Below are 114,371 nucleotides of genomic sequence, written 5' to 3' on the forward strand. Positions count from 1 at the left end.
GAGGTGATGCGGGCGGTGCGGCGGGATCACATCCCTTGGTAGATCGGCCCTTCGCCACCCTGCGGCACGACCCAGTTGATGTTTTGCGTCGGGTCCTTGATGTCGCAGGTCTTGCAGTGGATACAGTTCTGCGCGTTGATCTGCAGGCGCGGCCCGGATTCTTCGCGGACGATCTCGTACACGCCGGCGGGGCAATAGCGCTGCTCGGGAGCGTCGTACTTGGCCAGGTTCACCGCGATCGCCACCGACGGATCCTTCAGCTGCAGGTGGCAGGGCTGCTCTTCCTCGTGGTTGGTGTTCGAGAGGAAGACCGAGGACAGGCGGTCGAAGGTGAGCACGCCGTCGGGCTTCGGATAGTCGATCTTCGGGCACTCGGAAGCCGGCTTGAGCTTGTCGTGGTCCGACGAGTTGTGCAGCGTCCAGGGGGCCTTGCCGCGGAACAGCATCTGGTCCATGCCGAAGAGGAAGGAGCCCATCCACAGGCCCTTCTTCATCAGCGGCTTGAAGTTGCGGTATTTGTGCAGTTCGGCATACAGCCAGGAGTCGCGGAAGGCGGCCGGGTAGGCGGTGAGCGCGTCGCGCTGGCGATTCGCGGCGAGCGCGTCGAAGGCTGCTTCGGCGGCGAGCATGCCCGACTTGATCGCGGTGTGCGTGCCCTTGATGCGGGCGGCGTTGAGGAAGCCGGCGTCGTCGCCGATCAGGCCGCCGCCCGGGAAGATCAGCCGCGGCAGGCTCTGGATGTTGCCGGTGGCGATGGCGCGCGCGCCGTAGGCCAGGCGCTTGCCGCCTTCGATGTGCTTGCGTACCTCGGCGTGGGTCTTCCAGCGCTGCATCTCGTCGAAGGGCGACAGGTGCGGGTTCTCGTAGTTGAGGCCGACCACGAAGCCGAGCGCGACCAGGTTGTCCTCGAGGTGGTAGATGAAGCCGCCGCCATAGGTGCGGTTGTCCATCGGCCAGCCGGCGGTGTGCACGACGAGGCCCGGGCGGTGCTGCTCGGGCTTGACCTCCCACAGCTCCTTGATGCCGATGCCGTAGGTCTGCGGGTCGACGCCCTCGCGCAGCTTGTACTTCGCCTCGAGCTGCTTGCCGAGGTGGCCGCGACAGCCCTCGGCGAACAGGGTGTATTTGGCGTGCAGTTCCATGCCCGGCTGGTGGTGCGGGCCGGGGGTGCCGTCACGGTTGAGGCCCATGTCGCCGGTGGCGACGCCCTTCACCGCGCCGGATTCGTCGTAGAGGATCTCGGCCGCGGCGAAGCCGGGGTAGACCTCGATGCCGGCGGCCTCGGCCTGCTCGCCCAGCCACTTGACGAGATTGCCCAGGCGCACGATGTAGTTGCCGTGGTTCTCGAAGCAGTCCGGGGTGAGCGCGGGCGGAACGCGGCGCACGCCGGTTTCGGAAAGGAACAGAACCTGGTCCTCGGTGACCGCGGTGGTGAGCGGGGCGCCCTTGTCCTTCCAGTCGGGGATCAGCTCGTTCAGCGAGCGCGGATCGATGACCGCCCCCGACAGGATGTGGGCGCCGATCTCCGCGCCCTTCTCGATCAGGCACACCGACAGCTCGCTGCCCTTGGCTTCGGCGAGCTGCTTCAGGCGGATCGCCGCGGCCAGGCCCGCAGGGCCGCCGCCGACGACCAGCACGTCGAATTCCATCGATTCGCGTTCCATACCGTTCTCCTCGTATCTTCTTTCAGTGGGTCGCGTAGCGAGACGCGCCATCCGCGCAGTTTAACCCTTCGTGCGAATCCCCGCCGCCGGTGGGCGCGCGCATGCGCGCGCCCACCGGCGGCGGGGCGAACAAACATACGGGTGCGTATGTTACATTAGCCCGCCCCATATACAAGAGGAGATCGTCGGATGAGTCCGAACGCGAAGCTGATCTACACCACCCGCATGCCGGTGCGCTGGGGGGACATGGACGCCTACGGGCATGTCAACAACACGGTCTATTTCCGCTATTTCGAGCAGACCCGCGTCGAGTGGCTCGAACGGATGGGTTCCCGCGTCAGCGTCGAGGAGCCGGTGGGGCCGGTGATCATCAATGCCAGCTGCACCTTTCTCGCGCCGGTGAATTATCCTGCGACCGTCGTCATCAAGATGTATGCAGGCGATCCGGGGCGGAGCAGCGTGATGACTTGGTACGAGCTCTTCGTCGATGGCGACGAGCGCCTGTACGCCGAAGGTGCGGCCAAGACGGTGTGGATGGACATGCGCACCGGCAAGTCGGCGCCGATTCCGGATGTCGTGCGCGCGCTGTTCGACCCGCCCGTGGCCTGAATTGGCGCCGGCCGCCGAGTGCCCGGCCGCGCAGTGCGGTCACCCGCTCCGTCCGCGAAGCGTGGCCGCCCAGTTTCGACCCCCAGAGTTTTGACCCCCAATCATCGACACAAGAGGATGGAGAGGAGACCCGATGTATCCGACTGAGCAGAAACCCCTGTGGACCCCGTCCCCCGAGCGCATCGCCGCCGCCAACGTGACTGCCTTCCGGCTCGCGGCCGAGCAGCGCTGGAAGGTCTCGCTGCCCGATTACGAGGCGCTGCACGCCTGGTCGGTGGAGCACCCCGAGCCGTTCTGGACGAGCGTTTGGGAGGGCGACGGCGTCGGTGGCGGCGTGATCGGCACGCGCGGCGAGCGCGTGCTCGTCGATGGCCACAAGATGCCCGGCGCGCGCTGGTTCCCCGACGCCCGCCTGAACTTCGCGCAGAACCTGCTGCGTTCGCGCGACGCGCATGACGCGATCGTGTTCTGGGGCGAGGACCGGGTGATGAACCGCATGAGCCACGGCGAGCTGTACCGCGCCGTGGCGCACTTTGCCGCGGCGCTCAAGGAGCAGGGCGTGGTGGCCGGCGACCGCGTCGCCGCGTACATGCCCAACCTGCCCGAGACCGTCGTCGCCATGCTCGCCGCGGCCAGCCTCGGCGCCATCTTCACCTCGGCCTCGCCCGACTTCGGCGTGCAGGGCGTGCTCGACCGCTTCGGCCAGACCGAGCCCAAGGTGCTGGTGGCCTGCGACGGCTACTACTACGGCGGCAAGACGGTGGATGTGCTTGGCAAGCTCGGCGAGATCGTCGCGCAGCTGCCCTCGGTCAAGCGCGTCGTGGTCGTGCCCTACGTGCATCGCGAGCACGACCTCTCGCACGTGCCGCACGCGCGCATGCTCGCCGACTTCGTCGCGCCCTTCCACTTCGTCGACGACATCGAGTTCGCGCAGCTGCCCTTCGACCACCCGCTCTACATCATGTACTCCTCGGGCACCACCGGCGTGCCCAAGTGCATCGTGCACTGCGCCGGCGGCGCGCTGCTGCAGCACCTGAAGGAACACAAGCTGCACGGCGACGTGAAGCCGGGAGACCGCGTGTTCTACTTCACCACCTGCGGCTGGATGATGTGGAACTGGCTGGTCTCCGCGCTCGCCGCCGAGGCCACGCTGCTGCTCTACGACGGCTCGCCCTTCGCCGGCGACAACCGCATCCTCTTCGACTACGCCGACGCCGAAGCGATGACGCACTTCGGCACCTCGGCCAAGTTCCTCGACGCCGCCGCCAAGTTCGGGCTCAAGCCGCGGGAGACCCACAAGCTCGACACGGTGCGCGCGATGATGAGCACCGGCAGCCCGCTGGTGCCCGAGGGCTTCGACTACGTCTATCGCGACATCAAGCCCGACCTGCAGCTCTCCTCCATCTCGGGTGGCACCGACATCATCTCCTGCTTCGTGCTCGGCTCCCCGGTGCTGCCGGTGTGGCGCGGCGAGATCCAGTGCCGCGGCCTCGGCATGGCGGTGGACGTGTGGGACGACGACGGCCGCCCGGTGCGCGGCGAGAAGGGCGAGCTGGTGTGCGCGAAGCCCTTCCCGGTGATGCCGATCGGGTTCTGGAACGACGCCGACGGCAGCAAGTACCACGCCGCCTACTTCGATCGCTTTCCCAATGTCTGGTGCCACGGCGACTTCTGCGAGATCACCGCGCACGGCGGCCTGGTCATCTACGGCAGGTCGGACGCCACGCTGAACCCGGGCGGGGTGCGCATCGGCACCGCCGAGATCTACCGCCAGGTCGAGAAGCTGCACGAGGTGGTCGAGTCGCTCGTGATCGGCCAGGACTGGCCGCCGCAGAACCCCAACGACGTGCGCGTGGTGCTGTTCGTGAAGCTGCGCGAGGGGCTCGCGCTCGATGACGACCTGACCAGGCGCATCCGCCAGACCATCCGCGACAACACCACGCCGCGTCACGTGCCGGCCAAGGTGCTGCAGGTGGCCGACATCCCGCGCACCAAGAGCGGCAAGATCGTCGAACTGGCGGTGCGCAACGTGGTGCACGGGCGCCCGGTGAAGAACCAGGAGGCGCTGGCCAACCCCGAGGCGCTGGCGCACTTCCGCGACCGCGCCGAGCTGCAGGGCTGAGGAGGATCGAAGACATGCTGATGAACCCGAAGAAGTCGGTGCTGCTGGTGATCGACGTGCAGGCGAAGCTCGCCCCCTTCATCCACGACAACGCCGCGGTGGTCGAGGCCTGCGTGTGGCTTGCGCGCGTCGCCGAGCGCATCGGCGTGCCGGTGGTGGTCACCGAGCACTTCCCCGAGAAGATCGGCGGCACGGTCGAGGCGGTGCGCGCGGCGACCGCCGGTGCGCACTACGTCGGCAAGCAGTTCTTCTCCGCCCAGGCCGATGGCTGCCTCGACCAGACCGCGGTCGCCGGCTGCGAGCAGGTGATCCTGTGCGGCACCGAGGCCCATGTCTGCGTGCAGCAGACCGCGCTCGACCTGCGCGGCGCCGGCAAGCAGGTCTTCATCGTCGCCGAGGCCTCGGGCTCGCGCGCTCCGGCCAACCGCGACCTCGCCTTCGAGCGCATGCGCGGCCACGGCATCGAGATCGTGTCGCGCGAGATGGTCGCCTTCGAGTGGCTGCAGCGCGGCGGCACCGAGCTCTTCCGCGAAGTCAATCGCGACTTCATCCGCTGAGGATGGCCGGCAAGGCCGGCCCTGCAGGATCACCCCGTCCGGCCCCTGGCGCGTGCGCGTCCCGAACTAGGGAAAACGTGCGTATCCATGCCGGACGGGTTGTTCTAGCCTGACCGCTTCGTTCCACGGCGATGCGATGTGCGCTCCCTCGACGCTGTCCATACCGAGCTCGCAGACCGTCCCGCCGTATCCAAAAGCGCAAGCGGGAGGTTGGAGATGGAGACACGGGAAGCAGGCCGGCTGGCCACGCAGGTCGAGGCGGTGATCGAGCAGATTCGCACCCGGATGCCCGCCGAGCAGGCCGAAGGGGTGTGTGCGTTCGCGAGCCGCTTTTTCGCCCAGGTGGCGCCCGAGGACCTGGAAGACCTCCCGGTGGGCGATCTCTACGGCGCCGTGCTCAGCCAGTGGCACTTCGTCGCCCGCCGCCAGGACGGCAGCAAGGTGCGCGCATTCAACCCGCGGCTGGACGAGCACGGCTGGGAGTGCCCGCACACCGTGGTGGAGATCGCCGGCGAGGACATGCCCTTCCTCGTCGACTCGATCACCATGGAGGTCGCGCGCCAGGGTCTCACCCTGCACCTGATCATCCATCCGGTGATGAACGTCGCGCGTGATGCCGAGGGCGGCTTCGTGCGTGTGGCGGAGCGCGGCGAGCAGGGCGAGGGTGTCGGCTTCGAGTCGATCATGCACCTGGAGGTCGACCGCCGCACCGACCCGGGCGACCTCGTTGCGCTGCAGCAAGGCATCGAGCATGTGCTGGCCGACGTGCGTGCCGCGGTCCGCGACTGGTCGGCGATGCGCGAGCGCCTGGCCGGCATCACCGCAGGGCTCGACGAGCTGCCGGTCAGCATCGACGCCGAGGAGACGCAGGAGGTGCGCGCCTTCCTCGACTGGCTCGCCGCCGACAACTTCGTGCTGCTCGGCTGCCGCGACTACGCGCTGGTCGAGACCGGCGAGGGCAACGAGCTGCGCATCGTCCCCGGCTCCGGACTGGGCCTGCTGCGCGGCGACGGTGACGAGGGGCAGTCGCGCTCCTTTGCTGCGCTGCCGCCGCAGCTGCGCGCGCAGGCCCACCTGCCGCATCTGCTCACGGTCACAAAGTCGAACTCGCGCTCCACGGTGCACCGGCCCGGCTATCTCGACTTCGTCGGCATCAAGACCTTCGGGGCCGACGGCCGGGTGAATGGCGAGCGTCGCGTGATCGGCCTGCTCGCCTCCACCGCCTACAGCGCCAGCCCGCGCCAGATCCCGCTGCTGCGGCGCAAGGTGGAGGCCGTGTTCGAGCGTGCCGGCCTGCTGCCCGGCGGCCACGCCGCCAAGGCGCTGCAGACCCTGCTCGAGCGCTACCCGCGCGACGAGCTGTTCCAGATCGAGACCGACGAGCTCCACGCCCACGCCATGGGTATCCTGCGCCTCGGCGAGCGCCTGCGCACGCGCCTCTTCGTGCGCGTCGATCCCTTCGAGCGCTTCGTGTCGTGCCTGATCTACGTGCCGCGCGAGCACTACAACACCGACCAGCGCGAGCGCATGCAGGCGGTGCTGATCGATGCCTTCAAGGGCAACGCCGCCGAGTTCGACGTGCAGTTTTCGGATTCGGCGCTCGCGCGCATCCTCATCACGGTGCGCACGCCCGAGGGTCGGATCCCTGCCTTCGACGTGCGCGAGATCGAGCAGCGCCTGATCCGTGCGGCGCGGCGCTGGGAGGACGAGCTGCAGCAGGCGCTCGTCGAGCAGTGCGGCGAGGAGCGCGGCCTGGCGCTGATGCGGCGCTACGGCGAGGGCTTCCCGGCCGGCTACCGCGAGGAATACTCCGCGCGCATGGCGGTGTTCGACATCGAGCAGATGGAGGCGCTCGCCGACGACGCGGCGCTCGGGCTCAACCTCTACGTGCCGCTCGAGGTGCGCGCGGGCCGGCTCAACCTGCGGCTCTACCACCTGGGCAGCCCGGTACCGCTGTCGCAGAGCCTGCCGATGCTCGAGAAGATGGGCGTGAAGGTGATGGACGAGCGCCCCTCCGAGATCGAGCGCCAGGACGGCAGCACGGTGTGGCTGCACGACTTCGGCCTGCAGTTTGCCGGTGCCGAGAACCTCAACATCCACGACATCCGCCCGCTCTTTCAGGAGGCCTTCCTCGCGGCCTGGCGCGGCGCCGCCGAGAACGACGATTTCAACCGCCTCGTGCTGCTCGCCGGGCTGTCGTGGCGTGAGGTGGCGGTGCTGCGCGCCTACGCCCGCCACATGCGCCAGGCGGCGTTCACCTTCAGCCTCGCCTACATGGAGCAGACGCTGGCGGCCTATCCACAGTTCGCGCGTGCGCTGCTGCAACTCTTCCGCGCGCGCTTCGACCCGGCGCTCGCGGGCGATCGCGAGGCCGCGTGCGCGACGCAGGTGGCGGCCATCGAGGCCGCGCTCGATCAGGTGGCCAACCTCGACGAGGACCGCATCCTGCGCCAGTTTCTCGCCCTCATGCAGGCGACCCTGCGCACCAACTGGTTCCAGCGCGGCGCGGACGGCGCCCCCAAGCCCTACCTCTCGTTCAAGTTCCTGCCGTCGAAGATCCCCAATCTGCCGCAGCCGCTGCCGATGTTCGAGATCTTCGTGTACTCGCCGCGCTTCGAGGGCGTGCACCTGCGCGGCGGCAAGGTCGCGCGCGGCGGCCTGCGCTGGTCGGACCGCATGGAGGACTTCCGCACCGAGATCCTCGGCCTGGTGAAGGCGCAGATCGTCAAGAACGCGGTGATCGTGCCGGTGGGCTCCAAGGGCGGCTTCGTGGTCAAGTGCCCGCCTGCGGAGGGCGGGCGCGAGGCCCTGCTCGCCGAGGGCGTGGCCTGCTACCGCAACTTCCTGCGCGGCCTGCTCGACCTTACCGACAACCTGGTGCAGGGCGCGGTGGTGCCGCCGGCGGACGTGGTGCGCCACGACGAGGACGACCCCTACCTGGTGGTGGCAGCCGACAAGGGCACGGCGAGCTTCTCCGACTACGCCAACCAGGTCTCGGCCGAGTATGGCTTCTGGCTGGGCGACGCCTTCGCCTCGGGCGGCTCGGTGGGCTACGACCACAAGAAGATGGGCATCACCGCACGCGGCGCCTGGGAGGCGGTCAAGCGCCACTTCCGCGAGATGGGCAAGGACATCCAGCAGGAACCCTTCACCGTGGTCGGCATCGGCGACATGTCGGGCGACGTGTTCGGCAACGGCATGCTGCTGTCGAAACAGATCCGCCTGGTGGCGGCCTTCGACCACCGCCACATCTTCATCGACCCCGATCCCGACCCGGCACGCTCGTGGGAAGAGCGCGCGCGCATGTTCGCGCTGCCGCGCTCGAGCTGGGACGACTACGACCGCGCGCTGATCTCGCAGGGTGGCGGAGTGTGGCCGCGCAGCGCGAAGTCCATCACGCTGTCGCCCGAGGCGCGCGCGGCACTCGACATCCAGGCCGCGCCCCTGGGCTTGACCCCGACCGAGTTGATCCGCGCCATCCTCACCGCACCGGTCGAGCTGGTCTACAACGGCGGGATCGGGACCTACATCAAGGCCGCCAGCCAGACCGACGCGGCGGTGGGCGACCGCGCCAATGACGCGGTGCGCGTCAATGGCGGCGAACTGCGCTGCAAGGTCTTCGGCGAGGGCGGCAACCTCGGCGCCACCCAGCTCGGCCGCATCGAGTTCGCGCTCGCGGGCGGGCGCATCAACACCGACGCGATCGACAACTCCGGCGGGGTGGACTGTTCCGACCACGAGGTCAACATCAAGATCCTGCTCGGCGGGGTGATCGCCGAGGGCGAGCTCACGCTCAAGCAGCGCAACGAGCTCCTCGCCGACATGACCGACGAGGTCGGCATCCTGGTGCTGCGCGACAACTACGCCCAGACCCAGGTGCTGTCGGTCACGCGCGCGCGCGGCGTGGCGCTGCTCGACGAGCAGGCGGAGTTCATCCGCCGCCTGGTGCAGGCCGGGCGGCTCAACCGCAAGCTCGAGTACCTGCCCGACGACGAGGAGATCGCCGAGCGCAAGGCCGCCGGCGTCGGCCTCACCAGCCCCGAGCTGGCGGTGCTGCTCGCCTACAGCAAGATCGAGCTCTACGACGAGGTGCTCGCCTCCGACGTGCCGGAGGACCCCTACATCCGCACCGCGCTCGAGCGCTACTTTCCCGGCCCGCTGCGCGAGCGCTTCCCGGCGCAGATCCGGATCCACCCGCTGCGCCGCGAGATCATCTCGACCCACGTGGTCAACAGCATGATCAACCGCGTCGGGCCCACCTTCGTCAGCCGGCTCAGGGCCGAGCTCGGCGCCTCGGCGGCGGACGTGGTGCGCGCCTACATGGCCACCCGCGAGGTCTTCGGCCTGGTGGCGCTGTGGCGCGAGATCGAGGCCCTCGACAACCGCATCGCCGACGCGGTGCAGACCGAGCTCATCCAGGAGTCGGGTCGCCTGGTGCAGCGCGGCACGCTGTGGTTCCTGCGTCACCGCCGCTGGCTGGCCGACCTGCAGGCGACGAGCGCGCATTTCTCGCCTGGCGTGGCGGCGCTCGCCGAGGGGCTGGCCGACTACGTCGCCCCCGCCTATCGCGCCGAGCTCGACGCCGCGGTGGCGCGCCGGGTGGGGCAGGGCGTGCCCGAGGCGCTGGCGAAGCGGGTGGCCGCGCTCGAAGAGCTTTACTCGGCGCTCGACCTGGTCGAGGTGGCGGTGGAGCAGGGGCGTGACGAGGCCACGGTGGCGCGGGTGTATTTCGCCCTCGGGGGCGAATTCGACCTGCACTGGCTCGGCCGCCAGATCTCCGGGCTGCCCGCGGACACGCGCTGGCAGAGCCTGGCGCGCGGCGCGCTGCGCAGCGATCTGTCCTCGCTCGCCCGCGAGCTCACCAGCGCGGCGCTGCGCAACGCGCCCGAGGGCGCGGACACCGAGGGCGTGCTGAATGCCGGGCGCGAGCGTGCCGCGGTGCCGCTCGAGCGCTACCAGCAGCTCCTCGCCGAAATCCGCAGCGCGCCGACGATCGACATGGCGATGCTGTCGGTGCTGCTGCGCGAGCTGCGCGGCATGGCCTGAGCGATCGCGCGGGAGGCACCCGGACTGCTGACGCGGTTCGGGTGCATCGGTTATCATCGCGCTTTCCCGCAGTACAGCTCCCATGACCAAATACGTCTTCGTCACCGGTGGTGTCGTGTCCTCCCTGGGCAAGGGCATCGCCGCAGCGTCCCTCGGGGCGATCCTCGAGTCCCGCGGCATCAAGGTCACGCACCTCAAGCTGGACCCCTACATCAACGTCGATCCGGGCACCATGAGCCCGTTCCAGCACGGCGAGGTCTTCGTCACCGAAGACGGCGCCGAGACCGACCTCGACCTCGGCCATTACGAGCGCTTCACCAGCGCCAAGATGAGCAAGCGCAACAACTTCACCACTGGCCAGATCTACGAGTCGGTGCTGAAGAAGGAGCGCCGCGGCGAGTACCTGGGCAAGACCGTGCAGGTCATCCCGCACATCACCGACGAGATCAAGGCTTACGTCAAGCGTGGCGCCGAGGGCGCCGACGTGGCGATCGTCGAGGTCGGCGGCACGGTGGGCGACATCGAATCGCTGCCCTTCCTGGAGGCCATCCGCCAGATGGGCTTCGAAGAGGGCCGCCACGGCACCTGCTTCATCCACCTCACGCTGCTGCCCTACATTCCGACCGCCGGTGAACTGAAGACCAAGCCGACCCAGCACTCGGTGAAGGAACTGCGCGAGATCGGCATCCAGCCCGACATCCTGCTGTGCCGCGCCGACCGTCCGGTGCCGGAAGACGAGCGCCGCAAGATCGCGCTGTTCTGCAACGTCATGCCCGAGGCGGTCATCGAGTGCCTGGACGCCGACTCGATCTACAAGATCCCCGGTCAGCTGCATGACCAGATGCTCGACCAGATCGTCTGCCACAAGCTCGACATCCTCGCGCGCGCGGCCGACCTCTCGGTGTGGGACAGGCTCATCCACGCGCTCGAGAACCCGAAGCAGACCGTGGATATCGGTTTCGTCGGCAAGTACGTGGACCTTACCGAGTCGTACAAGTCGCTGATCGAGTCGCTCAACCACGCCGGCATGCATACCGAGTCGAAGGTCAGGATCCACTACATCGACTCGGAGGATATCGAGCGCGACGGTTGCGATGTGCTCGAGTCGATGGATGCCATCCTGGTGCCGGGCGGCTTCGGCAAGCGCGGGACCGAGGGCAAGATCGCGGCCATCCGCTATGCGCGCGAGAACAAGGTGCCCTACCTGGGCATCTGCCTCGGCATGCAGCTTGCGGTGGTGGAGTTCGCCCGCGACGTCGCGGGCATGGAAGGCGCGCATTCGACGGAGTTCGAGCGCGACACCAGGTTCCCGGTGATCGGCCTCATCACCGAGTGGAAGGACCGCACGGGCAAGATCGAGAAGCGCTCCGAGGAGTCCGACCTCGGCGGCACCATGCGCCTCGGTGGCCAGCTCTGCCTGCTCAAGGAAGGCACGCTGGCGCGTTCGATCTACGGCGCCCCCGAGGTCATGGAGCGTCACCGCCACCGCTACGAGGTGAACAACACCCTGCTCGCCAGGCTCGAAGACAAGGGCCTGGTGGTGTCGGGCCGCGCGCCCGTCACCGACCTGTGCGAGATGGTCGAGCTGCCTGCGGACGTGCATCCGTGGTTCGTCGGCTGTCAGTTCCACCCCGAATTCACCTCTAACCCGCGCAAGGGTCATCCGCTGTTCACCGCTTATGTGAAGGCTGCGATCGCGCACAAGCAGGCTGCGGCCCCGAGGAGCGAAGCATGAATCTCTGCGGTTTCGAAGTCGGCCTCGACAAGCCGGTGTTCCTGATCTCCGGCCCCTGCGTGGCCGAATCCGAGCAGATGTGCCTGGACATCGCCGGGCAGATGAAGGAGATCTGCGCCGAGCTGGGCATCCCTTACATCTTCAAGGCTTCGTACGACAAGGCCAACCGCAGCTCGGGCAAGAGCTTCCGCGGCCATGGCATGGACGCCGGCCTGAAGATGCTCGAGGCGGTCAAGAAGCAGCTCGGCCTGCCGGTGCTGACCGACGTGCACACGATCGAGGAGATCCCGACCGTCGCCGCGGTGGTCGACGTGCTGCAGACCCCGGCCTTCCTGTGCCGCCAGACCGATTTCATCCACGCGGTGGCGGCCAGCGGCAAGCCGGTGAACATCAAGAAGGGCCAGTTCCTCGCCCCCGGCGACATGAAGAACGTCGCCGACAAGGCGCGCGAGGCCAATGGCGGCGCCGACACCATCATGGTGTGCGAGCGCGGCGCCTCCTTCGGCTACAACAACCTCGTCTCCGACATGCGTGCGCTGGCGATCATGCGCGACACCGGCTGCCCGGTGGTGTTCGACGCTACCCACTCGGTGCAGCTGCCGGGCGGGCAGGGAACCGCCTCGGGTGGCCAGCGCGAGTTCGTGCCGGTGCTGGCGCGCGCCGCGGTCGCCGTGGGCGTGGCGGGCCTTTTCATGGAGACCCACCCGGACCCCGCCAAGGCGCTGTCCGACGGCCCCAACGCCTGGCCGCTGCCGAAGATGAAGGCGCTGCTGACCGTGCTCAAGGACATCGACGCGCTGGTCAAGCGCCAGGGTTTCCTCGAGACCACGCTCTGAGACCCCATTTTTCGGGAATGCGGCTACCGGCGGACTGATGCGCGTCATCCGTCGCCGCTGCTCACGAGGCAGTCATCCGGTGCGAGCATGCTCCCCGCCGGGTCGCGTTCCCGCATGATCGATCCGAAACCTCCGTAACTGCTACAGGACTAGACATGAGTGCAATCGTTGATGTGATCGCCCGCGAGATTCTCGATTCCCGCGGCAACCCCACGGTCGAAGCCGACGTGCTGCTCGAATCGGGCGTGATGGGCCGCGCCGCGGTGCCCTCGGGCGCCTCCACCGGCTCGCGCGAGGCGATCGAGCTGCGTGACGGCGACAAGTCGCGCTTCCTCGGCAAGGGCGTGCTGCGCGCGGTCGAGAACGTGAACACCGAGATCGCCGAGGCCATCATCGGGCTGGACGCCGAGGAGCAGGCCTTCATCGACCGTACCCTGATCGAGCTCGACGGCACCGAGAACAAGTCGCGCCTGGGCGCCAACGCCATGCTGGCGGTGTCCATGGCGGTGGCCAAGGCCGCCGCCGAAGAGGCCGGCCTGCCGCTGTACCGCTACTTCGGCGGCTCCAGCCCGATGGTGATGCCGGTGCCGATGATGAACGTCATCAACGGCGGCGAGCACGCCAACAACAGCCTCGACATCCAGGAATGCATGATCATGCCGGTGAGCATGGGCAGCTTCCGCGAGGCCCTGCGCTGCGGCGCCGAGATCTTCCACCATCTCAAGAAGATCGTCGACGCCAAGGGCTACCCGACCACCGTCGGCGACGAGGGCGGCTTCGCCCCCAACGTGTCCGGCACCGAGGAAGCGCTCAACCTGATCCAGGAGGCCATCGTCGCCGCCGGCTACGTGCCTGGCCAGGACGTGCTGCTGGCGCTTGACTGCGCCGCCTCCGAGTTCTACAAGGACGGCAAGTACGAGCTGAAGGGCGAAGGCCTGTCGCTGACCGCCGCGGGCTTCACCGACTACCTCGAGACCCTGTGCGACAAGTTCCCGATCGTCTCGATCGAGGACGCCATGGCCGAGGGCGACTGGGACGGCTGGAAGATCCTCACCGAGCGCCTGGGCAAGCGCGTGCAGCTGGTGGGCGATGACCTCTTCGTCACCAACACCAGGATCCTCGCGCAGGGCATCGAGCAGGGCGTGGCCAACTCGATCCTCATCAAGATCAATCAGATCGGCACGCTCACCGAGACCTTCGCGGCAGTCGAGATGGCCAAGCTCGCCGGCTACACCGCGGTGATTTCGCACCGCTCGGGCGAGACCGACGATTCGACCATCGCCGACATCGCGGTGGGCCTGCGCGCCATGCAGATCAAGACCGGCTCGCTGAGCCGCTCGGACCGCATCTCGAAGTACAACCAGCTGCTGCGCATCGAGGAAGACCTCGGCGACACCGCCGCCTATCCGGGCAAGCGCGCGTTCTACAACCTGCGCTGAGCGTCCTGCAACGCTGATTCGCAGCGTCTCGAAGGCCGGCGGGCGACTCGCCGGCCTTCGTCGTGAATGCGCCAGTATCCATCTCCATACCCGTCTCCATGCGCTGGCCGATCCTCATCCTGATCGCACTCGTCGTGCTGTTGCAGTACCCGCTCTGGCTGGGGAAAGGGGGCTGGCTGCGCGTCTGGGAGGTCGATCGCCAGCTGCATGCGCAGCGCGAGGAGAACCTGCGCCTCGAGCAGCGCAACGCGGCGCTCGCGGCGGAGGTGAACGATCTCAAGTCGGGCAACGAGGCGATCGAGGAGCGCGCGCGTTTCGAACTCGGGCTCACCCGGCCGGGCGAGATCTACGTGCAGATTCCGCAGCGCTGAACCCTGGTCGCGGGTATCGCCGCCGTTCCGGCGACAGTCCTCAGTTGCTCGCGAGCAGCGTGCGCGCGCCGTCGATGCGCTGCGCGAAATAGCGGCTGGCGAGACGTTCGACCCGCACCCGGCCACGGCTGTTGGGCGCGTGCACGAAGCGCCCGTCGCCGATGTAGATCCCCATGTGCGAATGCCGGCGCTCCAGCGTGTTGAAGAACACCAGGTCCCCCGGGCGCAGTTCGTGCACCTCGATCGGGCGCGTGCGATCGGCGATCTGCGCGGCGTTGTGCGGCAGCTTGCGGCCGCTGATGTTCTCCACGATGTAGGCCACCATGCCGCTGCAATCGAGGCCCGCGTCCGGATTGCGCCCGCCGAAGCGGTAGCCGGTATCGAGCAGGCCGAGCGCGAAGAGCACCATTTCCTGCGTCTGGTGCTCACCCTCGAGAGAGAAATAGTGCCCGCTCGGCGCCACCGTGCGCGGTGGCGAGCCGGGGCCGGCGACCGGGGTGGTGCCGCAGCCCGCCAGCAGTGCGGCTACGGTGGCCACCCCGGCAAGCAGCGCCAGGCGCCGCTTGCCGATGCCGGCGTGCAGAGGGGCGGAAAGGAAGGCGCGAGGGAGGGGCTCGGGACTCATGGCGCGATCCGGTGCGAAAAGGATTTCTGCCAGAGTATGTCAGGACCCGCCCAGGCCGGCAAGGTCTGCTTTCAGATCAGGGGTTTGGAGAGGTTTTCTCGAAGAAGGCTGAAGTCGGGCCCGCGCGGGGCGCGGTCTTCAGTCGAGCAGTTCGATGCGTCCGCCGACCTGCACCGACACCCGGCTCTCGCCGCCCTCGAGTGGCGCCGGGGCGGCCTCCGCGGCCATCGCCGCCGCGCGCATGCGCGGCATCGGCGGAGGCTGCAGGCCGTGCTCGCCGACCGACAGGTGGGCGATGCGGTAGCGCCGACCGAGGGTGTCGGCGATCAGTTTCGCGCGCGCCTCGAAGGCGCGCAGGGCGTCGACGGTGACGTCGGAGACGGCCTTCCTGCGCGTCTCGGGGGCTGGTTCCATGCTCAGCTGGGCGAGCGCCAGGCTCTCCTGGAGCTTGCCGACGAGCTCCGACATCGCCGCCGTGTCGGTGCTCTCGAGGCGGAGCTCGGAACGCATCCGCCAGGCGGTGATACGGCCCTGGCCGTCCTTTCCGTATGCCGGCCAGGTCGAGACGTTTCCGCTCTGCACCTTGACGGCACCCTGCGCGCGCGCGAGTTCGAGCGCCGCGGCGATGTCGCGGTTCACCTCGCGTGCCACCGCGGCCGCGCTCGCGCCGCTGCGCTCTGCATACATCACGGCGACCGCGAGGTCGTTGGCGGCCGGGCCACTGGCCTCGGCCGCGAGCTCCACGGTGGGCGGGGCGGGAGTGTCGGCGGCAAGCGCCGGCGCCGACTGCAGCGCCGCGAGCGCGGCGAGGGTGGCGAGGGTGGCGAGCGCGGTGCGCATCACTGTTCCGGCTTCGCGATCACGCTGGACGGCTCCAGCGCGCACAGGCGGTCGGCGTAGAGGCGGGCGTTGTCCACGTAGTTGTGGGCGTTGACCACCAGGTTCTCGACCTCGGTGTCGCTCAGCGTGCGGATCACCCGGCCAGGAGAACCGACCACCAGCGAGCGGTCGGGGATCACCTTGCCCTCGGGGATCAGGGTGTTGGCGCCGACGATGCACTGCTTGCCGACCACCGCGTTGTTGAGGATCACCGCGTTGATGCCGATCAGGCTGCCGTCGCCGATCGTGCAGCCGTGCAGCATCGCCATGTGGCCCACGGTGACGTGCGTGCCGATCGTCAGCGGGATGCCGTCGTCGTTGTGCAGGACAGAGCCGTCCTGGATGTTGGTATCGTCGCCGATCGTGATCGGATCGTTGTCGCCCCGTACCACGACGTTGTACCAGATGTTGACGTTGCGGCCCGCAGTGACCGATCCGATGACCGTCGCGTTGTGGGCGATCCAGCTTCCCTCGCCGAAGCTCGGCCGGCGGTCGCCCAGGGCGTAGATGCTCATTTTCGTTCTCGCTGTCGATGTCTCGCGCCGATGCTGCGCAGCGCCAGGGGGGCAGGCATCATAACAAGCGCCTCGCGGCCTGCAAACAGCGCCCGTGCCGTGAATGTCGCCGATCCGGCGGGTTTTTCGCGATTTTGAGCCCCCTGCCGGCGGGTGATAGGATGCGCCCGCCCTTCAGGAAGTCCACATGCTCAGTTACCGTCACGCCTTTCACGCCGGCAATCACGCCGATGTCCTCAAGCACCTCGTCCTGATCGAGCTGCTCGACTACTACGGTCGCAAGGACAAGCCCTGGTACTACATCGACACCCACGCGGGGGGCGGCTGCTATGCGCTCGACAGCGAGCAGGCGGGCAAGACCGCCGAGGCGGCGGACGGCATCGGCCGGCTGTGGGGGCACGAGGACCTGCCGCCAGCAGTCGCCGCCTATGTCGCGGCGGTCGGGCAGTTCAATCCGCAGGGCAGGCTGTTGTTCTACCCGGGCTCGCCGGCGCTGGCCATGACGCGTGCGCGCGCCCAGGATCGCCTGCGCCTGTTCGAGCTGCATCCGGCCGACTTCGAATCCCTGCAGCGCACCTTCGCCAGCGAACAGGAGCGCGTGCAGGTGCGCCGCGCCGACGGCTTCGCCGCGCTCAAGAGCCTGCTGCCGCCGCCCTCGCGGCGGGCGGTGGTGCTGATCGATCCGCCCTACGAGGTCAAGGACGACTACCGCAGCGTGGTGGACACGGTGCGTGACGCGATGCGGCGCTTTCCCACCGGGACCTACATGGTCTGGTATCCGATGCTCGCCCGGGCCGAGGCCCGCCAGTTGCCCGAGCGCCTCGCCGCGCTCGGCGCCGAGAGCTGGCTGGACGTGCGCCTGGCGGTGCGCGACGCCCCGCGCGACGGCATCGGGATGTTCGGCAGCGGCCTTTACGTGATCAACCCTCCCTGGGTGTTGCCGCAGCGGCTCGAGGCCGCGCTGCCCTGGCTCGTCGAGCACCTGGGGGTCGATGGCGGTGCGGGCTTCGACCTCGAGCACCACATCGAATGAGTCCGTCCCGGAATGCCGAGGGTGGGCCCGCCGGCCCGACGGTCGCGGAGGGCGCTCCGAGTGCTGCAGGCCCGTCGCCCGACGGGCTCCGCGAGCTGCGCGACGCGATGCGGCAATTCGCCGCCGAGCGCGCCTGGGAGCCCTTCCATACGCCCAAGAACCTCGCGATGGCGCTCGCCGGCGAGGCGGGCGAGGTGATCGAGCATTTCCAGTGGCTCACCGCCGAGCAGTCGATGGCGCTGCCGCCGGCGACGCGGGACGAGGTCGCTCTCGAACTCGCCGACGTGCTGCTGTACCTCGTGCGCCTCGGCGACGTGCTCGGTGTCGACCTCGCCGATGCCGCACGGCGAAAGATGCGCATCAATGCGGAGCGCTACCCCATCGAGCGCGCGCACGGCCGCGCGGACAAGCACGACCGTCTGTGAGGGTGCAAGCGAGGCGTTGCGGCGGAGTCTTCATTCACGTTGGGCCGCGGCAAGATTTCTGAAACAATATCGTCTTTCTTGTAACACGGAATTCCATCGTGGACTTGCAGCACATCAGCGACATCGAGAAGGCAGCCCATCAGGGTCGGGGCGAGGTCTTCCGCCTCGGCATGGGCGTGCTCTTCATCGTCGGGGTCATGTTCTACTCGGCGCTCAGCGGCACGGGCGAGGGCAGCATGACCCTGGTCATGGCGGCGATGATCGGCGGCTACATGGCGATGAACATCGGCGCCAACGACGTCGCCAACAACGTCGGCCCGGCGGTCGGCTCCAAGGCGCTCACCCTGGCTGGCGCGCTGGTCATCGCGGCGATCTTCGAGGCCGCCGGTGCGCTGATCGCCGGCGGCGAGGTGATCGGCACGATCCGCAGCGGCATCATCGATCCCGACCTCATCAAGGATTCCGACACCTTCGTGTGGATCATGCTGGCCGCGCTGCTCGCCGGCGCCTTGTGGCTGAACCTGGCGACCGCGGTCGGGGCGCCGGTGTCGACCACGCACTCGATCGTGGGCGCGGTGCTCGGCTCCGGCATGGCCGCCGCCGGCCCCTCGATCGTCGATTGGTCCACCATGGGCGAGATCGCGGCGAGCTGGGTGATCTCGCCGCTGCTCGGCGGGATCTTCGCCGCCGCCTTCCTGTATCTCGTCAAGCGCAGCATCACCTACCAGGTGGACATGGCCGCGGCCGCACGCCGCACCGTGCCGGTACTGGTCGGCCTGATGGCGTGGACCTTCGTCAGCTACCTGATCCTGAAGGGGCTCAACCGGGTCTGGAAGGTGGACTTCCTTCCCGCCGTGCTGTACGGCCTGATTTTCGGCGCGCTGGTGTTCGTCCTGGTGCGCAAGGCCCTGCACGGCAGCAGCGGCATCGTCGCCAACACCAAGGCGAGCGTGAATCGGCTCTTCACCGTGCCGCTGATCTTCGCCGCCGCGCTGCTCAGCTTCGCGCACGGTTCCAACGACGTCGCCAACGCGGTCGGCCCGCTGGCCGCGATCGTCGATGTGGTCAGTTCCGGCGGCGTGGTGCACAAGGACGCGGCGATCCCCACCTGGGTCATGATGGTCGGCGCGATCGGGATCTCGCTCGGGCTGGCGTTGTTCGGGCCGAAGGTGATCCGCACGGTCGGTTCCGAGATCACCGAGCTCGACCAGATGCGCGCCTATTGCATCGCGATGGCGGCGACCTTGACCGTGATCGTCGCCAGCCAGCTCGGCCTGCCGGTGAGCTCCACGCACATCGCGGTCGGCGGGGTGTTCGGCGTCGGTTTCCTGCGCGAATACCTCAAGAGCAACTACGACCGCATGGTGGCCGAGATCAAGGCCCACCACCCCGAGGGCGACCTCGCCGCGATCGAGGCCTTCATCGCGCGTTTCGAGAAGGCCTCGATCGAGGAGAAGGGGCAGATGCTCGCCGACCTCAAGCAGCGCTCCAAGAACGCGGACGATCCGGCGCACTTCTCCAAGGGCGAGCGCAAGGGACTCAAGAAGGTCTATCGCCGCGAGCTGGTCAAGCGCTCGCAACTGATGCGCATCGCCGCCGCCTGGGTCATCACCGTGCCCGCTTCTGCGCTGATGGCCGCGGTGCTGTTCTTCATGATCCGCGGGATGATGCTGCCCTGATCATCCTGTTCGTCATGATCGCGATGCCGGGGGCCGCGGCGTGAGCTTCGTCGAGCTGCTCGTCCTGCTCGCCCTCGGGGCCGTGGTGTGGTTCTGGTTCGACAGCCTGAAGGCGCGCGAGATCGGCATCGAGGCCGCGCGCCGCGCCTGCACGCGCGAGGGCGTGCAGTTCCTCGACGAGACAGTGGTGGGGCAGGGCCTGCGCCTGGCGCGCGACGACAATGGTCGCGTGCTGCTGCGGCGGGGCTATGCCTTCGAATACTCGGTGGGCGGCGACGACCGCAATGCCGGCAGCGTGGTGCTCGAAGGCCGCGAGGTGGTGCTGGTGGACGTCTCCGCGCATCGGCTCGCACGTCGCGCGGTGGTCATCGACCTGCACCCGCGCGACCCGTCGGCCTAGCGCCGGCGCTCCTCGATCGCGCGCAGGAACTCGTTGCGCGCCTGCTCCGAACGTTCGAACTCGCCGGCGAAGGCGTGGGTGATCACGCGTTCGTCGCCACGGCGGTCCTCGCCGAGCAGCAGGCAGAGCTGTTCGGCCTCGATCACGCAGGCCGCGCCCGCGGCGTGGCCGTGTCGCATCAGCGCGTCGGCGATGTCGCGCGTCATCCACTCCTGGTAGGTGAAGCGATGGCCGATCGCGTCCACCAGGCGGGCGATGCGGCCAAAGCCGTGCAGGCGGCCGCCTGGCAGGTAGGCGACGTGGGCGACGCCACGGAAAGGGACGAGGTGATGCGGACACACGCCATGGACCGCGATGCCGCGAATCACCACCATGTCGCGGCGCGCATCCTCGAAGCCGTCACCGAGCACCTCGGCGGGGTCGAGCTCGTAGCCCCCGAGCAAGCGCCGCTGCCAGAGCTCGCGCACGCGCTGCGCGGTGCGTCCGGTATGGGCGTTGTCGGGGGCGATGCCGCACGCACGCAGCAGGTCGCCGACGGCCTTCTCGAAGGCGGGCGCGTCGAAGGCGCCGCTGCGCGGGATGCCGACGCCTTCGGGGCGCGGGGCGGGGGGGTGATCGTGACCGCAGGGGTCGTGCGCGGGAGGGCTCATGGTGGCGTCCGGTGCGGTGCCCTGCGGCACCCGAACCGGCATGATACCCGCAAGCCAGTTCAGGCGATGAACACCGGGTCCGAGAACACCAGCGTGCCGTCGGCGCGCATCATCAGGTTGTTGGCGTTGAGGATGTCGGGCAGGACCTGATATTCCTCGACGAAGTCGGACAGGGCCCGCAGGGCTTCCTGCAGGCTGTCGCCGACCTTCATCGGCTCGACCGTGAGGTGGTAGAGCGCGATCCGCCCCATGTCCGCACCGAGCCGGCTCCACTGCGCGCACGCCGACCAGTAGCACTCGATCAGGCGACGCGAGAGTTCTGCCGCGGGGGAGCCCTCGGCGAGCGGATAGAGGCGCTCCATCTCGATCAGATGGAAGGGATAGCCCGACTGTGCGCGGCCGATCACCCCATGATCGGCGAATACGATGGGGAAATGCGGGCCGCGCGGGCGGTCGTCGGCGGTGTAGAGGAAGTAGTCGGCAGGGGAGCTGACGATCTTGTAGACATGCTCCCCGTCGCCCTTGTCGATCACGATCGAGTACTCGCCGCGACCGATCTCGGTCTTGCCGTCGAGCAGCGGATGCGACGGCACGGCGTCGGGCAGCAGGATCGCCTGCCGTCCGAGCATCGCGCGCGCCGCATCCATGTCGATCATGATCTCCTCGCTGCTCACGCCATGATGTTATAGCCGGCGTCGACGAAATGCACCCCGCCGCTGATCAGTCGGCCGGCGTCCGAGACCAGGAAGGCGGTCAGCGCGCCGATGTCCTCGGGGGTGACCAGGGCATGCATCGGCGAGCGCTCGACCGCGGCCGCCATGAGGCCGTCGAAGCCCGCGATCCCGGAGGCGGCGCGCGTCATCAGCGGGCCGGGGGAGACCGCATTGACGCGGATGCCCTTGGCGCCGAGCTCGGCCGCCATGTAGCGGGTGGCGGCCTCGAGCGCGGCCTTGCACAGGCCCATCACGCCGTAGTTGGGGATGACCTTCTCGGAGCCGAGGTAGGTCATCGTCACCAGGGCACCGCCGCCGGCCTTCTCGAGCAGCGGCTCGGCCTTCTTGGCCAGGCGCACGAAGGAGTGGGTGGACACGTCCATCGCCAGCGCGAAGCCGTCGGCCGAGGTGTCGACCACGCGGCCGTGCAGGTCGTCGCGCTTGGCGAAGGCCATGCTGTGGATGGCGAAGTCGAGCTTGCCGTGGCGCGCCTCGATCGCGCCAAAGGCGGCGTCCATGGTTTCGGGGCGGGTGACGTCGAGCAGGTGAACGTCCTCGACGCCGAGGCGGTGGATCACCGGCTCGATGAAGGCGCGCGTCTTCTCGTTCTGATAGGTGATGATCAGCGTCGCGCCGGCCTGGGCGCAGGCCTCGGCGACGCCGGTGGAGATCGACTTCTCGTTGGCGATGCCGGTGATGAGGCCGACCTTGCCCTCCAGATTGACGATGGGGGTCATGATGGATTCCTTTTCTCGGGTGAGTGTTGTTGCGGCGCAACGGCAGCGAGCATAAGCCGGCCTGTGCGACGCGAATGTGATGGTTCGTGAAATCGGATACGCGGTGGTATCGGTGCCGGTACAGTATATTGCGCATTGCAGCATCCACAAATTGCCGGCCGCGGCATTCTTCGCCGGAGCAGGGAACATGACACGCAACGCATACATCTTCATGGACTTCGACGGCGTCACCCACCCCTGGGGCGAGGTCGAGGATTTCCGTTGTCTCGTGCACATCGAGGCGGTGGTGAGGGAGTTCCCCGAAGCGCGCATCGTGATCGCCTCCGACTGGCGCATGCTGTTCTCGCTGCCCAAGCTGGTCGCCCGCTTTTCCGAGGACATCCGCCCGCAGATCGCCGGCGCCACGCCGCACCTGCTGCCCAAGACGGGCGCCGAGCTGCACGGCCTGCGCGAGCGCGAGGCGATGGCTTGGCTGCGCCAGCACGGCGCCGATCCGGGCGAGGCGGCGTGGTGCGCGCTCGACGACGCGCCGGGCAACTGGCTGTCGCGTTCGCGACTGGTGCTGACCGACTTCAAGCGTGGCTTCACCTCCGAGGATGCGGTCGCCCTGCGCCGCATGCTGCAGGGCTTCCGCGACGGGGTGCGCAACCAGGTCGGCCAGGTCGCGCACTCGCTGTGGGCGCGCGACAGTGCCTGATGGGGGAGACGCCATGAACCCCGCCGAGCAGACCCTGCCGCCCGACCCGCTTGCGCACCGAGTCGACGCCTCGACCCAACGCCAGGCGGCGCGGCTGGCCGAAGAGAGCTTCGCGCGCCTGTTCCGGCTCAGCGTCGCCGAAGGCGATGCTGCGCGGCTGAAGGGCGTGGAGCAGTTGCGCGTCGACCTCGCCGACTGGGTGTCCGCGGCGGCCGACCCCGAGGCACAGGCGCTGCGCCTCGCCTTGCTGCTGTCCGGGATGGACCAGTGGGGGATGGCCTGGAGCCGGGCCTTCGGCCTGGTGGCGATCCCCGCGCTGACCGAGCTCATCGGTGCGCTGCGCACTGGTCTGGATGAAACCGCCGAGGCGCGCTTCCTGCGCCACTTCGAAGGGATCGCCGCCGTCGAGGAGAATGCCATCGACTTCAAGGTCGAGCTGCGCCGTGGGCTGCACCTGGCGCTGTGGCATGCCTCGATCGCCACCGAGCATCGCGACGAGGCCATGCGCCTCGCCGGCGAGCTCGGCAGCCAGCTGCTCGCGCTCGCGCGCAGCATGCCGGTGGCGGGCTGGCGGCTGGTGGCCGACGCGCTCGCCTTCATCCAGATCCGCTGCCTGGCCGAAGGGCTCGCTGCCGAGGGCGTGGCCCAGGAGGCCACACAGGCCTTGTTCGGCGCCTTGGCGCGCGAGCTGCCGGCGCCGCAGCGCGACCTCGTGATGGCGCATTCCGCGCGCGCGGTGATGGCCTGGCAGCAGGCCGGCCGCGCTTCGCCGCAGGTGCACTGATGGCGCTCAAGGCCACGGTCTTCAAGGCCGACATCCAGGTCGCCGACATGGATCGGCACCACTACGCCGATTATTCGCTCACCCTCGCGCGTCACCCTTCCGAGACCGACGAGCGCATGATGGTGCGCCTGCTCGCCTTCGCGCTCTTCGCCGACCCGGCGCTCGCCTTCGGTAAGGGGCTATGCGTCGATGACGAGCCCGACCTGTGGCAGAAGGACCTCACCGGCGTCATCGAGCGCTGGATCGACGTCGGCCAGCCCGATGACAAGTGGGTGCGCAAGGCCTGCGGGCGCGCGCGCGAGGTGGTGGTGCTGGCCTACGGGCGGGCGCTGGAGGTGTGGTGGAGCGGGGTGCGCGGCCGCCTCGAGCGCCACGGCAACCTGAAGGTGTTCGAGCTCGAACGCGAGGCCAGCGCCGAACTCGGCCGCCTCGCCGAGCGCACGATGCGCCTGCAATTCACCATCCAGGACGGCCACGTGTTGGTAACCAACGGGCGCGAGACCGTGTCGCTCGAGCCGCGCAAGCTCACTGCCTGAACCCCGGTGCGCGGCGCCCGACAGCCCGCGGCGCGGCCGCCCGGGCCCTCAGCGCGGGCTGTCGCGCAGGAATGCGGCCACCCTTTCGGCGGTCGCCTGCGGATGCTCGAGCATGAAGCAGTGTCCGCCCTCCACCTGCACGCATTGCACGTTGGCCTTGCCTGCCGCCCAGCGCGTGACCGAGCGCCGCGCGAAGGCGAAGGTGTCGCGCCCGTGCAGCGCGAGCACCGGCTGCTCGATGCGGGCAAGCGAGGACCACAGCCGGCGCGGGTAGGACGCGAAGATCTCGGCCTCGCGGGTGGGCCGGCACTTGAGCTCCACGCCACCGCCCGGCACGTCGCGCAGCGCATGGTCGATATAGGCCTGGAAGGAGTCCTCGCTCCAGCCGCGGAACACCCCGCGCCCGTGCAGCCCCGCATGCGCGGCAGCGCGGTCCGGCCAGTGGTGGCGTCGCGTGCGTGCCTTGGCGGCGAGCTTGTTGCGCGAGGCCAGCCCGACGAGGTCGGAGAGCGCCATCATGCCGATCATCGCCGGGGTGAACAGCACCGGGTCGAGCAGCACACCACGGCTGAAGGCGTGCGGATGATGCGCCAGCATCAGGCAGGTGAGCACGCTGCCGAAGCTGTGGCCGGCGGCATGCACGGGTACCGTGCCGAAACGCGGCGCGTGCGCGAGCCAGGCCTCGGCGGCCATCTCGGCAGCATGGTTCCAGCCGCGGAAGCGGCTGCCGTGGTCGCTGTCGCCATGACCCTGCACGTCGGACAGGAAGAGGTCGAAATGCGCGCTCAGGTGCGCGAGCATGGGCGCATAGGTGAGCGAGCTGAGCCCGTTGCCATGGAGGAAATGCAGCACCGGGCGACCGCTCGGCGGGCTGTGGTGGCCGCGCAGCGTGAAGCCGGCGGAGGTGTGATGCGTCCAGCTTTGGAGCTTCATGATTCGGCGTATGCCGCGGCTGCGAGCGCGGTCGTGGCGGAGGTCGGATTGTAGGGCCAGATCAGATTGGCGGGCAGCGGCCGGAGCTCGCGCATGCCGTATCGTCGGCGCAGGGTGCGAGAGTCTGCCATGAAACCCAGCCGGGGATGTGCTCGACCGGCATCGGCCGGGCGATGCCGAAGCCCTGGCCGAGCCTGCAGCCGAGGGCAAGCAGGGCCGCTGCGTGGGCGGGCGTCTCCACGCCTTCGGCGATCACCTCGCGGCCGAAGGTGCGCGCGAGCTGCACCACGGCGCCGACGATCGCGCGCGCCTCGCCGTCCTCCAGCATGTCGAGCACGAAGCTGCGGTCGATCTTGAGGCGGTCGAAGGGCAGCTGGCGGAAGTGGCGCAGCGAGGCGTAGCCGGTGCCGAAGTCGTCGAGCGCGATGCGTACGCCGAGGCGATGGCAGGCCTCGAGCACGTCCATCGCCAGCACCATGTCGTCGAGCGCAGTGGATTCGAGGATCTCGAGCTCCAGGCGCTCGGGCGGGATGTCGGGGTGGCGCTCCAGCGCGCTGCGCACGCTGGCGACGAAGCCCGCCTGCATCAGCGGACCGGGACCGACGTTGACGCTTACCCCGATGTCCAGCCCGGCCGCGCGGCAGCGCTCGAGGGCGCCGAGCGCGTGGTCGACCACCCACTGACCGAGCCGGGTCTCCAGCTCGGTGCCTTCGAGGTCGGGCAGGAACTCGCCCGGCGCCAGCAGGCCGCGCTCGGGGTGCTGCCAGCGCAGCAGGGCCTCCATGCCGAGTGGCCGCCCGTCGACCATGTCGACCTGGGGCTGGAAGTGCAGCACGAACTCCTGCCGGCGCAAGGCCTGGTCGAGGCGCTCGAGGCGTTCCTTGCGCACGCGCTGCTGTTCCTCGACGCTGGCGTCGAAGAACTGGATGCAGTTGCGTCCGCGCTGCTTGGCGCGGTACATCGCCTGGTCGGCGTGGCGCAGCAGGGTGTCGGGGTCGGCGTCGTCCTCGGGGAAGAGGGTGACGCCGATGCTCGCGGACACGCATACCTGCTGGCTGGCGAGCGCAATCGGCGTGCGGATGGCTTCGAGCACGCGCTCGAGCACGCGCTCGCCTTCGATGTCCTCGAGCAGCAGCACGAACTCGTCGCCGCCGAGGCGGGCCACGGTGTCGCTGGCGCGCAGGATCGCGCCGAGCCGGTCGACGATGCCGATCAGCACCTGGTCGCCGGCCTCGTGGCCGAGCTGATCGTTCACCGGCTTGAAGCCGTCGAGGTCGATCACGCAGACCGCGAGCGGCTTCCCTGTGCGCCGAGAGTGTGCGATCGCCTGGCGCAGGCGGTCGTCGAGCAGGCGGCGGTTGGGTGCGCCGGTGAGCGGGTCGAAGTAGGCGATGCGGTTGAGCTCCTCCTCATGCTTCTTGAGCCGGCTGATGTCGGAGAACATCGCCAGATGGTGGATCACCCGACCGCGTGCGTCGCGCACGCGGCTGATCGAGAGCACCTCGGCGAACTCGCTGCCGTCCTTGCGCCGGTTCCACAGTTCGCCCTGCCAGTGGTCGTGCTCTTCGATCGCCTGCCACATCGCACGGTAGAACTCGCGCCCCTGGCGGCCCGAGGCGAGCATGCCGGGGTCGCGGCCGAGGCTCTCCTCGCGGCTGTAGCCGGTGATGCGGCAGAAGGCCGGGTTGACGTCGACGATGCGGTTGTCGACGTCGGTGATCAGGATCGCCTCGTAGCTCGACGAGAACACGCTCGCGGCCAGGCGCAGGCGCTCCTCGTTCTCCTTGCGCCGATCGATGTCGATCTGCGCGCCGGTCAGCAGCAGCGCGCGCCCGTCCGCGTCGCGGCGCACGGCGAGCGCGCGGTCATACACCCAGATCCAGCGTCCGTCGCAATGGCGCAGGCGCAGGTCGTGCTCGTAGAAGGCGGTCTCGCCGCGGATGTGGCGATCGAGCTCGCGCTCGGCCTCGGCGAGGTCGGCGGGATGCACGCGCTTGCGCCAGCACGCGCGCCCTTCGCCGTCGCAGTCCTCCGCCGCCAGCCCGAGCATCGCCGCCCAGCGTGCGTCCATCTTCCACTCGCCGGTCTCCAGATTCCATTCCCAGCTGCCGGCCTGGGTGGCCTCGATCACGTTGCGCAGGTGGTGGCGATCGAGTTCGATCTCTGCTGCCAGGCGGCGCGCGGCGGCGTTGGCCTGCGACAGCGCCAGGTTGCGCTGCGCCAGACGCACCAGCAGCAGCACGATCGCCAGGGTCGCGAGGCCGAGTACGAAGATCGTCTCGTGGTAGCGCGCCCACACGTCGTTCCAGGTAAAGGGTGGAGTGGCGTCGAAGGGCGGCAGGCGCAGTTCGCGCAGCATCTCCTCGACGCGGGCGTAATCGGCGGGGATGGTGAAGCCGTGGATGCCTGCGGCGCGCGCGGCCGGGTCGGCGGTTTCGAGGCCGAGCGCGAGTGCCGCCACCTTGCGCATCAGGGCCGGGTCGGCCTGACGAAGGGCGACGAGGGGCCATTCGGGGTAGAGGCGTGTGGAACTGCGCAGCGGGAAGCCCGGATGCTGCAGGGGATGCAGCACACGCAAGCCGGAGAGGTCGCGCCCCTCGGCGACGAGCGCCTCGAAGAGGCCGGTGCGGACGAAGCCGGCGTCGACGCGGCCGTCGAGTACCGCTTCGACGACGCTGTCCTGGGTCTGCCGCAGCGTGAACATGCGCAGCGAGCCGGGGTCGATGCCGGCGGCCTTCATCTCGAGTGCCTGCGCCGGATAGGTGGCGAGGAAGTTGGCATGGGTGGTGCCGACGCGCCTGCCCCGCAGGTCGGCGAGGGTCTTCAGGCTGGCGTCCGCGGCGCGCACCAGGATCACGCCGCCGAACTCGCTCAGGGCCTGGCCGCCGGCATCGGCGACCACGGTGGCGATGGCACCGGAGAGCGGATTGGATGCGCGCAGCTCGATGAAATGCACCGGGTTGGTCAGCAGCAGATCGATCTCGCCGGCGGCGAGGGCGCGCTGCAGTCCGGCGTCGTCGAGCGCGTGCAGGCGTACCTCGACGCCGTCCAGGTGCTGGTTCAGGTAGTCCACGAAGGGCTGCCACGAGGCCTCGACGAGCGCCTTCGGGCGCGCCGAATAGACGCCGAAATCGAGATCCGTCCGGGCGTGCAGAGCCGCGCTGCCGAGGCTCAGGCAGACCAGCAGGACGACGGTGCGGAGGAGTCGTCGCATCAGCACGGGATGGCCACCGAGTCCGTCGCGCGATGCGCCAGCAGGCTCGACGTGCGCGCACGGCAGCGGCGCGCGGGCGAGTCTTCGGGCTGGCGGAGAGCGTCACGACACATCGACGGGAGAGCTATGGGACAACTGCCCATTCTAGGTCTTTCGGGATGCCTGCGGCAGGCGATTCGGCGGTGCCGTGACGCAGTTCGCGCAGCAGCCCGCGCTCCGGCCTTCAGTCCTCGCGGCGGCGGAAGGGCTTGCCGGCACGCTCGCCCTGGCGCTTCACCGGCGCGGAGTGGCCGCCAGCCTTGCGGTCGGTGGCCGGCGGGCGGCGTTCGTCGTGCGGTCGACGCTCGTCGTGGCCGCGAAAGCCCCCGCCACCCGGCTTGCCGACGTAACCCGCGCCAGGCTGGTTCGGGCGCGCGCCACCGAAGTCGCGCGGGCGGCGCTCGCCGTCCTGCGCGTGCGAGCCGTCCGTGCCGCGTTCCGGCCGCGCCGGGCGCCGGCGTTCGGGGACCGTGGCCGCCTCGGCGGCGCTCAGCTCGCGGATCGACAGCGGCATCTGGCGCACGCGGGTGCGCTTGAGCGTGGCGAGCAGGTCCTCGGGCAGGTTGGCGGGCAGCTCGACGGTGGAGAACTCGTCGAAGAGGTGGATCTGGCCGATGAACCTGCCCTCGATGCCGCCTTCGTTGGCGATCGCGCCGACGATCTCCTTGGGGCTCGCGCCATGGGCGCGGCCGACCTCGATGCGGTAGCGCACCAGCGCGCCTTCGGAGAAGGAACGCCGGCGGGCGAGGATCTCGTCGCGGTTGGGGCGCGGCGTGCGCTCGCGCGCGGCGCCGGTGGTGAAGTGCTCGGCGCGCGGCGCGCGGCCTTCACTGGGCGTCGTGGTGGCGATGTCCCAGCCGCGGCCGGACTGCTCGACCTGGAGCGGGCGCTCGCGCTGGGCGAGCAGGGCCAGTGCGGCGGCGACCTCGTGGATCTCGAGCTCGTTCTCGTCGATCAGGTCGTTGACCACGCCCATGAAGAAGCCGAGCTCCGCGCCGGCGATGGTCTCGGCGACCTGGCGCTTGAACTGGGCCACGCGCAGGTTGGTGACCTCCTCACCGCTCGGCAGCGCGATCGGCGTGATCGGCTGGCGGGTGGCGCGCTCGATCATCTTGAGCATGCGCGTCTCGCGCGGCGCCACGAACAGGATCGCCACCCCCTCGCGCCCGGCGCGGCCGGTGCGGCCGATGCGGTGCACGTAGGCCTCGGTGTCGTAGGGGATGTCGTAGTTGATCACGTGCGAGACGCGCGGCACGTCGATGCCGCGCGCGGCGACGTCGGTGGCGATGACGATGTCGAGCGCGCCGTTCTTCAATTGCTCGATCACGCGCTCGCGCAGGCCCTGGTTCATGTCGCCGTTGAGCGCGGCGGCGGCATAGCCGCGCGCGGCCAGCTTGTCGGCGAGCTCCTCGGTGGCGATCTTGGTGCGCACGAAGACGAGGGCGGCGTCGAAGCTTTCCTCGGCGTCGAGGATGCGGGTGAGTGCGTCGAGCTTGTCCACCCCGCGCACCAGCCAGTAGCGCTGGCTGATCTTGGCCACGGTGGAGGTGGCGGCGCGGATCTTGATCTCCTGCGGGTTGCGCAGGTGGCGGCGGGCGACTTCGCGGATCACGTTGGGCATGGTGGCCGAGAACAGCGCGGTCTGGCGCTCGGCCGGGGTGTGCTCGAGGATCCACTCGACATCGTCGATGAAGCCCATGCGCAGCATCTCGTCGGCCTCGTCGAGCACGATGGCCTTGAGGGCGTCGAGCTTGAGGCTCTCGCGCTCGAGGTGGTCCATGACCCGGCCCGGGGTGCCGACGACCACCTGGGCGCCGCGCGAGAGCTGGCGCAGCTGAACGACCATGCTCTGGCCGCCGTAGATCGGCAGCACGTGGAAGTTCTTCAGGTGGTGGGCGTACTTGGCGAAGGCCTCGGCGACCTGGATCGCTAGCTCGCGCGTGGGGGTGAGCACCAGGACCTGCGGGCGCGTGTCGGCGAGGTCGAGCTTGGCCAGCATCGGCAGCGCGAAGGCGGCGGTCTTGCCGGTCCCGGTCTGCGCCTCGCCGAGGATGTCGTGGCCGGCGAGCAGTTGCGGGATGCAGGCGGCCTGGATCGGCGAGGGGGTCTCGTAACCCACTTCGGCGAGCGCCGACAGCAGGGGCGCGGGCAGCTGGAGATCGGCGAAGCGCAGTTCGGCTTCGGCGGGGGCGGATTCGGGGCGGGGAGCTTCGGTCATGGCGTCTCGGCCGCGGGGCGGCGATGGGCAGCGGCGCTGCAACATCGCGGAGGCGGGCGATTGCGGCGCGGCGGGGGTGATGGGGCGGCTCGTGGCCGCGGCGTTGCGGCGGGTGGCCGCGGGCTTGCGCGTCCGGCGCGCTCCGTTGGTGCGGAAGGGCGGCCCGAGGCCGCCGCAAATGCAAAAACGCGGCGCAGGGCCGCGTTTTGAATCAATCGATCGACGTCGAGGACGTCGGGTCGATTACAGCGGGCGGATGTTGGCCGCCTGCAGGCCCTTGGGGCCGGTCTTGACTTCGAATTCGACGCGCTGGTTTTCGGCCAGGCTCTTGAAACCCTTGCTCTGGATTTCCGAGAAGTGGGCGAAGAGGTCGTCGCCGCCGCCTTCCGGGGTGATGAAGCCGAAGCCCTTGGCGTCGTTGAACCACTTGACGGTACCGGTTTGAGTGCTCATTTTGCGTTCCATATAAAGAATTGCGGGCTTGCGCCCCGAAGTGCAGGAACGATCAAGAAACGTAATCAGGGAGGCATCAAACCGACACGCGTTCTCTTGGAACACGCTGGCAACCACACCAACAACCACTGCTTGAATCGACTGCGAGCGGCAAGATACACGCTTTTGCGCGGATGCGTGAACTTATTTTTCAGTTCGATCGCATGCGGCGTGCGTGTGGGGCGCGTGCCGGCGTCCGGCAGTGGGATAATCCGCCCCCCGACAGTCAATCCAGGTCTCTCCATGCCCATCCAGTGGTTCCCCGGACACATGGCCTCCGCGCGCAAGAAGGCGGCCGAGGCGATGGCCATGACCGACGTGGTCATCGAGGTCGTCGACGCGCGCCTGCCCGAGGCCAGCAGCAACCCGATGATCGCCGAGCTGCGCCGCTTTCGTAACCGCCCCTGCCTCAAGCTGCTCAACAAGTCCGACCTCGCCGACCCCGAGGTCACACGTGCCTGGATGGAGTCCTACAATCGCCTGCCCGGCGTGAAGGCGGTGGCGATCTCGGCCAAGAGCCCGGCCGAGGTGGCGCGCGTGCCGGCGCTGTGCCGCCAGCTCGCGCCGCACCGCGACGATGGCGTCAAGCCGCTGCGCATGATGATCATGGGCATTCCCAACGTCGGCAAATCGACGCTGATGAACGCGCTGCTCAAGCGCAAGGTGGCCAAGGTGGGCGACGAGCCTGCAGTCACCAAGCACCAGCAGACGCTGGATCTCGGTCCCGGCATGACGCTCACCGACACGCCCGGCATGATGTGGCCCAAGATCGACCACGATGCCGACGGCTACATGCTGGCGGCGAGCCACGCCATCGGCCGCAACGCGGTGATCGACGAGGAGGTGGCGGCCTTCCTCGGCGAGATCCTCATCGCGCGCTACCCCGATCGCCTGGCGGTGCGCTACCGGCTCGACGCCGCCGCGATGGCCGCGCTCGACGGCCCGGCGCTGGTCGAGGCGGTAGGCCGGCGGCGCGGCTGTCTGGTCAAGGGCGGTGGGCTGGACCTGGAGAAGGCGGCGCAGATCCTGCTGCAGGACTATCGCGACGGCGCGCTCGGGCGCATCAGCCTGGAGACGCCGGAGACGCGCGCGCACATGATCGCCGCCGCGCAGGCGGCCGCGGCTCAGGCTGCCGCTGCGGGGGAGACCGGAGAGGAGGCCGCCGGCGCGGCGGAAGCGGGGGGCGAGGCCGATGCTTCCGGGGGCGAGGGCGACTGATCCGCCGTCGCCGGCACGATCTCGATCCACCGCAACCACTGCCCGCAGGCGTTGCGCGGCCCGCGCAGCGAGCCGTGCCAGGGGCCTTCCCGGCAGGGGCCGCGCTGCTCGGTGGGATGCAGTTCGACGGTGCTGCCGTCCTCGCCCACGCGCCGCCATCCGCCCCAGCGATTGCAGCTGGGGCAGCGGCGCAGTTCGGCGACAGGTGGGGCGGGGGGGACGAAGCTCATCGATCGGGGCCGGGGGTTCGGGTGCAATGATACGGCGGGCGGACGCGGGTGCGGCAGGCGTCGCAGGCCACACGGCCGCACGATCGACGGCTGCTCGCGCCTGCCCGTCCGCAGGTCGCCGCATGGCCCATGCCGGCGCAGTCCCGGCGCCTTTGATATCATCCCGATCCTGCCGTTCCTCCTCCGGAGTCCCATGAGCGTTCCGTCAGCCTCGCGGCTGCACGCCCTCAACGTCGACCTGCACTGCCATTCCTCCGTCTCGGACGGCTGGCTCGAGCCCGAAGCGCTGGTGTTGCGCGCGATCGCCAACGGCGTCGAGCTGCTCGCGCTGACCGATCACGACGAACTTGGCGGCATCGCGTCCGCGCAGCTTGTCGCCCGCGCCCATGGCTTGGCCTTCGTGCCGGGCGTCGAGATCTCGGTCTCCTTCGCCGGCGAGACCGTCCATATCGTGGGCCTGGGCGTCGATCCCGGGAGCGCCGAACTGTGTGCCGGTCTCGCCGCCCTGCGTGCCGGACGCGACGGGCGCGCGCGGCGCATTGGCGACGAGCTCGCGCGCGTCGGCATCCCCGATGCCTTCGCGGGTGCCTGCCGCTTCGCGCGCAACCCCGCGCTCGTGAGCCGCGCGCACTTCGCCCGCCATCTGGTCGCGAGCGGCGTGATGCCCGACGTGAAGACGGTCTTCGACCACTATCTCGTGCGCGGCAAGCCCGGCTTCGTCGAGCACCGCTGGGCGACGCTCGAGCAGGCGGTGGGCTGGATCCGCGCCGCCGGCGGCATCGCGGTGGTCGCGCATCCGGCGCGCTACCGGCTGTCCTCCGTCGCCATGGGCGAGCTCTTCGACCGCTTCGTCGCCGCCGGCGGTGAGGCCGTCGAGGTGGTGGCCGGCGCGCACACCGAGGACGAGATGCGTCGCTTCGCGAGCCTCGCGCGCCAGCGCGGGCTGCTGGCCTCGCGCGCGTCCGATTTCCATGGTGTGCAGGAGAGCATGGTCGACGTCGGCCGCTGCAATCCGCTGCCTGCCGACCTCGAGCCGGTGTGGAGCCGTCTGCAGGCCACCACCGCGGCGCTCGCGGCGGCCGCATCCTCCGCGCGCTAGGGCGCGCGCCCCATCGAGCATCCGATCATGGCCCAGTATTTCTCCCTTCATCCCGAACAGCCGCAGGCGCGGCTGATCCGTCAGGCCGCCGAGATCCTGCGTGGCGGCGGCCTCGTCGCGCTGCCCACCGACTCCGCCTACGCGCTCGCCTGCCAGGTCGGCGACGCCGCGCTGCTCGACCGCATCCGCCGCATCCGCGGGGTGGATGAGCGCCACCACTTCACGCTGATGTGCCGCGACCTCTCCGAGATCGGCACCTACGCCCGGGTGGACAACAGCCAGTACCGGTTGCTGAAGGCGGTCACTCCCGGCCCCTACACCTTCATCCTCGAAGGCACCAAGGAGCTGCCGCGCCGCGTGCTGCACCCGAAGCGCAAGACCATCGGCCTGCGCGTGCCCGAGCACGCGGTGGTGTCGGCCCTGCTCGCCGAGATCGACGGCCCGCTGCTGACCTCGACCCTGATCCTGCCCGGCGAGGACCTGCCGCTCTCCGACCCGGAGGAGATCCGCGACCGTCTCGGCAAGCTGGTCGAGCTGGTCATCGAGGCCGGCTACTGCGGTCCCGAGGCCACCACCGTGATCGACCTCACCTCGGGTGCGCCCGAGCTGGTACGCGCCGGGCGCGGCCCGCTCGAGCCCTTCGGTCTGTAGAATCCGGGGTTTGCCACCGAGCCCGCGATGGATTCGCTGATCTCCACCCTGGCCATCTGGGCCCTCCCGGTCGTGCTCGCGATCACGCTGCACGAGGCCGCGCACGGTTACGTGGCACGCCACTTCGGCGACCCCACCGCCCACCTCGCCGGGCGCATCACGCTCAACCCGCTGCGCCACATCGACCCGGTGGGCACCATCCTGGTGCCGGCGGGCATCCTCGCCCTCAGCTCGCTCGCCGGTGGCGGGGGGATCCTCTTCGGCTGGGCCAAGCCGGTGCCGGTCAACTTCTCGCGCCTGCGCAATCCCAAGTCCGACATGTTGTGGGTGGCGGCTGCAGGGCCTTTCGTCAACTTCGTCATGGCGCTCGGGTGGGCGCTGCTGTTCCGCATCGGCGCCACCAGCGAGCCGGGCGCCTACACGCTGCCGGTGCTCGAGATGGCCGACGCCGGCATCCGGATCAACGCCGTGCTGATGGCGCTCAACCTGCTGCCGATCCCGCCGCTCGACGGCGGCCGCATCGCGGTCAGCCTGCTGCCCGACCGGCTGGCCTGGCAGTACGCCCGGCTCGAGCCCTACGGCTTCCCGATCCTGCTCGTGCTGCTGTTCACCGGCGTGCTCGGCACCCTGCTGTGGCCGCTGCTCACCGGGTTCCGCTACCTGCTGTCCCTCGTCTTCGGATTCTGATTCTCCATGTACGCTGAACGTGTCCTCTCCGGCATGCGCCCCAGTGGGCGGCTCCATCTCGGCCACTACCACGGCGTGCTCAAGAACTGGGTGAAGCTGCAGGAGGAGTTCCCCTGCCTGTTCTTCGTCGCCGACTGGCATGCGCTCACCACGCACTACGACACCCCCGAGGTGATCGAGAACAGCGTCTGGGACATGCTGGTCGACTGGCTCGCCGCCGGGGTCGATCCCGCGCAGTCCACGCTCTTCATCCAGTCGCAGGTGCCCGAGCACGCCGAGCTGCACCTGCTGCTGTCGATGATGACCCCGCTCGGCTGGCTGGAGCGCGTGCCGACCTGGAAGGAGCAGCAGGAGAGGATCGAGGGTCGCGACCTGTCGACCTACGGCTTCCTCGGCTATCCGCTGCTGCAGTCGGCCGACATCCTGATCTACCGCGCGGACAAGGTGCCGGTGGGCGAGGACCAGGTGCCGCACATCGAGATCACCCGCGAGATCGCACGCCGCTTCAATCACCTCTACGGCCGCGAGCCGGGCTTCGAAGACAAGGCCAAGGACGCGGTGCGCAAGCTCGGTGCCAAGCGTGCGCGCATGTACCACGATCTGCGCACGCGCTTCCAGCAGGAGGGCGATGACGAGGCGCTCGAGCAGGCCAAGGCCCTGCTCGACGAAACCCAGAATCTCTCGCTTGGCGACCGCGAGCGCCTCTACGGCTACCTGGAAGGCAGCGGCAAGATGATCCTGGTCGAGCCCGAGGCGCTGCTTACCCCGGCGGCGCGCATGCCCGGCCTGGACGGGCAGAAGATGTCCAAGTCCTACGGCAACACCGTCAACCTGCGCGAGGACGCCGAGAGTGTCACGCGCAAGGTGCGCACCATGCAGACCGATCCCGCGCGCATGCGCCGCACCGACCCGGGCGAGCCCGAGCGCTGCCCGGTGTGGCAGCTGCACGCGATCTATTCCGGCGAAGACACCCTGGCCTGGGTGCAGCGGGGTTGCCGCAGCGCGGGCATCGGCTGCCTGGAGTGCAAGCAGCCGGTGCTGGAGGCGATCCTGAAGGAGCAGGAGGTGCTGCACGAGCGCGCCCAGCCTTATCTGGACGATCCTTCGCTGCTGCGCAGCATCATCGCCGACGGCTGCGAGCGCGCGCGCCGGCTTGCGCAGGAGACCATGCGCGACGTGCGCGAGGCGATGGGCCTGGACTACGGTTGAGCCCGCCGCACGCCGCCTTCCCGATCGCAGCCGCACCATGAACCTGCCGCTCGACCTGGTGCCGATCGACACCGGCCCGCCGCTCGATGTGCTCGCGCGCATCTACGGCGAGCCCCTGCTCGAATTGCCGAAAGACCTGTATATTCCGCCCGATGCGCTGCAGGTCTTCCTGGAAGCCTTCGAGGGGCCGCTGGACCTGCTGCTCTACCTGATCCGCAAGGCCAACCTCGACATCCTCGATGTGCCGATGGCGCCGCTCACCGCGCAGTACCTCGAGTACGTCGAGGCGATGCGGGCCACCCACCTCGAGCTCGCCGCCGAATACCTGCTGATGGCCGCGGTGCTGCTCGAGATCAAGTCGCGCATGCTGCTGCCGCGGCCGCCGCGCGCGAGTGCGGAAGAAGAGGATCCGCGCGCCGAGCTGGTGCGCCGGCTGCTCGAGTACGAACAGATGAAGCTCGCCGCGGCACGGCTCGAGGCGCTGCCGCGGGTGGAGCGCGACTTCGAGTGGGTGGGGGTGTTCGTTGCCGAGAAGGTGGTCGAGCGCCTGCCCGAGGTCAGCCTGCACGACCTTCAGCTGGCCTGGCTGCGTATCATGAAGAAGGCGCGGCTCAACCAGAGCCACCGTGTCGGCCGCGAGCAGCTCTCGGTGCGCGAGCACATGACGGCGATCCTGCGCAAGCTCGGTGACGGCGCCTTCGTGGTGTTCGACGCCTTGTTCGACGTCGAGCTCGGCCCGCCCGGCCTGGTGGTGAGCTTTCTCGCCGTGCTCGAGCTGGTGAAGGAAAAGCTGGTCGAAGTGACCCAGAACGAGGCCTTTGCGCCGATCTACGTGAAGCTGGCAGATGGCACCCGCAACGACGCCTGAGACCTGGTTGCGCATCGTCGAGGCGGCGCTGCTCTCCGCGCCGGGGGCACTGCCGGTGTCGGAGCTGCGCAAGCTCTTCGACGAGGATCCGGGGCCGGACCTGGTGCGCCGCCTGCTCGACGAGCTGCGCGCGCAGTGGTTCGAGGCCGGGCGCGGGGTCGAGCTGGTGCAGTTGGCGAGCGGCTGGCGCTTCCAGACACGGCCCGAGTATCAGGTCTACCTCGACCGCCTGAAGGAAGAAAAACCGCCGCGCTACTCGCGCGCGGTCATGGAAACGCTGGCGATCATCGCCTATCGCCAGCCCGTCACGCGCGGTGACATCGAGGACATCCGCGGCGTGGCGGTCTCGCCCAGCGTCTTGAAAACCCTCGAATCGCGCGGCTGGGTCGACATCGTCGGCCACCGCGACACGCCCGGGCGGCCGGCGCTCTTCGCCACCACCCGGCGCTTCCTCGACGAGATGGGGCTGCGCAGCCTGACCGAGCTGCCGGCGCTCACCGAACTCGAAAAAATCATGGATCTAGTCGATGTCTCGCAAACCGAACCGGCCGCTGCGCCCGCCCCTGAAGAAGAAGTCTGACGCGATCGAGATCCTCGACCGCGACCCGCGCGAATCCCGTGGCGCGCGCGACGACGACGCCCAGCCCGGCCGCAAGGACGCGCACCTCAACGCCGATCCGCGCGGCCCGCGCACGCCGCGTCCGCCGCGCGCCGGTGGCGCGCCTGCGCCGCGCCGGCCGCGCATCGAGGGCGATCCCGTCCGCCATCCCGACGCTCACCGTTCCGCGCTCGGCCAGCCCGAGGGCGGCGAGCGCCCCGTGCGTGGCCGTGGGCCGGGCGGCGGGCGCAACGCGCCCACCACGCTCAGCGAGCCCGAGCGCCTGCAGAAGGTGCTCGCCCAGGCGGGCGTCGCCTCGCGGCGCGAGATCGAGGAATGGGTGGTGGCCGGGCGCATCTCGGTCAATGGCCTGCCGGCCTCGCTCGGCCAGAAGATCGGCCCGGGCGACCGCGTCAAGGTCAATGGCAAGCTCGTGCCGCTGCGCTTCACCCAGCGCTCGCCGCGCGTGCTGATCTACCACAAGCCCGAAGGCGAGATCGTCTCGCGCGACGACCCCGAGGGCCGTCCCACCGTATTCGAGCGCCTGCCCATCCTGCGCAAGGGGCGCTGGCTGGCGGTCGGGCGCCTGGACTTCAACACCTCGGGGCTGCTGTTGTTCACCAACGACGGCGACCTCGCCAACAAGCTGATGCACCCGCGCTACGAACTCGAGCGCGAGTACGCGGTGCGCATCCTCGGCGAGCTCACCGAAGAGCAGGTGAAGTCGCTTACCGACGGCATCCAGCTCGAGGACGGCCCGGCCAAGTTCAACCTGCTGCGCGACGAGGGCGGCGAGGGTGCCAACCACTGGTACCGGGTGACGATCTCGGAGGGCCGCAACCGCGAAGTGCGGCGCATGTTCGAAGCCGTGGGCCTGACCGTGAGCCGGCTGATGCGGGTGCGCTACGGCAGCGTCGAGCTGCCCGCGCGCCTCAAGCGCGGCATGTGGATGGAGATGCCCGAGGCCGAGGCCTGCGCGCTCGCCGGCCTGCCGCCGCCGCAGCAGAGCCGTCAGCAGGATCTGCGCGACAAGCGGCCGGTGAAGCTGCACCGCACCCAGGCGCGTTGAGGCGTCCCGCAGGGACTCCGCAGTCCTCGCCGGGGGAGCGGCGCACGCGCGATCTTCGCGCGTGCGTTTGCTCGTCCCCGCGGTTTGGCTGTATACTCGTCCGGCTTTGATGGATGGATTTCCTTTGTGGCCACGAGCCACGGCAGGCGTCCGCTCCGTCATGCGGTTGTGGCCAGCGGTTTTTCGTGCAGGAACAATTGTTTGATGGGCGTTTCGCCCATTTTTTATTTGTGGCGCCCGACGTGGCGCCGAAGCGGTGGGGCAGGCAGATGCGCGCGGACGTCGAGGGATTGATCGAGCAGGTGGTGACCGGACTGGGATACGAACTCGTCGATATCGAGTTCTCGCCCAAGGGCCGCTTGCTGCGCGTCTTCCTCGACATCGAGCGCGGCATCACGGTCGACGATTGCGCCACCGTCAGCAACCAGCTGCAGCGCGTGTTCGAGGTCGAGAACGTCGATTACGACCGGCTCGAGGTGTCCTCACCCGGCCTCGACCGCCCGTTGAAGAAGCTGGCCGATTTCGAACGTTTCGCCGGCGAGCAGGCGCAGGTCCGCCTGTCGCTGCCGATCGGCAATCAACGCAATTTCGTGGGCGTGATCGAGCGGGTGCAGGACGGCGCGGTGGCGCTGCGCACCGAGAAGGGCGAGGTGCTGCTGCCCTTCGACGACATCGAGAAAGCGCGCCTGGTGCCCCAATTTTGAGACTGTGGATGTGGAGGTTTTACTGAAATGAGCCGCGAGATCCTGCTGCTTGTCGATGCCTTGGCGCGCGAGAAGAACGTCGCCAAGGACATCGTTTTTTCCGCGCTCGAAACCGCCTTGGCCTCTGCGACCAAGAAACGCATCCACGACGATGCCGACGTGGTGGTGTCGATCGACCGCGACTCCGGCGACTACACCTCGAAGCGCCGCTGGCTGGTGATGCTCGACGAGGAGGTCGCGAACGACGAGGCCGAGATGGGCATCATCGATGCCCGCGAGCTGCGCGCCGACGTGCAGATCGGTGACTACATCGAGGAAGAGCTCGAGCCGATCGACTTCGGTCGCATCGGCGCCCAGGCCGCCAAGCAGGTCATCCTGCAGAAGATCCGCGACGCCGAGCGCGAGCAGGTGCTCAACGACTTCCTCGACCGCAAGGAGTTCCTCGTCTCCGGCTCGATCAAGCGCATGGAGCGCGGCAACGCGATCATCGAGGTCGGCCGCATGGAAGCCGTGCTGCCGCGCGACCAGCAGATCCCGCGCGAGAATCTGCGCGTGGGCGATCGGGTCAAGGCCTTCCTGCTGCGCATCGACCGCGGCGCGCGCGGCCCGCAGCTGGTGCTGTCGCGCACCGCGCCCGAATTCCTCATGAAGCTCTTCGAGCTCGAGGTCCCCGAGATCGAGGACGGCCTGCTCGAGCTCAAGGCCTGCGCCCGCGACGCCGGCCTGCGCGCCAAGATCGCGGTCAAGTCCAACGACCAACGCATCGACCCGATCGGTACCTGCGTCGGCCTGCGCGGCTCGCGCGTCACCGCCGTGCGCAACGAGATCGCCGGCGAGCAGATCGACATCATCGTGTGGTCGCAGGATCCCGCCCAGTTCGTGGTCGCCGCGCTGCAGCCCGCCGAGGTCGTCTCCATCGTCGTGGACGAGGAGTCGCACGCGATGGACGTGGTGGTCGACGAGAACAACCTCGCGATCGCCATCGGCCGCAGCGGCCAGAACGTCAAGCTCGCCTCCGAGCTCACCGGGTGGACGATCAACCTGATGAGCGAGCAGGAGTCGGCCGAAAAGACCGCCCAGGAGCAGCAGGGCCTGCGCGCGCTGTTCATGGAAAAACTGGACGTCGACGAGGAAGTCGCCGACATCCTGATCGAGGAGGGTTTCTCCTCGCTCGAAGAGGTGGCCTACGTGCCGCTCTCCGAAATGCTCGAGATCGAGGCCTTCGACGAGGACACGGTCAACGAACTGCGCAATCGAGCGCGCAATGTGCTGCTGACCGAGGCCATCGTCACCGAGGAGCAGCTCGAGAAGGTTTCCGACGACTTGCTCGGCCTTGAAGGCATGGACAAGTCGCTGGCCGCCACACTGGCCCAGCAGGGCATTCGTACCCGCGACGACCTGGCCGACCTTGCGGTCGACGAGCTGGTCGAAATGGCCGGGATCGACGAAGAAAGAGCCAAGGCGCTGATTTCCGTTGCGCGCGCCCATTGGTTCGAAGAATGATGGGAGGGCAGTAATGGAACAGATGAGCGTGACCCAGTTTGCCGGCGAACTGAAAATGCCGGCCGCGGTGCTGCTCGAGCAGTTGAAGCGTGCGGGCGTGGAAAAATCCGGCCCCACCGACCTGCTCACCGAACAGGACAAGGCGAGGCTGCTGGACTACCTGCGGCGTTCGCACGGCGACACCCAGCCCAAGGGCAAGATCACCCTGACGCGCAAGCAGACCACCGAGATCCGCGCCACCGACTCCACCGGGCGTGCGCGCACGGTGCAGGTCGAGGTGCGCAAGAAGCGCACCTTCGTCAAGCGTGACGAGCTCGCCGAGCAGGCCGGGGTCGAGGCCGCGGCGGTCGAGCCGGCCGAAATCGCCGAGGCGGTCGTCGAGGCGCCCGCGCCGGTCACCGAGGCCGCTGCGCCCGCCGTCGAGCCTGCCGTCGAAGCGGTGCCGGTTGTTGCAGCCGCCGCGCCGGAGGTGGTCGAGCCGCCGGCGGCCGAGGCCGTCGAGCCCGTCGCCGAGGCCGTAGCTCCGGTCGTCGAGCCGGCCCCCGCCGTCGCGCCGCCCCCCGCCGCCCCCGCCGCCAGCGCGGCGCGACCGGCCCAGCAGGGCGGTCGCCATGGTCGTGGCGAGCGTCCGCAGCGCCAGGAGCCCGTCGCGCCCCAGCCGCAGGTCACCACCGTGCTGAGCAAGCCGCTGCCGCTCTCCGAGATCCTCAGCGAGGAGGAGGTCGCCGCGCGCAAGCGTGACGAGGATCGTCAGCGCGCGCTCAAGGAGCGCCAGGCGGCCGACCTGCGTGCCCGCCAGGAGCGCGAGGCTGCGGCCAAGGCCGCCGCCGAGGCGCGCAAGGCCGAGGAAGAAGCCCGCCTGCGTGCCGAGCAGCAGAAGAAGGAAGAGCCCGCCAAGGCGGCCGCCAAGCCGACCACCGGCACCCTGCATCGGCCCGCCAAGACCGAGGACAAGCCCGCCAGCCGGGAAGTCAAGCGTACGGCCCCCGCGGCCCCGGCGCGCGAGGCCGACGGCGCCAGCAAGCGCCGCGGCGGCATGAAGACGCGCGGCGAGGTCGGTGCCACCACCGGCAGCAACTGGCGCGGCGCCGGCAAGGGTGGCGGCCGTCACGGCCGCAACCAGCAGGACGACCGTTCGTCCTTCCAGGCCCCCACCGAGCCGATCGTGCGCGAGGTGCACGTGCCCGAGACGATCACCGTCGCCGACCTCGCCCACAAGATGGCGGTGAAGGCGACCGAGGTGATCAAGGTCCTGATGAAGATGGGCTCCATGGTCACCATCAACCAGGTGCTCGACCAGGAAACCGCGATGATCATCGTCGAGGAGATGGGGCACCTGGCGGTTGCCGCGAAGCTCGACGATCCGGATGCCTTCCTCGAGGAGAGCGAAGCGCACAAGGATGCCGACGTGCTGCCGCGTGCGCCGGTGGTCACCGTGATGGGTCACGTCGACCACGGCAAGACCTCGCTGCTCGACTACATCCGCCGCGCCAAGGTCGCCGCGGGCGAGTTCGGCGGCATCACCCAGCACATCGGCGCGTATCACGTCGAGACCGCGCGCGGCATGCTCACGTTCCTCGACACCCCGGGCCACGAGGCCTTCACGGCGATGCGTGCCCGCGGGGCGAAGGCGACCGACATCGTCATCCTGGTGGTCGCGGCCGACGACGGCGTGATGCCGCAGACGCGCGAGGCGATCCACCACGCCAAGGCGGCCGGCGTGCCGCTGGTGGTGGCGATCAACAAGATCGACAAGCCCGACGCCAACCCCGAGCGCGTGACCCAGGAGCTGATCGCCGAGTCGGTGATCCCCGAGGCCTACGGCGGCGACACCATGTTCGTGCCGGTGTCCGCCAAGAAGGGGACCGGCATCGACGAGCTGCTCGAGGCCGTGCTGCTGCAGGCCGAGGTGCTCGAGCTCACCGCGCCCAAGGACACGCCCGCCAAGGGCCTGATCATCGAGGCGCGCCTGGACAAGGGCCGTGGCCCGGTGGCCTCGCTGCTGGTCCAGTCGGGAACGCTGCGCAAGGGCGACGTGCTGCTCGCCGGCGCCACCTTCGGCCGCATCCGCGCGATGCTGGACGAAAACGGCAAGCAGATCGACGAGGCCGGTCCGTCCATCCCGGTCGAGATCCTCGGCCTGTCGGACGTGCCGTCCGCGGGTGACGAGGCGATCGCGCTGGCCGACGAGAAGAAGGCGCGCGAGATCGCGCTCTTCCGCCAGGGCAAGTTCCGCGACGTCAAGCTCGCCAAGCAGCAGGCGGCCAAGCTCGAGACGCTCATGGAGCAGATGTCCGAGGGCGAGGTCAAGAGCCTGGCGCTCATCATCAAGGCCGACGTGCAGGGTTCGCAGGAGGCGCTGGTGCAGTCGCTGCAGAAGCTCTCCACCGATGAAGTCCGCGTCAACGTCATCCACGGTGCGGTGGGCGCGATCAGCGAATCCGACGTCAACCTGGCGCAGGCCTCGGGCGCGGTCATCATCGGCTTCAATACCCGTGCCGATGCCGGCGCGCGCAAGCTGGCCGAGACCTTCGGTGTCGATATCCGCTACTACAACATCATCTACGACGCCGTCGATGAGGTGAAGGCGGCGCTGTCGGGCATGCTGGCGCCGGAGAAGCGCGAGGAAGTCACCGGCCTGGTCGAGATCCGCCAGGTGTTCACGATCTCCAAGGTCGGCTCGATCGCGGGTTGCTACGTGCTCGAGGGTGTCGTGCGCCGCAATTCGCACGTCCGCCTGCTGCGCAACCACACCGTGCTGTGGACCGGCGAGCTCGAGTCGCTCAAGCGCTTCAAGGACGACGTCAAGGAAGTCAAGTTCGGCTACGAGTGCGGCCTGCAGCTGCGCAACTACAACGACATCCAGGAAGGCGACCAGCTCGAGGTCTTCGAGATCAAGGAAGTGGCGAGGACCCTGTAAGCGATGCCCAAGGAGTATTCCCGCAGCCAGCGCGTGGTGGAGCAGATCCGCCGCGAGCTGGCCGAGCTGATCCGCCTCGAGGTGAAGGACCCGCGCGTCGGCTTCATCACCCTGACCGATGTCGAGATCACCCCCGACTACGCCCACGCCAAGGTGTTCTTCACCAACATGACGGGCGAGGCCGACGTGCCCGAGATCCTGCAGGGCTTGCGCCGCGCGAGCGGCTTCCTGCGCCGCGAGCTCGGCCGCCGCATCCGCATCCACACCATCCCGGAGCTGCACTTCCACTACGACCGTTCGGTGGAAGAGGGCTCGCGCCTGTCGCAGCTGATCGACGAGGTGGTGAAGGAAGACGAGGCCCGCCAGCACGACGAGGCTGGCGGCGGCGACAACACCGGCACGGACGATGACGCTCGCTCCCGCGGCTGAGGTCGCGGCTGAGCCGGCGCGGCCGAAGCGCAAGGGCCAGCCGCAACGCAGGATCGTCCGCCGCGAAGTCGACGGCGTGCTGTTGCTCGACAAGCCGCAGGGCATGAGCTCGAACGGTGCCTTGCAGACCGCACGGCGCTTGCTTGCGGCCGCCAAGGCCGGCCACACCGGCACGCTGGATCCGATGGCGAGCGGACTGCTGCCGCTCACCTTCGGCGAGGCCACCAAGTTCGCGCAGATGCTGCTCGACGCCGACAAGACCTACGAGGCGGTGGTGCGGCTCGGCGTGGACACCGACAGCGGCGATGCCGAGGGCAAGGTGCTCGCCACCCGTCCGGTGGCGGTGGATCGCGCCGCGCTCGAAGCCGTGCTGGAGCGCTTCCGCGGCGAGATCGAGCAGGTGCCGCCGATGTATTCGGCGCTCAAGCGCGACGGCAAGGCGCTCTACGAGTACGCGCGCGCGGGCATCGAGCTCGAGCGCGCGGCGCGCCGGGTCGTGATCCATGCGCTCGAACTGCTCGACTTCGCAGGCGAGCGCTTCACGATCCGCGTGCATTGCAGCAAGGGCACCTACATCCGCAGCCTCGCGATGGACATCGGCGCTGCGCTCGGTTGCGGTGCCCACCTGGCGGCGTTGCGGCGCACCGCGATCGGCGCCTTCGACCTGTCCGGTGCGCTCACGCTCGAAGCGCTGGAGGCGGCCGGCGAGGGCGGACGCGATGCGCTGCTCGCCCCGGTCGATGCGCTGGTGGCGGGCTTTCCGGTGCTGCAGCTCGATGCCGAGGCGGCGCGCGGCCTGCTGCAGGGTCGCACGCTCGCGCTCGCGGGCGCGCAGCCGGGCGCGAAGGTGCGCGCCTACGGGCCGGGGGGCTTCCTCGGCCTGGCGCAGTGGCAGGACGACGGACGCCTGGCGGCGCGCCGGCTGATCGCCACCGGTGGGCGGAGCGAAGATGCATCCGCATGATTTTGATTGAGTAACTGGCGCGGCTTTGGGTATAATCCGCCGCTTCTGATTGGCAGAACACACGAGTAAAGACACACATGGCTCTCGATATCGCATCCAAGTCGAAGATCGTCTCCGACTTCCAGCGCGCCCAGGGCGACACCGGCTCCCCGGAAGTCCAGATCGCGCTCCTGACCGCCCGCATCAACGGTCTCGCCCCCCACTTCAAGGAGCACGCGAAGGATCACCACTCCCGCCGCGGCCTCCTGAAGATGGTCAGCCAGCGCCGCAAGCTGCTGGACTACCTGAAGGGTCGCAACGCCGACAGCTACCGCAATCTGATCGAGCGTCTGGGCCTGCGCAAGTAATTGCTGTCCGTGACGAGTCCGACAGCGCCGATCAGGGCGAAGTAAGCCAGCAAAGCCGGTGCGTGCCCCTGCGGCCGCGCCGGCTTTTTGCCGTTCTCCCGCCGCGTTCGCGCGCCCGCCCGAGACCGTCCCTCCGCGGTGCCTGGCCGTCCGCTCGGACGGCCCGCCGCAAGCAGTTGTCGTTTGCTGCATCCACCGAAAGAACAAGGAATACCAACTTGCCTACCGCAATCAAGAAAACCTTCGCCTACGGCGCCCACACCGTGACCCTGGAAACCGGCGAAGTCGCCCGCCAGGCTGGCGGCGCCGTCATCGTGAACATGGACGAGACCGTGGTGCTGGCCACCGTGGTCGGCGCCAAGGAAGCCCGCCCGGGCCAGGACTTCTTCCCGCTCACCGTCGACTACGTCGAGAAGTTCTATGCCGCGGGCCGTATCCCCGGCGGCTTCTTCAAGCGTGAAGGCCGCCCGAGCGAGAAGGAGATCCTCACCTCGCGCCTGATCGACCGTCCGATCCGCCCGCTCTTCCCCGACGGCTTCATGAATGAAGTCCAGGTCATCGTCACCGTGCTGTCGCTGAACCCCGAGATCGACTCCGACATCCCGGCGATGATCGGTGCCTCGGCCGCGCTGGCGATCTCCGGCCTGCCCTTCAACGGCCCGGTCGGCGCCGCGCGCGTCGGCTACCTCGATGGCAAGTACATCCTCAACCCGACCGCCACCGAGCTGCAGTCGAGCGCGATGAACCTCGTCGTCGCCGGCACCCAGACCGCCGTGCTGATGGTCGAGTCCGAAGCCCAGGAGCTGCCCGAGGATGTCATGCTCGGCGCCGTGGTGTTCGGCCACGAGCAGATGCAGACCGCCATCAAGGCCATCAACGATCTCGTCGAGGTTGCCGGCAAGCCCGAATGGGACTGGCAGGCGCCGCCCGCCAATGCGGCGCTGATCGCCAAGGTCACCGAGCTCGCCAAGGCCGAGATGGAAGAGGCCTTCCGCATCACCAGCAAGCAGGAGCGCTCGGCCCGCCTGTCCGAGATCCGCAAGCGCGTGATCGGCCAGCTCACCGAAGGCGTGGAGAACGCGCCCTCGGTCAATGAACTGAAGGACCTCTTCTTCAACCTCGAGTCGGGCATCGTCCGCAGCCGCATCCTCAACGGCGAGCCGCGCATCGACGGCCGCGACACCCGCACCGTGCGTCCGATCGAGATCCGCACCGGCGTGCTGCCGCGCACCCACGGCTCGGCGCTGTTCACCCGCGGCGAGACGCAGGCCCTGGTGGTCGCCACCCTGGGCACCGGCCGCGACGAGCAGATCATCGACGCCATCGCCGGCGAGTACAAGGAGCGCTTCCTGCTCCACTACAACTTCCCGCCCTTCTGCACCGGCGAGACCGGCCGCTTCGGCATCACCAAGCGCCGCGAGGTCGGCCACGGCCGCCTGGCCAAGCGCTCGCTTGTCGCCATGCTGCCCAAGCCGGAAGAGTTCTCCTACACCGTGCGCGTGGTCTCCGAGATCACCGAATCCAACGGCTCCTCGTCGATGGCCTCGGTGTGCGGCGGCTCGCTCGCCATGATGGACGCCGGCGTGCCGCTGAAGAACCACGTCGCCGGCATCGCCATGGGTCTGATCAAGGACGGCAACCGCTTCGCGGTACTGACCGACATCCTGGGCGACGAGGACCACCTCGGCGACATGGACTTCAAGGTCGCCGGTACCGAGAACGGCATCACCGGCCTGCAGATGGACATCAAGATCCAGGGCATCACCAAGGAGATCATGCACGCCGCGCTGGAGCAGGCCAAGGAAGGCCGCCTGCACATCCTCGGCCTCATGCAGCAGGCCCTGGGCACCAGCCGCGGCCAGGTGTCCGAGTACGCTCCGCGCATGATCAACATGAAGATCAATCCCGAGAAGATCCGCGACGTGATCGGCAAGGGCGGCGCGGTGATCCGCGCGCTGCAGGAAGAGACCGGCACCGTGATCGAGATCGAGGACGACGGTTCGGTCAAGATCTCGTCGGTCAGCGCCGAGGGCGCCCAGGCGGCGAAGGCCAGGATCGAGGCGATCACCGCCGAGGTCGAGGTCGGCAAGGTCTACGAAGGTCCGGTCGTGCGTCTGCTCGACTTCGGCGCCATCGTGAACATCATGCCGGGCCGCGACGGCCTGCTGCACGTGTCGCAGATCGCCAACGAGCGCGTGAATAACGTCTCGGACTACGTCAAGGAAGGCCAGGTCGTGCGCGTGAAGGTCCTCGAGACCGACGAGCGCGGCAAGATCCGCCTGAGCATGAAGGCGCTGCTGAACGAAAACGCCGGCTGATGGCGGATGGCGGGCTGCGGCCCGCCACGCGCTGCAGCACGGCGTGCGGACAACAAAAAAGGACGCCCCAGGCGTCCTTTTTTGTTGTCCGTCCCGGTCGCGACCGGGAGCGGCGGATTACTTCGCGACCTGGCGCTCGCGCATCTCTTCCAGCGTCTTGCAGTCGATGCACAAGGTCGCGGTCGGGCGCGCCTCGAGGCGCTTGAGGCCGATCTCGACGCCGCAGCTGTCGCAGTAGCCGTATTCGCCGGCCTCGATGCGACCGATCGTCTCGTCGATCTTCTTGATCAGCTTGCGCTCGCGGTCGCGGTTGCGCAGCTCGAGCGCGATGTCGGACTCCTGGCTGGCGCGGTCGTTGGGGTCGGCGAACACGGTCGCCTCGTCCTGCATCGTGTGCACCGTGCGCTCGATGTCATCCACCAGCTCGCCCTTGAGCGAATCGAGGATCGCGCGGAAGTGGGCCAGCTGCTTCTCGCTCATGTATTCCTCGCCGGCAGCGGGAACGTAGGGCGGGAATTGCTTGTGCAGGGTATCTTCAGCCATGGATCGACTTCCGTAGAGGGTGTTGATTGGTGAGGTCCGACTTAATAACAGAATCAACCCGGTGCAGCAAGCATACCCCGGATCGCCCTGGCGTGCCCCGTGTCGGACCGCGCGTTCCCGGCTGCGAGTGCGCGGCTGCCGCGCTGCGGAGCCGCGGCGGAGGCGCCGCCAGGGCCCCGGACGGTCGCGGTGCTCAGGGGCTGGCGGCGGGTTTGCCGCCGTACTGCAGCAGCAGGTCGCAGCTCCTGCCGCCGGAAAACCAGCGCGCCACCACGCGTACGTCGCCGGCGAAGGCGAAGACGAACTCGTGCGAGACCGGGCGTTCGCGCACCGACCAGGTGGGCGCCGCGCCGAGCCGGGGGGTGAGGCTGGCCGCGTAGGCGGCGCCGTGCGCACGGCAGGCCTCGGCATCGGCCAGCGTGACCGCGCCGGCGCCCTGCGCGGGGATGGCGAGGATCTCCTCGATCCTGGCGTCGGCGCCGGCCATCGCCATCACCGACAGCGACTCGCCGGCCACACGCAGCACCACGCCGATCTGGTCGCGTTCGTCGCAGCCCGGGCCGATCCGTGCGGCGGCAGGATCGAAGCGCCGGGTGGCGCGGGCGGCGTCGGCAAGCGGAACGCCGAGCAACATCGGACCGATGCCGCGGGGGGTGAGCGCCGCCTCTTCGGTGGGTGGCGCACAGCCCGCGGCGGCGAGCGTCAGGACGAGCGCCGACGCCATTGCGAGGGCGGCGGGCGGGTGGGCGCGCGACCCGGCTTCGCAACGGCTGAGGCGATCTGATCCGCTCACTGCGCCCGGATCACACCGCAGAAGAAGCGCCCGCCGGCGCCGCCGATCGGCTGACTGGCGTGGTCGTCGCGGTTCTCGTGGATCACCAGCGCGGCGCCGTCGGCGTCGAGGATGGCGGCGCGTCCGCCCGCGCCCGAGAGGCTGGCGAGGGCGGTGAAGAACTCCGCCTCGACGCCGCCGTCGGCATGCACGAAGAGGTTGGGCAGGTCGCCGGCGTCGGGGCCATCCGGGTTCATCAGCCCGTGCGGCCTTGCCGCCGGGTTCAGGTGGCCCTTCGAGGCGACGAAGCCCTGCGTGCCGTCCTCGCAGGTGCCCACCGAATGGATGTGGATCGCCTTCGGCCCGGGCGGCAGTCCCTTGGCGACCACGTGGACCAACACGCCGTGGGGCCCCTCGACCAGGGTCGCGGTGCCCACCTCGGCGCCCTGGCGATCGAGCAAACGGGCGCTCGCACGCTCGGCGGCGAGGGCGGGCAGGGCGAGCGTGGTGGCAAGGAGTGCGGCGGCGAGGGCGGCGGGTTTGATCATGGCTGTTCTCCTGTTGGAATGCGTCCAGAGTCTCAAGCATAGGACAAACCGGCAGGCATGCACGCCCCAAGGCGGGCCGCGGCGGTACATCCGGTGGCACGCACCGCGGCGAGGGCTTAACATCGGCGGCTCATCAGAAACGGAGATTTCCATGGCTTCCTCCCCCGACAGCATCAGCATGGCGCTGTTCTGCGACTTCGAGAACGTGGCGCTGGGCGTGCGGGACGCGAAGTACGAGAAGTTCGACATCAAGCGGGTGCTCGAGCGCCTGCTGCTCAAGGGCAGCATCGTGGTCAAGAAGGCCTATTGCGACTGGGACCGCTACAAGAGCTTCAAGGCGGCGATGCACGAGGCCAACTTCGAGCTCATCGAGATCCCCCACGTGCGCCAGTCCGGCAAGAATTCGGCCGACATCCGGCTCGTGGTCGACGCGCTCGACCTGTGCTACACCAAGTCGCATGTCGACACCTTCGTGATCATCAGCGGCGACTCGGACTTCTCGCCGCTGGTGTCCAAGCTGCGCGAGAACGCCAAGCAGGTGATTGGCGTCGGGGTCAAGCAGTCCACCTCCGACCTGCTGATCGCCAACTGCGACGAGTTCATCTTCTACGACGACCTCGTGCGCGACAGCCAGCGCGCCGCAGCCAAGCGCGAGGCGCGCGACAACCCGCCCGCCAGCCGCAAGCAGCCCGAGGAGGACAAGGCCCGCCGCGAGGAGCTCGAGTCGCGCCGCAGCAAGGCGATCGACATTGCCGTCGAGACCTTCGACGCGCTGCTCGCCGAACGCGGCGAGAGCGGCAAGATCTGGTCCTCGATGCTCAAGGAGGCGATCAAGCGCCGCAAGCCCGATTTCAACGAGAGCTACTTCGGCTTCCGCGCCTTCGGCAACCTGCTCGAGGAAGCGCAGGCGCGCGGCCTGCTGGAACTCGGCCGCGACGAGAAGTCGGGCATCTTCGTCACCCGCCCCGGCCCGGGGCTGGCCGCACCCCGCATGCGCGAGGAGTTCACCATGGCGGGCGAGTCCCTGGTGGTGGAGCGTGCCGCCCCGCGCACCGAGCCGACCGTGGGCGTCGCCGAGGCGGAGCCCGGCGCGGAGTACGCCAGCTCGCCTGCCGGCGCGGGCGGGGAGACTTCCGCCAACGCTTCGGAGCCGCGGCGCGGTCGCGGTCGCGGTCGTGGCCGCGCGGCACGAGCGCTGGAGGAGCCCGCGGCTGAAGGGGCGGCGGTCGAGGCGCATGTCGCCGCCACGGTGGAGGAGGGCGAGACCGCCATCGAAAGCGCGCCGGCAGCGCCTTTCTTGCCGGCGGAGACGGTGGTAGAGGCGACCTCCGAGGGCGCCGGGCACGCCGAGGACGCCGCGGTGGCGGTCGAGCCTCGCGCAGCCGAGGCCGAGCCCGAGTCCGCGCAGCCGAAGCGCTCGTCCGCGACGCGCAGGCGGCGTGGCGGCAAGGCCGAGGCGCCCGTCCTGCCGGCCGCCGCTGCGGCCACCGTCGCCGGCGCGGACCATCCGCCTGCTCCTGCCGCGGCGAACGAAGCCCACGACGCCGTGGCCGGCGCGGTGCAGGAGGAAAAGCCGAAGGGCAAAGGCAAGGGGAAGGACAAGCAGAAGCCGAAGGAGAAACCCTCCGAGGCCGCAAAGCCGTCTTCGCGGCGTGGTCGCGGTGGGCGCGCTGCGGGTGCCAAGGCCGCTGCGGAAGGGGCGGGCGGGACGGCGACCGCGGCGGGCCCGTCGGCGAGCGCCGCGCCCCTGACGAGCGCCGCGCCCGCCGCGAGCACGCCCGCGGCGGAGAACCCCGCCCCGCGTCCGCGCCGCGCGCGCAAGCCGAAGGCCGCGTCGGCCGAATGAGCGTGCCCTGGCCGTATCCGTTCTGGATCGCCCATCGCGGCGCCGGCAAGCTGGCGCCGGAGAACACGCTCGCCGCGTTCGCGCTCGGCCATGCGCACGGCTACCGCATGTTCGAGTGCGATGCCCGCCTGAGCGCGGACGGCGAGGTCTTCCTGCTCCACGACGACCGCCTCGAGCGCACCACCGACGGCCGTGGCGAGGCGGTGGAGCAGCCCTGGGGCGCACTCGCGCGCCTCGACGCGGGCGCCTGGCACGGCCCCCGCCACGCCGGCGAGCGCCTGCCCACGCTCGCGCAGGTGCTGGCCTTCTGCGGCGAGCGCGGCTGCCTGCTGAACATCGAGATCAAGCCCGCACCCGGCGACGAGATCCGCACCGGACGCCGGGTGGCCGAGGTCCTGGCCGCGGCGTCCGTCGTCCCGCCGCCGCTGCTGAGCTCCTTTTCTCCCACCGCGCTCGCCGCTGCGGCCGCGGTGGCGCCGGCCACGCCGCACGGGCTGTTGCTCGAGACCTTCCGTGCCGGCTGGCTCGACGAAGCGCGTGCGCTCGGCTGCGTCGCGGTGATCGCGGAGTGCGCGGCGTGGACGCCGGAGACCGCGGCGCAGGCCGCCGCGGCCGGCCTGCGCCGCCTGGCCTACACCGTGAACGATGACGCCGAGGCGGAACGCCTGCGCGCGCTCGGCCTCGACGGGCTGATCACCGACCGCGTCGACCACTTCGTCCCCTGAGCGGTCCGGCGCGGGAGCGGAACTCGCGTGCGCGCGCGGGCTCTACTTGACGTTTCTTCTCCCGAGTCCACGATCATGTCCTCTTCCTCCTGGCTGCGCGCGTGCGCGCTCACGAGCGGTCTCCTGTGCACGCTGCCGACGCTGGCGAACCCGGCGCAGAGCCAGGCCCCGTCCGCCGCGCCCGCCTGCCTCGCGCCCGCGAGCTGGGCGCGCACCGACGGGGTGACGCCGCAGGTGGTGGACGCGGGCGGGCTGCTGACCGCGATGGCCGGGCGTGCGGTCGTGCTGCTCGGCGAGCAGCACGACGACATGGACCACCACCGCTGGCAGCTGCAGACCCTCTCCACGCTGCATGCGCTGCGCCCACGGATGGTGATCGGTTTCGAGATGTTCCCGCGCCGGGCGCAGCCGGTGCTCGACCGCTGGGTGGCGGGCGAGCTGACCGAGGCGGAGTTCCTGCAGCAGTCGGAATGGGGCAAGGTGTGGAGCATGCCGGCGGAGCTCTACCTGCCGCTCTTCCACTTCGCGCGCATGAACCGTATCCCGATGCTCGCGCTCAACATCGACGCGGAGCTCACCCGGCGGATCGCCGACAAGGGCTGGGACGGCGTGCCCGAGGGCGAGCGCGAGGGCGTCGGTCGGCCGGCCGCGGCGGTGTCGGCTTACGAGGACTTCCTCTTCGAGATCCACAGCCAGCACGCCCAGATGCGCCAGCACGGCAAGGACCAGGGCAAGCCGGCGCGCGGCGATGCCGCTTTCCGCAACTTCGTGGATTCCCAGCTCGCCTGGGACCGTGCGATGGCCGAAGCCTTGCTCGCCGGCCGCGCGCGCCACGCCGCCGCGGACGGCAGCCTGCCGTTCGCAGTGGGCATCATGGGGAGCGGGCATGTGCGCCACGGCCACGGCGTGGCCCATCAGCTCGCCGCGCTCGGCGAGCCGAGCATCGGCCAGCTGATGCCGGTCGAGGCGGCGACGCCTTGCGTGGAACTCCCCGCCGGCCTCGCCGACGCGGTGTTCGCCGTACCGGCGCTGCGCCAGCCGCCGCCTCCGCCGCCGCGGCTCGGGGTGGGGCTCGACGACACCGACGGCGGCATCCGCATCGCCGAGCTCACGCCGGGCAGCCTCGCCGAGCGCAGCGGCCTGCGCCGCGGCGACCTGATCACCGAGGCGGCGGGTGCGCCGGTGCGGCGCTCCGCGCAGCTGATCGGCCTGATCCGCCGCCAGCCGGCGGGCACCTGGTTGCCGCTGCAGGTGATGCGCGAGGGCAAGGCGGTCGAGGTGGTGGTGCGCTTCCCGCGCGAGGCGCGCTGAGATGCTGCGCGGGCTGTTCGGGTGGCTGCTGCTTGCCGGCTGGCTGGGCGGGCTTCCTTCCGCCCTGGCCGCGGCCGGGCCGGCCAGGCTGCATCTGGCGGTCGAGCTCGATCCGGCGCGCGGCGAGCTTCAGGTCGAGGCCGTGCTGCGTGCGCCCGAAGCCGGCTACCGCTTCGTGTTGCACGAATCCCTGCAGCCGCAGGCCGCGAGCGCCGACGGGCATGCGCTGCCGCTGCGTGCCGCGGGCAGCCGCGGTACGTTGCGCGCCTGGCGGGTGGATGCGCCGGCCGGCGCCGAGCTGCGCCTGCGCTACGGCGGCAAGCTGCCCGCGCTCGAGCAGGCACGCGACCACCGCGAGGTGCTGCAGGCCATGCCGCCGATGGCCTCGCCAGCGGGCAGCTTCCTCGCCAGTGGCAGCGGCTGGTATCCGCGTCCGGCCGACCTCTTCGCCTACGAGGTGGACCTCGTGGTCCGTGGCGGCCAGCCGGCGCTGGTCGCCGGACGACTGGCGCACGAGCAGCGCCCTGCCGCGGCGGGCGAGCCCTACCGCGCGCGCTTCGTCTTCGAACATCCGGCAGACGGCATCGACCTGATGGCCGGGCCCTGGGTGGTGCGCGAACGCCTCGCCACCCAGGCCGACGGCCGGCCGCTGCGCCTGCGCACCTACTTTCCCGCCGCGCTCGACGGCGAGGCCGGGCTGGCCGAGGCCTACCTCGCCGACAGCCAGCGCTACATCGAGCGCTACTCGGCACAGATCGGCGCCTACCCCTTCACCGAGTTCTCGGTGGTGGCGAGCCCGCTGCCGACCGGCTTCGGCATGCCCACGCTGACCTACATCGGCGAGCAGGTGCTGCGCCTGCCCTTCATCCGCGCGAGCTCGCTCGGCCACGAGGTGCTGCACAACTGGTGGGGCAACGGCGTGCTGGTCGACTACGCGCGTGGCAACTGGTCGGAGGGGCTGACCACCTTCATGGCCGACTACGCCTACAAGGCCGAGGCGTCGGCCGCCGCGGCGCGCGAGATGCGCCTGGGCTGGCTGCGCGACTTCGCCGCACTGCCGGCGGATTCGCACGCACCGCTCGCCGATTTCCGCTCGCGCACCCACGGCGCCGCGGCCGCGGTGGGTTACGGCAAGGCGGCGATGGTCTTCGTGATGCTGCAGGACGAAATCGGCGAGGACGCGTTCGCGCGCGGCATCCGCCTTTTCTGGGAACGCCAGCGCTTCCGTATCGCCGCTTGGGACGAACTGCGCGCCGCCTTCGAGGAGGCAGCCGGGCGCCCGCTGCAGGGCTTCTTCCGCCAGTGGCTGGAGCTGCCCGGCGGGCCGGCGCCGCGCATCGAACGGGCACGCTTGGTGGAGCAGGCCGGGCAGGGCGCGCGCGTGCGCGTGAGCCTGGCGCAACCGGGACCGGTGCACGCCTTGCGGCTGCCACTGCAGCTCGTGGCGGGGGATCGGGTAGAGACCCGGGTCATCGAGTTCGCCGCGGGCCGTACCGATGTGGAGCTGACCGCCGGCTTCGTGCCCGAGGGCGTGGCCCTCGACCCGGAGCTGCGTCTGTGGCGCCTGCCCGAGGCCGCGCAACTGCCGCCCATCCTGCGCCAGTGGATCGTCGCCGCCGCGCCGCGGCTGGTGCTCGCCGACGCACAGGCGGAGGCGGGCGGGGCGGGGAGCGGCGCAGTGAGTGGCGCAGTGAGTGGCGCAGGGAGTGGCGCAGGGAGTGGCGCAGGGAGTGGCGCAAGCGGTGGCACGCCGAGAGGGGCGGACAGTGCATTCGCCGAGGCGGCGCAGGCGCTCGCCGCCCGCCTGTTCGAGCGCACGCCGACGCTGGCAGGTCTCCCAGCCTTGGGCGCAGAGGGCGGGCCGGTGCTGCTGGTGGGCAGCGAGCCCGCGGTGGCCGCGGTGCTCGTCGGTGCCGGCCTGGCGGCACAGCCCCGGGGCATGCCCGCAGGCGGCAGCGCCAGGGTGTGGACCGTGCAGCGTGAGCGCGGCCCGGCGCTCGCCGTGATCGCCGCCGCCGACCCCGCCGCGCTGCGCGCGCTGCAGCGCGCGTTGCCACACTACGGCAGCCAGAGCTGGCTGGTCTTCGACGGCACGCGGGCAAGCGCCCGCGGCGTATGGGACGCGCCTGGCAATGTGGTGAAGGTGGAGCCTTGAGCAGCCCTCGCGAAGCTCGCAGTCCCGCTTCCACGCCCGAGGAGCGGCGTAGGAGCGACGCAAGTCGCGATCAGTGCGCCCGCGGTTTGCGCAGGCGCAGTTCGACCGCAGCTATCGCGACTTGCGTCGCTCCTACGGGAGGGGGCACGACGCTGCGGGCGCCTGCAGCCGCCGCGCGGCGATCCGCCTCCTCGCGGTGCTAGACTGCGGCGCCCATCCGCAATCGCATAACAGGCCTTGTCCATGTCTTCCCGTCCTCTCCTGCTCGCCGCCGCGCTCGCGGCGCTCTCGCTGCCCCTGTCTGCCGCTGCCGACGAGGCCGCGTTCGCGTCCTGCCTCGCCAAGCTGCGCGGCGAGGCCGCGGCCAAGGGCGTGCATGGCGAGACCTTCGACACCCACACGGCCGCGCTCGCGCCCGACATGGCGGTGATCGGCTTCCTCGACGCGCAGCCCGAGTTCGTCACCCCGATCTGGGACTACCTCGCCGCGCTGGTGGACGAGGAGCGCGTCGCCGACGGGCGCGCGATGCTGACGCAGTGGAATGAGGTGCTCGCCGAGGTCGAGCGCCGCTACGGCGTGGATGCCGAGACCGTGGTTGCGGTGTGGGGCGTGGAGAGCAACTACGGGCGCAACTTCGGCAGCCGGCCGCTGCTGACTTCGCTGTCCACGCTGTCCTGCTTCGGGCGCCGGCAGGCCTTCTTCCGCGGCGAATTCTTCACCACGCTGAAGATCCTGCAGGAGGGCCACGTCGCGCCCGAGCGTCTCACCGGCTCCTGGGCGGGCGCCTTCGGCCACACCCAGTTCATGCCCTCGACCTTCATGCGCCTGGCGGTGGACTTCGACGGCGACGGTCGCCGCGACCTCATCGACAGCGTACCCGACGCGCTCGCCTCGACCGCCAACTTCCTCGCGCGCGCCGGCTGGCGCAGTGACCTGCGCTGGGGCTTCGAGGTCCGCCTGCCGCGCGGCATGGACACCGCCGACGCCGGCCGGCGCAACAAGCAGCCGATGGCCGAATGGGCCGCGCGCGGCGTGCGGCGGGCCGACGGCAGCGCCTTGCCCGCGGCCGGCGCGCCGGCCGGACTGATGCTGCCGGCGGGGCGCGAAGGCCCGGCCTTCCTGGTCACGCGCAACTTCGACGCGCTGTATTCCTATAACGCCGCGGAGAGCTACGGCCTCGCCATCGCGCATCTGTCGGACCGCCTGCGCGGCGGCGCGCCCTTCGCCACCGCCTGGCCGACCGACGACCCCGGCCTGTCGCGTGCCGAGCGCCGCGAGCTGCAGCGGCTGCTGATCGCGCGCGGTCACGACATCGGCGAGCCCGACGGCATGATCGGCGCGCGCACCCGCGAGGCGCTGCAGCGCGAGCAGGCCGCGCTCGGCCTGCCGGCCGACGGCCGCGCCGGTCAGCGCGCGCTGCAGGCGCTGCGCGCGGCGGCGCGCTGACGGCCGCTCCCGCTTCCGGGGGCTCCAGGAAGTGAGCGCGGTCGCTCGCGTGGTGCGCGCGCGACCGCATGCAGAGGCGACTTCAGCGGCGGCCTCGATCCCTGCCCCCGCGGGGGATCTCGTGGCGCGAGCGGCCGCGGTACCGCTCAGACCGGTTCGCGCCGGCGCTGCGCGCGCTCGATCCGCTCGATCTCGTCGCGGTTGTCGTTCAATACGTCCTGCACGTAGTCCATGTGTTCGGACGCCAGGCGGCGGGCGTCCTCGGCGCGACCCTCCACGATGGCGCGATACAGCGCTTCGTGCTGGGCCAGCAGACGGTCGCGCACCGCGCTGCCGAGCGGCAGCATGCCGCCGATGTTGGTCACCACGTTGTGTTCGAGCAGCTCGAACAGGCTGCGGATGGTGTGCAGCAGCACCGCGTTGTGGCTGGCCTCGGCGATCGCGAGGTGGAAGAGAGCGTCGGCCCGCCCCTCGTCCGCGCGGCTGATGCGCCCCTGCTGCAGGTAGCAGTCCTGCACGCGCTCGAAGGCGGCCTTCAGGCGCTCGCGGTCGGGGGCGGTGGCGCGCTGCGCGGCGTAGTAGGCGCAGGCGCCCTCCAGGGTGTGGCGGAACTCGATGAGGTCGCGCTGGGCCTCGGGATTGCGCCCGAGCAGCTCGATCATCGGGTCGCGGAAGGAGGTGCCGAGCGTGCTGTTCACGAAGGTGCCGCCACCATGCCGGCTCACCAGCAGCCCGCGCGCCACCAGCTTCTGGATGGCCTCGCGCACGGACGGGCGCGACACGCCGAACTCCTCGGCGAGGGCGCGCTCCGCGGGCAGGCGCTCGCCCGGGCGCAGGCTGCCCTCCAGCACCAGGGTCTCGATGCGCTCGACGATGCCGTCGGACAGGCGGCGGGGCTGGAGCGGGGCGGGTTTCATCGAGCGGACTTCCTTGGCGGTCGTTGTGTGGCGCGGGATGGGAATCTAGTCCGGCAGGGGCGCGGGGGCAAGGGGGGGCGGGTTGAGCGGACGCCCCATGCCCGGCGCGCCTTGGACCGACTCATGGAGAGTTCGCTGCGAGCTTTTTCTGTGTCCGTTGTCAGGGGGGCGCGGCAGGAGCCCCGCATCGTCCGCAGAGACGGTCGCTGGCGCGCAGCCCGTGGTCGGGCCAGTCCGCACAAGATCTGCATGTTGCTCGCGGTGTTCGATCTGGCTCGTGGTGTCTTGGTCATCCAGCATTAATCGCTGAGCGGGTGACTTTCAGGCTGTCCTTGGACACGATGCCGAGGGTGTTGCACACCCGTCTTCAGGGGCGCGTCCGTTACAAGTATTGGGCGTTACATGCCTTCTGCGCGGGCAGGAGTCGGGGTCTTGACCGACGCGGCCCCGACACACCCTGTGCCACAATCCGATCCGTCTTCCCCCACGACATTCGACTATCCCGATGGCGCAACTCTTCCCAACGATCGACGCCCTTCGCCACGACGGCGGCCTGTATCGCGAGCTCGATGTCCTCGAACGGCTGCAGCAGTCGCTTCCCGACGGCTATGAGATCTTCCACAGCGTCGCCTGGCAGACCGCGCATCACGGTGAGGGCCGGCACGGTGAGATCGACCTCGTCGTCCTGGCGCCGAGCGGCAACATCCTCCTGGTCGAGGTCAAGGCCGGCGAGCTTTCGCTGGTCGAGGGCAATCTCGTCAAGCTCTACGGGCAACGCGAACACGATGTCGCCCGCCAGACCCGCGTGCAGCATGCGGCCATGCTCAACCGCCTTGCCGAGGCCGGTCTGCATGCGCACGTCACGGGCTGCGTCGTCCTTCCCGATCATCAGGTGGAAGAGGCCCGCATCGTCTCGATGCCGCGTGAGCGCATCATCGACGCGAATGACTACGCGCACCTTGGTACCCGTGTGCGAGAGCTGCTCGAACAGGGGAGCAGTCGCAGCGACGTGGAATCGCTCCGCCGCTTCCTGGGCAACGTCTTTAAGGTCTCGATCGACCTTCAGGTGCTCGGTGACCAGGTGCGCCAGACGAGTCGCCGCCTCGCCGACGGCCTTGCGACCTGGGTGCCGCGCATCGCCTCGCCGTCCGGCGTCTTACGTATTCAGGCGACGGCAGGCTCCGGCAAGACGCAGCTTGCGCTGCGCCTGCTCGACGACGCCGCCGCCGCAGGGCAGCGCGCGCTTTACGTCTGCTTCAACCGCACGCTGGCAGACCACATCGGCCGCATCGCGCCGGCGCGTGCGCGGGTGTCGAGCTTTCATGAGCTCTGCGTGGAGCACTGGCGGCGCACGCAGGGTGAGCCGGACTTCACCGCCGAGGGCATCTTCCAGGCGGTCGTCGAGCGCTACGGCAGCGACGCGCAGGACTTCGAGGCGCTGTACGACCTCGTGATCATCGACGAAGGGCAGGACTTCGACCCCGCCTGGGTCGTGAGCCTGCTGCCGCAATTGAAGGAAGATGGGCGGCTTTACCTGCTCGAGGACGAGGCGCAGCGTCTCTACGAGCGGGACGGATTCGATCTTGACGGCGCCGTCAGCGTGCGCTGCAACGACAACTTCCGCTCGCCGCGCGCCATTGTCGATGTGATCAACGCCCTGGGCTTGGCAGGGGGAACCGTCGAGGCACGTAGCCCCTACGTAGGCGAGCTCCCGACCTTCCGCGCGTACGACGACGAGCGTGGCCTGCGCCGCGAGACGCTGGCGGCGGTGGAGGCGTTGCGCGAGCGCGGGATTCCGCTTGACGACATCGTCGTCCTGAGTGCGCGCGGACACGGGCGTTCTCTCCTGCTCAAGGAGGCGAAGCTGGGGGCGTTCGGGCTGCGGAGGTTTCTGGGGCGGTACACGGCCGACGGGGAACCGGTGTGGTCCGAGGGCGAGCTCGTGATCGAGTCCGTGCATCGGTTCAAAGGGCAGAGCGCCATGGGGGTCGTGCTGACGGAGGTGGATTTCGAGCAGTTCGACGAGGCTGTGCGCAGGCGTCTGTTTGTGGGGATGACGCGGGCGCAGTTGGGGTTGGAGGTGGTGGTGTCACGAGCGGCTGAGGCGGCGCTGAGCGGGGCGCTTGCGTAATTTGTGTGCGCCACACCTTCCCCCGGGATCCGGGTCGTTGATCGGGGACTCGAGTCTGAGCGAAGCCATGGCTCACTGCCTCTGACCACGCCTCATCCAATTTCAAGCACGACGCTCATCGGCGAGCTCCCATCATGCGTCTTGTATCGAGCCTTCCCGAAATACATGAACGGCGCTGCCTTTCCGCCAGCCAGCTTTGTTTCTCGTACGAAGAGATGCAGTGTGATCCCCAGGTTCTGATGCTCGATGATCTCCCGTCCGCGTTTGCTCTCTGGAGTGGTCGAGTTCTGGCTCGACCACTGGAAGGTGTGATCGTCGATCCAGCGATCGAGATAGCGATGAACTTCTGACTTGCCTTGCTTGTTCAGCGTAACCAACAGCACGTGTGCATTACGCTCCGGGAGCACGACATGCCCGCTATTCCAGTTTCCCTGATTGAATTCGGCGCCGAAAAGGGACGGGATCTCTTCTCGCATGAAGGATTCGCCGACCGCCAGTTCGAGCGGATCGATGATCGCTTTCAGACGGGCGAGCGTACGTAGTTCTTCTGCCATTTCGGGTGTGACGTGGATGTCTTCGTAGTCGGGGTTGTTCGCGACGAGCACGTAGCTGCCGTCGCGCTGCTTGGTGACGACCCGTAGCAGGTACTGATCCTCACCCGTACGATCCTGACGCTCGATCGCCATGACGCTACCGGTGATCGAGCCGGCATTGCCTGGGCTGACGAGCTCAAGTAGCAGATAGTCGCCATCGCGGATCGGGTTCTTACCGCCGTTCATCGAGTTACCCGAGGCGCGGGCGATGAAGTGGCGGGCGGGGTCGAGGCGGCCGTAGCCAGTGCCGACGCTGCGATGTTCCTCGGCATCGGCGCGGGCGGTGCGGAAATGGCCGCAGGCGATGCGCAGATTGGGGAAATAGGGTAGCTCGGTCCTGTCCGGGCGCTGCTGCGGGAAAGGAATCACGTTGTCGGTACTGGCCGTCGTGCTCCGCCGGGCTTCATAGGCGGCCAGGCGGTAGTCGATCAGCTCCTGCACCATTTCCGTGAGCGTTTCCTGCTGCTCGGGCGCGACATCGAAAACGGGTTCGAAGCGATCACTCCGGACGCGGAATAGCTGGCTTTTCTGCCGTGTCTGGTTACCGCCGATCCACGCATTCACCGGGTTTTCACGCCAGTAGCGTTGCCAGCCGGTGGTCGTGCCGTCTTGGGTGTCTGCGAGGATGTCGGGAAGATCGGCGAGGAGTGGCCGGCGGCGCTGCAGAACCTGCCACGATCGCTCCGCGAGCTGGTCGAGGGTGGGCGTACGGTGCCAGCCGTCGAGTTCCTGGAAGGCTTCGAGGAGAACCATCTTGAAGCTCTTGGTCATCGCGGTGGTCTCGAGTTCGCGCAGCAGATCTTTGTGCGCGCCGAGGCTGGCGGATTCCGTCTGGGCGAGATCGCCCATCGTTTTCACGAGCCCGAACCAGCTTTCGTACTCATTGCGCATCCGCCCGAGGTTTGCGCCGCTGCGGTAGAACTCCGCGAGCGTCGGGCGGCGCCCCAGGCCGTCGCGTAGCGCCTCGTAGTCACGGGCGACACCATCCCCATCGAGCGACTTCAGAAAATCGATCAACTCCAAGTCGAAGTTGATGTAACAACCGGTCGGGAGTTCGAGCCGGTGCGTCTCGATCTTGCGCGCGAATTCTGCCAACTGCTTGTACCCGCTGCCGATCTGGCCGAGCGCCTGGGGTTTGTGCAGGAAGCTGTGATGATTGCCGATGAAGTCGAGCACGACCAGGCGTTCCTTGCCTTCGGCGCGGCGAAGGCCGCGACCGAGTTGCTGCAGGAAGAGGATCTTGGACTCGGTGGGCCGCAGCATCAGGACGGTGTCGATCGCGGGCAGGTCAACGCCTTCGTTAAACAGATCGACCGAGAAGATCACCGCTAGCCGCCCCTCGGCGAGCTGCTCCAGCGCCTCTCCACGTGCGAGTTCGGAGCCGGCGTACACGGCGGCGGCTTCGATGCCTTGCAGTCGGAATTGCGTCGCCATGAACTCGGCGTGCCGTACTGACACACAGAAGGCGAGGGTGCGTTGCTGGGCCCGCTTGCGCCATTCCTTGAGTGCATGGCGGGCTCGGGCTAGGGTAGCGAGCTTGTTCGACAGCTTTTCGGGGTCGAAGCGGCCGTTGCGCCAGGGGATCTCCTCGTAGTCTACCGACGCATCCCAGACGCCGAAGTAGTGGAATGGCGCGAGCAGGCCGGCTTCGATGCCCGCGAAGAGATTGCGGTCTAAGACGAGGTTGTCGTCGCACAGGGACAGGATGTCGGACTGGTCGGTACGATCGGGCGTGGCGGTGAGACCGAGCAGGAACTGCGGCGCGAAATGAGCGAGCAGGCGGCGATAGGTCGGGGCTGCGGCGTGGTGGAATTCGTCGATGATGATGTAATCGAAATGCTGCGGCGCGAAGCGCTCGAGGTGCGCGTTGCGGCCGAGTGTCTGCACCGAGGCGCATAGCACGTCGACCTGAGTGTCACGGGCCTGACCCATGTAAAAGCCGATACGCGCGCGCGGGCGGATGCGGACAAAGGTGTCTGCGGCCTGTTTGAGTATCTCTTCGCGATGGGCGACGAATAGCACGCGACGGGCACCGATTTGTTCGGCGTCGAAGGCGGCGAGCCAGGTCTTGCCGAGGCCCGTGGCGAGGACCACCAAACCGCGCAGATAGCCGTCGTGTCGGGTGCGGGTAAGCGCGGCCAGCGCCTCTTGTTGGATCGGTGTTGGGTTTGGGGGCTTCTCGCTCTCCTCGGCGCTCGGTTCGATCGGCCGTGGCGGCGGGACGCGGCGCGCTTCATAGCGCTCGATCCATGCGTCGGTGAGTTCTACCGTTCGTGGATCTCGGAAGATCTCCTCGAAGCGGGCGCGTGCTTCGAGGAAGCCGTCGTCACCTGGGTATTCGATGCGGTAGTTCCATTCCAGCCCGTCGGTGAGCGCTGGCCGGCTGATGTTGCTCGAGCCGATGAAGACGCTTCCGTGGAGCGCGCTTGGGCTGGGGAAGTGGGTAAATAGGTAGGCCTTGAGATGAAAGCTGCGACTGCCGGCCTCGAAGATCCGCACTCGTGCGCCTTGCGCCTGCAACAGCCCCAGTAGCCGTAGTGCACTCGGGTCGGTGATATCGAGATAGTCGCTGGTTAGGATACGGACTCGTACCGGTAGGCGCGATTCGTCTGCCGAGCGGGCCAGCGCGTCATAAAGGTCCGGGAGTAGCAGGCGCAGTCCACTCGCCTGCACGAAAGACACGGCGAGGTCGATCTCGTCCGCAGTGGCGATCGAGCGGCAGAGCTGCGATAGCAGTGGGTGCTGCGGCTCTCCAGTGAAGAGGCGGTGCGTCGAGAGGGTCTTTCGACGTAGTAGACCATTGAGCCATTCCTCGCTGCGCTCTGGTCGTTGATCCCGCGTGATCCAGCATTCCACCGATTCCAATTCGGCCAGCCCTGCTACCCACTCGCTGAGCCGTGCCTCGGTTGCATCGGTGAAGTCGCGCTCCCCGGCGCGGCGTTCACATTCGCCGTGCTTGAAGCTGAGATAGAAGACTCCGCCCGGTTTGAGGCTTGCCCACAAGCGGGCGAGGGTGGCGGGCAAGTCGGCCTCCGGGACATGGAGCAGGCTGGCGCAGGCCCAGATGCCGTCGTAGCAACAGCGTTCCTCGACGTCGTCGAAGCGGCGTAACTCGACCGCCTGGCCGGAGTGTGCTTTCGCAATGTGTACGAGTTCGACGGAGGCGTCGAAGGCGCGTACCCGGAAGCCGGCTTGCATGAAGGCCTTGATGTCGCGTCCCGCGCCGCAGCCGGCATCGAGGATCAGCCCACCTGCGGGGACGTGCGCGAGAAAACGGTCGTGCAGCTCGGACATGTCCACGCCCAGCGTGTCCTCGGCAAATCGGGTGGCCTCGATGTCGTAATAGCGGATGGTGCGGGACATTAGCGACCGCCTCAGTACGCAGTGGGGCGGGGTAGGGGAATGTGGTGCTGGTGCATGGCAATAGGCTACCAGGTTGCCCCGCAGATGAGCGGTTGAGCAGGCTGGGCTCGCGAGCACGCACGATCGCCACAGCTTGGCTGAAGACGGTTTCAGCCCTTCATACGCAGGCTGGAGGGCAAGACGCGGCGGGCGTCGATCAAGGCCGGGCGCGGAAGGGTGAGCGACTGATCGGCTTATCCCGTCGAGTATCAGTCAACGTCCCGTATCAGTTGGTGTCCAGCAGGCGTGCGCACTCGTCCATCATCGAGCGCGCCAGGTCCGAGTCGTAGTTCGGGTCGAGCGCCTCCATCATCTCGTGAGCCGTATAGAGCCCTGCCTCCCGTGACAGCGAGCCGGCGATCTGGCGCGCCAGCCCGTCGCTGAGCGCGGAGAGCTGGCGGCGGTCGGCCAGCGGCAGCGTGCGCTCGCTGCGACGCAGCCAGTCGGCGATGAAGCTCGCGCCCTGCGCTTCGGTCAGCCACTGGCCATGCTCGTAGTAGATCGACAGGCGCTCGGCCGTCAGCGCGAAGATCAGCGCGGCGCGCGTTCCCTTGCTGTCTGCGGGCGGAGTGGCGCGGGGTGGAGTAGGCATGGCGATTCGGCGGGGTGCGGTGAAGAGACACCCCGATGCTATCAGTCCACTGTCAGTATCAAACGACAGTTTCACTGTATAAATAAAGGTGGCTTAATCTGTGTCATGAACTCCGAAACCTCCCCAAGCTACCCGCTGGCCGAACTGGCCGTGCTCGCGGACCTGCCGCCGCGCACGGTGCGCTACTACGTGCAGATCGGCCTGGTCGACCGACCCGAGGGCGAGACCCGGGCGGCCCGCTACGGCACGCGGCATCTCGAGCAGCTGCTGCAGATCCGCAAATGGACCGCTGCCGGCGTCTCGCTCGAGCGTATCCGCGAGCTGCTCCACGGTGCGCCGCCGCCGGTGCCGCCGCGTGAGCGCGCCATCGGCAGCGTGTCGGTGTGCAGCCATCTGACGGTGGCCGAGGGGGTCGAGGTGGTGATCGATGCCCAGCGCGCGGGCCTGAGTCCCGAGGCGGTGCGCCAGTTCATCCAGGGCGTGATGGCCGCCTTCGAGGCGGTGCAGGGGCAAGGCGGGGCAGCGTCGCAGGGCGCTGCCGCGCACAACACGGACAAGAACGACCGACAGGCGGGAGAACCATGATGCAGCAACAATCGGCACGACTTGAGACGCGCGCGGGTGAGGCACTGACGCTGCAGGGCGTGCGGTTCACCGGCACCTTGCGCGGCACGCTCTTCGAAGCGGAGCTCGAGCAGCGCTTTGCCAACCCCTTCGAGCGCCATGTCGAGCTCGTCTACAGCTTCCCGCTGCCGTGGGCGGCGGTGCTCCTCGGGGTGGAGGTGCGGATTGGCGAGCGCTGCCTGTCCGGAGCGGTCATCGAGAAGAAGCAGGCCGAGCAGGGCTACGAGGACGCGCTGGCCGAGGGCAACACCGCCATCCTGCTCGAGCAGAACTTCGATGGCAGCTACACGCTGAACCTGGGCAACCTCGCACGCGGAGAAACCTGTGTGCTGCGGCTGCGTTACGCCCAGGTGCTGCAGTTCGAGCAGCATGGCCTGCGCCTGGTGGTGCCCACGGTGATCGCCCCGCGCTACGGCGATTCGGTGGCCGATGCCGGCCTGAAGCCGCATCAGGTGGTCGAGCACGACCTGATGGCGGTCCATCCGCTTGAGCTCACCTTGCGCATCGAAGGCGAGCTCGCGCGGGCGCGCATCGGCTCGCCGAGTCATCCGTTGTCGATGCGGCTCGAAGGAGAGGGGGAGACGGCGGCGATGCTCGTATCGCTCGGTCGCGGCGGGGCACTCGATCGCGACTTCATCCTGGTGCTCGACGAGGTTGCGCAGGATTCGCTTGCCGTGTGCGCGCAAGACACCCTCGATGAGGGCGCGGTGAATGTGCTGGCGAGCTTCTGCCCGCGTGTGCCGGCAGCGGCCCATCCGCTCGCGGTCAAGATCCTCGTGGATTGCTCCGGCTCGATGCAGGGCGACAGCATTGCCGCTGCGCGCCGTGCGCTGCAGGCCATCATCGCCGGCCTGCGCGAGGGCGAGCGCTTCTCGCTGTCACGCTTTGGCAGCACGGTCGAGCATCGCTCGCGTGCCTTGTGGCGCACCAGCGCCGCCACCCGCCAGGCGGGACAGCGCTGGGCGATGCAGTTGCAGGCCGATCTCGGTGGCACCGAGATGGAGAACGCGCTGGCATCCACGCTGGCCCTGGCCGGAGATGCCGAGCCGAGCCCTGGGACGGAGGAGGGGGCCGCAGCGGTCGATCTACTGTTGATCACCGACGGCCAGATCCACGCCATCGATCGCACGGTGAAACGGGCGCGAGCGCTGGGGAATCGGATCTTCGTGGTCGGCATTGGCAGCGCGCCGGCCGAGGGTGTGCTGCGGCGGCTGGCTGACGAGACGGGCGGCGCCTGCGACTTCGTCGCGCCCGGCGAGGCCGTGGAGCCGGCGGTGCTGCGCATGTTCGCGCGTTTGCGCTCGCAGCGCATGGACGCCCTGCAACTGGTGTGGCCGACGGGTGCCGAGCCGGTGTGGATGAGCCCGCTGCCCGGCTCGGTCTTCGATGGCGACGCAGTCACGGTGTGGGCGCGCTTTGCGCAGGTGCCGCATGGGTGGGTGCCGGATCAGCCGGTGCGTCTGGTCGGCCGGATGGCACAGGGGGACGCGCCCGTAGCGCTGGGTGAGGCATCGCTCAGTGCCGTCGAGCCGCATGCCGTGCTGGGCCGCATGGCGGTGGCCGCGCAGGTCGAGCAGCTCCTCGCCGGCGAAGGGGCGCAGTCACTCCGGGCACCGGAGGCGCTCGCGCTGGCCGTCGCGTATCAACTGGTCAGTCCGCTGACGCACTTCCTGCTGGTCGAGGCGCGTGCCGAAGCCGACAAGCCCGAGGACATGCCCGATCTCGTGAAGGTCCCCGCGATGCTGCCTGCAGGCTTTGGCGGGCTGGGAAGCGTCGATCTGCTTTACATCGAGCCCAACATGGCGCCGCTCACGGTGAATGACACGCCCACCGCGTATGGCGCGCCGGCAGCGGCGGGCTTCGGGTCGTTTGACATGAACGCGCTCGATGCGCCGGCCGTGATGCGCTCGGGTGCGCGCGTGCTGCGCAGCGAAAGGCGAACACAGGCCTCCACCTACGATATCCCGGCATTCCTGCGACGCGGCGCTGACCGGGCAGCCGATGAGCCGCCGCGCGACGATCCGCGTTACTGGTCTGCCGAGCCTCATTACAGCGGCCTCACACCGCTGGGCCTGACCCACTGGCTGCGCAGTCATACGCAGGCCGAATGGCCGCGCACGTATGCGGCGCTGCACAGGATCGGTGTCGGTACGGCGGTGCTCGACTGGCTGGAGTTCGTCCTGGCCGACGGGGAGGACGAGGCGCAGGTTGTGGCCTGCTTCGTCGAGGCGATGGCTCAGCGCGAATTGCATGACGCGCTGCGCTCGACCAACGGCATGCTCGGACGGCTCAAGGCCCTGACGCAGCGGGTGAGGCCGGCCGCTGCGCCTGAGGCCCGACAGGTTGAGGTGGCGTCTGAGTCGCTCGCGGCGCGCCTGCAGGTGTTCGTCAGCACGCTCCAGGCGGAAACCTGGCCCGACTGCGTCTTTGCGCTCCGGGACGCGGCCTCGGCGCTCGAACGGTCGGGTGTCGGCGTTGAATAGCACTAGGGGAGCCACGAGGAGGCAGCCATGCCTGTGAAGACCGTCCTGAACGGCAGCACCGTGCCGGTCAGGATCTGGACCGACGACATCGACGAGGGCTCGAAGGCGCAGCTCGCCAACCTCGCCAGCCTGCCCTTCATCCACCACCACGTCGCCGCCATGCCCGACGTGCATCTGGGCATCGGCGCGACCATCGGCTCGGTGATCGCCACCCACCAGGCGATCATCCCGGCGGCGGTGGGCGTCGACATCGGCTGTGGCATGGTCGCGGCGCGCCTGTCGCTCACGGCGAATGACATCGACGAGAAGCGGCTGAAGAAGGTGTTCGATCAGATCACGCGCGACGTGCCCGTCGGCCGTGACCAGCATGCCGACGGTCGCGTGCTCGTCGATGCGGTGCGCCCCTTCGAGCCCGGCCTCAAGGCCCTGACCGATCGTCACCCGCAGCTGCTCAAGGCCTTTGGCAGGTTCTCCAAGTGGGCCAACCAGATGGGCACGCTCGGCGGTGGCAACCACTTCATCGAGGTCTGCCTGGATGAGAAGCGCCGGGTGTGGGTGATGCTGCACTCGGGCAGCCGGGGCATCGGCAACGCGATCGCGACCTACTTCATCGAGCTCGCCAGGAAGGACATGGAACGGCACATGATCCACTTGCCCGACCGCGACCTGGCCTACTTCCGCGAGGGCAGCCCGCATTTCGACGACTACGTCGAGGCGGTGCACTGGGCGCAGGACTATGCGATGGCCAACCGCCAGGCGATGCTCGAGCTCGTGCTCGCAGGGCTGGCGCGCCACCTGCCGCCCTTTACCGTGACTACCGAGGCGGTGAACTGCCACCACAACTACGTCGCCCGCGAGCACCACTTCGGCGCCGACGTGTGGGTGACCAGAAAGGGCGCGATCCGCGCGGGGGAGGGCGAGCTCGGCATCGTCCCCGGCAGCATGGGCGCGCGCAGCTACATCGTGCGCGGCAGGGGGAACGCGGAGAGCTTCTGTTCCAGTGCGCACGGCGCTGGCCGGCGTATGAGCCGCACGGCGGCCACCAAGCACTTCACCGAGGCCGACCTTGCGCGCCAGACCGAGGGCGTGATCTGCCGCAAGGACAAGGGCGTGGTGGACGAGATCCCCGGCGCGTACAAGGACATCGACACCGTGATGGCCAACCAGTCGGACCTGACCGAGGTGCTGCACACGCTGAAGCAGGTGGTGTGCGTGAAAGGGTAGGGGGCGCAACAGATGGCAGGGGAACGGGTTCGAGCCGTCATGGACCACGGCTGGCCGTGCTGTGCGAAAGACAGGCTCACTTCCTGAGCCTGTCGCGCATTACAGTCACCGCACTACATCCAGCACGGAGTGCTCATGCGGCCTGCCCGATGCGCAGCGGCACAAAAGCTCCTGGCGCGAGCGGAAGGAGCGGTACCTCGCTCACCTGCGTGCGACGGAAGGCGAGGGCATTCTCGTCTCTGCGTGCGACAAGCTGGCCAACCTGCAGGCGATCCTGTTTGATCTGACTGAAATCGGTGAGTCCGTTTGGGCGCGCTTCAGCGGAGGGAAGGGTGGATCGCTGTGGTACTACACGGCGTTAGTCGATGCTTTTGGCGGACGGGTACCGGCCGCAATGGGATGTCGACGATTGGCTACGCACAACTCATCAGCCGACTCTGTCTGGTCGTCCGACCGCTGGCGAAGCCGGCGCAGATCAGCGGTTCGGTCAATCGGCCTGTGGACTCGGCCGACCGCGTGCTTCTTCCTTGCGGCGTTGCCATCGAGGGCACGCTTGTCGGGCACCGCGAGTTTGCCCTGCGCCATGAAGGCGTGAATCTTGAGGTCATCGACGCCCTGTTCGAGCGCCTCACGCCGGAGGACTTGCTGGCCAGGTTGAACGCGGCGCCCAACGGCGCGCACATCCGGCGGGCGTGCCATCTCTGGGAGTGGCTGACGGAGCCGAGAACTGCAGGCAGCTGCCTTGCCGATGGGAGGCTACGTCGACCTGTTTCCTGCCCGATGACTACGTCACCGCCGGGCAGCCCACCAACGACCGTCGATTCCGCGTGCGCAACCATGCACTGGGGACGGCCGATTTCTCCCCGGTGGTGCGCGCGCCAGTAACGAGCGCGCGCGCGATGAGGGCGCGGCCCCTGCGGCGCATGGAGCGGAGCGCGCCGAAAAGGCCCCGCATGGCCGTTGGATTGGGCTCTCATGTTTGCATCGATAAATCTGATGATTTCCATTGACACGCCTTCCGGGCTCCCTTAGTCTGGTGCAACTTCTGGCTAAGTGGTAAGACCACTTAGCCAGAAAGTGGAAGCGCACGACATCCTGATTTCATGAAATGCATTCGAGGGGGAAGGGGCAATGACGGTTGGTTCGATGTTCAAGGCTGCGCGCGTGATGCGCGCGCCGGCCTGAGGGGGAGATTCCGATGCAGCCTGGTACGCTCGCATTCCTCGCCTTTTCTCCGATCCTGCTCGCCGCGGTGCTGCTGGTGGGCCTGCGCTGGCCCGCCAAGCGCGCGATGCCGGTCGTCTATTTCCTCACTGCGGGCATCGGCCTGTATGTGTGGGAGATGAGCCTGAACCGCGTGCTCGCCTCGACCCTGCAGGGGCTGGTGATCACGATCGGGGTGCTGTGGATCATCTTCGGCGCCATCCTGCTGCTCAACACCCTGAAGTACTCGGGCGGGATCACCGCGATCCGCGCGGGCTTCGCCAAGATTAGCCCCGACCGCCGCATCCAGGCGATCATCATCGGCTGGCTGTTCGGCTGCTTCATCGAGGGCGCCTCGGGCTTCGGCACGCCGGCGGCGATCGCCGCGCCGCTGCTGGTGGCGATCGGCTTCCCGGCGCTGGCGGCGGTGCTGCTCGGCATGCTGGTGCAGAGCACGCCGGTGTCCTTCGGTGCCGTGGGCACGCCGATCATCATCGGCGTCAATAGCGGCCTCGACAGTGCGACGATCGGCGCGCAGCTCGCCGCCAGGGGCTCGAGCTGGGACGTCTTCCTGCAGGTGATCACCAGCAACGTGGCGATCATCCATGCCATGGTCGGCACCGTCATTCCGCTGATCATGGTCATGATGCTGACGCGCTTCTTCGGCCGCGAGAAGAGCTGGAAGGCTGGCTTCGAGGTGCTGCCCTTCGCGATCTTCGCGGGTCTGGCCTTCACCGTCCCGTACGCCTTCACCGGCGTCTTCCTGGGGCCTGAGTTCCCCTCGCTGCTCGGCGGCCTGGTCGGCCTGGCCCTCGTCACCACCGCGGCGCGTTTCGGTTTCCTGGTGCCGAAGAAGACCTGGGACTTCGCCGACCCGAAGGAGTGGCCGAGCGAGTGGATGGGCAGCGTCGAGATGAAGCTCGATCAGCTCCCGCGTCACCAGCCGATCAGCATCTTCCGCGCCTGGCTGCCCTATGTGCTGGTGGGCGCGCTGCTCGTGCTGAGCCGCGTGTTCCCCGAGATCGGCGGGGCGATGAAGTCGGTGGTGATCGTGTTCGCCGACATCCTCGGCGAGAAGGGCATCAAGGCGGACTTCCAGCCGCTCTACCTGCCCGGCGGCATCCTGGTGGCGGTGGTGCTGATCACCGTGTTCCTGCATGGCATGCACGCGCGCTCGCTGGTGAAGGCGGTGGGCGAGTCCTCGCGCGTGCTGCTCGGCGCCGGCTTCGTGCTGCTGTTCACCGTGCCGATGGTGCGCATCCTGATCAACTCGGGGGTGAACGCCGCCGACCTGCCCAGCATGCCGATCGCGATGGCCAAGTGGGTGGCCGACAGCGTGGGCAACGTGTATCCGCTGCTGGCACCGTCGGTGGGCGCGCTCGGTGCCTTCATCGCCGGCTCGAACACGGTCAGCAACATGATGCTGAGCCAGTTCCAGTTCGGCGTGGCGACCTCGCTCGGCATCTCCACGGCGATGGTCGTGGCGGTGCAGGCGATCGGCGCGGCCGCCGGCAACATGGTGGCGATCCACAACGTCGTGGCGGCCTCGGCCACGGTGGGTCTGCTCGGCCGCGAGGGCGCGATCCTGCGCAAGACCTTCTGGCCGACGGTGTACTACGTGCTGATGACCGGCACGGTGGCGATGATCGCGATCTACGTCCTCGGGGTGTCCGATCCGCTGCTCGCCGCGAGCTGAGTCCCGCGCGGAGGGACGCATCGGCGTCCCCCGCGCATCCGTCCTTCCTGCCGTCGCGGCCCTGCCGCGGCTGCATCGCACTTCAGAACGATGAAATTCCGGAGCCGAAGCGCATGAGTCCTCTGTCCTCCGCACCCGCCAACGCCACACGTGTCGCGCCGCCGCTCGAGGCCGCGCGCAGCTATCCGGCCAAGCCGGCCGACGTGTACCTGTTCGGCACCTGCGTGATCGACGTGTTCTTTCCCGGTGCCGGGATGGACGCGATCCGCCTGCTCGAACGCGAGGGCATCCGGGTGCATTTTCCGCAGGCGCAGAGCTGCTGCGGGCAGCCGGCCTACACCTCGGGTTATACCGACGAGGCGCGCGAGGTGGCGCGCGCGCAGCTCGCGCTCTTCGCCGGCGACTGGCCGGTGGTGATCCCGTCGGGCTCGTGCGCCGGCATGTTCCGCCATCACTACTTCGAGCTCTTCAAGGACGAGCCGGAGACGCTGCAGCAGGTCGCGTCGCTGTCCGCGCGCACCTTCGAGCTCGCCGAGTTCCTGCTGGAGGTGTGCAAGGTCCGCTTCGAGCACACCGGCGCGCCGGTCAGGCTCGCGTTGCACACGTCCTGTTCGGCGCGACGCGAGATGAACACCCACCTGCATGGCCGCGCGCTGCTCGCGCAGCTGGCGGGGGTCGAGCGCGTCGAGCACGACCACGAGAGCGAGTGCTGCGGCTTCGGCGGCAGCTTCAGCGTGCGCATGCCCGAGATCTCGGGCGCCATGGTGCAGGACAAGACCGCCGCGCTGAAGGGTTCGGGCGCGGCCGAGGTGGTGAGCGCGGACTGTGGCTGCCTGCTCAACATCAACGGCTGCTTCGAGAAGCAGGGCGACACGCTTCGGGGCGAGCACCTGGCGAGCTTCCTGCTGCGCCGCACGACTTCCGCGAGCACGGGAGGGGTGCGATGAGCCACGTCGCCGACACCCCCGCGCAGCCGATCGCCTTCACCCGCAACGCGCGCGAGGCGCTCGCCGACGCGCAGCTGCGGCGCAACTTCCGCGGCGCCATGGATGCGCTGATGGACAAGCGCCGCAACCAGTTTCCCGACGGCGACGAGCTCGAGCGCCTGCGCGCCTTCGGCAACCGCGTGCGGGCGCGCGCGCTGTCCAAGCTGCCCGATCTGCTCGAGCGCCTCGAGGCCAATCTCGTCCGCAATGGTGTGCAGGTGCACTGGGCGGAGACGGTGGAGGAGGCCAACGCCATCGTGCATGGCATCGCCGAGCGCCACGCGGCGAGGAAGGTGATCAAGGGCAAGTCGATGGTGTCCGAGGAAATGGAGATGAACCATTACCTCGGTGCGCGCGGCGTCGACTGCCTCGAATCCGACATGGGCGAGTTCATCGTGCAGCTGCGCGCGGAGAAGCCCTCGCACATCATCATGCCGGCGATCCACCTCAACGCCGGCCAGGTCGCGAAGCTGTTCCACGACAAGCTCGCGGTCGAGTACACCGAGGACGTCGATCGCCTCATCCAGATCGGCCGCGAGACCTTGCGGCGCAACTTCTTCGAGGCCGACATCGGCGTCTCGGGGGTGAACTTCGCGATCGCCGAGACCGGCACGCTGCTGCTGGTGGAAAACGAGGGCAACGGCCGCATGTCGACCACGGTGCCGCCGGTGCACATCGCCGTCACCGGCATCGAGAAGGTGGTCGAGAACCTGCGCGACGTGATCCCGCTGCTGTCGCTGCTGACGCGCTCGGCCACCGGCCAGCCGATCACCACCTACGTCAACATGATCTCCGGCCCGCGCAAGGCCGACGAGCTCGACGGCCCGCAGGAAGTCCACCTGGTCCTGCTCGACAACGGCCGCAGCCAGGCCTTCGCGGACGGCGAGCTGCGCCAGACGCTGAACTGCATCCGCTGCGGCGCGTGCATGAACCACTGCCCGGTGTATACGCGGATCGGCGGCCACGCGTACGGCACGGTGTATCCCGGGCCGATCGGCAAGATCGTCACCCCGCACATGCTCGGGCTGGAGACCACCCGCGACCTGCCCACGGCCTCGTCGATGTGCGGCGCCTGCGGCGAGGTGTGCCCGGTGAAGATCCCCATCCCGTCCCTGCTGCGCCGCCTGCGCGAGGAGGCGGTGCGTGCGCCCGCGGCCGAGCCGCATCACGTGCGCGGGCAGGGCGCCAAGCACTCCAGGAAGGAGACCCTGGTGTGGAGGGTGTGGCGCACGCTCAACACCTCTCCGGGCCTGTACCGCGCGGCGATGTACGCGGGCACCCGCCTGCGCGGGCTGATGCCGGCCGACATCGGGCCGTGGACGCGCTACCGCAGCGCGCCGAAACCGGCCGCGCGCAGCCTGCACGAGCTCGCCCGCGAGCATCTGGGCGAGCAATGAACGACGCCAGGAGCGAAACCCGAATGAATGCGAAAGAACGGATCCTCGGCAAGCTGCGCGCCAGCCTCGCGGGGACGACCCCGGTCGCCGACGACTACGACATCGGCCTGGTCACCGATCCCTGGCGCTATGCGGCGGACGAGCGCATCGCGCGCCTGCGCCGCATGCTTGAGGCGGTGCATGGCGAGACGCTCGTCACCACGGTGGCGGAGTGGCCACAGCGCGTGCTGGAGGCGCTCGCCGCGCGCGGCATCGACGAGCTGCTGGTTTCGCCTGCCACCGTGCACGGCCGCCGCCTGGCGGAGCACGTGCGTGCACAGGATGCGGCGCTGCGCCTGAAGGGCTACGAGAACCCGGTGGAGGCCTGGAAGGACGAGCTCTTCTTCCATACGCCCGCCAGCCTTACCGGCACGCTCGGCGGCATCGCCGCCACCGGCAGCCTGGTGCTGTGGCCGAGCCCGCAGGAGCCGCGCCTGATGAGCCTGGTGCCGCCGCTTCACATCGCGCTGCTGAACGCGAGCGAGGTGCGCGACAACCTCTTCGAGCTCATGCACGCGCAGCGCTGGACCGACGGCCTGCCGACCAACGCGCTGCTGGTGTCGGGACCGTCCAAGACCGCCGACATCCAGCAGACGCTGGCGTACGGTGCGCACGGGCCGAAGGAGCTGCTGGCGCTGGTGATCGAGGACGCCTGAGCGCGGCGCGGATCGTGGGCGCGCCCGGCCGTGTCGACGATCCACACCGCGGCTTGCCGGAGCGGCGGAATCGCGACTCGCGTCGCTCCTACCGCGCGGCTCCGGCGATGCGGAGGTGTTTCCGCGGCTCCGTCGAGGCGCGATCGCGGCGACCGGTCCCTCGCCACGCACCCCAAACCCGCAGCTTCTTCTGTAGGAGCGACGCAAGTCGCGATGTCCGAGACCGGTCCCTCGCCGCGCACCCAAACCCGCAGCTTCTTCTGTAGAAGCGACGCAAGTCGCGATCTCAGGGGCCGTTCCATCGCCGCGCACCCCGCACCCGCAGCTTCTTCTGTAGGAGCGACGCAAGTCGCGATCGCGGCGACCGCCTACCGGCGCCGCGTCGCCTCATGAATCGCTGCTCGCGCCTCCGTCGACTCGCCTTACCCCTCCGATGGTGGTCGGAGCTCGAAGCTCGCCCGCACCACCCCCGGCTCCTCCGAGGCCTTGAGCTTGAAGCCCAGGTGCTTCAGCAGGCCAAGCATCGGTTCGTTCTCGCCCATCACCTCGCCCACGAGGCGCTGGATGCCGATCTCGCGCGCGTAGCGCACCAGCTTGTCCATGAGGATCGAGCCCAGGCGCTGGCGCTTGAGGTCGGAACGGATGACGAGGGCGAACTCGGCGGTGTGGTTGTCCGGATCGGCCACCGCGCGCGAAACGCCTAGGGTCTCGGGCTTGCCGTCGGGGCCGGTCGCGGTGGCGATGAAGGCCATCTCGCGGTCGTAGTCGATCTGCGTCAGGCGCGCCATCTCGCGACGCGGGAACTCGGGGATGTAGTTGAAGAAGCGATAGATGAAGTCCTCGCGGGTGAGCCGCGACAGGAAGGCGTAGTGCGCCGGCTCGTCCTCGGGGCGGATCGGGCGCAGCAGGATCGGGCGGCCGTCGCGCAGCCGAGAGGGCTCCTCGAGCGCCTTCGGGTAGGGCTGGATCGCCAGCCGGTGCTCGTGGGCGGTGGCCGGACGCAGGCGCATGTGGGCGTCGAGCGCCTGCACGCCGTGCTCGTCGACGAACACCGGGTTGATGTCCATCTCGTGGATCTCGGGATGGTCGACGACGATCTGCGAGACCTTGGTGAGGGTGAGCGCGAGCGCGTCGCGGTCGGCCGCGGGGAGGTGGCTGCGCGCCTCGAGCAGCGCTGCCGCCTTGCTGCGGGTGATGAGGTCGTCGGCGAGCGGCTTGTTGAGCGGCGGCAGGCCGACCGCGAGGCCACGGAAGATCTCCAGCGCGCGACCGCCTTCGCCGAACACGATCACCGGTCCGAACAGCCGGTCGGTGCTGACGCCGATCAGCAGCTGGCGCGCGTGCCCGCGCATCACCATGCGCTGCACGGTGAAGCCGCTCACCGACACCGGCGGCTCGGCGCGGCCGGCGCGCTCGATCATGCCGCGTGCGGCGACCTGGACCGCCTCGGTGCTCTCGAGGTTGAGCGCGACGCCACCGACGTCCCACTTGCGCCGGATGTCGCGCGACATCAGGGTCAAGGCCACCGGCAGGCCGATGCGGCCGGCGATCTGCGCGGCCTCTTCGGGGGTGGCGGCGAGGTGGGTCTGGATGACGGGCACGCCATAGGCCGCGAGGACGTCCTTGGATTCGGACTCGGTCAGGCTGGCACGCGATTGGGCGAGCGCGCCCTGGATCACCGCCCGCGCGCGCGCGGCGTCGGGCTTGAAGGCTTCGGGTTCGGAGGTCGGCACCTCCATCAGCACCTCGGAGGCGATGCGGTGGCGGTGCATGTGCAGGAAGGCGCTGGCCGCGTGCTCGGGCGAGTCGAAGGTGGCGATGCCGGCGTTGATGAAGAGGTTGCGCTCTTTCTCCACGCTCTCGTCGCCCACCCAGCAGGTCATCAGGTTGATGCCGGTCTCGCGTGCGGTGGCGATGACCTGCTGCGCGGTGTCGATGCTGCTGGAGAGCGCGTTCGGGGTGTGGATCAGCAGCACGGCGTCGCCGTCGCGCTCTTCCTGCAGGATCTTGAGCAGGCGCTCGTAGCAGGCCGGCTCGGAGTCGACGCGGATCTCGAGCGGATTGCGTCCGTTCCAGGCCGGCGACATGAAGCGGCGCAGGCGCTCGATGGTCTGCTCCTTGAGCGCCGGCAGGCTGTAGCCGGCAAGGTAGAGGCTGTCCTCCACCATCAGGCCGGCACCGCCGCCGTTGCTCAGCACGACCAGGCGGTTGCCGCGCAGCGGGCGGGCGCGCAGCACGGTCTCGGCGGCGCCGAACATCTCCTCGAGCTGGTCCACCCGCAGGATGCCGGCGCGGCGCAGCGCCGCGTCGTGCACGTCGTCGTGGCTGACCAGGTTGGGCATCTCGAGGAAGAGCGGGTCGGAGACGCCCATCAGCGGGTTGTCGGGCGAGCGTCCGGCCTTGATCGCGATCACCGGTTTGTTGCGCGCGGCGGCGCGCGCGGCCGACATGAAGGCGCGGCGATCCTGGATGGATTCGATGTAGAGCAGGATCGCGCGCGTGCCCGAGTCGGCGGCGAGGAAGTCGAGCACCTCGCCGAAGCCGATGTCCAGGCTGTCGCCGAGCGAGACGAAGTGCGAGAAGCCGACCTTCTTGCGCAGCGCCCAGTCGAGCACCATGGTGCCGACCGTGTCGCGCTGGGAGACGAAGCCGAGCTTGCCGGGGCGCGCGGCGATCTGCGAGAAGGTCGCGTTGAGCCCGAGTCCGGGTACCAGGATGCCCAGCGTGCCGCCACCGAGCAGGCGCATCTCGTAGCGGCGGGTGATCTCGAGGATGCTGCGCTCGATCGGACGGCCGTCGGCGCCGAGCGTGGTGTCGAGCTGGTTGGCCATCACCATCACGGCACGCGCGCCGCGTTCGCCGAGCTCCTCCACCAGGCGGGGCACGAGCGGCGCGGGGGTGCAGATGATCGCCAGGTCGGGCGTCTGCGGCAGCGCGGCGATGCTCGGGTAGGTGAGCACGCCCGCCACCGAGGTTCGGCGGGGATTGACCGGCATGATCGGGCCGGCGAACTGGCCCGAAAGCAGGTTGCGCATGAGCACGTTGCCCATGCGGCGCTCGCGCGCGCTCGCGCCGATCACGGCGATCGAGCGTGGATTGAACAGGCTTTTCAGGTGGCGGAAGCTCATCGCCTTGCTCCCCGGGGAGGGAATCGCTCGTCTGCAGTTTAATGCATGCCTGCCGCACATGCATGAACTGAATTGCGGCCGGGTCGAGCGGCCCGCCAGCGCCCGGTTCTCCGCGTCGAACTCGAGCTGTCCGGACGAGGTTCAGCCGGCGGCGACGGTGTGCATCAGATAGTTTACGTCCGTGTCGCGGCCGAGCGAGTAGGTCTTGGCGAGCGGGTTGTAGGACAGGCCGATGATCTCCTGCACGTCCAGGTGCGCATTGCGGCAATGGCGGCTGAGTTCGGAGGGCTTGATGAAGCGGGCGTACTCGTGGGTGCCGGCCGGGAGCAACTTGAGCAGGTATTCGGCGCCGACGATCGCGAACAGGTAGGACTTCGGATTGCGGTTGAGCGTGGACAGGAAGACGTGGCCGCCGGGTTTTACCAGCCGGGCGCAAGCGGTGACGATGCTGGCCGGATCGGGGACGTGCTCGAGCATTTCCATGCAGGTGACGACGTCGAAGCGGCCGGGCGATTCCTCGGCGAGTGCCTCTGCGCTCATGTGGCGGTAGTCGACCTTGTGGCCGCTCTCGAAAAGGTGCAGGCGGGCGACGCTGAGCGCCTTCTCGGATAGGTCGATGCCGGTCACCTCGGCGCCGAGCGCGGCCATGCCCTCGGCGAGGATGCCGCCGCCGCAGCCGATGTCGAGCACCTTCTTTCCGGCGAGCGCGGCCTTGCCGTCGATCCAGCCCAGGCGCAGCGGGTTGATCTCGTGCAGCGGACGGAACTCGGAGGCGGGGTCCCACCAGCGGTGGGCGAGGTCGCTGAATTTCTGCAGTTCGGCGGGATCGGCGTTGACGGTGTTCATGGCGTTCGAGGGTCCTTGCTTGCACGCACGGGCACCGGGTGCGCGCGCGCCCGGCACAAACGAAAAAGCCCCGCCGAGGCAGGGCTTTCGGGTTACCGACTCCGGAATTACTTGGAGCCGATGACTTCCACTTCGACGCGACGATCCGGCTGCAGGCAGGAGATCTGCGCGGCGCGGCCACCGACCTTGTCGCACTTGTTGCCGGTCACGGGCTGGGTTTCGCCCTTGCCTTCGGTGTAGACGCGGTTGGCATCGACGCCCTTCGAGACCAGGTAGGTCTTGACGGCGGCGGCGCGACGCTCGGACAGGCGCTGGTTGTAGGTGTTGGAACCCAGGCGGTCGGTGTGGCCGACGGCGAGGATCACTTCCAGCTTGAGCGACTTGGCCTGGGCGGCGAGTTGGTCGAGCTTGGCCTTGCCTTCAGCCTTCAGGACGGCCTTGTCGAAGTCGAACAGGGCGTCGGCCGACAGCTTGACCTTGTCGGCGGTGGGCTTCGGACCCGGAGCCGCGGCAGCAGCCTTCACGGTGCACTTGTCGGCGGGGACGATGTCCTTGTCGCAAGCGCAGCCGACCGGCAGGTCGCCGGCGAGGGCGGTCGAGGCGGCGGCGGGGCTCCAGTAGCCGGTGCGCCAGCACAGGCCGGTGCCGCTGCGAGCGACGACGTTGCGCGCGTCGATCACGTAGGGGATTTCACCCTTGCCGGCGACGACGACGTCGCTGACCTGAGCGAAAGCGCTCGGGGCGGACAGGCCGATCGAGGCGATGGCGGCCAGCATGAGCATCTGCTTCTTGGATTGTTTGATCATGGTTTCCTCTTTGAAGGGCGAGTCGCCGGAATTGCCACTGAACGAAATGAAGACTGGCGAATCTGCCGTCTTCGTGTCGGTTTGTACCAGTATATCCAGTTCAATTACCGAGCTTAGTTTGCCACATCGACACGAGCCGGAGCAATTCGGTGTCGTTAATATGCAACAGCGAGACGCCTTTGTCCACGCGGGTTTCGCCGTCGATCCACACGTGGGAGACGTTTTCGCGACCGCATACGTAGACGAGATGCGACACCGGATCGAAACAGGGCCGGCATTGCGGTGCGGAAAGGTCGAGTGCGCAAAGATCGGCGCATTTGCCTTTTTCGATCGAGCCGATGCGATCGTCCATGCCCAATGCGCGCGCGCCCCCGAGCGTGGCCATGCGCAAGGCGGCATGCGCCGGTACCGCGGTGGCATCCAGGCTGCCGACCTTGGCGAGCAGCGCGGCGTGGCGCATCTCCTGGAGCAGGTCGAGGCGGTTGTTGCTCGCCGCGCCGTCCGTGCCGAGGCCGACCGGGACGCCGGCGGCGAGCAGGCGCGGCACCGGCGCGATGCCGCTGGCGAGCTTCATGTTCGAGGTGGGGCAGTGCGCGACGCTGCAGCCGTGGCGGGCGAGCAGTTCGATGTCGGCCTCGTCCAGATGCACCGCATGGACGCCGATCAGATTGCTGCCGAGCACGCCGAGGCGCGCGAGGCGAGCGAGCGGCCGGCAGCCGTGGACGGCGAGGGAGTCGGCGATCTCTTGTGCGGTCTCGTGGATGTGCACATGGATCGGCAGGCCGAGTTCGTCCGCGAGGGTCTGCACCTGGTGGAAGCTGTCGTCCGAGACGGTGTAGGGCGCGTGCGGGGCGATCGAGAAGCCGAGCCGCGGGTGGCCCTGCCAGCGGTCGCGGGCGGCCAGGCCCTTGCGCAGGTAGTCCTCGGGGTCGCTCGCGTACGAGGTGGGGAATTCCAGCACGACCGCGCCGACCACCGCGCGCATGCCCGCGGCGGCGAAGGCTTCCGCCGCCGCCTCGGGGTGGAAGTACATGTCGCTGCAGGTGGTGATGCCGCCACGGATCATCTCGGCCGCGGCGAGCAGGGTGCCGTCGCGCACGAAGGCGGCGGAAACGTGACGGCTCTCGGCCGGCCAGATCGCCTCCTCCAGCCAGCGCATCAGCGGCAGGTCGTCGGCGATGCCGCGCAGCAGGCTCATCGCGGCGTGGGTGTGCAGGTTCACCAGGCCGGGGATCAGCAGGTGCCGCGGCAGCTCGACCACCTCGTCCGCGACGTAGCGCGTGCGCGCCTCGTCCTGGCCGAGGAGATCGACGATGCGTCCGCCGCGGATCGCCACCGCGTGGTCGGCGAGCACAGCGTCGCGCGGTTCGACGGGGACGATCCAGCGGGCGTTGATCAGCAGGTCTACGGCTTCGCTCAAGGCGGCTCCTGGCGGGCAGTTGCGGGGAGAGCCTCATTCAAGCATGCGCGGCCCGGGCGGACAATCCCGCGCGTCGCTGCGGGTGTGGAGGCGCACGCCGGCACCGGATCGTGCAACAATCGCGCCGAAGCCCGCCGGCCGCGCGGGCGCCCCCGCCCTGCAAGACAGCATGAACCGGATTCCCGAACGCATCGGCAAGTACAGGATCATCAAGGAGATCGGCCGCGGCGCGACCGCGGTGGTCTATCTCGCCGAGACCCCGGACTACCCCGAGCCGGTGGCGCTCAAGCACGTGCGCTTCGACGACAAGGCGCGCGACGAGGCGAAGTGGAACCGCCGCCTGATCAAGCTGCTGAAGGCCGAGCGCGTGGTGTCGGGCCGCCTCGACCACCCCAACATCATCCGTATCCACGATGCCTCGATCGAGCCCGACGAGGCCTACGTGGTGATGGAGTACTTCCCGGGCGGCTCGCTGGAGCGCTACTGCAGCTTCCAGAACCTGCTGCCCATCCATCGCACGATCGGGATCGTGTTCAAGTGCTGCATGGCGCTCGACCACGCTTACCGCCAGGGCATCGTGCACCGCGACATCAAGCCGGCGAACATCCTGGTCGACGAGCAGGACAACGTGAAGATCACCGACTTCGGCCTCGCGCTCAACATCAACAAGAAGCTCGACACCGACTCGACCTTCATCATGGGCGTAGGCTCCCCGGCCTACATGAGCCCGGAGCAGATCAAGGGCTATCCGCTCAACCAGAAGACCGACCTGTATTCGCTCGGCGTGCTGCTGTTCCACATGCTGACCGGGCGGCTGCCCTTCCGCGCGAGCAATCCGGCGCAGCTCGTCTATAAGATCATCAACGCCGATCCGCCCTCGGTCTCGCAGCTCAACCCGGACGTGCCCGAGCAGATGGACGCGGTAATCCGCAAGGCGCTCGAGAAGGACCTCTATTCGCGCTACCGCAACGGCGCGGAGTTCGCCAAGGACCTCGCCGCGGTCCGCTACCAGATCCTCGACGAAGGTCACGTGCACCACGACGCCGAGCGCTTCGCGCGCCTGCGCAAACTGGCCTTCTTCACCGAGTTCGAGGACGTGGATCTGTGGGAGGTGATGCGGATCTGCGCCTGGCGCAAGGTCGGCAGCGACCTCGGCCTGATGCGCGAGGGCGACCTCGATCAGCGCTTCGGGATCGTGCTCGAGGGCAAGGTCGAGCTCTCCATCGGCGGGCGGCGGGTGCTGGAGGTGGGGCCGGGCGAGGTTTTCGGCGAGCAGGCCTGGCTCGACCAGCTCGAGCACAAGCAGCTGCTGAGCGCGGTGTCGCTCGACGAGCTCAGCTATCTCGAAGTCAACCCCGCCGCGCTCGCGCTTGCGAGCGAGGAAGTGCTGGAGCGCTTCCGTCGCCAGCTTGGCACCGTCGCCGTGCGCCGGCTTGCGGCGGTGTCGCGCCAGGCGGCCGAGCACGCCCCCGCGGCGGTGCGTGCGGTGCGCGCGGCGCCGGTCGTGCACGACCTGCAGATCGTCGACTACTGAATGAATTGCGGGTGGAGTCCGCCCGCACCCGCCTGAATCCCTCCGAGCCGGGCTGTTTCGGCCAGTCTGTGCGGGCGGGCATCGCGGCTACTGCCCGGCGCCGAGCGTGCGTGCGCGCTCGAGTGCGGCGCTGCGCGCGGCGGCGTCCGGCGCGGCGATCTCCAGCCAGTTGCCCAGGTGCTTGCGCACCAGCGCGGCCAGCGCCTTGATCCAGGCGTCGCGCTCGTTCAGGCAGGGGATGTAGTGGAAGGCCTGGCCGCCCTTCTCCAGGAAGGCTTCCTTGCACTCGAGCGCGATCTCCTCCAGCGTCTCCAGGCAGTCCGCGACGAAGCCCGGGCACATCACGTCGACGCGGCGCACGCCCTCGGCGGCGAGCTGTTCCAGGGTGGGCTGGGTGTAGGGCTTGAGCCATTCTGCCTTGCCGAAGCGCGACTGGAACGTGACCAGTACGCGCTCGCGTGCCACGCCGAGGCCTTCGGCGACGAGGCGGCCGGTCTTGTGGCACTCGCAGTGATAGGGGTCGCCGAGATCGAGCGAGCGCCGCGGCACGCCGTGGAAGCTCAGCAGCAGGCGCTCGGGCTCGCCGTTGGCCGCCCAGTGCTCGCGCACGCTCTTCACCAGCGCATCGATGTAGCCAGGGTCGTCGTGGAAATTGCGCACGAAGCGCATCTCGGGCTGGTTGCGCCAGCGCGCCAGGCTGCGGCCGACCTCGTCGACCACGGTGGCGGTGGTGCTCGCGGAATACTGCGGGTACATCGGCACCACCAGGATGCGGGTGCAGCCGCGCGCGCGCATCGCGTCCAGGGTGTCGCCGATCGCGGGTGCGCCGTAGCGCATCGCGTAATCGATGTCGAGCCCGTCGTAGCCGTCCTTGGCGAGATAGCCGGCGAGCAGCTTGGTCTGACGTACGGTGTGCACCAGCAGCGGTGAGCCCTCGTCGGTCCAGATGCTGGCGTATTTCTGTGCCGAGGCCTTGGGCCGCGTGTTGAGGATGATGCCGTTGAGGATCGGCCACCACACCAGGCGCGGGATCTCGACCACGCGCGGGTCGGAAAGGAACTGCTTGAGGTAGGGACGCAGCGCGGCGGCGGTGGGGGCGGCGGGGGTGCCCAGGTTGACCAGCAGCACGCCGGTGCGCGGCGTGCTGTCGTGACGGTGGATCGGTTCGGGCCGGTAACGGGGCATCGTGGTCCTCGGGTGGGGGCGTGCGCACGGCAAGGCAGGCGCACGCCGGAATCAGTGCTTGGAGGAGAGGGCGTTCGAGAGCAGCCGGGCGGTGATGTCGACGATCGGGATCACGCGGTCGTAGGCCATGCGGGTGGGGCCGATGACACCGAGCGAGCCGACCACCTGGCCGTCGACCTCGTAGGGCGCGGTGATCACGCTGCAGCCGTCGAGCGGGGCGAGGCCGGATTCGCCACCGATGAAGATCTGCACGCCCTCGGCGCGGTTGGACAGGTCGAGCAGCTGGAGCAGGCCGGTGCGCTGCTCGAAGAGCCTGAAGAGCTCGCGCAGCTGCGACATGTTGCTCGACAGGTCCTCGACGTCGAGCAGCTTGGTTTCGCCCGAAAGTACGTAGCTCGCCGCGTTGTCTTCGGCGGCTTCCGAGCCGGCGTCGACGGTCGCGGTCATCAGTTCGCTCATGTCGCTGCGCAGCTGGCGCAGCTCGTCGCCGAGGCGGCGGCGGATCTCCTCGAAGGACAGGCCGGCGAAGTGCTCGTTGAGGTAGGCGGCAGCGCCGTTTAGCTCGGTCGGCGTGTAGGCGCGCCGGGTGATCAGCAGGCGGTTCTGCACGTCGCCGCCGGTGGTGACGATGATCAGCAGGATGCGATTTTCGGCCAGGCTGATGAACTCGAACTGGCGGATGCGCACCGCGTCCTTGCGCGGTGCCACCACCACGCCGGCGAACTGGGTGAGTTCGGAGAGCAGGTGCGAGGCCGAGCTGATCAGGCGCTGCGGCTGGTTGGGCAGCAGCTGGCCTTCGAGGGCGCGCACGCGGGCGTTCTCGAGCGGCTGCACGGTGAGCAGCGAGTCGACAAAGAAACGATAGCCGAGCGCGGTCGGGATGCGGCCTGCCGAGGTGTGCGGGCTGGCGATGAAGCCCATCTCCTCGAGGTCGCTCATCACGTTGCGCACCGTCGCCGGCGACAGCTCCAGACCGGAATAGCGCGACAGCGCGCGCGAGCCGACCGGCTGGCCGTCCGCGATGTGGCGTTCGATCAGGGTCTTGAGGAGGATCTGGGAGCGTGCGTCGAGCGGATTCATGGCTGCCTGGAGTCGAGAGGCCGATTCTATTGAAGCACGCCCGCGCTGGCCACTGCGGGCCACCGCGCGCGGGCGCGGCGGTGTCAAGCGCGGGGACGATTGTGGTTTAATCGGCGCCCATGAGCACGCCATTCCGCACGCTTGCCCTCATCGGCAAATATCAGAGCCCCGACGTGGCCGAGTCGGTGCTGTCGATCGCCCGCTTCCTGCGCGATCGCGGCCTTGCGGTGTTGATCGAGCAGGGCACCGCGAGTTCCATCGGCGGCGCCCACGACTTCCCGGTGGCAAGCTACGAGCATATCGGCGCGAGCGCCGACCTCGCGGTGGTGATCGGCGGCGACGGCACCATGCTGCACACCGCGCGCCGGCTGATCGAGCACGGCGTCCCGCTGGTGGGCGTCAACCTCGGCCGCCTCGGCTTCCTCACGGACATCGCGCGCAGCTCGGCCACCGAGCGCCTCGCCGAGATCCTCGACGGCGCCTTCACCGCCGAGGACCGTTTCATGCTCGACGTCGAGGTGCTGCGCGGCGGCGCACGCGTGTTCCACACGCTCGCCCTCAACGACGTGGTGGTGAACAAGGGCGAGCTCGGGCGCATGATCGAGTTCGAGCTGTCGATCGACGAGGAGTTCGTCTACACCCAGCGCTCGGACGGCATGATCGTATCCACCCCCACCGGCTCGACCGCCTACGCGCTGTCGGCCAACGGCCCGATCCTGCACCCGAGCGTGGGCGGGATCGCGCTGGTGCCGCTGTGCCCGCACGCGCTCACCGCACGCCCGATCACGCTGCCCGACTCCTGCCGCATCGACATCGTGCTGCTGCCGCCGCACGACGCCCGGGTGCACTTCGATGGCCAGACCCGTTTCGACCTGCGCGCGGGCGACTGCGTGCGCATGACACGCTCGAGCCGCAGCTTGCGCCTGCTGCATCCCGAGGGCTATTCCTACTTCGCGATGCTGCGCCAGAAGCTGCACTGGAGCGCGGCGCCGAGGGTGTGAGCGCACCCGCCGCCCGATCTCCGCGCCGCCACTCCTCAGGCCCCGTCGTCCCGTCCCAACCCCACCCGCGACCGCCGCTGCCATGCTCCGCCGCCTGACCATCCGTGACTTCGTCATCGTCGATCGCCTCGACCTCGAATTCGCCGCCGGCTTCGGTGCGCTGACCGGGGAGACCGGCGCCGGCAAGTCGATCCTGCTCGATGCGCTCGGGCTCGCGCTCGGCGGGCGCGGCGAGGCAGCCATGGTGCGCAGCGGCCGCGAGCGCGCCGACGTGGCCGCCGAATTCGACCTGCCCGCCGGCGAGGGACTCGCTGCCTGGCTCGTCGAGCAGGAACTGCCCGCCGACGAGGGCATGCTGATCCTGCGCCGCACGATCGATATGGGCGGCCGCAGCCGCGCGTGGATCAACGGCGTGGCGGCCACGCTCGCTCAGCTGCGCGCCGCCGGCGAGTGGCTGGCCGACATCCATGGTCAGCACGCCCACCACGCGTTGCTGCGCACCGACGCGCAGCGTGCCCTGCTCGACGCCCAGGCGGGCGCGGGGGCGCTGGTCGCCGAGGTGGCCGCGCGCCACCGCGAGTGGCAGCGCCTGCTGCGCCTGCAGCGCGAAGCGGAGGCCGACTCGGCGAGCTCGGCGCGCGAGCGCGAGCTGCTCGCCTGGCAGCTGCGCGAGCTCGAGCAGGTCGGCTTCGACATCGAGGAATGGGCGGAGATCAATGCCGAGCACGCTCGCCTGGCCCACGCCGCGAGCCTGATCGAGGGGGCGGAGGCGGCGGTGGTGGCGCTCGGCGAGGGTGAACTTGCGGTGTGCTCCGTGCTGGGCCGCCTCGACGGCCGCATCGCCGCGCTGGCCGACTTCGACGCCGGGCTGGCGGATGTGCGCGAACTGATCTCCGCCGCCGCCATCCAGGCCGACGAGGCCCTGCACGCCCTGCGCCGCTATCGTGACCGGCTCGACCTCGATCCGGGACGTCTCGCCGAGCTCGAGCGCCGCATCGCCGCGGTCATGGAGGCGGCGCGCAAGTATCGCGTCCAGCCCGAGGAGCTGCCCGCGCTCGCGCAGCAGTGGCGCGAGCGCCTGGACACATTGGAAGCGACCGCCGATCCGGCGCGCCTTGCCGCGGCGGCGCAGGCGGCGCGGGCCGCCTTCGAGTCCGTCGCGGCCGAGCTCACCGCGGCGCGCCTCCCCGCCGCGCGCCGGCTGTCGGAGGAGATCGCCGCCGCGATGCAGGACCTGGCGATGGCGGGTGGCCGCTTCGAGGTCGCGCTCACACCTTGCGCACCCTCCGCGGCAGGCGTCGAGGAGGTGGAGTTCCGTGTTGCCGCGAATGCCGGCCAGCCGCTGCGCAGCCTCGCCAAGGTGGCTTCCGGCGGCGAACTGTCGCGCATCGGGCTGGCCATCCAGGTCATCACCAGCCGCGACAGCGCGGTGCCCACGCTGATCTTCGACGAAGTGGACGTGGGCATCGGCGGTCGCGTCGCCGAGATCGTCGGCAAGCTGCTCGCCCGCCTCGGGCAGGATCGCCAGGTGCTTTGCGTCACCCACCTGCCCCAGGTGGCGGCCTGCGCGGACTGGCAGTGGCGCATCGCCAAGCGCGAGCAGGGCGGCGAGACGCTGAGCGAGGTCGCGCCGCTCGACGACGCGGCGCGGGTGGAGGAGGTCGCGCGCATGCTCGGCGGCGTGAATATCACCGCGACCACCCGCGAACACGCGGCCGAGATGCTCGGCCGGCGCTGATTTCCGCGTCGTCCGCGCGCCCTCGGCGCTGGCGCGCATCCGTCGCGATGCCTCGGTCCGGCGCGGCTTCAGTCCTTCTCGCGCCCGAGGTTGGGGCAGTTTTCGCGCTGGCAGTCGGCGTAGATGTAGAGCGCGTGCTCGCGGATCGCGAAGCCGCGTTCGAGCGCGATCTGGTTCTGCCGACGTTCGATCTCGGCGTCGAAGAACTCCTCGACCTTGCCGCACTGCATGCACACCAGATGGTCGTGATGGCCGCCTTCGGCGAGTTCGAACACCGCCTTGCCCGACTCGAAGTAGTGGCGCTCGAGCAGTCCGGCCTGCTCGAACTGCGTCAGTACGCGGTAGACCGTGGCCAAGCCGATGTCCATGCCTTCGTTCATCAACGTGCGGTATACATCCTCCGCGGTCAGGTGGCGCTGCTCCGAGCTCTGGAAGAGGTCGAGGATCTTCAGGCGGGGGTAGGTCGCCTTCAGGCCGATGCTTTTCAGGTTCCTGGAGTTGTCGGACATGGGCTCTGGATGAGGTTGACTTGCGGGAGATCGGGTTGCGGGAGCCTGCGAAGGCCGTTTGGCCGACCGTTGTCCAGGGACTCGCGGGAGGTCGATGCCAGCCCGTTACGGTGTGCGCCGCAGCAGGCAGGAGCCCCCGCGGGCAGTCTCCGGCAATGGCGGTCGAGCGCCGTCGATCGCGGCTATGTTATATTTTTTGCCCCTAACTGAGAACTGCGACCCCGGTCGCATCCCGGCGCCCACTCTCCCATGCGTTCCCTCCTCGCTGCGCTCATCGTCTCTTCCGGCCTGCTTGCAGGCTGCTCCTTCGACTCCGTTGTCGGCCTGGTCGACCCCTACCGGATCGACATCCGCCAAGGCAATTACGTCGACCAGGAGATGGTCGCGCAGCTTCGCCGCGGCATGACCCGCGACCAGGTGCGCTACGTGCTCGGCTCCCCCCTGGTGGTCGACATGTTCCGCAAGGACCGCTGGGACTACGTCTATCGCTTCCGCCCGGGCAGTGGCGAGGCGCAGCAGCGCGTGATCTCGCTGTTCTTCACGGGCGACGTGCTCGACCGCATCGAGGGCGACGTCGCTGCCGCCTCGGGTACGCCCGCCGCGGCGGCGCAGGAGCGCTCGCGCGTGGTCGAGATCCCCCCCGCCAGCGCGCGCTGAGGCGGCGCCCGGGTTCATCCCGGGTCGGTCGTCCGCGCCGGCCCATTGATGCAGGAAAACAATCCGATGTCCCAGATTCGAGTCGCGATCGCCGGTGCCTCCGGGCGCATGGGCAGAATGCTGATCGAGGCCGCGCTGAAGGAGGAGGGTGTCGTGCTCGCCGCCGCCTTCGATCGCAGCGACACCCCCTTCATCGGTCGCGATGCCGGCGAGATGGCCGGCGTGGCCACCGGCGTGCTCATCACCGACGATGCCGCCGCCGCGATCGGCGCGGCCGATTGCGTGATCGACTTCACCCGACCCGAGGGCACGCTCGCGCACCTCGCGCTCGCGCGTGCCGCCGGCAAGGCGATGGTGATCGGCACGACCGGTTTCGATGCCGCCGGCAAGACCGCGATCGCCGCCGCTGCCGAGCACGTTCCCGTGGTCTTCGCGCCCAACATGGCGGTGGGCGTGAACGCGGTGTTCCGCTTGCTCGAGGTCGCCGCGCGCATCCTCTCCGAGGGCTACGACGTCGAGGTCATCGAGGCCCACCACCGCTTCAAGGTCGATGCCCCCTCCGGCACGGCGCTGCGCATGGGCGAGGTCGTCGCACGCGAGCTTGGACGCGACCTCGAGACCTGCGCTGTCTATGGCCGCGAGGGCCACACCGGCGAGCGCAGCGCCGAGACCATCGGCTTTTCGACGATCCGTGGCGGCGATGTGGTGGGTGACCACACGGTGCTGTTCGCCGGCATCGGCGAGCGCATCGAGATCACCCACAAGTCGGGCAGCCGCATGCCCTATGCGCTCGGCTCGATGCGGGCGGCGCGCTTTCTCGCCGGTCGTGCGAAGGGGCTCTACGACATGCAGGACGTGCTCGGCCTGCGCTGAGGCCTGCCATGAGCGGCGCGGCCGAATCGCGCGGGAGTCCTCCCGATCCCGGTTCCGTCGAGGCGGAGCTCTCCCGCCTGCGCGCCGAGCGCGATGCGGCGCTGCGCAGCTTGGCGCGCGCGCGCCGGCACCTCGACCTGGTGTCGGCGAATGCGGGTGCCGGCGTGTGGTACATGGACCTGCGTGGCGGCTCGATCCGGCTCGACGAACGCTGGCGCAGGCTGCTCGGTTACGACGGCGGGGATGCGGGCGACTGGATGGCGCTAGTGGACGACGAGGGTAGGGCGGCGCTGCAGCAGGCGCTGCGCGCCCACCTCGGCGGAGAAGCGGCCGAGCTGCGCGCGGAGATCCGCATTCGCGCGCAGGACGCGAGCTGGCACTGGCTCGAGGTGTGCGGCAACGCGAGCGGCCGCGGCGAGGACGGGCGCTGGGCGCGCGTCGAGGGCACCTACCGTGATGTCACCGAGCGCAAGCTGCGCGAGATCGAACTGCTCCAGGCCAAGGAGGCAGCCGAGGCGGCGAGCCGGGCCAAGGGCGACTTCCTCGCCAACATGAGCCACGAGATCCGCACGCCGATGAACGGCATCATCGGCATGACCGACCTGCTGCTCGACTCCACGATCGCGGGCGAGCAGCGCGAGTACCTGCAGACGGTCAAGTCCTCGGCCGAGGCCTTGCTGACCATCATCAACGACATCCTCGACTTCTCGCGCATCGAGGCTGGCCGCCTGAGCGTCGAGCAGATCGACTTCTCGTTGCACTCGGTGGTGTCGGAGACCTGTCGCGCGCTCGCGCTGCGTGCTTCGCAGAAGGGGCTGGAGCTCTACTATGACGTCGCGCCCGACGTGCCCTCGGTGCTGCGCGGCGACCCCACCCGGCTGCGCCAGATCCTGGTGAATCTCATCGGCAACGCGATCAAGTTCACCGAGCACGGCGAGGTCGAGGTGCGCGTGCGCTGCGTCCAGCGCAACGGCGGCGCGGCCAGCATCGAGTTCCTCGTGCGCGACACCGGCTGCGGCATCGCGCCCGACAAGCTCGAGGCGATCTTCGGTGCCTTCTCGCAGGCGGACAATTCGACCACGCGCAAGTACGGCGGCACGGGCCTCGGTCTGGCGATCTGCCGCCAGCTCACCGAGCTGATGGGGGGCCGGATCGGTGTCGATAGCGTGCCGGGTGCGGGCAGCCGCTTCGAGGTGACCCTGCCGCTGCGCGCGGTCGCCGACCCGACCCCGCTGCGCGTCGGCGCACTCGCCGGGACGCGGGTGCTGGTGGCGAGCGCGAACGCCGCCTTCGCCGATTTCCTGTGCGCGACCCTGCAGGAGGCCGCCCTGCGTGCCGAGGCGGCCTGCAGTGGCGTGGCGGTGGAGCAGGCGCTGGCGCGCGCCGCGGACGGCAGCGATCCCTTCGCGTTCCTGCTGATGGATGCGGACCTGCCGGAGCCGGGCGGCTTCGCGCTGGCGCAGCGCTTCGCCGCCGCGTGGCCGCGGCCGGACCGCATCATTCCGATGATGGCGAGCCACTCGCAGCGCAACGATGCCCTGCGCTGCGAGGAGCTCGGGCTCGGCTACCGCCTCGCCAAGCCCTTCTCGGCCGAGGACCTGCTGGCCGTGCTGCGCATGGCGCAGGGCGGCGAGCGCGAGGCTGCCGAGCCGCCGCCCTTCGAGCTCGCACCGGTCGAGCTGCGCTCCACGGTGGGGATGGAGCCGCCGGCGCGCGTGCTCGAGGTATTGGTGGTCGAGGACAACCCGGTCAACCAGACCGTGGCCAAGCGCATGCTCGAGCACGTCGGCCACAGCGTGACGGTGGCGAACAACGGTGAGGAGGCCCTCGAGGCGATCGACAACCGTCACTTCGACGTGGTGCTGATGGACGTGCAGATGCCGGTGATGGGCGGCATCGAGGCCACGCAGGCCATCCGCGCGCGCGAGGCGCGGCGCAGCTGGGTGCTCGCGGGCGACTGGAAGCCGGTGCCGATCATCGCGATGACCGCGCACGCGATGGAGGGCGACCGCGAGCGCTGCCTGCAGGCGGGGATGGACGACTACGTCGCCAAGCCGGTCCGCCCCGAGGCGCTGTTCGCCGCGATCGAGCGCGTGCTGGGTCCGGCGGATGCCGACGAGGCCGCCGGCGACATCACCCTGCTCGAGCTCGATCCTGCCGACCGTCGCCGCATCGCCTGCCTCGACGACGCGCGCGCGATGTTCGCAGGCGAGGACGGGGTGGTCGAGCAACTGGTCGAGGTCTTCCTGCGCGATCTGCCGCGCACGGTCGCCGACTTGCACAAGGGCGCCGCCGACATGGATTTCGCGCGCCTGCGCGAGCTCGGGCACATGATCAAGGGCTCGGTCGGGGTGTTCTCGGCGCAGCGTGCGGTGGATGCCGCGCGCCGTCTGGAGGAGCTGGCCGCGGCGGGCGATCCGCGCGCGCTGACCAGCCAGGCGGGCCTTGCGGCGCGCGAGATCGAGCTGCTCGGCGAGGTTCTGCGGGAAGAAACGGCCTGCGGCGGGTGAGCGGAGGTGCGCGGGCGATTTGCCTTGAATCCGCCGGAAATATACAATTGAAAGGTTTTCGAAGCGGGATCGGCCCGGAGGCCCGTCCCGCTTTTTGTACATATCGGGCGCGTCGTTCGCGTGCCCGCATGACTTCCCAAGCAGATTCCAGGAGCTTCTCGTGAGTGCATTCCCGCCCGCCCTTCTTGCGCTCGCCGATGGAACCGTCTTCCACGGCAAGGGTATCGGCGCGGTTGGCAGCACGGTCGGCGAGGTGGTGTTCAACACCTCGATGTCGGGGTATCAGGAAATCCTGACCGACCCGAGCTATTGCCGCCAGATCGTCACCCTGACCTATCCGCATATCGGCAACACCGGCATCAACCCCGAGGACATCGAGTCCTCGCGCGTGCAGGCGGCCGGTCTGGTCATCCGCGACCTGCCCATCCTGCCGTCCAACTTTCGCATGACCCAGCGCCTGGACGCCTACCTGCGCGCCGAGAAGGTGGTCGCGATCGCAGGCCTCGACACCCGCAAGCTCACCCGCGTGCTGCGCGAGAAGGGTGCGCAGGCGGGCTGCATCGTCACTGCGGCCGCGGGCCAGGCGCTCGACGCCGAGGCTGCCGTGGCCCAGGCGCGCGCCTTTCCCGGCCTCGCGGGCATGGACCTCGCCAAGGTCGTCAGTGTCGCCGAGCGCTATGAATGGAAGCAGGCCGAGTGGGCGCTCGGGAGCGGCTACAGCGACCGCGCCGACGGGCGCTTCCACGTCGTCGCCTACGACTTCGGCGTCAAGTACAACATCCTGCGCATGCTGGTCGAGCGCGGCTGCCGCCTCACGGTGGTGCCGGCGCAGACGCCGGCATCCGAAGTGCTGGCGCTGAATCCGGATGGGGTGTTCCTGTCCAACGGCCCCGGCGACCCCGAGCCCTGCGACTACGCGATCGCCGCGATCCGCGAGCTCGTCGCCGCGCGCATGCCGACCTTCGGCATCTGCCTCGGCCACCAGCTGCTGGCGCTGGCCTCGGGCGCGAAGACCATGAAGATGCCCACCGGTCACCATGGCGCCAACCATCCGGTCAAGGATCTCGACACCGGCAAAGTGCTGATCACCAGCCAGAACCACGGCTTCGCGGTCGATCCGGCGACCATGCCGGCGAACCTGAAGGTGACGCACGTATCCTTGTTCGATGGCACCAATCAGGGGATTGCGCGCACCGACGTGCCCGCCTTCTCCTTCCAGGGACACCCGGAAGCGAGCCCCGGGCCGCATGACGTCGCCTACCTGTTCGACCGCTTCATCGGTCTGATGGAAGCCGCCAAGTAACCCGGCCCGCGGCAGGCTGCGGCCTGCCCCCCAGTTTTTGACGCGCGACAGTCGCGGCGTCGAGGAATCATCGAGGCAAGACAATGCCGAAACGTACAGACATCAAGACCATCCTGATCATCGGCGCCGGCCCGATCATCATCGGCCAGGCCTGCGAGTTCGACTATTCCGGCGCCCAGGCCTGCAAGGCCCTGCGCGAGGAAGGCTACAAGGTCATCCTGGTCAACTCGAACCCGGCGACCATCATGACCGACCCGGAGACGGCCGACGTCACCTACATCGAACCGATCACCTGGCAGGTGGTCGAGCGCATCATCGACAAGGAGCGTCCCGACGCGATCCTGCCGACCATGGGCGGCCAGACCGCGCTCAACTGCGCGCTCGACCTCGGTCGCCACGGCGTGCTCGCCAAGTACGGCGTCGAGCTCATCGGCGCTTCGGAAGAGGCGATCGACAAGGCGGAGGACCGCCTCAAGTTCAAGGACGCGATGACCAGGATCGGTCTCGGCTCCGCGCGCTCGGGCATCGCCCACAGCATGGAAGAGGCGCTCCAGGTCCAGGGTGGCATCGGCTTCCCGGTGATCATCCGCCCGAGCTTCACGCTCGGCGGCACCGGCGGCGGCATCGCCTACAACATGGAAGAGTTCCAGGAGATCTGCAAGCGCGGCCTCGAGGCGAGTCCGACCAACGAGCTGCTGATCGAGGAGTCGCTGCTGGGCTGGAAGGAATACGAGATGGAGGTCGTGCGCGATCGCGCCGACAACTGCATCATCGTGTGCTCGATCGAGAACCTCGACCCGATGGGCGTGCACACCGGCGACTCGATCACCGTCGCGCCGGCGCAGACGCTCACCGACAAGGAATACCAGATCATGCGCAACGCCTCGATCGCGGTGCTGCGCGAGATCGGGGTGGACACGGGCGGCTCGAACGTGCAGTTCGCCATCAATCCCCAGGACGGTCGCATGATCGTCATCGAGATGAACCCGCGCGTGTCGCGTTCGTCGGCGCTGGCCTCCAAGGCCACCGGTTTCCCGATCGCAAAGGTCGCGGCCAAGCTGGCGGTGGGCTACACCCTCGACGAGCTGCGCAACGACATCACCGGTGGCGCCACCCCGGCGTCCTTCGAGCCTTCGATCGACTACGTCGTCACCAAGATCCCGCGCTTCGCGTTCGAGAAATTCCCCCAGGCCAACGACCGCCTGACCACCCAGATGAAATCGGTGGGCGAGGTCATGGCGATGGGCCGCAGCTTCCAGGAATCCTTCCAGAAGGCGCTGCGTGGGCTGGAGGTCGGCGTGTATGGCCTGGACGAGGTCGAGGCCGACCGCGAGGATCTCGAGCACGAGATCGCCAGCCCGGGCGCGCAGCGCATCTGGTACGTGGGCCAGGCTTTCCGCGAGGGTATGAGCCTCGAGCAGGTTTTCAACCTGTCCAAGATCGACCCCTGGTTCCTCGCCCAGATCGAGGACATCGTGCTCTCCGAGAAGGCGCTCGCCGGGCGCTCGCTGAAGGCGCTGCAGGCCGCCGAGCTGCGCGAGCTCAAGAAGAAGGGCTTCTCCGACCGCCGCCTGGCCAAGCTGCTCAATGCTGACGAGACCGCGGTGCGCCTGCATCGGCATACGCTGGGCGTGCGCCCGGTGTTCAAGCGCGTCGACACCTGCGCGGCCGAGTTCGCCACCTCCACCGCCTACCTGTATTCGTCCTACGAGGACGAGTGCGAGGCGATGCCGACCGAGCGCAAGAAGATCATGGTGCTCGGCGGTGGTCCCAACCGCATCGGCCAGGGCATCGAGTTCGACTACTGCTGCGTGCATGCGGCGCTCGCCCTGCGCGAGGATGGCTACGAGACCATCATGGTCAACTGCAACCCGGAGACGGTGTCCACCGACTACGACACCTCGGACCGCCTGTACTTCGAGCCGATCACGCTCGAAGACCTGCTCGAGATCGTGCACATCGAGAAGCCGGTCGGCGTGATCGTGCAGTTCGGCGGCCAGACTCCGCTCAAGCGCGCGCAGGCGCTCGAAGCCAACGGCGTGCCGATCATCGGCACCAGCCCCGACATGATCGACGCCGCCGAGGACCGCGAGCGTTTCCAGCAACTGCTCGTCGAGCTCGGTCTGCGTCAGCCGCCCAACCGCACCGCGCGGACGCCCGCCGAAGCCGTGCGCCTCGCGGCCGAGATCGGCTATCCGCTGGTGGTACGCCCGTCCTACGTGCTGGGTGGCCGCGCGATGGAGATCGTGCACGAGCAGAAGGACCTCGAGCGCTACATGCGCGAGGCGGTCAAGGTCTCGAACGAGTCGCCGGTGCTGCTCGACCGCTTCCTCAACGACGCCACGGAGGTGGACGTCGATGCGCTGTCCGACGGCAAGCAGGTGATGATCGGCGGCATCATGGAGCACATCGAGCAGGCCGGCGTGCATTCGGGCGACTCGGCCTGCTCGCTGCCACCCTATACCCTGTCGGCGAGGCTGCAGGACGAGTTGCGCCGCCAGACCGAGGCCATGGCGCGCGCGCTGAAGGTCGTCGGCCTGATGAACGTGCAGTTCGCGATCCAGGGCGAGGGCGACAATGCGGTCGTCTATGTGCTCGAGGTGAACCCGCGCGCCTCGCGCACCGTGCCCTTCGTCTCCAAGGCCTGCTCGCTGCCGCTGGCCAAGATCGCCGCGCGCTGCATGGCGGGTCAGAGCCTGGCCGAGCAGGGCGTCAGCGGTGAGATCGTTCCGCCTTACTACTCGGTCAAGGAGGCGGTGTTCCCGTTCGTGAAGTTCCCCGGCGTGGATACCATCCTCGGGCCCGAGATGAAGTCCACCGGCGAGGTCATGGGCGTGGGCCGCAGCTTCGCCGAGGCCTTCGTGAAGAGCCAGATGGGCGCGGGCGTGCGCCTGCCAACCGCGGGCACGGTGTTCATCAGCGTGCGTCCGACCGACAAGCCGGTCGCGATCGAGGTCGCGCGCGAGCTGCACGAGATGGGCTTCGCGCTGGTGGCCACCCGCGGCACCGCAGCGGCGATCGAGGCCGCCGGGATCCCGGTGGGCGTGGTCAACAAGGTCAACGAGGGCCGTCCGCACATCGTCGACATCATCAAGAACGAGGAGATCGTGCTGGTGATCAACACCGTCGACGAGAAGCGCCAGGCGATCGCTGACTCGCGCTCGATCCGCACCAGCGCGCTCGCCGCAAAGGTGTCGATCTTCACCACCATCGAGGGCGCGCGCGCCGCGTGCATGGGCATGCGCCACCTTTCGAACGGTCTCGAGGTGTATTCCGTGCAGGGCCTGCACGCCGAACTGAAGCAGCAAGCATGAACAAGACCCCGCTTACCGTCGCCGGCGCCGAGAAGCTGCGCACCGAACTCCATCGACTGAAGACCGTCGAGCGCCCCAACGTGATCGCCGCGATCGCCGAGGCGCGGTCGCACGGCGACCTCTCCGAGAACGCCGAGTACGAGGCTGCCAAGGATCGCCAGGGCTTCATCGAGGGCCGCATCATGGAGGTCGAGTCCAAGCTCGCCAACGCGCAGATCATCGATCCGACACTGCTCGATGCGGACGGTCGCTGCGTGTTCGGCGCCACGGTCGAGCTCGAAGACCTCGAGTCCGGCCAGGTCGTGACCTACCAGATCGTCGGCGACGATGAAGCCGACATCAAGGACAACAAGATCTCGATCAGCTCGCCGATCGCGCGTGCGCTGATCGGAAAATACGCGGGGGACATCGCCGAGGTGCAGGCGCCCGGCGGGGTGCGCGAGTACGAGATCCTGGACGTGCGCTACGTCTGATCTGCACCTTGCCGGCGTGGCGATGAAGAGGGCGGTGCGATGCACCGCCCCTTTGTTTGCAGCCTCGGCGCAAGGCGAGCCGGGCGGGTGGGCGAGCCGGGCGGGTGCGGCTCAGCGGCCGCGTGCGGCGCCGCGTCCGCGCGGGGCGGGCGCACGTGCCGGCGAGCGGCGCGACTCTGCGCTCGCCTTGGCGAGCGCGGCACGACGCGCGGCGGCAGCGAAGGCGGCGGCCGACTTGGCGGTGGAAGTGCGCACAGGCTTCTTCTCTGCGGGCGCGGAGCTCTTGTCGTCCTCGCGGCGCGCACGCCAGACGACGAGGATGCTGCCGATGTGCTGCACCGGGGCGGCGTCCACCGCGGCGCACAGCTCCTGCATCAAGGCCTCGCGCTGCTCGCGTTCGGCGCCCTGGACCTTGACCTTGATGAGCTCGTGCGCCTGCAGGGCGCGTTCGATCTCGGCGAGGACGGCCGGCGTGAGGCCGTTGCCGGCTACGGTCACGACGGGGTTCAGGTGGTGGGCACGGGCGCGCAGCTCGCTGCGCTCGGCCGGGGAAAGCTCGGTCATTGCAAATCTCTGGATGGGTGAAGCCCGGGACGCGGATTCTACCCCGTACGTGCCAAGGATGGCCGTCGCGGATGGAGCGAGGATGAAGAAGAACAAGACCAGCCGTGCCTGGGTGCACGATCATGTGAACGATCCCTGGGTGCAACGCGCCCAGGCCGAGGGTTATCGCGCACGCGCCGCCTTCAAGCTGCTCGAGATCGACGAGCGCGACCACCTGCTGCGTCCGGGCGCGGTGGTCGTCGACCTGGGAGCGGCGCCCGGCTCGTGGTGCCAGCTTGCGGTGAAGCGCTGCGGGCCCAAGGGACGCATCTTCGCGCTCGACCTCCTGCCCATGGAGCCGGTGGCGGGGGTGGAGTTCCTGCTCGGCGACTTTACCGAGGATGCCGTGCTCGAGGAGCTCGAAGCGCGCCTTGGTGGCGCGAGCGTGGATGTGGTGCTGTCGGATATGGCGCCGAACCTTTCAGGGGTTGCGACGGTCGACCAGGCACGTTCGGTACATCTTTGCGAATTGGCGCTGGACTTCGCGGTGCGTCATCTCAAGCCGGGTGGGCAGTTCGTGGTCAAGGTGTTCCAGGGCGAGGGCTTCATGGAGTATCGCAAGCAGATGGAGGCGGCGTTCGTCTCGGTGCAGGTGCGCAAGCCCAAGGCTTCGCGCGACCGTAGCGCCGAGGTCTATCTCGTCGGCCGGGGGCCGCGCCGGCCTTGAGTTCGCATGCGGGGGGGGCGATTGGGTTGCGCTATGTGCCCCATTGGTTTGCCCGTGGGAACAATCGCCACTAGAATCGGTCAGTCGCGTACAGGCCGGAATGGCTTTCGGGGAACAGAAAGTTGAACAATCTCTTCAAGAATCTCGCGATCTGGATGGTTATCGGCGTCGTGCTGATGACGGTATTCAACCAGTTCAACACGCGCCAGACGCCGGCCAGCACCATGGAGTATTCCCAGTTCCTGGAGGAGGCCAAGGCGGGACGGATCGCGCGCGCGACCGTCGATGGCCGCGTGCTCAAGGCCACCACCCAGGAAGGGCGCACGATCACGGTGTATACGCCGGGCGTGCAGGACATCTGGATGATTTCAGACCTGATGCGCTACGGCGTTCAGATCAACGCCAGCAAGCCCGAGGAGGAGCAGTCCTTCCTCGCCAGCGTATTCGTGTCGTGGTTCCCGATGTTGCTGCTGATCGGCGTGTGGATCTTCTTCATGCGCCAGATGCAGGGCGGGGGCAAGGGCGGGGCGTTCTCCTTCGGCAAGAGCAAGGCGCGCATGCTCGACGAGTCGGCCAATTCGGTGACCTTTGCCGACGTTGCCGGCTGCGACGAGGCCAAGGAAGAAGTTGCCGAGCTGGTCGAGTTCCTGCGTGATCCGTCCAAGTTTCAGAAGCTCGGCGGCCGCATTCCCAAGGGCGTGCTGATGGTCGGTTCGCCGGGTACCGGCAAGACCCTGCTCGCCAAGGCGATCGCCGGAGAGGCCAAGGTGCCCTTCTTCTCGATCTCCGGCTCCGACTTCGTCGAGATGTTCGTCGGCGTAGGCGCGGCGCGCGTGCGCGACATGTTCGAGCAGGCCAAGAAGCAGGCGCCCTGCATCATCTTCATCGACGAGATCGACGCGGTCGGCCGCCAGCGTGGTGCGGGTCTGGGCGGCGGCAATGACGAGCGCGAGCAGACGCTCAACCAGTTGCTGGTCGAAATGGACGGTTTCGAGGGCCAGACCGGCGTGATCGTGATCGCCGCGACCAACCGCCCCGACGTGCTCGACCCGGCTCTGCTGCGCCCGGGCCGCTTCGACCGCCAGGTGGTGGTGGCGCTGCCCGACATCCGTGGTCGCGAGCAGATTCTCAAGGTGCACATGCGCAAGGTGCCGATCGCGCCCGACGTCGATCCGCAGGTGCTGGCGCGCGGCACGCCGGGCTTTGCCGGTGCCGACCTCGCCAACCTGGTGAACGAGGCTGCGCTGTTCGCCGCGCGCGCCAACAAGCGTCTGGTCGACATGGAGGACTTCGAGCGCGCCAAGGACAAGATCATGATGGGCGCCGAGCGCCGCTCGGTGGTCATGCCCGAGGAGGAGCGCCGCAACACCGCCTACCACGAGTCCGGTCACGCGGTGGTGGCGCGTCTGCTCGACAAGACCGATCCGGTGCATAAGGTGACCATCATCCCGCGCGGCCGTGCGCTGGGCGTGACCATGCAGTTGCCGACCGAGGATCGCTACAGCCAGGACCGCGATCGACTGCTGCAGACCATCGCCGTGCTGTTCGGTGGCCGCATCGCCGAAGAGATCTTCATGAAGCAGATGACGACCGGTGCGTCGAACGACTTCGCCCGTGCCACTGACCTCGCGCGCCGGATGGTGACGCAGTGGGGCATGTCCGACACGCTCGGACCGATGGTGTATGGCGAGGAGGAGGGCGAGATCTTCCTCGGCCGCCAAGTCACCACGCACCGCAACGTGTCCGAGGCGACGATGCAGAAGGTCGACGCGGAGATCCGCCGCATCATCGATCAGCAGTACTCGCTGGCGCGGCGCTTGCTCGAAGAGAACAGCGACAAGGTCGAGGCGATGACGGCCGCGTTGCTGGAATGGGAAACCATCGACGCCGAGCAGGTGAATGACATCATGGCCGGCCGCCCGCCGCGTCCGCCGAAGCCGGCATCGGCGCCGTCCAGCCGTCCGAAGGACGACGCGCCGGGTGCGGCGCCCACCGCGCCAGCACCTGCCGCCTGAGTTCGACAACTTCCGTTTCAAGGGGCCGGCCGGACCGGCCCCTTTCCATTCCGGCGTCCGCGCGCCTGCGCCCGGACGCCTTGCTTTTCCCGAGGTCTCGATGTCCGTCCTGCAATGCGGCCGCTTCCGGCTCGATCTGTCCCAGCCCAGGGTGATGGCGATCATCAACCTGACCGACGACTCCTTCTCCGGCGACGGTTTGCGTGGCGACCTCGCCCGTGCGCTCGCGCGCGCCGAGCGTGCGCTGGAGGAAGGGGCGGAGATGCTCGATATCGGCGCCGAGTCGACCCGGCCGGGATCGGACCCGGTGCCCGAGGCGCAGGAGCTCGAGCGCGTGGTGCGCTTCGTCGAGGCCGCGCGCGGCTGGAAAGTGCCGCTCTCGATCGACACCCTGAAGCCGACGGTGATGCGCGCCGCGCTCGCGGCGGGTGCGGACATGATCAACGACATCAACGCGTTCCGCGCATCGGGTGCGATCGAGGCGGTTGCCGCGGGCGAGTCCGGCTTGTGCGTGATGCACATGCTCGGCCAGCCGCGTACGATGCAGCAGGATCCGCGCTACGCCGACGTGGTCGGCGAGGTGACCGGCTTCCTCGACGAGCGCGTTGCCGCCCTCGTGGCCGCAGGCGTGGCGCGCGAGCGCATCGTGCTCGACCCTGGCTTCGGCTTCGGCAAGAGCGTCGGCCACAACTATGCGCTGCTGCGCGAGCTCGCGCGTGTCGGCGTCGGCGGGTTGCCGGTGCTGGCGGGGCTGTCGCGCAAGTCCATGCTCGGCGCAGTCACCGGTCGCGCGGTCGGCGAGCGGCTTGCGGCCAGCGTCGCCGGGGCGCTGATCGCGGTGCAGAACGGCGCGCGTATCGTGCGGGTGCATGACGTCGCCGCCACTCGCGACGCGCTCGCGGTGTGGAAGGCGACCGTGACGGGATGCTGAGCAAGGCACCGCCCGCGGTGTCATAATCCGCGCTTTCGAAAGCTGCTGGAGCGAAGATGGCGCGCAAGTATTTCGGCACCGATGGTGTGCGTGGCAAGGTCGGTGATACGCCGATCACGCCCGAGTTCGTGATGAGGCTGGGCTATGCGGCCGGCGTGACCTTGGTCGCGCGCGAGAAGCTGCCCGCGGGCGAACACCCCGCGGTGCTGATCGGCAAGGACACGCGCATTTCCGGCTACATGCTCGAAGCCGCGCTCGAGGCCGGGTTCGCCGCGGCTGGTGTGGACGTGATGCTGGCCGGACCGATCCCCACCCCGGCGGTAGCCTATCTCACGCGCGCACTGCGCCTGCAGGCCGGCGTGGTGATCTCGGCCTCGCACAACCCCTTCTACGACAACGGGATCAAGTTCTTCTCCGCCGACGGCAGCAAGCTGCCCGATGCGGTCGAGGCCGAGATAGAGGCCCACCTCGACGAGCCGATGGGTTGTGTGGACTCCGCCCGCCTGGGCAAGGCGCGCCGCATCGACGACGCCGCCGGGCGCTACATCGAGTTCTGCAAGAGCACCTTTCCCAACGAGCTCGACCTGCGCGGCCTGCGCATCGCGGTGGATTGCGCGCACGGCGCGGCCTACCAGATCGCCCCCAAGGTCTTCCACGAGCTCGGCGCGGAGATCATCCCGGTGGGCGTCGAGCCCAACGGCCTCAACATCAACGACGGCGTCGGTGCGACGCGGCCGGAGAACCTGCGGCAGGCGGTGCTCAAGCATGGCGCGGACCTGGGCATCGCGCTCGACGGCGACGCCGACCGCCTGATCATGGTGGACCATCGGGGCGAGATCTACGATGGCGACAAGCTGCTCTACGTGGTGGCCTGTGCGCGCCACGCCGAAGGCCGGCTGGAGGGCGTGGTCGGCACGCTGATGAGCAACCTCGGCTTCGAGCACGCGATCCAGCGCCTCGGCACGCCCTTTGCACGCGCCAAGGTGGGCGACCGCTACGTGCTCGAGCTGCTGCAGGAGCGCGGCTGGAAGATTGGCGGCGAGAACTCCGGTCACATCATCTGCCTCGACCGCCACACGACCGGCGACGGCATCGTGTCGGCGCTGCAAGTGCTCGCCGCGCTCAAGCAGCGCGGACTTTCGCTGGCGGACGCCTGCGCGGATCTGGTGTTCTACCCCCAGCGCCTGATCAACGTGCGCATGCCTGCCGGCTTCGACTGGCGTGCGGACGGCTCGATCGCGAGCGCACAGGCCAGAGCCGAACAGACGCTCGGCGATAGCGGGCGCGTGCTGCTGCGCCCTTCGGGCACCGAGCCCCTGCTGCGCGTGATGGTGGAGGGCCGCGACGGCGAGCTGGTCGAGCGTCTCGCGCGCGAGATCGCCGGCGTCGTCGAGGAAGCGATCGCCTGATTCGGGCTGCATGAGATGGGAGGACGGGGCGCAAGGCTCCGTCCGGACGCGGGAAGAAGGCAGATCTGCCCGTTCGATGACACGCAGCGTGGCTGCGACAATCGCTGGCTACCTGACGGGCTCGGTCTTCAACCCCGAGGGGCATCCCGGCGGAGGAGCCGACTTCGGCGCTCGATCCGATCTCGACGGCGCGTATCGAAGAACTGATCGACGAACTGGAGGAAGAGTCCATCATCGTCGTCGTCACCCACAACATGCAGCAGGCGGCCCGGAGCTCGGACTACACCGCCTGCATGTACCTGGGCGAGATGGTGGAGTTCGACGTCACCGACGAGCTCTTCGTGAAGCCGAACAAGAAGGAGACCGAGGACGACATCACCGGTCGCTGCGGCCGAGCAACGATCCCGGGCGGAAGAGTGCGCGCCCCGCGCTGCGCGAGGCTTGGTCGCATTGCGGGTGATCGTCCGCAAGCCGTATAATCCTGCGGTTTATCTGCACGGATATTCCCTCTCCCATGACCAGACTCGTTGCCGGTAACTGGAAGATGAACGGCAGCCTCGCCGCCAATCGCGAGCTGCTCGACGGCCTCGTGTCGATCCCGGGCGTGGAAATCGCCGTGTGTGTGCCGTATCCCTATCTCGCCCAGGCGCAACAACGGCCCGAGGGCGTCGCCCTCGGTGCGCAGGACGTGTCGGAGTACGCGGCCGGCGCCTATACCGGCGAGGTGAGTGCGGCCATGCTCGCGGAGTTCGGCTGCCGCTACGCCATCGTCGGTCACTCCGAGCGCCGTGCCCTCTTCGGCGAGGAAGATGCCACGGTCGGGCGCAAGGCGCTCGCCGCGCTGCAGGCTGGCTTGGTGCCGATCGTGTGCGTGGGCGAGACGCTCGCCGAGCGCGACGAGGCGCGTGCGGTCGAGGTGATCGGCCGCCAGCTCGAGGCGGTGCGCGAGGTGCTCGGCGCCGCGGCGATGGGTGCGGTGGTGCTAGCCTACGAACCCGTGTGGGCGATCGGCACCGGGCGCTCCGCGAGCGTGGCGCAGGTGGCCGAGGTGCATGCTGCGATCCGCGCGTGGCTGAAGGTACACGGCGTGGCGGCGGGTGGCGTCCGCATCCTCTACGGCGGCAGCGTCAAGGCGGACAATGCCGCGGCGCTCTTCGCCGTGGAGGATGTTGACGGTGGGCTGATCGGCGGCGCCTCGCTCGTCGCTGCGGATTTCTTGGCCATCTGCTGCGCCGCGGCGGGTGGGGTCTGAGTTTCAACGATTCGTATCTTTCAGGATTCAAGATGGGTGAATATCTTTTCTCTCTCGTGCTTACCGTGCATGTGCTGGTGGGCCTCGGCGTGATCGGGCTCGTGCTCGTGCAGCACGGCAAGGGTGCAGACATGGGTGCAGCCTTCGGCAGCGGCGCATCGGGCAGTCTCTTCGGTGCATCGGGTTCGGCGAACTTCCTCAGTCGCACCACTGCGGTACTCGCCACGGTTTTCTTCCTGACCAGCCTCGGGCTCAGCTTCCTTGCCAGCAACAAGCCGGCGGCACCGGGCAGCGTGATGGAAGGGGCGCAGACTGCGCCCGCAACGAACCCGGCTCCGGCCGCGCCCGTCGAGTCCTCGCCGGCCCAGTCGATCCCGAAATAATTGGTTGCGAGCCCTTTGCGCAGTGCGGGAAAACACTTATAATTATCGCGCTGTCAGAACGAAGCGCCGACGTGGTGAAATTGGTAGACACGCTATCTTGAGGGGGTAGTGGCGAAAGCCGTATGAGTTCGAGTCTCATCGTCGGCACCACATTCCGGGAACGCCCGCAGAAGCGGGCGTTTCTACGCAGAGCTGAGCAATAACAATAATTGCGGCGCGCCAATGACGCCGCGGACTTCAAATGGGGGTTTCCGGACATGCTGGAAAATTATTTTCCCGTCCTGATGTTCATGCTCGTCGGCCTCGGCTTCGGCCTTGCGCCGGTCATCCTCGGGCGACTCCTCGCCCCCTATCGTCCCGATTCCGAAAAGAATTCTCCCTACGAGTGCGGCTTCGAGGCGTTTGAAGACGCCCGCATGAAGTTCGATGTCCGCTACTACCTGATCGCCATTCTCTTCATCCTGTTTGACCTCGAAATCGCCTTCCTCTTTCCGTGGGCGACGGTCTTCCAGGAGTTCATCGCCGCCGGCGAAATCGCTTGGTTCGTATTCGGCTCAGTGATGGTTTTTCTGGCGATTCTGGTCATTGGCTATATCGTCGAGTGGAAAAACGGCGCACTCGACTGGGAGTAATGCATGAGCATTGAGGGCGTCTTCCGCGAGGGGTTCGTCACCACCTCGCTCGATGCGGTCATCAACTGGACGCGCACCGGCTCGTTGTGGCCGATGACCTTCGGTCTGGCCTGTTGCGCGGTCGAGATGATCCACGCGGGCTGTTCCCGCTACGACTTGGATCGCTTCGGTGTTGTGTTCCGGCCGAGTCCGCGCCAGTCCGACCTGATGATCGTCGCCGGAACCTTGTGCAACAAGATGGCGCCGGCACTGCGCAAGGTCTATGACCAGATGTCGGAGCCGCGCTGGGTCATCTCCATGGGCTCCTGTGCCAACGGCGGTGGCTACTACCACTATTCGTACTCGGTCGTGCGCGGTTGTGACCGCATCGTGCCGGTCGACGTCTATGTGCCGGGCTGTCCGCCCACCGCCGAGGCGCTGATCTACGGCATTCTCCAGCTCCAGAACAAGATCAAGCGCACGAACACGATTGCGCGCTGACGGGTGTCCCAGACATGAGTGCCAAGCTAGAACGCCTCAGCCAGACCTTGCGCGACGTTTTCGGTAACCGGATCCAGTCGCTCGTACTCGATCGCGGTGAAGTGACGATCGAGGTCTCCGCTGCCGAATATCCCCGCGTCGCACGCCAGCTTCGCGACCATGCCGATTTGCGCTTCGAGCAGTTGATTGACCTTTCGGGTCTCGACTACTCCGCCTACGGTAACGCGATCTGGGAGGGCAAGCGCTTCGCTTCCGTCGCCCACCTGACCTCGGTCAAGCACAACTGGCGCCTGCGTGTTCGCGTGTTCGCCGACGACGACGCCTTCCCGGTGATCGATTCGGTGGTCGATGTGTGGCCGAGCGCTAACTGGTACGAGCGCGAGTCCTTCGATCTGTACGGGATCCTGTATTCGGGCCACCCGGATCTGCGCCGCATCCTGACCGACTACGGTTTCGTCGGTCATCCGTTCCGCAAGGACTTCCCGGTTTCGGGGTACGTCGAAATGCGCTACGACCCGGAGCAGGGCAGGGTCGTCTATCAGCCGGTGAGCATCGAGCCGCGCGAGAACACGCCGCGCATCGTGCGCGAAGAGAAATACGGGGACGTCGGCCATGGCTGAGATCCGCAACTACACGATCAACTTCGGTCCGCAGCACCCCTCGGCGCACGGCGTGCTCCGCCTCGTGCTCGAACTCGACGGCGAAGTCGTCGAGCGCGCCGACCCGCACATCGGCCTCCTGCACCGCGGCACCGAGAAGCTCGCCGAGACGCGCACCTGGGTGCAGTCCGTGCCGTACATGGACCGTCTCGACTACGTGTCCATGATGTGCAACGAGCACGCCTACTGCATGGCGATCGAGAAGCTGCTCGGGGTCGAGGTTCCGCTGCGGGCCCAGTACATTCGGGTGATGTTCGACGAGATTACCCGCGTCCTGAACCACCTGCTCAACATCGGTACCCATGCCCTCGACATCGGCGCGATGACCATGGTGCTGTATACGTTCCGCGAGCGCGAAGACCTGATGGACGTCTATGAGGCAGTCTCGGGTGCGCGCATGCATGCGGCGTACTACCGTCCGGGCGGCGTCTATCGCGATCTGCCGGACCGCATGCCCAAATACGAGGTCAACAAGTTCAAGAACGAGAAGACGGTTCGCGAGCTCAACGCCAACCGCGAAGGCTCGATGCTCGACTTCCTCGAGGACTTCACCAACCGCTTCCCGACCTACTGCGACGAATACGAGACACTGCTGACCGACAACCGCATCTGGAAGCAGCGTACCGTCGGCATCGGCGTGGTATCGCCTGAGCAGGCGCTGGCCTGGGGTTTCACCGGTCCGATGCTGCGCGGCTCGGGCATCGCCTGGGATCTGCGCAAGAAGCAGCCCTACGAGGTCTATGATCGCGTCGATTTCGATGTGCCGATCGGCAAGAACGGCGACTGCTACGACCGTTACCTGTGCCGCATGGAAGAGATGCGCCAGTCGAACCGCATCATCAAGCAGTGCATCGACTGGCTGCGCAAGAACTCCGGTCCGGTCATCACCGACAACCACAAGGTCGCGCCGCCTTCTCGCGAGGCGATGAAGACCAACATGGAAGAGCTGATCCACCATTTCAAGCTCTTTACCGAAGGCATGCACGTGCCAAAGGGCGAGGTGTACGCGGCGGTCGAGCATCCGAAGGGCGAGTTCGGCGTGTATGCGGTGTCGGACGGGGCGAACAAACCCTACCGGCTCAAGCTGCGCGCGCCGGGCTTCGCGCACCTCGCGGCCATGGACGACATCGCCCGTGGCCACATGATTGCCGACGTGGTCGCGATCATCGGCACGATGGACGTGGTGTTCGGCGAGATCGATCGCTGAGCGCGCCCGCGCGCAACAGCGGATGGGCGCCTGCGGGCGCCGCGGTATCAAACAAGAATCGGCAGGCTATCCGGAAGATCAAGACGACATGCTGAGCCAGGAATCGCTGCAACAGATCGATCGAGAGATCGCCAAGTATCCGCCCGATCAGACGCAGTCTGCGGTCATGGCCGCGCTGCGGATCGCGCAGGTCGAGAAGGGCTGGCTGCCCAAGGAACTCATCGAGTTCGTGGCCAGGTACCTCGGCATGCCGCCGATCGCCGCCTTCGAGGTCGCGAGCTTCTACAACATGTACGACCTCGCGCCGGTCGGACGGCACAAGATCACCGTGTGCACGAACCTGCCGTGCGCGCTGTCCGGCGGCGTCCATGCGGCGGACTACATCAAGGAAAAGCTCGGCATCGACTTCAACGAGACCACGCCCGACGGCAAGTTCACGCTGAAGGAAGGCGAGTGCATGGGCGCCTGTGGCGACGCCCCGGTGCTGCTGGTGAATAACCATCACATGTGCAGCTGGATGACCACCGAGAAGATCGACCAGATGCTGGCCGAGCTGGACAAGAAATGAGCACGCAAGGAATGATCCTCGCCGGCTGCGACGGCGACCGCACCTGGCGGCTCCAGGACTACGTCGCCCGCGGCGGTTATTCGGCGCTCCGCAAGATCCTCGCCGAGAAGATACCGCAGGACGCGATCATCGCCGAGCTCAAGACCTCGGTGCTGCGCGGTCGTGGCGGAGCGGGCTTCCCGACCGGACTGAAGTGGAGTTTCATGCCGCGCTCCTTCCCGGGCGACAAGTACCTCGCGTGCAACTCCGACGAGGGCGAGCCGGGGACCTTCAAGGACCGCGACATCCTGCGCTACAACCCGCACAGCGTCATCGAGGGCATGGCCATCGCCGCCTACGCGATGGGTGCCGCGCGGGGTTACAACTACATCCACGGCGAGATCTTCGAGACCTACTCGCGCTTCGAGGAGGCGCTTGCGGAGGCCCACGAGGCCGGTTTCATCGGCCGCAACATCCTCGGCAGCGACTTCTCCTTCGAACTCTTCGCGCATCACGGCTACGGCGCCTACATCTGTGGCGAGGAGACCGCGCTGCTCGAGTCGATCGAGGGCAAGAAGGGCCAGCCGCGCTTCAAGCCGCCTTTCCCGGCGAGCTACGGCCTCTATGGCAAGCCGACCACGATCAACAACACCGAGACCTTCGCGTCCGTCCCGTTCATCATGAACATGGGCGGCGAGGCCTTCCTGAACCTCGGCAAGCCCAACAACGGCGGCATGAAGCTCTTCTCGGTCTCGGGCCACGTCAATCGCCCGGGCAACTACGAGATCCCGCTCGGCACGCCCTTCGCCGAGCTGCTCGAGATGGCTGGCGGCATGCGCGGCGGGCGCAAGATCAAGGCGGTCATCCCTGGTGGTTCGTCCGCTCCGGTCGTTCCCGGCGGCGTGATGATGGACTGCACGATGGACTACGACTCGATCTCCAAGGCGGGATCGATGCTCGGTTCCGGCGCGGTCATCGTGATGGACGAGACCACCTGCATGGTCAGGGCCCTCGAGCGACTGTCCTACTTCTACTTCGAGGAGTCCTGCGGCCAGTGCACGCCCTGTCGCGAGGGCACCGGCTGGCTGTACCGTGTGGTGCATCGCATCGAGCACGGTCTTGGCCGCCCGGACGACCTCGACCTGCTGAACTCGGTGACGACCAACATCATGGGCCGCACGATCTGCGCGCTCGGTGACGCCGCCTCGATGCCGGTGCAGAGCTTCGTCAAGCACTTTGGCAGCGAGTTCGAATACCACATCGAAAACAAGAAGTGCCTCGTGCCGCCCGAAGTGCAGCGCGCTGGCAGTCAAATCTACGTGAGCCCGTCATGCTAGAGATCGAAATCGACGGCAAGCAGGTCCAGGTCAACGACGGCAGCACGGTGATCGAGGCTGCAGCGGTTGCCGGGTCCTACATTCCGCACTTCTGTTACCACAAGAAGCTGTCCATCGCGGCTAGCTGTCGGATGTGCCTGGTGCAGGTCGAGAAGGCGCCCAAGCCGCTGCCCGCCTGCGCGACACCCGTTACCAATGGCATGAAGGTATGGACGCACTCCGAGCTCGCCGTGAAGGCGCAGAAGGGGGTGATGGAGTTCCTGCTGATCAACCACCCGCTCGACTGTCCGATCTGTGACCAGGGCGGCGAGTGCCAGCTGCAGGACCTCGCAGTGGGCTACGGTTCGACCGCCTCGCGCTACCAGGAAGAGAAGCGCGTGGTGTTCAACAAGAACCTTGGCGCGCTGGTGTCGACCGACATGACGCGCTGCATCAACTGCACGCGCTGTGTTCGCTTCACCACCGAGATCGCCGGCGAGATGGAGCTCGGCCAGGCCTTCCGCGGCGAGCATGCGGAGATCATGCCCTTCATCGAGAAGACGGTCGATTCCGAGCTCTCCGGCAACATCATCGACCTCTGCCCGGTCGGTGCGCTGACCTCGAAGCCTTTCCGCTTCGCCGCTCGTACCTGGGAGCTCTCGCGCCGCAAGTCGGTGAGCCCGCACGACTCCCTCGGCGCCAACCTGATCGTCCAGACCAAGCACGACGTGGTGAAGCGCGTGCTGCCGTTCGAGAACGAAGACGTCAACGAGTGCTGGCTGTCCGACAAGGACCGCTTCTCCTACGAGGCCCTGTCCAGCGAGCAGCGCCTCGGCGCGCCGATGATCCGCCAGGGCGGGCAGTGGAAGCAGGTCGATTGGCAGGCCGCCCTCGAGTTCGTCGCCACCGGCCTGCGCGGCGTCGAGCGCGATCATGGTGCCGCCTCGATCGGCGCGCTGGCCTCGCCGCACGCCACGGTCGAAGAGCTCTACCTGCTGCAGAAGCTGATGCGCGGGCTCGGTAGCGAGAACATCGATTTCCGCCTGCGCGAGGTCGACTTCCGTGCCGACGGCAAGCGCGCCGGCGCTCCGTGGCTGGGGATGCCGATCGCCGGCGTCAAGGATCTGACCCGCCTGCTCGTGGTCGGCAGCTTCCTGCGCAAGGATGCGCCGCTGCTGGCGCAGCGCGTGCGCCAGGCCGCAAAGAAAGGCCTGCACGTCAGCGCCATCGGCCCGAACGCCGAAGAGTGGTTGCTCCCGGTGCGCAACCGCGCGCTGGTCGCGCCTTCGGCGATGGTGGCCACGCTCGGCCAGGTCGTGGTCGCGCTGGCGAAGGAGAAGGGCGCCGAGGTCAGCGTCGCGCTGCTCGGCAAACTGCCCGAGACAGTGAGCGATGAAGCGCTCGCCATCGCGCAGAGTCTCGCCAGCGGCCGCAAGGTTGCGGTTTGGCTCGGCAATCTCGCCGTCCAGCACGCCCGCGCTTCCGAGCTGCAGATGCTCGCGCAGGAGATCGCGCGCCTCACCGACGGTAGCTTCGGCTTCATCGGCGAGGCTGCCAACAGCGTCGGCGGCTATCTTGCCGGCGCGGTTCCCGGCGCGGGTGGCCTGAACGCCGCCGCGATGATCGAGCAGCCACGTGCGGCCTACGTGACCCTGAACCTTGAGCCCGATCTCGACCTTGCCAATCCGGCGGCGGCGATGGCTGCGCTCGACGGTGCCCAGCTCGTGGTGGCGCTCACAAGCTTCGACTCGCCGTCGCTGCGGCAGGTGGCCGACGTGATGTTGCCGATCGCCCCCTTCACCGAGACCTCGGGCACCTTCGTGAACTGCGAGGGCCGCGCGCAGAGCTTCACCGCGGTGGCCAAGCCCTTCGCCGATGTCCGTCCGGGCTGGAAGGTGCTGCGCGTGCTCGGTAACCTGCTCGCGCTCGAGGGTTTCGCCCACGCCGACTCCGAGGCCGTGCGTGCCGAGGCGCTCGCGGGTGATCTCGCCAGCCGGTTGGACAATGGCGTGGAAGGTATCGTGGTCTCTTCGGCTACCGGTCCGGCAGGCGTGCTCGAGCGTGTAGCCGACGTGCCGATCCACTTCGCCGATCCGATCGCGCGCCGCGCCCCGTCGCTGCAGAAGACGCGCGACGCAGCGGCACCCACGGCGCGAATCGCGCCGGCAACGCTCGCGGCGCTCGGCCTCGCGGCCGGGGACCGTGTGCGCGTGGCACAGGGTACGGCGAGCGTGGAACTCGTGGCCCAGGCGGATGATGGATTGGCTGCAGGATGCGTGCGCGTCGCCGCCGCGCATCCCTCGACCGCGGCGCTCGGCGCGATGAGCGGTGATCTCAGCGTGGAGCGTGCGTGATGGAAGCGATGCTGCAACCCGTGGCGGATTTCTTCGGCCCCTCCTGGACGGCCATCTGGACGCTGCTCAAGATCGTCGCGATCATCGCGCCGCTGATGATTTGCGTCGCCTACCTGACGCTCGCCGAGCGCAAGGTCATCGGCTACATGCAGGTCCGCATCGGCCCTAACCGGGTCGGTCCGAAGGGCCTTCTGCAGCCGATCGCCGACGGCATGAAGCTGCTGTTCAAGGAGATCATCGTTCCGAGCGGGGCCAGCAAGGGCCTCTTCATCCTCGGTCCCATCCTGGCGATCGCGCCCTCGCTGGCAGCCTGGGCAGTGGTGCCCTTCGACGACGGCCTGGTGCTCGCGGACGTCAATGCCGGTCTGCTCTTCCTGCTCGCCATCACTTCGATGGAGGTGTACGGGGTGATCGTCGCAGGTTGGGCGTCGAACTCGAAGTATCCCTTCCTCGGTTCGATGCGTGCCGCGGCGCAGATGGTGTCCTACGAGGTGTCGATGGGTTTCGCGCTGATCTGCGTGCTGCTCATCTCGGCCAGCCTCAACCTCACCGACATTGTCATGTCGCAGAACGAAGGCCGCTTCGCTGACATGGGCCTGGGCGTCCTGTCGTGGAACTGGATCCCGCTCTTTCCCATGTTCGTGGTGTACGTGATCTCGGGCATCGCCGAGACCAACCGCGCGCCCTTCGACGTGGTCGAAGGCGAGGCCGAGGTGGTCGCGGGGCACATGGTCGAGTACTCGGGCATGACCTTCGCGCTGTTCTTCCTCGCCGAATACGCGAACATGATTCTGGTGTCGATCCTGACCTCGATCCTGTTCCTCGGTGGCTGGCTGTCGCCCGTGGGCTTCCTGCCTGACGGTTTCCACTGGCTGGCGGTCAAGACCGCGTTCATCCTGCTGCTGTTCCTGTGGGCGCGAGCCACCTTCCCGCGCTTCCGCTACGACCACATCATGCGTCTAGGTTGGAAGGTGTTCATCCCGGTCACCCTCGTGTGGCTGTTCGTGGTGACCGTGTGGATGATGTCGCCGCTGTCGATCTGGAGTTGAGAAGACCATGGGTGCCAAGGATTACATCGGCAGTCTGTTCCTGAAGGAACTTGTCAAGGGCATGGCTCTGACCGGACGGCATTTCTTTCAGCGCAAGATCACCATCCTCTTCCCGGAAGAGAAGACGCCGCAGAGCAACCGTTTCCGTGGCCTGCACGCGCTGCGCCGCTACCCGAACGGCGAGGAGCGCTGCATCGCGTGCAAGCTGTGCGAGGCGATCTGCCCGGCAATGGCGATCACGATCGAGTCCGATCAGCGTGACGACGGATCGCGCCGCACGACGCGCTACGACATCGACCTGACCAAATGCATCTTCTGCGGCTTCTGCGAGGAAGCCTGTCCGGTGGATGCGATCGTCGAGACTCGCGTGCTGGAGTACCACGGAGAGCAGCGCGGCGATCTGTACTACACGAAGCAGATGCTGCTCGCGGTGGGGGATCGACACGAGTCGCAGATTGCGGCAGACCGCCAACAGGACGCCAAGTACCGCTAAGGGGAGGGCGCCTCGGCGCCACGAGTCAAGAACATGGAATTCAAGACCTTCGTCTTCTACTTTCTCGCCGCGATCATGGTGCTCGCGGCGCTGAGGGTGATCACCGCCCGGAACCCGGTACATGCCGCGCTCTTCCTGGTGCTGACCTTCTTCAACGCCGGCGGCCTCTGGCTGCTGCTCCAGGCCGAGTTCCTCGCGGTCACGCTGGTGATGGTGTACGTCGGCGCGGTGATGGTGCTCTTCCTCTTCGTGGTCATGATGCTCGACATCAACCTTGACCGCCTGCGCGAGGGCTTCTGGAGCTACCTGCCGGTGGGGGCCCTGGTGGGCATCCTGATGCTGGTCGAGATGGTCATGGTGCTCGGCGGCAGCTACTTCGGCCTCGAGGCGATGCCCGCGCCGGCGCCGGTCGCCGCGGACTACAGCAACACCCGCGAGCTGGGCCGCGTGCTCTACACCGACTACGTCTATGCCTTCGAGCTCGCCTCGCTGGTGCTGCTGGTGGCGATGGTCTCCGCGGTTGCGCTGACGCTGCGCAAGCGCAAGGGGCTGAAGTCGATCCCGCCGTCCGAGCAGGTCGCCGTGAGGCGCGAGGGCCGGGTCGAGCTGGTGAAGATGCAGTCCGAGAAAGACGACTGACAACGCACGCGAACAAAACAAGAACCGCACCGACAGCCTGCCGGTGCGATCAGGGAGTCACTGATGCTTTCGCTTTCCCATTTCCTCATCCTGGGCGCGATCCTGTTCGCGATCAGCGTGGTCGGGATCTTCCTCAACCGGAAGAACCTGATCGTGCTGCTGATGGCCATCGAGCTGATGCTGCTCTCGGTGAACATGAACTTTGTCGCTTTCTCGCATTACCTCGGCGACATTGCCGGCCAGGTCTTCGTTTTCTTCATCCTTACCGTGGCGGCGGCCGAATCGGCGATCGGCCTCGCGATCCTGA

The 114,371-nt window shown here is 68.5% G+C and carries 96 protein-coding genes, 1 tRNA gene and 1 pseudogene (2 of these 98 running past the window's edge); 73 read left to right on the forward strand and 25 right to left on the reverse strand.

Annotation, left to right across the window (positions count from 1 at the left end; translation table 11 throughout):
• Positions 1-42, forward strand: the final stretch of a protein-coding gene (locus TMZ1T_RS08180; RefSeq protein ID WP_004317132.1) for a GrpB family protein. It extends 534 nt beyond the left edge of the window; only the last 42 of its 576 coding nucleotides appear in the window; its start codon lies beyond the left edge, outside the window; the stop codon is at positions 40-42.
• Here TMZ1T_RS08180 and TMZ1T_RS08185 read toward each other — a convergent pair.
• A complete protein-coding gene (locus TMZ1T_RS08185; protein ID WP_012585133.1) occupies positions 27-1,664 on the reverse strand; it encodes an electron transfer flavoprotein-ubiquinone oxidoreductase in 1,638 nt (545 codons plus the stop codon). The two genes, TMZ1T_RS08180 and TMZ1T_RS08185, sit on opposite strands and share 16 nt — an antisense overlap.
• Positions 1,665-1,853: 189 nt before the next feature.
• On the opposite strand from TMZ1T_RS08185, the gene TMZ1T_RS08190 reads away from it, so the two are divergent.
• The 8 genes from TMZ1T_RS08190 to ftsB all read left to right on the forward strand — a co-directional run bounded on the left by TMZ1T_RS08190 (position 1,854) and on the right by ftsB (position 14,379).
• Entirely contained in the window at positions 1,854-2,273 is a 420-nt protein-coding gene (locus tag TMZ1T_RS08190) for an acyl-CoA thioesterase (protein ID WP_012585134.1), read from the forward strand.
• Between the two features lie 133 nt (positions 2,274-2,406).
• Complete coding sequence (locus TMZ1T_RS08195; protein WP_012585135.1) at positions 2,407-4,395, forward strand: acetoacetate--CoA ligase; 1,989 nt, start codon at positions 2,407-2,409, stop codon at positions 4,393-4,395.
• A 14-nt stretch (positions 4,396-4,409) separates the two neighbouring features.
• The gene (locus tag TMZ1T_RS08200; RefSeq protein WP_004305930.1) at positions 4,410-4,952 is read left to right on the forward strand and encodes an isochorismatase family protein; all 543 of its coding nucleotides are present in this window, start codon (positions 4,410-4,412) and stop codon (positions 4,950-4,952) included.
• Positions 4,953-5,168: 216 nt separating this feature from the next.
• The gene (locus TMZ1T_RS08205) at positions 5,169-9,998 is read left to right on the forward strand and encodes an NAD-glutamate dehydrogenase (protein WP_012585136.1); all 4,830 of its coding nucleotides are present in this window, start codon (positions 5,169-5,171) and stop codon (positions 9,996-9,998) included.
• Positions 9,999-10,080: 82 nt separating this feature from the next.
• Positions 10,081-11,733 carry a CTP synthase gene (locus tag TMZ1T_RS08210; protein ID WP_004305926.1) on the forward strand — a complete coding sequence of 551 codons (1,653 nt, stop codon included), beginning with the start codon at positions 10,081-10,083 and terminating at the stop codon, positions 11,731-11,733.
• The gene (gene kdsA / locus TMZ1T_RS08215; RefSeq protein WP_004305924.1) at positions 11,730-12,569 is read left to right on the forward strand and encodes a 3-deoxy-8-phosphooctulonate synthase; all 840 of its coding nucleotides are present in this window, start codon (positions 11,730-11,732) and stop codon (positions 12,567-12,569) included. Before TMZ1T_RS08210 ends, kdsA begins: the two co-directional genes overlap by 4 nt.
• Before the next feature lie 155 nt (positions 12,570-12,724).
• Positions 12,725-14,008: a phosphopyruvate hydratase gene (gene eno, locus TMZ1T_RS08220; protein ID WP_004305922.1), complete on the forward strand. Its 1,284-nt coding sequence runs from the start codon at positions 12,725-12,727 to the stop codon at positions 14,006-14,008.
• A 98-nt stretch (positions 14,009-14,106) separates the two neighbouring features.
• A complete protein-coding gene (gene ftsB, locus TMZ1T_RS08225) occupies positions 14,107-14,379 on the forward strand; it encodes a cell division protein FtsB (protein WP_004305921.1) in 273 nt (90 codons plus the stop codon).
• A gap of 40 nt (positions 14,380-14,419) precedes the next feature.
• Here ftsB and TMZ1T_RS08230 read toward each other — a convergent pair whose 3' ends face one another.
• The 3 genes from TMZ1T_RS08230 to TMZ1T_RS08240 form a co-directional block, all read right to left on the reverse strand.
• Positions 14,420-15,004, reverse strand: coding sequence for a C40 family peptidase (locus TMZ1T_RS08230; RefSeq protein WP_004305920.1), 585 nt, complete (start codon positions 15,002-15,004; stop codon positions 14,420-14,422).
• A 138-nt stretch (positions 15,005-15,142) separates the two neighbouring features.
• Entirely contained in the window at positions 15,143-15,844 is a 702-nt protein-coding gene (locus TMZ1T_RS08235; protein WP_004305918.1) for an SIMPL domain-containing protein, read from the reverse strand.
• Complete coding sequence (locus TMZ1T_RS08240) at positions 15,844-16,398, reverse strand: gamma carbonic anhydrase family protein (RefSeq protein WP_004305916.1); 555 nt, start codon at positions 16,396-16,398, stop codon at positions 15,844-15,846. The genes TMZ1T_RS08235 and TMZ1T_RS08240 overlap by 1 nt, the downstream gene beginning before the upstream one ends.
• Before the next feature lie 187 nt (positions 16,399-16,585).
• Here TMZ1T_RS08240 and TMZ1T_RS08245 point away from each other — a divergent pair, with 187 nt between their 5' ends.
• The 4 genes from TMZ1T_RS08245 (at position 16,586) to TMZ1T_RS08260 (ending at position 19,935) form a co-directional block, all read left to right on the forward strand.
• Positions 16,586-17,431, forward strand: a complete 846-nt coding sequence (locus TMZ1T_RS08245; RefSeq protein ID WP_004305915.1) for a 23S rRNA (adenine(2030)-N(6))-methyltransferase RlmJ — start codon at positions 16,586-16,588, stop codon at positions 17,429-17,431.
• Positions 17,432-17,538: 107 nt separating this feature from the next.
• Positions 17,539-17,856, forward strand: coding sequence for a nucleotide pyrophosphohydrolase (locus TMZ1T_RS08250; protein ID WP_004305913.1), 318 nt, complete (start codon positions 17,539-17,541; stop codon positions 17,854-17,856).
• Between the two features lie 98 nt (positions 17,857-17,954).
• Positions 17,955-19,535, forward strand: a complete 1,581-nt coding sequence (locus tag TMZ1T_RS08255) for an inorganic phosphate transporter (RefSeq protein WP_004305911.1) — start codon at positions 17,955-17,957, stop codon at positions 19,533-19,535.
• A 40-nt stretch (positions 19,536-19,575) separates the two neighbouring features.
• Positions 19,576-19,935 carry a DUF3301 domain-containing protein gene (locus TMZ1T_RS08260; protein ID WP_012585138.1) on the forward strand — a complete coding sequence of 120 codons (360 nt, stop codon included), beginning with the start codon at positions 19,576-19,578 and terminating at the stop codon, positions 19,933-19,935.
• On the opposite strand, the gene folE is transcribed toward TMZ1T_RS08260, so the two are convergent.
• Genes folE through fabI form a run of 3 tightly spaced genes read right to left on the reverse strand, consistent with a single transcriptional unit; the run spans position 19,932 to position 22,035 of the window.
• Positions 19,932-20,585, reverse strand: coding sequence for a GTP cyclohydrolase I FolE (gene folE / locus TMZ1T_RS08265; RefSeq protein WP_012585139.1), 654 nt, complete (start codon positions 20,583-20,585; stop codon positions 19,932-19,934). The genes TMZ1T_RS08260 and folE overlap by 4 nt on opposite strands.
• Before the next feature lie 59 nt (positions 20,586-20,644).
• Positions 20,645-21,241, reverse strand: a complete 597-nt coding sequence (locus TMZ1T_RS08270; RefSeq protein WP_012585140.1) for a hypothetical protein — start codon at positions 21,239-21,241, stop codon at positions 20,645-20,647.
• 14 nt (positions 21,242-21,255) lie between these two features.
• Positions 21,256-22,035 (reverse strand): enoyl-ACP reductase FabI, encoded by a 780-nt coding sequence (fabI, locus tag TMZ1T_RS08275; RefSeq protein WP_004305906.1) that lies wholly within the window; start codon positions 22,033-22,035, stop codon positions 21,256-21,258.
• Between the two features lie 187 nt (positions 22,036-22,222).
• Between fabI and TMZ1T_RS08280 the strand changes: the two genes are divergently transcribed.
• The 3 genes from TMZ1T_RS08280 to TMZ1T_RS08290 are packed head-to-tail and all read left to right on the forward strand — an operon-like array spanning position 22,223 to position 24,052.
• On the forward strand, positions 22,223-22,732 hold the full coding sequence (locus TMZ1T_RS08280) for an HAD domain-containing protein (protein ID WP_004305904.1): 510 nt from the start codon (positions 22,223-22,225) through the stop codon (positions 22,730-22,732).
• Positions 22,733-22,745: 13 nt separating this feature from the next.
• Positions 22,746-23,516 carry a hypothetical protein gene (locus TMZ1T_RS08285; RefSeq protein WP_012585141.1) on the forward strand — a complete coding sequence of 257 codons (771 nt, stop codon included), beginning with the start codon at positions 22,746-22,748 and terminating at the stop codon, positions 23,514-23,516.
• Entirely contained in the window at positions 23,516-24,052 is a 537-nt protein-coding gene (locus TMZ1T_RS08290; protein ID WP_004305900.1) for a YaeQ family protein, read from the forward strand. The genes TMZ1T_RS08285 and TMZ1T_RS08290 overlap by 1 nt, the downstream gene beginning before the upstream one ends.
• Before the next feature lie 48 nt (positions 24,053-24,100).
• Here TMZ1T_RS08290 and TMZ1T_RS08295 read toward each other — a convergent pair whose 3' ends face one another.
• The 4 genes from TMZ1T_RS08295 to cspE all read right to left on the reverse strand — a co-directional run bounded on the left by TMZ1T_RS08295 (position 24,101) and on the right by cspE (position 30,909).
• A complete protein-coding gene (locus tag TMZ1T_RS08295; RefSeq protein WP_004305899.1) occupies positions 24,101-24,985 on the reverse strand; it encodes an alpha/beta fold hydrolase in 885 nt (294 codons plus the stop codon).
• A 61-nt stretch (positions 24,986-25,046) separates the two neighbouring features.
• Positions 25,047-28,199, reverse strand: coding sequence for an EAL domain-containing protein (locus TMZ1T_RS08300; protein ID WP_012585142.1), 3,153 nt, complete (start codon positions 28,197-28,199; stop codon positions 25,047-25,049).
• 223 nt (positions 28,200-28,422) lie between these two features.
• On the reverse strand, positions 28,423-30,456 hold the full coding sequence (locus tag TMZ1T_RS08305) for a DEAD/DEAH box helicase (protein WP_012585143.1): 2,034 nt from the start codon (positions 30,454-30,456) through the stop codon (positions 28,423-28,425).
• A gap of 243 nt (positions 30,457-30,699) precedes the next feature.
• Positions 30,700-30,909 carry a transcription antiterminator/RNA stability regulator CspE gene (gene cspE, locus TMZ1T_RS08310; protein WP_002926583.1) on the reverse strand — a complete coding sequence of 70 codons (210 nt, stop codon included), beginning with the start codon at positions 30,907-30,909 and terminating at the stop codon, positions 30,700-30,702.
• Positions 30,910-31,191: 282 nt separating this feature from the next.
• Here cspE and ylqF point away from each other — a divergent pair, with 282 nt between their 5' ends.
• The 15 genes from ylqF (at position 31,192) to pnp (ending at position 47,762) form a co-directional block, all read left to right on the forward strand.
• Positions 31,192-32,166, forward strand: a complete 975-nt coding sequence (gene ylqF, locus TMZ1T_RS08315) for a ribosome biogenesis GTPase YlqF (RefSeq protein ID WP_012585144.1) — start codon at positions 31,192-31,194, stop codon at positions 32,164-32,166.
• Between the two features lie 423 nt (positions 32,167-32,589).
• The gene (locus TMZ1T_RS08320; protein ID WP_012585145.1) at positions 32,590-33,495 is read left to right on the forward strand and encodes a 3',5'-nucleoside bisphosphate phosphatase; all 906 of its coding nucleotides are present in this window, start codon (positions 32,590-32,592) and stop codon (positions 33,493-33,495) included.
• Between the two features lie 27 nt (positions 33,496-33,522).
• Positions 33,523-34,146 carry an L-threonylcarbamoyladenylate synthase gene (locus tag TMZ1T_RS08325; protein ID WP_004324032.1) on the forward strand — a complete coding sequence of 208 codons (624 nt, stop codon included), beginning with the start codon at positions 33,523-33,525 and terminating at the stop codon, positions 34,144-34,146.
• Between the two features lie 27 nt (positions 34,147-34,173).
• On the forward strand, positions 34,174-34,833 hold the full coding sequence (locus TMZ1T_RS08330) for a site-2 protease family protein (protein WP_004324031.1): 660 nt from the start codon (positions 34,174-34,176) through the stop codon (positions 34,831-34,833).
• Positions 34,834-34,839: 6 nt separating this feature from the next.
• On the forward strand, positions 34,840-36,042 hold the full coding sequence (locus tag TMZ1T_RS08335) for a tryptophan--tRNA ligase (protein ID WP_004324029.1): 1,203 nt from the start codon (positions 34,840-34,842) through the stop codon (positions 36,040-36,042).
• Positions 36,043-36,079: 37 nt separating this feature from the next.
• Positions 36,080-36,910: a segregation and condensation protein A gene (locus tag TMZ1T_RS08340; protein ID WP_004324027.1), complete on the forward strand. Its 831-nt coding sequence runs from the start codon at positions 36,080-36,082 to the stop codon at positions 36,908-36,910.
• The gene (gene scpB / locus TMZ1T_RS08345; RefSeq protein WP_012585146.1) at positions 36,888-37,490 is read left to right on the forward strand and encodes an SMC-Scp complex subunit ScpB; all 603 of its coding nucleotides are present in this window, start codon (positions 36,888-36,890) and stop codon (positions 37,488-37,490) included. Before TMZ1T_RS08340 ends, scpB begins: the two co-directional genes overlap by 23 nt.
• A complete protein-coding gene (gene rluB / locus TMZ1T_RS08350; protein WP_012585147.1) occupies positions 37,438-38,577 on the forward strand; it encodes a 23S rRNA pseudouridine(2605) synthase RluB in 1,140 nt (379 codons plus the stop codon). The genes scpB and rluB overlap by 53 nt, the downstream gene beginning before the upstream one ends.
• Positions 38,578-38,846: 269 nt before the next feature.
• Positions 38,847-39,281 carry a ribosome maturation factor RimP gene (rimP, locus tag TMZ1T_RS08355; RefSeq protein ID WP_004327035.1) on the forward strand — a complete coding sequence of 145 codons (435 nt, stop codon included), beginning with the start codon at positions 38,847-38,849 and terminating at the stop codon, positions 39,279-39,281.
• A 27-nt stretch (positions 39,282-39,308) separates the two neighbouring features.
• Complete coding sequence (nusA, locus tag TMZ1T_RS08360) at positions 39,309-40,784, forward strand: transcription termination factor NusA (protein WP_004327033.1); 1,476 nt, start codon at positions 39,309-39,311, stop codon at positions 40,782-40,784.
• A gap of 13 nt (positions 40,785-40,797) precedes the next feature.
• A complete protein-coding gene (gene infB / locus TMZ1T_RS08365; protein WP_012585148.1) occupies positions 40,798-43,704 on the forward strand; it encodes a translation initiation factor IF-2 in 2,907 nt (968 codons plus the stop codon).
• A gap of 3 nt (positions 43,705-43,707) precedes the next feature.
• Positions 43,708-44,133 (forward strand): 30S ribosome-binding factor RbfA, encoded by a 426-nt coding sequence (gene rbfA / locus TMZ1T_RS08370; RefSeq protein WP_004322627.1) that lies wholly within the window; start codon positions 43,708-43,710, stop codon positions 44,131-44,133.
• Entirely contained in the window at positions 44,111-45,097 is a 987-nt protein-coding gene (truB, locus tag TMZ1T_RS08375) for a tRNA pseudouridine(55) synthase TruB (RefSeq protein ID WP_012585149.1), read from the forward strand. Before rbfA ends, truB begins: the two co-directional genes overlap by 23 nt.
• A gap of 77 nt (positions 45,098-45,174) precedes the next feature.
• Positions 45,175-45,444: a 30S ribosomal protein S15 gene (gene rpsO / locus TMZ1T_RS08380; protein ID WP_004322624.1), complete on the forward strand. Its 270-nt coding sequence runs from the start codon at positions 45,175-45,177 to the stop codon at positions 45,442-45,444.
• 218 nt (positions 45,445-45,662) lie between these two features.
• Entirely contained in the window at positions 45,663-47,762 is a 2,100-nt protein-coding gene (gene pnp / locus TMZ1T_RS08385) for a polyribonucleotide nucleotidyltransferase (protein ID WP_004322622.1), read from the forward strand.
• Positions 47,763-47,879: 117 nt separating this feature from the next.
• Here pnp and dksA read toward each other — a convergent pair whose 3' ends face one another.
• The 3 genes from dksA to TMZ1T_RS08400 all read right to left on the reverse strand — a co-directional run bounded on the left by dksA (position 47,880) and on the right by TMZ1T_RS08400 (position 49,625).
• Complete coding sequence (gene dksA, locus TMZ1T_RS08390; RefSeq protein ID WP_004322620.1) at positions 47,880-48,305, reverse strand: RNA polymerase-binding protein DksA; 426 nt, start codon at positions 48,303-48,305, stop codon at positions 47,880-47,882.
• Between the two features lie 193 nt (positions 48,306-48,498).
• A complete protein-coding gene (locus TMZ1T_RS08395) occupies positions 48,499-49,029 on the reverse strand; it encodes a hypothetical protein (protein WP_012585150.1) in 531 nt (176 codons plus the stop codon).
• Between the two features lie 65 nt (positions 49,030-49,094).
• The gene (locus tag TMZ1T_RS08400) at positions 49,095-49,625 is read right to left on the reverse strand and encodes a superoxide dismutase family protein (RefSeq protein WP_004322617.1); all 531 of its coding nucleotides are present in this window, start codon (positions 49,623-49,625) and stop codon (positions 49,095-49,097) included.
• Positions 49,626-49,776: 151 nt separating this feature from the next.
• Between TMZ1T_RS08400 and TMZ1T_RS08405 the strand changes: the two genes are divergently transcribed.
• From TMZ1T_RS08405 to TMZ1T_RS08425, 5 genes are all read left to right on the forward strand, one after another.
• A complete protein-coding gene (locus TMZ1T_RS08405) occupies positions 49,777-51,471 on the forward strand; it encodes an NYN domain-containing protein (RefSeq protein WP_012585151.1) in 1,695 nt (564 codons plus the stop codon).
• Complete coding sequence (gene ugpQ, locus TMZ1T_RS08410; RefSeq protein ID WP_012585152.1) at positions 51,468-52,196, forward strand: glycerophosphodiester phosphodiesterase; 729 nt, start codon at positions 51,468-51,470, stop codon at positions 52,194-52,196. The genes TMZ1T_RS08405 and ugpQ overlap by 4 nt, the downstream gene beginning before the upstream one ends.
• Before the next feature lie 75 nt (positions 52,197-52,271).
• On the forward strand, positions 52,272-53,507 hold the full coding sequence (locus tag TMZ1T_RS08415) for a ChaN family lipoprotein (RefSeq protein ID WP_004325847.1): 1,236 nt from the start codon (positions 52,272-52,274) through the stop codon (positions 53,505-53,507).
• Position 53,508: 1 nt separating this feature from the next.
• On the forward strand, positions 53,509-55,662 hold the full coding sequence (locus TMZ1T_RS08420; protein WP_012585153.1) for a M1 family metallopeptidase: 2,154 nt from the start codon (positions 53,509-53,511) through the stop codon (positions 55,660-55,662).
• Positions 55,663-55,905: 243 nt separating this feature from the next.
• Positions 55,906-57,108 (forward strand): lytic murein transglycosylase, encoded by a 1,203-nt coding sequence (locus TMZ1T_RS08425; protein WP_012585154.1) that lies wholly within the window; start codon positions 55,906-55,908, stop codon positions 57,106-57,108.
• 146 nt (positions 57,109-57,254) lie between these two features.
• On the opposite strand, the gene TMZ1T_RS08430 is transcribed toward TMZ1T_RS08425, so the two are convergent.
• Positions 57,255-58,025 carry a GntR family transcriptional regulator gene (locus TMZ1T_RS08430; protein ID WP_012585155.1) on the reverse strand — a complete coding sequence of 257 codons (771 nt, stop codon included), beginning with the start codon at positions 58,023-58,025 and terminating at the stop codon, positions 57,255-57,257.
• A 505-nt stretch (positions 58,026-58,530) separates the two neighbouring features.
• Between TMZ1T_RS08430 and TMZ1T_RS08435 the strand changes: the two genes are divergently transcribed.
• Positions 58,531-60,156, forward strand: coding sequence for an NERD domain-containing protein (locus TMZ1T_RS08435; protein ID WP_012585156.1), 1,626 nt, complete (start codon positions 58,531-58,533; stop codon positions 60,154-60,156).
• A 92-nt stretch (positions 60,157-60,248) separates the two neighbouring features.
• On the opposite strand, the gene TMZ1T_RS08440 is transcribed toward TMZ1T_RS08435, so the two are convergent.
• Entirely contained in the window at positions 60,249-64,112 is a 3,864-nt protein-coding gene (locus TMZ1T_RS08440; protein ID WP_012585157.1) for a DUF3427 domain-containing protein, read from the reverse strand.
• Between the two features lie 265 nt (positions 64,113-64,377).
• Positions 64,378-64,743: a hypothetical protein gene (locus TMZ1T_RS08445; protein ID WP_004303518.1), complete on the reverse strand. Its 366-nt coding sequence runs from the start codon at positions 64,741-64,743 to the stop codon at positions 64,378-64,380.
• 105 nt (positions 64,744-64,848) lie between these two features.
• Between TMZ1T_RS08445 and TMZ1T_RS08450 the strand changes: the two genes are divergently transcribed.
• The 8 genes from TMZ1T_RS08450 to TMZ1T_RS08480 all read left to right on the forward strand — a co-directional run bounded on the left by TMZ1T_RS08450 (position 64,849) and on the right by TMZ1T_RS08480 (position 75,051).
• Positions 64,849-65,328, forward strand: coding sequence for a helix-turn-helix domain-containing protein (locus TMZ1T_RS08450; protein WP_004303516.1), 480 nt, complete (start codon positions 64,849-64,851; stop codon positions 65,326-65,328).
• Positions 65,325-67,850, forward strand: coding sequence for a VIT and vWA domain-containing protein (locus TMZ1T_RS08455; RefSeq protein ID WP_041589634.1), 2,526 nt, complete (start codon positions 65,325-65,327; stop codon positions 67,848-67,850). The genes TMZ1T_RS08450 and TMZ1T_RS08455 overlap by 4 nt, the downstream gene beginning before the upstream one ends.
• A 27-nt stretch (positions 67,851-67,877) precedes the next feature.
• A complete protein-coding gene (locus tag TMZ1T_RS08460; RefSeq protein WP_004303513.1) occupies positions 67,878-69,074 on the forward strand; it encodes an RtcB family protein in 1,197 nt (398 codons plus the stop codon).
• 399 nt (positions 69,075-69,473) lie between these two features.
• Positions 69,474-69,959 (forward strand): hypothetical protein, encoded by a 486-nt coding sequence (locus TMZ1T_RS20530; protein WP_187283031.1) that lies wholly within the window; start codon positions 69,474-69,476, stop codon positions 69,957-69,959.
• Between the two features lie 313 nt (positions 69,960-70,272).
• A complete protein-coding gene (locus TMZ1T_RS08465; protein ID WP_004303509.1) occupies positions 70,273-71,973 on the forward strand; it encodes an L-lactate permease in 1,701 nt (566 codons plus the stop codon).
• 113 nt (positions 71,974-72,086) lie between these two features.
• Positions 72,087-72,920 carry a (Fe-S)-binding protein gene (locus TMZ1T_RS08470; RefSeq protein ID WP_004303507.1) on the forward strand — a complete coding sequence of 278 codons (834 nt, stop codon included), beginning with the start codon at positions 72,087-72,089 and terminating at the stop codon, positions 72,918-72,920.
• The gene (locus TMZ1T_RS08475; protein ID WP_012585159.1) at positions 72,917-74,356 is read left to right on the forward strand and encodes a LutB/LldF family L-lactate oxidation iron-sulfur protein; all 1,440 of its coding nucleotides are present in this window, start codon (positions 72,917-72,919) and stop codon (positions 74,354-74,356) included. The genes TMZ1T_RS08470 and TMZ1T_RS08475 overlap by 4 nt, the downstream gene beginning before the upstream one ends.
• 23 nt (positions 74,357-74,379) lie before the next feature.
• Positions 74,380-75,051, forward strand: coding sequence for a LutC/YkgG family protein (locus TMZ1T_RS08480; protein ID WP_012585160.1), 672 nt, complete (start codon positions 74,380-74,382; stop codon positions 75,049-75,051).
• A 422-nt stretch (positions 75,052-75,473) separates the two neighbouring features.
• Here TMZ1T_RS08480 and TMZ1T_RS08485 read toward each other — a convergent pair whose 3' ends face one another.
• From TMZ1T_RS08485 to TMZ1T_RS08500, 4 genes are all read right to left on the reverse strand, one after another.
• Complete coding sequence (locus TMZ1T_RS08485; RefSeq protein WP_004303503.1) at positions 75,474-78,179, reverse strand: bifunctional acetate--CoA ligase family protein/GNAT family N-acetyltransferase; 2,706 nt, start codon at positions 78,177-78,179, stop codon at positions 75,474-75,476.
• Between the two features lie 141 nt (positions 78,180-78,320).
• A complete protein-coding gene (gene ubiG / locus TMZ1T_RS08490) occupies positions 78,321-79,025 on the reverse strand; it encodes a bifunctional 2-polyprenyl-6-hydroxyphenol methylase/3-demethylubiquinol 3-O-methyltransferase UbiG (RefSeq protein ID WP_004303501.1) in 705 nt (234 codons plus the stop codon).
• Between the two features lie 107 nt (positions 79,026-79,132).
• Entirely contained in the window at positions 79,133-79,831 is a 699-nt protein-coding gene (locus tag TMZ1T_RS08495; protein ID WP_004303499.1) for an OmpA family protein, read from the reverse strand.
• A 100-nt stretch (positions 79,832-79,931) separates the two neighbouring features.
• Positions 79,932-81,251: a TRZ/ATZ family hydrolase gene (locus TMZ1T_RS08500; protein ID WP_004303498.1), complete on the reverse strand. Its 1,320-nt coding sequence runs from the start codon at positions 81,249-81,251 to the stop codon at positions 79,932-79,934.
• Between the two features lie 169 nt (positions 81,252-81,420).
• Here TMZ1T_RS08500 and TMZ1T_RS08505 point away from each other — a divergent pair, with 169 nt between their 5' ends.
• A complete protein-coding gene (locus tag TMZ1T_RS08505; protein WP_012585161.1) occupies positions 81,421-82,785 on the forward strand; it encodes a serine/threonine protein kinase in 1,365 nt (454 codons plus the stop codon).
• Positions 82,786-82,872: 87 nt separating this feature from the next.
• On the opposite strand, the gene hemH is transcribed toward TMZ1T_RS08505, so the two are convergent.
• Together hemH and hrcA are read right to left on the reverse strand one after the other, a co-directional pair.
• Positions 82,873-83,970 carry a ferrochelatase gene (gene hemH / locus TMZ1T_RS08510; RefSeq protein ID WP_012585162.1) on the reverse strand — a complete coding sequence of 366 codons (1,098 nt, stop codon included), beginning with the start codon at positions 83,968-83,970 and terminating at the stop codon, positions 82,873-82,875.
• Positions 83,971-84,021: 51 nt separating this feature from the next.
• Positions 84,022-85,050: a heat-inducible transcriptional repressor HrcA gene (gene hrcA / locus TMZ1T_RS08515; protein ID WP_004303494.1), complete on the reverse strand. Its 1,029-nt coding sequence runs from the start codon at positions 85,048-85,050 to the stop codon at positions 84,022-84,024.
• 119 nt (positions 85,051-85,169) lie between these two features.
• Between hrcA and TMZ1T_RS08520 the strand changes: the two genes are divergently transcribed.
• Together TMZ1T_RS08520 and recN are read left to right on the forward strand one after the other, a co-directional pair.
• A complete protein-coding gene (locus tag TMZ1T_RS08520; protein WP_004303492.1) occupies positions 85,170-86,051 on the forward strand; it encodes an NAD kinase in 882 nt (293 codons plus the stop codon).
• 82 nt (positions 86,052-86,133) lie between these two features.
• Entirely contained in the window at positions 86,134-87,789 is a 1,656-nt protein-coding gene (gene recN, locus TMZ1T_RS08525; RefSeq protein WP_012585163.1) for a DNA repair protein RecN, read from the forward strand.
• A gap of 68 nt (positions 87,790-87,857) precedes the next feature.
• Here recN and fur read toward each other — a convergent pair whose 3' ends face one another.
• On the reverse strand, positions 87,858-88,298 hold the full coding sequence (gene fur, locus TMZ1T_RS08530) for a ferric iron uptake transcriptional regulator (RefSeq protein ID WP_004303488.1): 441 nt from the start codon (positions 88,296-88,298) through the stop codon (positions 87,858-87,860).
• Positions 88,299-88,547: 249 nt separating this feature from the next.
• Here fur and TMZ1T_RS08535 point away from each other — a divergent pair, with 249 nt between their 5' ends.
• The 6 genes from TMZ1T_RS08535 (at position 88,548) to greA (ending at position 97,428) form a co-directional block, all read left to right on the forward strand.
• A complete protein-coding gene (locus TMZ1T_RS08535) occupies positions 88,548-88,955 on the forward strand; it encodes an outer membrane protein assembly factor BamE (RefSeq protein ID WP_004303486.1) in 408 nt (135 codons plus the stop codon).
• Between the two features lie 66 nt (positions 88,956-89,021).
• Positions 89,022-89,828, forward strand: a complete 807-nt coding sequence (dapB, locus tag TMZ1T_RS08540) for a 4-hydroxy-tetrahydrodipicolinate reductase (protein WP_004303484.1) — start codon at positions 89,022-89,024, stop codon at positions 89,826-89,828.
• An 8-nt stretch (positions 89,829-89,836) separates the two neighbouring features.
• Entirely contained in the window at positions 89,837-92,338 is a 2,502-nt protein-coding gene (locus TMZ1T_RS08545; RefSeq protein WP_012585164.1) for a response regulator, read from the forward strand.
• Positions 92,339-92,498: 160 nt separating this feature from the next.
• The gene (gene carA, locus TMZ1T_RS08550; protein ID WP_004303480.1) at positions 92,499-93,641 is read left to right on the forward strand and encodes a glutamine-hydrolyzing carbamoyl-phosphate synthase small subunit; all 1,143 of its coding nucleotides are present in this window, start codon (positions 92,499-92,501) and stop codon (positions 93,639-93,641) included.
• Between the two features lie 83 nt (positions 93,642-93,724).
• Positions 93,725-96,955 carry a carbamoyl-phosphate synthase large subunit gene (gene carB / locus TMZ1T_RS08555; protein WP_004303478.1) on the forward strand — a complete coding sequence of 1,077 codons (3,231 nt, stop codon included), beginning with the start codon at positions 93,725-93,727 and terminating at the stop codon, positions 96,953-96,955.
• Positions 96,952-97,428: a transcription elongation factor GreA gene (gene greA, locus TMZ1T_RS08560; protein ID WP_004303476.1), complete on the forward strand. Its 477-nt coding sequence runs from the start codon at positions 96,952-96,954 to the stop codon at positions 97,426-97,428. The genes carB and greA overlap by 4 nt, the downstream gene beginning before the upstream one ends.
• A 111-nt stretch (positions 97,429-97,539) precedes the next feature.
• On the opposite strand, the gene yhbY is transcribed toward greA, so the two are convergent.
• Complete coding sequence (yhbY, locus tag TMZ1T_RS08565) at positions 97,540-97,992, reverse strand: ribosome assembly RNA-binding protein YhbY (protein ID WP_012585165.1); 453 nt, start codon at positions 97,990-97,992, stop codon at positions 97,540-97,542.
• A gap of 82 nt (positions 97,993-98,074) precedes the next feature.
• On the opposite strand from yhbY, the gene TMZ1T_RS08570 reads away from it, so the two are divergent.
• The 19 genes and pseudogenes from TMZ1T_RS08570 to nuoK all read left to right on the forward strand — a co-directional run.
• On the forward strand, positions 98,075-98,698 hold the full coding sequence (locus tag TMZ1T_RS08570) for an RlmE family RNA methyltransferase (RefSeq protein ID WP_004304510.1): 624 nt from the start codon (positions 98,075-98,077) through the stop codon (positions 98,696-98,698).
• A gap of 122 nt (positions 98,699-98,820) precedes the next feature.
• A complete protein-coding gene (ftsH, locus tag TMZ1T_RS08575; RefSeq protein WP_004304508.1) occupies positions 98,821-100,713 on the forward strand; it encodes an ATP-dependent zinc metalloprotease FtsH in 1,893 nt (630 codons plus the stop codon).
• Positions 100,714-100,813: 100 nt separating this feature from the next.
• Entirely contained in the window at positions 100,814-101,644 is an 831-nt protein-coding gene (folP, locus tag TMZ1T_RS08580) for a dihydropteroate synthase (RefSeq protein WP_012585166.1), read from the forward strand.
• 56 nt (positions 101,645-101,700) lie between these two features.
• Complete coding sequence (glmM, locus tag TMZ1T_RS08585; RefSeq protein WP_004304504.1) at positions 101,701-103,053, forward strand: phosphoglucosamine mutase; 1,353 nt, start codon at positions 101,701-101,703, stop codon at positions 103,051-103,053.
• A 149-nt stretch (positions 103,054-103,202) separates the two neighbouring features.
• Positions 103,203-103,445: pseudogene (locus TMZ1T_RS08590) on the forward strand (phosphate ABC transporter ATP-binding protein); the annotation flags it as partial.
• Between the two features lie 122 nt (positions 103,446-103,567).
• Positions 103,568-104,305 carry a triose-phosphate isomerase gene (gene tpiA / locus TMZ1T_RS08595; protein WP_012585167.1) on the forward strand — a complete coding sequence of 246 codons (738 nt, stop codon included), beginning with the start codon at positions 103,568-103,570 and terminating at the stop codon, positions 104,303-104,305.
• A gap of 32 nt (positions 104,306-104,337) precedes the next feature.
• Positions 104,338-104,688, forward strand: a complete 351-nt coding sequence (gene secG / locus TMZ1T_RS08600) for a preprotein translocase subunit SecG (RefSeq protein WP_004304499.1) — start codon at positions 104,338-104,340, stop codon at positions 104,686-104,688.
• Positions 104,689-104,753: 65 nt separating this feature from the next.
• A tRNA-Leu gene (locus TMZ1T_RS08605) sits at positions 104,754-104,838 on the forward strand.
• A 107-nt stretch (positions 104,839-104,945) separates the two neighbouring features.
• Positions 104,946-105,320: an NADH-quinone oxidoreductase subunit A gene (ndhC, locus tag TMZ1T_RS08610; RefSeq protein WP_004304497.1), complete on the forward strand. Its 375-nt coding sequence runs from the start codon at positions 104,946-104,948 to the stop codon at positions 105,318-105,320.
• A gap of 3 nt (positions 105,321-105,323) precedes the next feature.
• A complete protein-coding gene (locus TMZ1T_RS08615) occupies positions 105,324-105,800 on the forward strand; it encodes a NuoB/complex I 20 kDa subunit family protein (protein ID WP_002926530.1) in 477 nt (158 codons plus the stop codon).
• A gap of 14 nt (positions 105,801-105,814) precedes the next feature.
• Positions 105,815-106,420, forward strand: coding sequence for an NADH-quinone oxidoreductase subunit C (locus tag TMZ1T_RS08620; RefSeq protein WP_004304495.1), 606 nt, complete (start codon positions 105,815-105,817; stop codon positions 106,418-106,420).
• Entirely contained in the window at positions 106,413-107,666 is a 1,254-nt protein-coding gene (locus tag TMZ1T_RS08625) for an NADH-quinone oxidoreductase subunit D (RefSeq protein WP_012585168.1), read from the forward strand. Before TMZ1T_RS08620 ends, TMZ1T_RS08625 begins: the two co-directional genes overlap by 8 nt.
• A gap of 88 nt (positions 107,667-107,754) precedes the next feature.
• Positions 107,755-108,234 (forward strand): NADH-quinone oxidoreductase subunit NuoE, encoded by a 480-nt coding sequence (nuoE, locus tag TMZ1T_RS08630; protein WP_004363482.1) that lies wholly within the window; start codon positions 107,755-107,757, stop codon positions 108,232-108,234.
• Between the two features lie 11 nt (positions 108,235-108,245).
• Positions 108,246-109,550, forward strand: coding sequence for an NADH-quinone oxidoreductase subunit NuoF (nuoF, locus tag TMZ1T_RS08635; protein WP_041589635.1), 1,305 nt, complete (start codon positions 108,246-108,248; stop codon positions 109,548-109,550).
• A complete protein-coding gene (gene nuoG, locus TMZ1T_RS08640; RefSeq protein WP_004304487.1) occupies positions 109,544-111,883 on the forward strand; it encodes an NADH-quinone oxidoreductase subunit NuoG in 2,340 nt (779 codons plus the stop codon). Before nuoF ends, nuoG begins: the two co-directional genes overlap by 7 nt.
• Entirely contained in the window at positions 111,883-112,932 is a 1,050-nt protein-coding gene (nuoH, locus tag TMZ1T_RS08645) for an NADH-quinone oxidoreductase subunit NuoH (protein ID WP_012585170.1), read from the forward strand. Before nuoG ends, nuoH begins: the two co-directional genes overlap by 1 nt.
• Before the next feature lie 7 nt (positions 112,933-112,939).
• Positions 112,940-113,425, forward strand: a complete 486-nt coding sequence (gene nuoI / locus TMZ1T_RS08650) for an NADH-quinone oxidoreductase subunit NuoI (protein ID WP_004304483.1) — start codon at positions 112,940-112,942, stop codon at positions 113,423-113,425.
• A gap of 33 nt (positions 113,426-113,458) precedes the next feature.
• Positions 113,459-114,064 (forward strand): NADH-quinone oxidoreductase subunit J, encoded by a 606-nt coding sequence (locus TMZ1T_RS08655; protein WP_012585171.1) that lies wholly within the window; start codon positions 113,459-113,461, stop codon positions 114,062-114,064.
• A gap of 63 nt (positions 114,065-114,127) precedes the next feature.
• A protein-coding gene (gene nuoK, locus TMZ1T_RS08660) for an NADH-quinone oxidoreductase subunit NuoK (RefSeq protein WP_004304479.1) crosses the window boundary here: on the forward strand, positions 114,128-114,371 show its 5' portion. 62 nt of this gene lie beyond the right edge of the window; 244 of the gene's 306 nt are visible here — the first part of the coding sequence; the start codon lies at positions 114,128-114,130; its stop codon lies beyond the right edge, outside the window.

Source organism: Thauera aminoaromatica, from assembly GCF_000021765.1.
Lineage (GTDB): Bacteria > Pseudomonadota > Gammaproteobacteria > Burkholderiales > Rhodocyclaceae > Thauera > Thauera aminoaromatica.

Excerpts from the sequence above, each read along its gene's own strand:
- TMZ1T_RS08395 (WP_012585150.1), bottom strand. The coding sequence starts at position 49,029 with ATGGCGTCGGCGCTCGTCCTGACGCTCGCCGCCGCGGGCTGTGCGCCA.
- nuoG (WP_004304487.1), top strand. The coding sequence starts at position 109,544 with ATGCTAGAGATCGAAATCGACGGCAAGCAGGTCCAGGTCAACGACGGC.
- rpsO (WP_004322624.1), top strand. The coding sequence starts at position 45,175 with ATGGCTCTCGATATCGCATCCAAGTCGAAGATCGTCTCCGACTTCCAG.
- TMZ1T_RS08545 (WP_012585164.1), top strand. The coding sequence starts at position 89,837 with ATGAGCGGCGCGGCCGAATCGCGCGGGAGTCCTCCCGATCCCGGTTCC.
- TMZ1T_RS08485 (WP_004303503.1), bottom strand. The coding sequence starts at position 78,179 with ATGAGCTTCCGCCACCTGAAAAGCCTGTTCAATCCACGCTCGATCGCC.
- TMZ1T_RS08235 (WP_004305918.1), bottom strand. The coding sequence starts at position 15,844 with ATGCGCACCGCGCTCGCCACCCTCGCCACCCTCGCCGCGCTCGCGGCG.
- TMZ1T_RS08280 (WP_004305904.1), top strand. The coding sequence starts at position 22,223 with ATGACACGCAACGCATACATCTTCATGGACTTCGACGGCGTCACCCAC.
- TMZ1T_RS08285 (WP_012585141.1), top strand. The coding sequence starts at position 22,746 with ATGAACCCCGCCGAGCAGACCCTGCCGCCCGACCCGCTTGCGCACCGA.
- TMZ1T_RS08450 (WP_004303516.1), top strand. The coding sequence starts at position 64,849 with ATGAACTCCGAAACCTCCCCAAGCTACCCGCTGGCCGAACTGGCCGTG.
- kdsA (WP_004305924.1), top strand. The coding sequence starts at position 11,730 with ATGAATCTCTGCGGTTTCGAAGTCGGCCTCGACAAGCCGGTGTTCCTG.
- TMZ1T_RS08340 (WP_004324027.1), top strand. The coding sequence starts at position 36,080 with ATGAACCTGCCGCTCGACCTGGTGCCGATCGACACCGGCCCGCCGCTC.
- TMZ1T_RS08400 (WP_004322617.1), bottom strand. The coding sequence starts at position 49,625 with ATGATCAAACCCGCCGCCCTCGCCGCCGCACTCCTTGCCACCACGCTC.
- TMZ1T_RS20530 (WP_187283031.1), top strand. The coding sequence starts at position 69,474 with ATGTCGACGATTGGCTACGCACAACTCATCAGCCGACTCTGTCTGGTC.
- cspE (WP_002926583.1), bottom strand. The coding sequence starts at position 30,909 with ATGAGCACTCAAACCGGTACCGTCAAGTGGTTCAACGACGCCAAGGGC.
- secG (WP_004304499.1), top strand. The coding sequence starts at position 104,338 with ATGGGTGAATATCTTTTCTCTCTCGTGCTTACCGTGCATGTGCTGGTG.
- TMZ1T_RS08425 (WP_012585154.1), top strand. The coding sequence starts at position 55,906 with ATGTCTTCCCGTCCTCTCCTGCTCGCCGCCGCGCTCGCGGCGCTCTCG.
- TMZ1T_RS08445 (WP_004303518.1), bottom strand. The coding sequence starts at position 64,743 with ATGCCTACTCCACCCCGCGCCACTCCGCCCGCAGACAGCAAGGGAACG.
- TMZ1T_RS08495 (WP_004303499.1), bottom strand. The coding sequence starts at position 79,831 with ATGATCAAACAATCCAAGAAGCAGATGCTCATGCTGGCCGCCATCGCC.
- dapB (WP_004303484.1), top strand. The coding sequence starts at position 89,022 with ATGTCCCAGATTCGAGTCGCGATCGCCGGTGCCTCCGGGCGCATGGGC.
- truB (WP_012585149.1), top strand. The coding sequence starts at position 44,111 with ATGACGCTCGCTCCCGCGGCTGAGGTCGCGGCTGAGCCGGCGCGGCCG.
- TMZ1T_RS08420 (WP_012585153.1), top strand. The coding sequence starts at position 53,509 with ATGCTGCGCGGGCTGTTCGGGTGGCTGCTGCTTGCCGGCTGGCTGGGC.
- ubiG (WP_004303501.1), bottom strand. The coding sequence starts at position 79,025 with ATGAACACCGTCAACGCCGATCCCGCCGAACTGCAGAAATTCAGCGAC.
- TMZ1T_RS08245 (WP_004305915.1), top strand. The coding sequence starts at position 16,586 with ATGCTCAGTTACCGTCACGCCTTTCACGCCGGCAATCACGCCGATGTC.
- eno (WP_004305922.1), top strand. The coding sequence starts at position 12,725 with ATGAGTGCAATCGTTGATGTGATCGCCCGCGAGATTCTCGATTCCCGC.
- nusA (WP_004327033.1), top strand. The coding sequence starts at position 39,309 with ATGAGCCGCGAGATCCTGCTGCTTGTCGATGCCTTGGCGCGCGAGAAG.
- TMZ1T_RS08320 (WP_012585145.1), top strand. The coding sequence starts at position 32,590 with ATGAGCGTTCCGTCAGCCTCGCGGCTGCACGCCCTCAACGTCGACCTG.
- TMZ1T_RS08655 (WP_012585171.1), top strand. The coding sequence starts at position 113,459 with ATGGAATTCAAGACCTTCGTCTTCTACTTTCTCGCCGCGATCATGGTG.
- nuoI (WP_004304483.1), top strand. The coding sequence starts at position 112,940 with ATGGGTGCCAAGGATTACATCGGCAGTCTGTTCCTGAAGGAACTTGTC.
- TMZ1T_RS08305 (WP_012585143.1), bottom strand. The coding sequence starts at position 30,456 with ATGACCGAAGCTCCCCGCCCCGAATCCGCCCCCGCCGAAGCCGAACTG.
- folE (WP_012585139.1), bottom strand. The coding sequence starts at position 20,585 with ATGAGCCCTCCCGCGCACGACCCCTGCGGTCACGATCACCCCCCCGCC.
- ugpQ (WP_012585152.1), top strand. The coding sequence starts at position 51,468 with ATGAGCGTGCCCTGGCCGTATCCGTTCTGGATCGCCCATCGCGGCGCC.
- hemH (WP_012585162.1), bottom strand. The coding sequence starts at position 83,970 with ATGCCCCGTTACCGGCCCGAACCGATCCACCGTCACGACAGCACGCCG.
- rluB (WP_012585147.1), top strand. The coding sequence starts at position 37,438 with ATGTCTCGCAAACCGAACCGGCCGCTGCGCCCGCCCCTGAAGAAGAAG.
- fabI (WP_004305906.1), bottom strand. The coding sequence starts at position 22,035 with ATGACCCCCATCGTCAATCTGGAGGGCAAGGTCGGCCTCATCACCGGC.
- folP (WP_012585166.1), top strand. The coding sequence starts at position 100,814 with ATGTCCGTCCTGCAATGCGGCCGCTTCCGGCTCGATCTGTCCCAGCCC.
- TMZ1T_RS08475 (WP_012585159.1), top strand. The coding sequence starts at position 72,917 with ATGAGCCACGTCGCCGACACCCCCGCGCAGCCGATCGCCTTCACCCGC.
- ndhC (WP_004304497.1), top strand. The coding sequence starts at position 104,946 with ATGCTGGAAAATTATTTTCCCGTCCTGATGTTCATGCTCGTCGGCCTC.
- TMZ1T_RS08290 (WP_004305900.1), top strand. The coding sequence starts at position 23,516 with ATGGCGCTCAAGGCCACGGTCTTCAAGGCCGACATCCAGGTCGCCGAC.
- TMZ1T_RS08295 (WP_004305899.1), bottom strand. The coding sequence starts at position 24,985 with ATGAAGCTCCAAAGCTGGACGCATCACACCTCCGCCGGCTTCACGCTG.
- recN (WP_012585163.1), top strand. The coding sequence starts at position 86,134 with ATGCTCCGCCGCCTGACCATCCGTGACTTCGTCATCGTCGATCGCCTC.
- TMZ1T_RS08195 (WP_012585135.1), top strand. The coding sequence starts at position 2,407 with ATGTATCCGACTGAGCAGAAACCCCTGTGGACCCCGTCCCCCGAGCGC.
- TMZ1T_RS08230 (WP_004305920.1), bottom strand. The coding sequence starts at position 15,004 with ATGAGTCCCGAGCCCCTCCCTCGCGCCTTCCTTTCCGCCCCTCTGCAC.
- TMZ1T_RS08570 (WP_004304510.1), top strand. The coding sequence starts at position 98,075 with ATGAAGAAGAACAAGACCAGCCGTGCCTGGGTGCACGATCATGTGAAC.
- TMZ1T_RS08470 (WP_004303507.1), top strand. The coding sequence starts at position 72,087 with ATGAGTCCTCTGTCCTCCGCACCCGCCAACGCCACACGTGTCGCGCCG.
- TMZ1T_RS08200 (WP_004305930.1), top strand. The coding sequence starts at position 4,410 with ATGCTGATGAACCCGAAGAAGTCGGTGCTGCTGGTGATCGACGTGCAG.
- rbfA (WP_004322627.1), top strand. The coding sequence starts at position 43,708 with ATGCCCAAGGAGTATTCCCGCAGCCAGCGCGTGGTGGAGCAGATCCGC.
- nuoE (WP_004363482.1), top strand. The coding sequence starts at position 107,755 with ATGCTGAGCCAGGAATCGCTGCAACAGATCGATCGAGAGATCGCCAAG.
- TMZ1T_RS08455 (WP_041589634.1), top strand. The coding sequence starts at position 65,325 with ATGATGCAGCAACAATCGGCACGACTTGAGACGCGCGCGGGTGAGGCA.
- TMZ1T_RS08330 (WP_004324031.1), top strand. The coding sequence starts at position 34,174 with ATGGATTCGCTGATCTCCACCCTGGCCATCTGGGCCCTCCCGGTCGTG.
- dksA (WP_004322620.1), bottom strand. The coding sequence starts at position 48,305 with ATGGCTGAAGATACCCTGCACAAGCAATTCCCGCCCTACGTTCCCGCT.
- TMZ1T_RS08270 (WP_012585140.1), bottom strand. The coding sequence starts at position 21,241 with ATGATCGACATGGATGCGGCGCGCGCGATGCTCGGACGGCAGGCGATC.
- TMZ1T_RS08405 (WP_012585151.1), top strand. The coding sequence starts at position 49,777 with ATGGCTTCCTCCCCCGACAGCATCAGCATGGCGCTGTTCTGCGACTTC.
- nuoF (WP_041589635.1), top strand. The coding sequence starts at position 108,246 with ATGATCCTCGCCGGCTGCGACGGCGACCGCACCTGGCGGCTCCAGGAC.
- TMZ1T_RS08335 (WP_004324029.1), top strand. The coding sequence starts at position 34,840 with ATGTACGCTGAACGTGTCCTCTCCGGCATGCGCCCCAGTGGGCGGCTC.
- ylqF (WP_012585144.1), top strand. The coding sequence starts at position 31,192 with ATGCCCATCCAGTGGTTCCCCGGACACATGGCCTCCGCGCGCAAGAAG.
- TMZ1T_RS08480 (WP_012585160.1), top strand. The coding sequence starts at position 74,380 with ATGAATGCGAAAGAACGGATCCTCGGCAAGCTGCGCGCCAGCCTCGCG.
- TMZ1T_RS08250 (WP_004305913.1), top strand. The coding sequence starts at position 17,539 with ATGCGGCAATTCGCCGCCGAGCGCGCCTGGGAGCCCTTCCATACGCCC.
- tpiA (WP_012585167.1), top strand. The coding sequence starts at position 103,568 with ATGACCAGACTCGTTGCCGGTAACTGGAAGATGAACGGCAGCCTCGCC.
- infB (WP_012585148.1), top strand. The coding sequence starts at position 40,798 with ATGGAACAGATGAGCGTGACCCAGTTTGCCGGCGAACTGAAAATGCCG.
- glmM (WP_004304504.1), top strand. The coding sequence starts at position 101,701 with ATGGCGCGCAAGTATTTCGGCACCGATGGTGTGCGTGGCAAGGTCGGT.
- rimP (WP_004327035.1), top strand. The coding sequence starts at position 38,847 with ATGCGCGCGGACGTCGAGGGATTGATCGAGCAGGTGGTGACCGGACTG.
- TMZ1T_RS08240 (WP_004305916.1), bottom strand. The coding sequence starts at position 16,398 with ATGAGCATCTACGCCCTGGGCGACCGCCGGCCGAGCTTCGGCGAGGGA.
- TMZ1T_RS08435 (WP_012585156.1), top strand. The coding sequence starts at position 58,531 with ATGGCGCAACTCTTCCCAACGATCGACGCCCTTCGCCACGACGGCGGC.
- TMZ1T_RS08505 (WP_012585161.1), top strand. The coding sequence starts at position 81,421 with ATGAACCGGATTCCCGAACGCATCGGCAAGTACAGGATCATCAAGGAG.
- fur (WP_004303488.1), bottom strand. The coding sequence starts at position 88,298 with ATGTCCGACAACTCCAGGAACCTGAAAAGCATCGGCCTGAAGGCGACC.
- TMZ1T_RS08460 (WP_004303513.1), top strand. The coding sequence starts at position 67,878 with ATGCCTGTGAAGACCGTCCTGAACGGCAGCACCGTGCCGGTCAGGATC.
- greA (WP_004303476.1), top strand. The coding sequence starts at position 96,952 with ATGAACAAGACCCCGCTTACCGTCGCCGGCGCCGAGAAGCTGCGCACC.
- hrcA (WP_004303494.1), bottom strand. The coding sequence starts at position 85,050 with ATGAATCCGCTCGACGCACGCTCCCAGATCCTCCTCAAGACCCTGATC.
- scpB (WP_012585146.1), top strand. The coding sequence starts at position 36,888 with ATGGCACCCGCAACGACGCCTGAGACCTGGTTGCGCATCGTCGAGGCG.
- TMZ1T_RS08535 (WP_004303486.1), top strand. The coding sequence starts at position 88,548 with ATGCGTTCCCTCCTCGCTGCGCTCATCGTCTCTTCCGGCCTGCTTGCA.
- ftsB (WP_004305921.1), top strand. The coding sequence starts at position 14,107 with ATGCGCTGGCCGATCCTCATCCTGATCGCACTCGTCGTGCTGTTGCAG.
- carB (WP_004303478.1), top strand. The coding sequence starts at position 93,725 with ATGCCGAAACGTACAGACATCAAGACCATCCTGATCATCGGCGCCGGC.
- TMZ1T_RS08210 (WP_004305926.1), top strand. The coding sequence starts at position 10,081 with ATGACCAAATACGTCTTCGTCACCGGTGGTGTCGTGTCCTCCCTGGGC.
- TMZ1T_RS08300 (WP_012585142.1), bottom strand. The coding sequence starts at position 28,199 with ATGCGACGACTCCTCCGCACCGTCGTCCTGCTGGTCTGCCTGAGCCTC.
- TMZ1T_RS08615 (WP_002926530.1), top strand. The coding sequence starts at position 105,324 with ATGAGCATTGAGGGCGTCTTCCGCGAGGGGTTCGTCACCACCTCGCTC.
- nuoH (WP_012585170.1), top strand. The coding sequence starts at position 111,883 with ATGGAAGCGATGCTGCAACCCGTGGCGGATTTCTTCGGCCCCTCCTGG.
- TMZ1T_RS08205 (WP_012585136.1), top strand. The coding sequence starts at position 5,169 with ATGGAGACACGGGAAGCAGGCCGGCTGGCCACGCAGGTCGAGGCGGTG.
- TMZ1T_RS08520 (WP_004303492.1), top strand. The coding sequence starts at position 85,170 with ATGAGCACGCCATTCCGCACGCTTGCCCTCATCGGCAAATATCAGAGC.
- TMZ1T_RS08440 (WP_012585157.1), bottom strand. The coding sequence starts at position 64,112 with ATGTCCCGCACCATCCGCTATTACGACATCGAGGCCACCCGATTTGCC.
- TMZ1T_RS08430 (WP_012585155.1), bottom strand. The coding sequence starts at position 58,025 with ATGAAACCCGCCCCGCTCCAGCCCCGCCGCCTGTCCGACGGCATCGTC.
- TMZ1T_RS08325 (WP_004324032.1), top strand. The coding sequence starts at position 33,523 with ATGGCCCAGTATTTCTCCCTTCATCCCGAACAGCCGCAGGCGCGGCTG.
- TMZ1T_RS08465 (WP_004303509.1), top strand. The coding sequence starts at position 70,273 with ATGCAGCCTGGTACGCTCGCATTCCTCGCCTTTTCTCCGATCCTGCTC.
- TMZ1T_RS08625 (WP_012585168.1), top strand. The coding sequence starts at position 106,413 with ATGGCTGAGATCCGCAACTACACGATCAACTTCGGTCCGCAGCACCCC.
- yhbY (WP_012585165.1), bottom strand. The coding sequence starts at position 97,992 with ATGACCGAGCTTTCCCCGGCCGAGCGCAGCGAGCTGCGCGCCCGTGCC.
- TMZ1T_RS08415 (WP_004325847.1), top strand. The coding sequence starts at position 52,272 with ATGTCCTCTTCCTCCTGGCTGCGCGCGTGCGCGCTCACGAGCGGTCTC.
- TMZ1T_RS08185 (WP_012585133.1), bottom strand. The coding sequence starts at position 1,664 with ATGGAACGCGAATCGATGGAATTCGACGTGCTGGTCGTCGGCGGCGGC.
- TMZ1T_RS08620 (WP_004304495.1), top strand. The coding sequence starts at position 105,815 with ATGAGTGCCAAGCTAGAACGCCTCAGCCAGACCTTGCGCGACGTTTTC.
- TMZ1T_RS08190 (WP_012585134.1), top strand. The coding sequence starts at position 1,854 with ATGAGTCCGAACGCGAAGCTGATCTACACCACCCGCATGCCGGTGCGC.